Here is a 115,343-nt window from a genome sequence, read left to right on the forward strand (position 1 = left end):
GCTGATAAGTAAGACACACCATTAAAAATCAGTATCAAAAGAGTCGAACTTAGCGCTCCAAGGAAGGTTATGAAAATTATATTAGTACGTCATGGTCAAGCAGAAGACGAAACACGTCCAGATAGCGCGCGTCAGCTGACGGACTTTGGTCAGCAGCAAGCAGTGCAAACGGCAGAGTATGTGACCACTCACTATAGTCCAGATCGTTTTGTGGTTAGCCCTTATATTAGAGCGCAGCAAACTTTATCTGCGTTCCAGTCGCGAGCGCCGCAAGTAGCCTCATCTGTGCAGGACAATATCACGCCCTCGGATGACGCGCGCCAAGCTCTGATAGATATTGCCAATATTGAAGCTGAGTGTTTGGTCGTTGTTTGTCATATGTCTATCGTTGCCTATATCGCGGGATTGCTGACAGGCGATTATCCAGAATCGTTCTCTTTAGCAGAAGCCAGAGTGTTTGATATGGAATTTGTGATGACTGGCATGGCAACGGAAGTTGATCGCTTTGTTCCTGACCAGCCTTACTAGACTAGACTTCTAATATTTTGCTTATATGTAACTTGCTAGAGCAGAATTGATTAGATATGACGGATTTAAAATGGTATTTGCGAGAAGCATACCAGTTATTAATCGTATAAAATCATCCAGCTCTTTCAAAAACCGCATTAATCATTAACGATATTTTGATAACCGCAGCAATAATTGAGGACACGTTTAGTGTTACATGTTTGGTTACGAGCGCAGCATAGCCCGCTAGCTGTCTGGCACGAAGATGTACAGCAATGGCAAATGGTTGATGGTTGGCAACAGCTGCAAACAATCTATGGTAACTATAAGTCCAATAGCCAAAAGGCGCTTTGTCTATATTTTCCCTCAAGTCATGCATTGCAAGTGGATACGGCACTCAATGCTGCTCAGCTTAAACAGCTTGGTAATAGCGGCAAGCAGTACTTATTTGAAGAAACTTCATTAACGCCTATTGAGCAATTAAACATCCGCCAATTGAGCCATGCTGATACGACGCAACTGTATGCACTGGCACAAAACGATATTGAGTCCTGGCAACAAAGCGCGCAGCTAGCCGGTATGAATATAGTGGCGTTACTGCCAGATTTTTTATTGTTGCCACCGCCAGAAGAGGGCGCAGGTCAACAAGTGACCCTTTATCAAGATTCGCAGACTATGCTGCTGCGCCAATCATTGCGTCAGGGTATGGCCGTCAGCTACTTACCGCTAATGTTTGAGCGTTTCCCGCATTTAAGTGAGGTAATGGTACTGCCGTCTATTGAGGCAGCTATTGAAGCATCGCTTGACTCACTAGATTCCTCATCGACCATGGATTTAGTAGCGGAAACTAAAGCGCTGATCGCTGATCATCAGCTGCTACTGACGATCCTGCCTACAGTACCTAAGCCAATTGACAGTCCCGAACGTCACGCGCTTAATTTCTTTATGAAATCTACTGACTCACAACTATCACCATACCTACGGATGGCAATGATGGTTGCGCTATCAGCGTTAGTGCTGCAAATGGCAACCGATGGTGTACAGTGGTATAAGTATAATCAAGCAACCGCAGCAACCAAGACTGCAATTGCGGCACAATATCAGTCTTGGTTTGCCGATGAGCCACTGAGTACGCGCACCAAATTGCAAGTACAGCTGCAACCAAAACTGCGTAGCGATAGCCAAGCGCCTGCATCGCATATGGCCGCACTGTCACGCATATCACCATTGATTAAACAGTCCTCATTGCATGCACAGTCACTGGTAATGCAACCATCAGCGCTCAGTTTTACCTTGATTGCTCCAGATCGCGGTAGTCTTGATAAATTTACGAGTACACTGGTAGCACAAGGCTTAAATGCTAAACTTGCGCAAGTGAATAGTAATGAGCAAGGTCAGTTTAGTGGTCAAGTCACTGTCAATGTGGTAGAAAACAATATTGCAGAAAACAGCGACATGGCAAGCAATGCGGCAGCGTCGTAACTCATCAAGGTATTGGTAATAAAGGTCAAAACATGAAACGATTACAACGCCGTACCAAACGTCATGCAGCGGTCTCTGCAACCAGTACTAAGGCTCATGTATTCTTAGAGCTTATGAACAATTATCAAAATGTACTCACGACGCGCTGGCAAGCATTACCCCCCCGTGATCAGCTAGCGCTAGCTATATTGTCTATATTTCTACTGTTGTTTATTGGCGGCTATGGTGGCTATAGCGTTCATCAAGCAGCAAGCGATAGTAAAAACGACTATCAGGAGCAAGTGGCAGATTATTTTTGGTTGCGTGCTCAAGCAGGTAATATTGATAGTAGTGCATTGAATACTGGGAATAACGCTACTGGAGAGGCTGATATGCCACCCGCTAGTCGTATCAATGCGCTGCTCAATAACTCAGGTATAGCAGGTGCTCAGGTAGTTGCGACTGGCGATGCAGTGCAACTGAGCTTTACGCATCCTAGTCAAGCGGTCGTCAGCACTGCATTGGGTAAGCTTGAACAGCAAGGTTGGCAATTTACACAGCTGTCCATGCAGCAAGACCTGACCAATAAATCTATTCAGGTACAAGCAACGGTCACTTCTTAAAACGCATCATTTTGTGATAAATATTTTAGATACTTATATCACTGTGTGCTTTTTACTCGACGCTCGATATTAGACAGCAAAATAATGCTTTATCGTTGGTATCATTGAAAAGCCATTTATCTGGCTCCATTAAATAGTTAACCATATGACTATTGAACAAAAATATTACCAGTAAGGAAAACCTCACATAATGCGGGATAGTATGAGCAACGATAAGCGCCGTTCTTTAATTACTTATAACCATATCACTTATTTCTTATATGTGATCAGCTACTTTACTGCAGGTCTGTTGTGGATTGTGCCGATTGTCATGAACTATGCCAAGCGCCATGATGCTAATGGGTCATGGTTGGCCACGCATTTCGATTGGCAAATCAAGACTTTTTGGTACAGTATTGTTTGGTTCGTCATTGGCATTATTTTGATTACCTTTGCGCTAGGTGGCTTTGGCGTTAGCGTACTGGCGGATAGTGGTAATATCGCTATTGGTTCAATATTATTGGCCGGGCTTGGTTTACTGATTATGACCTTTACCTTTATCTGGCATTTATATCGCATTATACGTGGTTGGATTGCGTTGACTGATGGGCGTCCAGTACCGTAGATGTTTAAGAGTACCTTTGTACTATGTCTTTAGCTTAGAAAGTGGCAATTTATCGTTATGTAGTAGAGAGTCATCAGTATTGGTTACCGCTTAAATGTAGAAATTTAGCGACTGAAACTTTGCTCTTATTTCTGTTAAGCTGATATAATCGCTGCGCCCGATTTCATTCGCATTTTTTATTCACTATTTCTTCCAAGCAGGGTCTGCCATCACTATGTCTTATGCCTTACTTCGTCCTTTTTTGTTTAATATGGATCCCGAACACGCCCATGAGATGACGCTCTCTTTATTGGATAAAGCGCATAAAGCGCGTGTTTTAGGCTTGGCGTATGGTCAGTCAATGCAACCAACAGACTGTATGGGTTTGCAATTCTCTAACCCAGTTGGTCTGGCAGCAGGCTTGGATAAAAACGGTGATTATATTGATGCGCTGGCTGAGTTGGGATTTGGTTTTATAGAAGTAGGAACCGTCACGCCAAGACCGCAAGTAGGCAACGACAAGCCAAGGCTGTTTAGAATCAAGCAAGCAGACGCGATTATCAATCGTATGGGCTTTAATAATGAAGGCGTTGATTATCTAATCGAGAATGTTAAACGCTGTAAATATAAAGGCAATATCGGTATCAATATTGGCAAAAATGCCGCTACGCCGGTAGAGCAAGCCGCCGATGATTACGTGTATTGCTTAGAGCGTGTGTATCCGCATGCCTCATATATTACGGTCAACATCTCATCGCCAAACACCAAAAACTTACGTGATTTGCAAAGTGGTGAAGCACTGACTCAGTTAATGGATACAATTAAAAACCGTCACAGTCAGTTAGCTACTGAATATGGTTTCTATGTCCCATTAGTGCTTAAGGTTGCTCCAGATTTAGAGCCATTACAAGTTGATTATATCTCGCAGCAATTAATAGACTTTGAGATTGATGGTTTGATTGCTACTAATACAACACTAAGCCGCGTCGGTGTCGAAGACTTGCGTGATGGCGACCAAATGGGTGGCCTATCAGGTCGTCCTGTGAGTCATATTAGTACCCAGATTTTGCAACAGTTCTCTGATCAGTTAGATGGTAAAGTCGCTTTGATAGGCGTAGGCGGTATTGATAGTGGTGCCAAAGCCGTCAAAAAAATTGAAGCAGGCGCAGACATGGTACAGCTCTATACGGGGCTTATCTATCGTGGCCCTGGGCTGGTGCAGTCTTGCATTCAGGCAATCGGTGGCTATTACGATGCCATGGAAAGCTAATCCAATAAATAAGGTAATAAGGCGTAAAGCATGAGTGGTTTAGATATTGTGATTGCTATCGTTGTCTTGATTGGCTTATGGCGCGGCTTTCAAGTAGGACTGATTAAAACAGCAATAGGCTTGGTAGGTTGGTTTATCGCTCTTATCGCTGCTACTAGACTGGCAGGAGTGGTGTCGCCCCAATTAACGGGTATCGTACAAAACCCTGTGTTACAGATGGCTATGGCCTTTTTATTGGTAGTGATTGCCATATTAGCAATCATGCATCTGATGGCGTTTGTATTCTCAGGCGTGCTCAAAACATTACGTTTGGGCGTCTTGGACAAAATGGCGGGCGGCGTACTGGGTGCTGCCAAAAATGTATTGATGGTCTTGGTTGTACTGAGCGTCAGTGCGCCATTGCTAGTACAGATGCCGCAGTGGCAAACCTCCGTACTAGCGCCTGAGCTGATGCCATATGCACCGATGGGCAAGGCTCTAGTATCGGACGTATTAGGCATGGCTTGGGACCAAGTCAATCAGTCATAATTTTTTAATTGCTTATTATTTTATCTAACTGTCTATTATTTTACTTCTTTCTATACTTCTAAATGTTTGCACGTGTCACTGATAATCAAAAATAGATTATCGAAAAATCTCGTTAAGTTTCTTACAATATCATCAGGTTAGCGGCGTGCGACAGTGAATGATTTTAGCAATATACTGTCGTTAAGTTTGCCGTTATTGTCGTACTAATGTATGAGTCAAAATAGGATATAGCTATTATGTGTGGAGTCATTGGAGTTGCAGCTCACGAACCAGTCAATCAGATTCTTTATGACGGTTTGACGATGCTACAGCATCGCGGGCAAGATGCAGCAGGTATTGTCACTTTGCAAGATGGGCGACTCTATCTACGTAAAGAAAATGGCATGGTACGTGACGTATTTATGAATCGTCATATGATGAAACTGGTTGGTAAGTTCGGTATCGGTCACGTTCGTTACCCGACAGCTGGTACTTCTAGCAGCGCCGAAGCGCAGCCATTTTATGTCAACTCACCATATGGTATTACCCTTGCGCACAATGGTAACTTGACCAATGCTGAGAGTTTGGCCAAATCTTTGTACATTGAAGATCGCCGCCACCTTAATACTGACTCAGATTCTGAAGTACTGTTAAACGTACTGGCACATGAGATGCAGAATCTAGGCAAGACCCATCCAACTGCTGATGATATTTTCGAAGCAGTAAAAGCTGTCTATAAACGTTGTGAAGGTGCTTACGGCGTTGTCGCTTTGATCACGGGTCATGGCTTGCTTGCATTCCGTGATCCAAACGGTATCCGTCCACTTATCTTTGGTAAGCGTATGGCACCGAATGGCGGCACTGAGTATATGGTTGCCTCTGAATCAGTTGCATTGACAGGTTCTGGCTTTACTATCGTTCGTGATGTAAAACCAGGCGAAGCGATCTTTATTGATTTGAACCATAAGCTACATACGCATCAGTGCGTCGAGCAAAAAGAATACACGCCTTGTATCTTTGAATATGTTTACTTTGCTCGTCCAGATTCAATTATGGACAATATCTCAGTTTATAAATCTCGCCTACGCATGGGTGAAAAACTGGCAGATAAAATCCTTGCTGAATGGGGTGATGATCATGATATCGACGTGGTCATTCCAATTCCAGACACGTCGCGTACTTCAGCGATGGAGCTGGCGCTAAAAATGAACGTCAAGTACCGTGAAGGGTTTATGAAAAACCGCTACATCGGTCGTACGTTTATTATGCCAGGTCAGCAGCAGCGTAAAAAATCAGTTCGCCAAAAGCTGAGCGCTGTGCCGTTAGAGTTCAAAGGCAAAAACGTACTGTTGGTTGATGACTCTATCGTTCGTGGTACGACTTGTCATGAAATCATTCAAATGGCACGAGATGCTGGTGCTAACAAGGTATTTTTTGCCAGTGCTGCGCCACCAGTGAAATTTCCAAACGTATATGGCATTGATATGCCCGTACGTAGCGAGCTTATTGCCTCAGGCAATAGTGTCGAAGAAGTACGTGATATCATCGGCGCAGATCGTTTGATCTTCCAAGATTTGGATGATTTGATCGACGCAGTAAAAGATACCAAACACAGCCGAGTGGAAGGTTTTGATTGTGCGGTATTTAACGGCTGTTACATCACTGGTCAGATCAATGAAGCGTATCTTGATCACCTGCAAGAGCAGCGTAATGATACTGCCAAAACTGGTAAAAAAGGCGTACAGATAGTTGCTGATACCCCAGTTGATATGATGGGTGTTGAAGAGCTTTAAGCTAAACTAAAGCCATTGTTTTCAGATAACAAAAAGCTAGATTCTGAATGGAATCTAGCTTTTTTATCTTTAAAATTAGCCAATGGTACTGATGTTTATATAAATGGTCGAAACAGTCTTAGCCCAAGAAACTGTTAAATAACCAAAACAGACCATTGATTGCTGCAATACCGACAACCATACTGACCAAAAGCTGACGGCTGATATGATAAATAAACAATACCAAAATAAGTGCACCGACTTGTGCCATTAATAGATGTAATTCGGTATTGCTTAAAGTAACAGTCGTCGATAAGTCCTGATAGGAGAGGCTAGTTAAAATTAGCAGCACCATCACTGATAATGGCAAACTCTCATTTAATCGATGTAGCCAAGGTGTATCGAGCAGCTTTCTAGGTATCAGTGCTGGCAATGCACGAGTGATAAAGGTCACTGCTGCCATAGCAAGCGTGGCAAAAATAAGATAACTACTGGTCATGAGGTTCTCCCGTCTTTTGACGCTCTATCCAAAACCCACGTACCAAAATCATAAACATACAGATAGTGATGGCTACTAGTAGTAACCAGTCACTGGTAAATAGCGAGGCAATGATTAAGCCAAGCACGGCAATACCAATCGGGAAGTAGCGTTTGATACTTTGAAATTGCTCATAAGCGAGAATCGCAAACAGACAAACCAACGCAAAATCTAAATTTGGCACTAAGTCACTGAGCGTACTACCAATCATTACGCCAACCGTACTCGCCAGTACCCACCAGCTTTGGTTAAAAAGGCTGATAGGAAATATCAGGGCTCGTCGCGACTCATTTGGCAAACTTGTCATGATCGAAAAAGTCTCGTCGGTCAACGCAAACAGACAATACGTTTTAGCCAGCTTGTTTTTTGGTAGATATTGTAATAATGGCATACCATAGAATACATGACGTAGATTAATCGCGGCAATATTGGTGGCGATATTGCCAATCGGCAGGCCTGCGCTCAGCATTGGCAGACAAGCATACTGAGCTGCACCAGCATAGAGAACGATACTGAGCATAATCGTTGCCCATATCGGGATACCTGCTACCTGTGCGAGTACACCAAAGGCAATACCGGCAGGCAGATAGCCCATAGCAACTGGCAAGCTTTTTTTGAAGCCCTCAGCCCAGTGGTAGCGGTTTTCATGTTGATGGCTTAATTCATTTGAATGAGTATTCACATGATATCCTAAATTTTTCTTATGATATTTTTATAAATCTATCGATATAAAAATTATTGATTCAAACGGTATTACTGCAAAATTAAAAAGTAAAAATTGATAGAAAAAATATAATATAAAATTAACTAAGCTTCAGGTTGTAGTTTTTCATAACTGCCAGTCTGATTGGCACGGTACAAAAACCCACCTAGGATGACTAGTCTTAATAGTAATAGACACCACACGCTAAGCCAAATACCAGTCATATCCCATTGCTGATAGAGCACCCAGCTCAATGGGAAGAAAATAGCAGCCAGTATCAGCGCTGCATTGCGGATCACACTACCAGCCGTCAAACCGAAAAATATCCCATCTAGCCAATAGGCACCAACGCCTACAAGAGGCAATAATACAGCGTATAAATGGTAATCATAGGCGAGGGCAAACACCGACTCAATATTGGTCATAAATCCTAAATACGTAGGCATTGCAAGCCACCAGATGGCGCTCAACATGATAGCAAGACCATAACTAACTATGCCTGTACGCTTCACAATAATACGAAAACGTGGCCAGTCACGTCGCCCTGCGGCTTGCCCACTCAGCGTTTCAGCAGAGACAGCGACGCCATCTAAAGCGAAGGCAGATATGCTTAATACTTGCAATAAAATAGCGTTGGCGGCCAGTATGACGTCACCGCTTTGGGCAGACAGTCGAGTAATCCAAGCAAAGCTTAGCGTTAAGATAAGCGTACGTACAAAGATGTCTTTGTTTAAAGAAAATAGCCTAAGCATTTTTTCTTTCGTAAAATACTGTCGATCCGCTTTGAATAATACAGTCCATGATATTTTTAAATGTTGGCGGCTCAACCATAATGCCATCAGTATTCCAAACCAAAATGCAATAGTCGTTCCCAGTGCGACGCCAGCCAATCCCATCTGCATTGCAAATACAAAAAACAGAGTCAGTACAATATTAAGTACAGCAATAAAGCCCTGTTGATAAAGCATATAACGGGTCTTACCTTGTCCTGCAAACCAACCAATAAATGCAAAGTTCATCAGCTCTGCGATCACGCCCCAAAAGCGTACGTCTAAGTAGGTTTTCGCCGCGCGTCCACTTTCAGGATTGGCTGACAGTGCTTGTAAGCCAAAATCAATCAGCCATGGTTTTGCCAGTAGTAATATCGCTCCAATAACAAATGCCAATAACAAAGCGCGCTGTAAGATAGACAACAAAGGCGTAGGTGCTGATACGGTTGATGTATGGCTATTATTATTAGCCAATTGTCCCAATGCCTGCGCAGCAAGTCCAGATGATGCATACTGCAAAAAGTTAAAGCTAACAAGCAATAGCGACAGCAACTGTATGGCCAAACCCATACCAGCAAGTTTCGCCGTGTCATTCATATTACCTACAATGGCCGTATCAATGACGCTCTGCAATGGCATGGCCAAATTGGCTAGCAGTACAGGTAGTGCAATCGCGACAATACGCTTATAGCTTGTGTCAATAGGTGGCATCGCGTGAGAAGGTGCGGATTTGGCTGACATGGGTAACTCGTTTATACGTGAACGATAAAGAGATATGTTCGTAAAATGATAATAAATTCGTAAGGCAGTACATTTAATATAAGAGACAAAATAGCTATAAAGACAAAAGCACCTAGACTCATTGTTCATGAGTCAGGTGCTCTTATTTAAACGTTGTAGCTGTGCACTTAGTAATTATATAGAGTGTGATGACACGCTATTTCAGCGTATCAATCCATCTAATATACCTTACTAAACGTTGTCTTGCTCAAACATTTTTGGATCATTGAAAGTAACGATTTCTTCTTCAAATTCTGGTTTTACTTTTACGATAAAGTCATCACGCGATAGACCCATGCGCAGCGGAATCGAGCTGGCGATATAAGTCGATGAGTAAGTACCCGCAAGCAAACCGATGAACAGAGCTACTGAGAACCAGTATAACCCATCACCGCCCAAGAAGAGCATTGCCAATACAACTAATAGAACAGTTGAGATGGTCATAATCGTACGACGTAGCGTCTCGGTCAATGACAAATCAATCGTCTGTTCTGGCGTAATTCCGCGGACACGGCGGAAGTTTTCACGGATACGGTCATACACAACGATGGTATCGTTCAATGAATAACCAATCAATGCCAATACCGCAGCCAATACCGTCAGGTCAAACGGAAAGCCGAATAGTGCAAATACACCGATGGTTACGACGGCATCATGGAACAGTGACAGTACGGCACCTAGAGACAGTTTGAACTGAAAGCGTAGGGCAACATAGCCAAGCATACATACCAGTGCCAATACCAATGCCATGACTGAGTTTAGATAAACTTCATTACCAACTTGGCTACCGATGATATTAACGTTGCTAATCGTAGCGGTATTGCTAGGTAATGCCAATGCTTGCGTTAGATTTGCGCTTAGCCCATCGACGTTATCAGACTGAGGGGGTAGACGTACCAATAGCTCTTCACGAGTACCTAGATACTGTACAACCGCATCATCGAAGCCATTATCTGCCAGTGCTTGTACGACAGCAACTTGCTCAACAGGCTGCTCATAACGAACATCAGCGGATACACCACCAGTAAAGTCTAGTCCTAAGTTCAGACCATTTACCGCGATAGCAATGATACTACCGATCACCATAAATAAAGATAGTAGTGCCATCGGCTTTTCTATCTTCATAAATGGAATGATACGCTGGTTACCAACCGCTTTGATGCCACCTTCAGCGACAGCTGCGGCATCGTCAGCGGCGTCACCTGATATTACGTCAGAATCAACAGCGGTAGACAGTGCTTGATTGTCTTTGGCATTTTGACCTTTACCACCGCGACGACTAGGGCTTTTTCCTGACTTTGCGGTAGTAGGGTTGTTGGTTTTAGTATTGCTACCTTTACCATCACGACGCGGTTTGTTACGGCGACGCGTACTTGCATTAGTCGTCTCACCGTTTGAGCCATTTCGATCAGGATTATTCTGCTGTTCTAAAGGGTTGTTATTATCGATCGCCATAATATTCTCCTAACCGATGCTCAGACTTTTGATGGATTTACGCTTACCATAAGCAATTTGTACCAGTGCACGTGTCACCAAAATAGCGGTGAATAGCGAGCTGACAATACCAATAGCTAGCGTAATCGCAAAGCCTTTAATCGGACCAGTACCAATCGCAAATAGGATAAACGCGACCAATAAGGTTGTAATGTTGGCATCAAAAATACTGCTAAATGCGCGATCGAAACCTGCCACGATGGCTGATTTTGGCCGGACACCATTGGCAATCTCTTCTCGTATTCGCTCAAAAATCAGTACGTTGGCATCAACCGCCATACCAATGGTCAAAACGATACCTGCGATACCAGGTAGGGTAAGTGATGAACCCAAAATTGACATAATCGCAATGATAATAATAACGTTAACGGCTAGCGCAACGTTGGCAATCACCCCAAACAGACGATAGAAGATAATCATAAACGCGAAGACTAATAGATAGCCGACCTGCGTAGAGAACAATCCTTTATCAATGTTTTCTTGACCGAGTGATGGACCAATAGTGCGCTCTTCTACGAAGTACATCGGTGCAGCAAGTGCGCCTGAACGTAACAATAGCGCAAGCTCGGCTGCTTCAGCACTACTATCTAAACCAGTAATACGGAATGATGAACCCAGTACCGCCTGAATGTTGGCGCGGTTGATGACTTTGGTTTCAGCGTAAGGTGTGCGTACTTCAGTCGTCTCACCAGTGGCTGGATCTTCTTCGTAAGTGATTCTTTGTTTGTTTTCAATGAACAATACAGCCATCTGTTGACCAACAGCTGTACGTGTGGCGTTCTGCATGAGCTTACCGCCAGCACTATCCAAGGTAATACTGACTTCAGGTAGACCACTTTCATCCAAGCCAGTTTGTGCGTTGGTTACTTTGTCCCCGGTGACGATCGCTTGACGATCTAACAATACAGGCGGGCCATCCAGTGTCTCGAATGGGAATGCCTCTGTGCCCGCTGGAGGTATGCCGCCAGTATAAGTGTCGGCGTCTTCTGCCACCATACGGAACTCAAGGTTTGCAGTACGACCAAGAACACGTTTTGCTTCAGCAGTATCTTGTACACCAGGTAGCTCAACGACGATACGGCTAGCGCCTTGCGACTGTACCAAAGCTTCGGTAACACCCAGCTCAGCAATACGATTACGTAGAGTTGTTAAGTTCTGGTTGACCGCGTAGCTATTGATTTCGTCAAGTGTCGCATCGTTATACGATAAGACCAATGCAGGACCTTGATCATCAATAGAAGACTGCAAGTTAAACGTATTGCTCATCGAGCCTTGTAATACGTTCTGTGCACGGTTACGAGTGTCAGTATCAGCAAAATGCAATACCACGCCGCGATCTTCGGTTTTGATACCTTTGATTGCTACTCGCTCAGCACGTAGCTCACGTCGCATATCACGACTGGCACTGGTCAAACGCTGTTCAAGCGCCTTGTCCATATCGACTTCGAGTACAAAGCGTACACCACCACGTAAATCGAGACCGAGCTTCATCGGTCTTGCACCGATATCACGTAGCCACTGCGGGGTAGTCTGTGCTAGGTTAAGGGCAACGACATAGTCTTCGCCCAAGTTTTGACGTAGCACTTCTTGCGCTTTTAGCTGATCGACTGGGTTGTTGAGGCGTACCAGCGCGCTGTTGCCCTCAAACGTACCATCGTGGTTATCTAGACCTGCCTCTTCGAGTAAGCTTTGAGACTCGGTTAAGATGCCTTCAGATAGCTGAGTTCCTGCGGCTGCGCTCGTAATCTGCACAGCAGGTTCGTCAGGATAAAGGTTGGGGGCAGCATATAGACCGGCAACGAGTAGCACGACGGCAATTAGTAAGTATTTCCAAGCGGGATATTGCATAATCACTTCTTTAAGTTGATAAACGACTGGCGACGTAGGCCACAAGTTAGCAGATGGGAAGTTAGCGATAGCAACGGTCGAGTGCTATGTTCAGCAGCCGTCATCATGCACCATTGCGATCATCCGCGATGATAGTAACGCATAAAACAGTAAAGCAAATAATACAGATGTCTGTTTATCCGGTCATCAAAAATCATATGGCTAACTTGGATAAAAATAGGACATCTAAACAGTAAGCCTAATTTATATAGCAATTTACCTTACTGTGTTAATAGCGAAAAATGACCGTAAATCATATACGGTCATTTTTTAGTCATTACATTCGTTAATGTGACGACTATCGAATGTTCACTAATAAATTTTCACTAATAAAAGCTAGTGAACATTCTAATTAGACGCTTTCGATCGTGCCAGCAGGCAATACTGAAATAACAGAAGCACGTTGTACTTTCACGTCAGTATTGTTGTTTAGGCTCACAATAGCATAATCGCCTTCGATTGCTTTGATACGGCCCATTAAACCACCAGCGAAAATAATTTCACTACCAACGGTCAATGCGTTAACCATGGCACGATGTTCTTTGGTACGCTTAGACTGCGGGCGAATGACCAAGAAGTAAAAAATCGCAAAAAACGCAACAGGCAGTAGAATCTGACCGAATAGACCTGCAGCACCTGCAGTCTCTGGCGCAGCATGGGCAGCTTGAATAAATAAGCTCATAATATCTCTCAGTAAGTCATAGACAATAATAAAATTAGACGCATAGTAACAAAAAATCCCAGACTTGGTAACTGTTAATCATAGGCTGAGCGTGTTTTTCTTAGCGTAAGGCATACTATCAGCCAACGGGTAGGACAACAATGTTCTTACTATATTCAAATAATCTATATAAAGCCTCAGGCTAAATAACTGCCATAAACTGGCTAGCAAAGATGTCGTCATACAACCGTTAATAGTAGGGTAATAAAAGTCATCAAAAAACAAAAACTTAAAAATGGCGACTTATTGTGAAATGGTATCATCAATGCTACTATCAAATGGCAATGATTGCCTGTATTTAGTATGCTATATATATCAACCATATTACGGCTTTTTAAGGCATAGTATGGCTTGAAATAGTGATTAAGTCAGCTTTGAGTAACTATTTATACGATAGACAGACGTCTTTTATTACTTTGTTAAGGATAATCTGAAAATCGATATGAATTGCTCATGACATTGTCTTCCTTTTACTCTTTTTAGGTTACCTAACTTGTTCACCACTTTTATGTTTGTACCTCGTTTATGTCGTCCGCGCGCTCATCGTAAAGACGCATCTGCAGAACCTCCCCCGAGAATGACTACTAGTTCTCGATTTGGTTATACTTCTTTTTCAGCACTATCTGCATTAGCAATTCTTATGCTACCGCAGGCAGTGTGGGCAGCTGGTGCTGTATCAACATCCAGCGAGGCGGCAGCACCAACTGCGCTTAGCGTTTCTTTATTGATATTTTTTGTCTTACTCGCCATTGGTGTCTCTTTCGTCTGTTCATTAGCAGAGTCTGTTTTGCTGAGCATGACGCCATCGTTTATTGCAGATGTGCAAGAAACCAGTCCTAAAAAAGCAGAAATGCTTAAAAGCCTTAAAGTGGACAATATTGATCAGTCGCTAGCCGCTATTTTAACGTTAAATACCGTTGCCCATACACTTGGCTCTATCGGTGCAGGTGCACAGGCCACGATCGTCTTTGGTAGTGCGTGGTTTGGTCTATTTTCCGCCCTTATGACGCTTGCTATCTTATTCTTGTCTGAGATTATCCCAAAAACTTTGGGTACAGTTTACTGGCGTCAACTAAGTGGTCTGGTTGCTTACTTCGTTCGCGGCATCATCATGCTCTTGTATCCATTAATCTGGTTCTCAGAGCGTCTGACGAAACTATTAGTACGCGGTAAAGAGCCGCAAACCTTTAGCCGCCGTGAGTTTGCTGCTCTTGCTAGTATCGGCGAAGAGTCAGGTCAAATTGACCCACTAGAGTCGCGTATCATTCGTAACTTGCTTGCATTTGGCGCGATTAAAGTCGAAGACATCATGACCCCGCGCTCGGTGATGCTTGCATTTGAAGAGAATAAAACTGTCGCTGAGCTATTGGTTGATCGTCCAAAGCTGACGTTTTCTCGCTTGCCAATCTATGATGGTGACCTAGATAACATTACAGGGTTTGTCCTAAAAACGGACATGCTGTTGGCTAAAGTTAACCATGCTATGCATAAGCCGTTGACGCAGTTTCAACGAGACATCACTTTTGTTTTCTCTAAAATGAAGCTGTTTGACTTGTTAGAGTTGATGCTAAAAAACCGTATCCATATTGCGATTACAGTCGGCGAATATGGTGAAGTTAAAGGACTTGTCACTTTAGAAGATGTGTTTGAGACATTGTTAGGTCTTGAGATTGTTGATGAGATAGACCGCGTCGAAGACATGCAGGCCTTGGCTCGTCAGATGATGGATAGACGGGTAGAGCGTTTGGGTATGAAGCTCAGCGATGATGAGCAATATGAAGATAGTAATAGCGAACCTAAGTACTAACGAAACCAAGTCTTCATGAAGCCTTAACTATGCCTTCATTAAGCCAAACTCTAACGTTGATAACTTAACCATAGTATTGATGGTTCTAAAGATTGATGGTTTAAAAATGGTCTGCTCATTATGGGCTGACTATACAAATAGAGCTACAAAGAATCTAACCGTTTGAGCTAGGATTTACAGCATAAAATGTTAAGAACATTGGATTTGATATCTTGGGTTTTTATTCGCAATAATTACACAGGGTGTCACATGGCTGTGAGAATTCGATGATAGGCTCGGCATATGATATGAGTATACTTATATAGATATATCTATAAAGATACACTGCCAAAATAAATGATAAAAGAGCGTTAATCGTCAATATATGACACTAACGAAAAAAATATCGCTAAGGATTATCATGAAAAAATTATTGGGAAATAGGCTATTAGCTCTATTGGTGAAAAGCGCCAGCATCACTGCAATCGTAGCAGTAGCCAGCACCATCAGTATCAATGCACAAGCGGCAACTATGACCGAAGATTTGGTACAGAATTATGCCGCCGCAATGAAAGCATCAGCGAATAGCCAAAGTATCAATCAGGTATCGCGCCTTGTGTCAGATGACGCACTTATTTCTTTATCTAGAAAAGGTAAATCTACCAGTTTAGATAAAGATGCGTACTTAAAGCTGCTTCAAAACAGCTGGAATGATACGTCTAATTATCGCTATGATATTTCGGTAGATAATGTGGTGATTACTGGTTCACAAGCCAAAGCCAATGTGACGACCAATGAGAGCTGGGTAAAAAACGGTCAGCAAGTATCATTTGTCACTACATCTCGTGTGACCTTGACCTTATCTACTGGTAATGCAGTGCTCTTGCGCGCAGTATCACAGGTAGCTATTAATTAAGTCAACATTGACCAAGCGAGACTCAAAATACAATAGGTCATATAAGTAATAGCTAACCTAACTGGCTGAGATTCTAATTTATAAAGAGTCTTAGTTGGCTAACGGTCATTACTTAGTTTTATAGGCTACTTGAGCGTCTATGATTATCTTTTACATTAGGCTAGTCTTTGCTTTACATTGCATACTATACTATCCCTCAACTTTATCTTATTAATTTCTGTCGTTAGGAAACCTTCAATATCATGTCTACTGTGCTATCACACTCTCGCTCATTTATTGCGTTGCCATTGACGCTTGCGGTATCCACTTTACTGATTAGTGCGTGTAGCAATACATCAGCGGTAAAAAACAAAGGTGCGACCAATAGCTCATCTGTCATCACTAAAAGTCCTACCAATCAAGGGGCTAATACAAGTAGTGCAGACTACTCAACTGCGTTTTTGGATGCAGAGAGTTTGGATGAGTTGGCTGACTTGTTAGAAGCCACTGACATGACCATGGTAGAAGGTAACCAGCTTGCTATTCAGCAATATGGTGATTTGTGGAATCGTCTACGCGCAGGTTACCGCATGAATGGTGGTAAACCAATCTATAATCAGCGTATTGAAGGTCAAAAAAGCTGGTTTACAAGTAGACAGGATTATTTAAATCGCCTAACTGCACGTGCCAGTCGCTATATCTATCATACGGTACGAGAGGCGGAGCGTCGCAATATTCCAACAGAGCTTGCCTTGCTACCGGTTATCGAGAGCTCTTACGATCCAAGTGGTACGAGTAGTGCAGCAGCCGCGGGCTTATGGCAGTTTATTCCAAGTACAGGCCGTATCTACGGCTTGAACCAAAGCAGCACTTATGATGGTCGCCGTGATGTTATCGAATCGACACGTGCTGCCTATGACTTTTTGACAGCATTGCACAACCAGTTTGGTAGTTGGGAGCTAGCATTGGCTGCTTATAACGCTGGCCCTGGCCGTGTACAAAAAGCAATCGATGCCAACGCAGCGCGCGGACTGCCAACAGATTATTGGTCACTTCAACTGCCGACTGAAACGATGAACTATGTGCCGCGTTTCTTAGCTGTAGCCGAAATCGTTGCCAAGCCTGAGCAGTATGGTGTGTATTTACCAGCTATCGCTAACCGTCAGCATTTCCGCAGTGTACCTGTTAACTATGGTGTGAGCTTGGCAGAAGTATCGCAGTTAACTGGCGTTAGCTACGATGAGCTAGAGCGTCTAAATACTGCACTGACATCAGGCCGTGTTGATTCTTCAGGTCCACAGCGTGTCATCATTCCAAACGACGTCAGTCTCAATGCCGATGCCAAATTAAGTGGGCTCAGAGGTAATGGTACAGGTAACGTGCTTGCATCAAATAACGCAAGTAGCACGACAGCGACTACGCCAAGCTATAATAACAAGCCATATACTGCCTCATCACTGCCTTCTACTGGTAGCGCATTGGCTGATTATGCCGCTAGCGCAAGTGTACCTCAACAGACAACAAGTTATATCTCACCATCTGCGACGCCAACTAGCAGCTCGGTATACAGTGGTAATTCCTCGGCTCGTACTGAGCCACCACTGACCACCGCAGAGACTAACAAAATCAATGCTGAGCTTAAGAGCAGTAACAGTCTACCGACTACCTCAGCACAGATTACTCAGAACAATACGATTGTCCAAGAGCCGCCGCTTAGCAAAGAAGAGCGTGATTTTATTGCCAATCAGATCCGTAGAAATACATCTGAGACCAATGTTATCAATGCTGATGGCAACATCAATCTATCAGCCGTACAGACACAGCAGTCTATCTTAGAAGCGAGTGGTGCAGAGAAAAAACTTAGCTTTGCTAAAACCTCGGTAAGTAAGCCAAAACCACAAGGCGCACGTACCACTTATACGGTAAAACGTGGCGATACGCTTTCGAACATTGCAAGTCGAGCAGGGGTTAGCTGGCGTGATATTGCAGAATGGAACCAGATAGATGCCAGTGCCAATCTACTCTCTGGCAGTACGTTATATCTATATGATGCTAAGACTATCGAGCCACTGAGTACTGCTAACAACGCAGCCGCTAGTCAGCCTGACAGTTACGTCGTACAAGGCGGTGATACGCTTATCGGTACGGCCAATCGTTTTGGCTTATCGGTCACTCAGCTAGCCAGCTATAACAACTTGAGCAGCCGTGCTGATCTGCTCAGAGGTCAAAAACTATGGCTTATACCGGGTAAAGTGACTGCACCTGCGACAACACCTGCCGCGCCTTCTACCAAGCCAAGTAAATCAAGCGCTGTAACCAAAAACTATAAAGTAAAAGCAGGGGACGGATTAATTGCATTGGCACGTCAATTCAATGTGTCGACAGATACTTTAGCCAGTCTCAACGGTATCAACAGCACAAGTTCGCTTTATGTTGGTCAGACGCTTAAAGTTCCAGCCAGTGTTGATTTCGATGCTGCAAGCACGACAAGCGCTAGCAGTAGTAACAGCTCAAGCTCGGTCGCGACCACTAATTACAAAGTAAAATCAGGTGATACGCTGATTGGTATTGCGAACAGTATCGGAGTGAGTGCAACAGAACTGGCTGCGGTAAATAGCAATTTTGATGCAAAGGCTCGTTTGCAACGTGGTCAAACGATTAAAGTACCTGCTACTAAAGAATTGGTCGACCGTCAATTAAATGACAAAGCGGTCAGCTACAAAGTAAAATCAGGTGATACGCTAACGGGTGTCGCCAAACGTTACAACATTGGCTTAAGTGATTTGGCATCAGCGAATAACTTGAATACCAACTCGAATCTGATACTGGGTCGTACTATCACTATCCCTGCTAGCGGCAGTGTGGCAAGTGCATCTAGTAGCAGCCAAAGCAGCAGCTCTGCTAGTAGCAGCAGTAGTAGCTCAGCAAGCAGCGGTACGAAATTAGGTAATACTGAAAACTACAAAGTAAAATCTGGCGATGGTCTAATTGCTTTAGCACGTCAGTTTGGCATATCGGTAGAGGACTTGGCGGCGACCAATGATCTAGCGACCAATGCACAGCTACAACGCGGCCAAACGCTTAAAGTACCAAAAGCGACAGTAAGCTACACGGTTGGCTCGGGTGATAGCTTGATTGGTCTAGCACGTAAATATGGTGTCTCAACACAAGAGCTGGCCGATATGAACAATATCGCCGCTGATACGATGTTGCAGCGTGGTCAGCGTCTAACGGTACCTAATCGCTAATGAATAAAATATTAATGAGTGCCGTTTAAATAAGACGTCATTAATATTAACTATGAATCGTATCGCACAAAAAAGCTGCTCTTTATAAGAGCAGCTTTTTTTATTTAATAAGAATAAATAACTGTGAAAGTTTAGCTTGCGAACCGTCTAGTAATAGCTACAAATTAGACCGTCTGAGTTTTGATCGTTTCAAGATAGCTTCTGATATTACTGACATAGTGCATGGCTTGACCATAGCGGCTATTCGACGCTCTATTATCTGCTAAATAAGCATAGACGTTCGCCCAACTTTTATCATCGATACCTTGAGCTCGTAGTTCGCGCTGGATTCTTTTTACCGCATTGGGACCCATGTTATAACCTGCGAGGGCAAACCAGATACGGTCAGTTTTTGGCACATCAGAGAAGTCAGCTTTTACTTGCTCTAGATAGCGTGCACCGCCACCAATGCTTTGGTACGGATCGACACGGTCTGAGACGCCCATCGCTTTTGCAGTGTTATTGGTCAGCATCATTAATCCGCGTACACCAGTCGGCGACACAGCGTTGGCATCAAGATGCGACTCTTGATAACCCATCGCGACCAGCAATTCCCAATCGTGATTATAATTGCGTGCTTGCTCTTCAAACGAAGACTGATAGTCCGGTAACTTTTCCGTCAACGTTCTCTGGAAATGATCCTGACTATAGGCGTCTTTAAGCAAGTTTTGATTGTAGAACGCGGCAAGTTTTTGTGTGTTTTTTAGCTTGATGCTATCGCACAAAAAGTAACTGGCCTTTCTTGATAGTGGGTCATTGGATGAGCTAAACGTCCAACTTACCTTAGGATGTAGTCCGTTCTTAGTCAGACTAGAGTCATAACCACAGCTGACATTGATAGACGATAGGTTCAGCTGGCTTTTTAGCTTGGTGCTAGCCGTAGTCAACGCCATGTCAGCGTTGCCGGTTCTTAGTGCTTTTAGTGCCGCTTCTTCACTGGCATAGGCTTTCAGATTGATATCGACACCGAGCTCATCGGCATAAGTGCGCACCAGATCAAACCCAAAACCATGTTGGAAGCCATCGGTAGCAAAGTAAGTGCTATCGCCTGGTACCGCAGCAATGGTCAAGGTGTTTTCCAGCATGACATTGTCATAGGCTGGTACCGATGTGTTCATGGTCGTCAAACTCTCAGCGGGCAACGAGAGTAGAGCGATGCTAGAGATTTGTGCCAGCTTCTTGGTTCTGGCAAAACGATTAGACGCAATAGGGGTAACGGATGAAACGATGTTACTTTTGGTGTTTAGTAGGCGTTTAGATGGACGCAGTAAATAAGAAATACGGCGTTTGGCCCCTTGCGCAGATACTTTTACACGATAAGTAATACGCTGCATGGATGTCTCCTGATTTTAGCCATCCTTCTTACCGCAAAAACACGAATAAATATATGTGCATAATATTGACATATATCGATATCGTATCTTAAATAGAGTGGCATTTTTAATAGGATAAATGCCGCTCTATCTTGTTTGACTATAGCGCCACTAGCGTACTCTCTCTAAGAGTTAGTGGGATAGTTTGTCGTCAGCCAGCTATCGATATGTCATAAAAACGTTCTAAACAGTGTTTATAAGTACTGGTTTAAAATACTGAACGCACAACGATGCGAAGGATATAAATCAGATGATTCCTTCATCGATAACTAAATATGGCTAGTGGCCAAACAACTATATATCAAACATAGGTAAGGTCATGATTAAGTTATTGAGACAAAGACATAGCTTGAAACATTGATGTAAGGTTTTGCCAATGAAGCAAATACTTTCATCTGTTTTAACTATGCTAACTTTGATGGCTGGCTATACTTTGAATCACTAATATTAAGTTACTAGTAATAGGATAGCTGGCTACCAAAGTTGTTTGTCCAGCAATGAGGGTAAGCAAAATAACCAGAATTGATAGTTTATAGCTGTCTATCAAACTGACTATGTCATACCGTCATCGCGACACCAAAAATAAAAAAATACCATGCTGCTAACATACATAGTGCAAACATAGTATTTCAATGGGTAGCGGTTTAAAATCTTATCGCTGATATAGCATGATAAAGTCTTAAACAACTACCAGCATTATTTTAGTGCCATAACCGGAAGCTGTAATAATGGCAAGTTTCATGACAAAACGTTCTTTCTTACGGGTAGTAATATGCGGTTACTAATTGCATTATTCAAGTGGAGTTAAGAAAAAAGCGATAAAACTTAACAATTGAGATATAAACGGTTAATTTTCCAGATATTTGGTACATAATAATCAAAAATAGAATAACAAAGTTCAAATAGTAGTCAAACTAGACTTTGTGCTTATGGTTTAACTATAGCTATTAGCAAGTCTAGTTTGGCTTTTGAACTATCATTTTCTCTACAAGCTTTTCTCTACAAATTTTTCTCTATAAATGACAACCGTTTAAACTAATAATTTAAGTGGCTACCTTATGCTGGATTTTCGATATCGATAAAAGTAACTGGTAGACCGAATTTTTGAGCGACTATCTCTCCTAACGCCTGAATACCGCCACGCTCCGTTGCATGATGACCACAAGCAAAATAGTCAATCCCAAGCTCGCGCGCGCTATGCGTGGTACGCTCAGATATCTCACCAGAGATAAACGCATCACAGCCCATAGTAGCCGCTTGTTCAATCATATCCTGCGCACCGCCCGTACATATACCCACACGTTCGATCAGCCTGCCATTTGTCTGAGCAGCTGAGTCTGCATGATACTCAGCTGAAATATGTAATGGCGCGCGACCTAAAGCTTGAGTAATGGTGGCAATAAGATCGTCAGCAGTTTGCGGTGTGCAAGTAGCGATATTGCCTACAGGATGTGACTCGGTAGGATAGAGCGCACCGTTGATCGTCATGCCGAGCATGTCAGCAAGTTTTGCGTTATTGCCAGAGATTGGGTGTGCATCAAGCGGTAGATGATAGCCAAGCATAGAGATACCGTGTTGCATCAGCTTGCGCACGCGTCGACCTTTCATCCCAGTAAGCGTAGCAGGTTCACCTTTCCAGAAGTATCCATGATGCACCATAATCGCATCGGCATTGTCAGCGATGGCAGCATCTATCAAGGCTTCACAAGCCGTGACACCAGTAACGATACGTTGAATCTGGCGTCCACCATCGACTTGTAGACCATTAGGTGCATAGTCTTTAAACGCGCTGGTAGATAAGTAGTCGTCACAGAACTGTGTCAACGCCTGAGCGCTGATGCTTTGAGTATTGGATTCAGCTGTCGTATGATTTGTAGTCATTATGTTTTCCTGTCATCAATAAAGTGTATATCGTAAGGTGCTGTAGATTAATTAGGCAAAGATTATGTATTATCTGTCATGTTTGAGAGTGTTTGGTTTTGCTCTTTTGACTTTATATTCAACTCTCAAGATGCTTAAATGTCGAGTATCGTAAAAGCTATTTTAACATGCCGTTGTAAGCAAGCAGACAAGCTGGATAACTGAAATGGTACACGATACGTTACTATTTACTGGTATTGCGGTTATAATTTATACACGTGAGTCTGCCTAGCTGTATAGCATTTGACCATTCTATGAATGGGTCAAGCTTAACTAAGCGGTCGCTATTATCTCACATCGTTTTTCACCGTCTGTTTGCAATAAATTTATAGAGGTTTTATATGTCGTCATCCCGGAACACCAATAACAAGGCGTCTTTATTAAAATGGTTACCTTGGGTCTTATTGCTGCTAGTGTTGGCAGCGTTTATCTGGTTGTTCACGAGTATGAAGTCGACGTCGGAGGCCACATGGGAGCCGCCGAGAACCCCGCCTGCGGAGCAGCAAGCAGCAGAGCCAGTGTCGGACACGCCAGCGCCTATCTCTTCTTATCATAATGCAGTGGCGCGTGCGTCGCAGTCTGTAGTCAATATCTATACGACGCAAACGATGACCGAGCATCCTTATATGGATGATCCCGTACTACGCCGGTTTTTTGAATATCATGGTGGCCCATCACAAGAGCAGGGCAATACTAACTTAGGCTCTGGTGTGATCGTATCAGAAGATGGCTATATCGTGACCAATGCCCATGTGATCGAAAAAGCAGATGAGATCACAGTTGCATTCAATGATGGTCGTAAGAGCCGTGCCAGAATCATCGGTACAGATCCTGATAGTGACCTAGCTGTGATCAAGGTCGATATGACAGGGCTGACGCCACTTGGTTTCCGCGAAGATCCAATTCGTGTGGGGGATTTGGCGCTAGCGATTGGTAATCCATTTGGCGTGGGTCAGACAGTGACGCAGGGGATTATCTCAGCGACTGGTCGTACTGGACTGGGTGTCAATAAGTTTGAAGACTTTATCCAGACTGATGCGGCGATTAATCCGGGTAACTCAGGCGGCGCACTGGTCGATGCTCATGGCGAGCTAGTCGGTATCAACACCGTCATATTCTCGCGCTCTGGTGGCTCGATGGGTATTGGCTTTGCGATTCCGACGGCATTGGTTGAGCAAGTGATGAATGCCTTGATTAAAGACGGCCGTGTCAGTCGTGGTTGGTTAGGTATCGAGATTCAGTCACAGCTACGTGACCCAACACAGTTAGAGACATCAACAGGCGTAGAAGTGCTAAACGTTATTGATAACAGCCCAGCGGCAAAAAGTGGTCTACGTGTCGGTGATATCGTACTGACCATCGATGATGTCGAGATGACAGATGCCAATACCTTGATTCAGTATGTTGCCCGTAAACCACCAAATACTGAACTGGATGCGCAGATATTACGTCAAGGTAAAAACGCCCAAGTAAAAATCACGCTAGAAGAGCGTCCAGCACAAGAGCCACTTGAGCGTCCTGTCGTACTACAAAATGAGAGCATGGGCGGAATGGAGCAACCTAATATCCAAGGTGATGAAGAAACGCCGATGATGTCAAAGGCAGAGCGTGATCGTATGCGCGAAGAGCTGATGAAACTGTTTGAACAAGATGCTGCGTCGCAGTAAGTCGTAGTTATTCTTGCCATTATGTGCTGACTCATAATATATGTATGAGACAGCATTTTTATTTAGCTGATAACATAAAAAAGCGCGCTCTTTATCTAAAGGAGCGCGCTTTTTGTTGGAGCTAGTGTTTTTGAAACTAAAACGCTAGCTTTATCTATACATAACCCTGCTATAACTTCTCAATAGGGTCATGATTGATGTAGATAACACCTTGCACACGGCAACAGCAAGGCAGGATTTCATCTTCTTCAATCATCGCCAGTGGGTCAAATGGATAATCGACCGTATGCGAGCTAGCAATACGTTTGACTCGGCAACTACCACAGTAGCCTTCGCGGCATTGATAGTTTACATCGTGTCCGGTGCGTAGCAGTCCATCTAGCAGACTCTCGTCATCATGTAGATAGAACTGCTTTTTACTGGTCATTACCCAAGTCATCGTTAATCCTATTGGGATATGTCTGTGCTACTGCTATCCCTACTATTAACCCATAAGACGATTACAGCGATAGAAATTTTATAACTTCAAATTTCTACCGCTTAAGCCCTTATCATTCAAAGTCTTTCTGGCTCAAAGCTCTTACAACTCAGCTCTTATAATTCAGATTTTTATAGCTCAAAGCTCTTACAATTCAAAGTCATCAAAATCACTGTCTGAAAGATCAGAGTCAATCTGACCAACCAAGTACGAGCTAATCTCGGTCTCTTGCGGTGCTACTTGCACATTGTCAGACGACAACCACGTATTGATCCACGGGATTGGGTTAGATTTTGAGTTCGGGAACGCCGCTGGCAAGCCGACGGTTTCCATACGTAAGTTGGTGATGTATTCGATATATTGGCAAAGGATATCTTTGTTTAAACCAATCATCGAGCCATCTTTGAACAGGTAGCCTGCCCATTCTTTTTCTTGCTCGGCAGCCTTACGGAAGATTTCGATGCTTTCTTCATAACACTCTGCGGCAATCTCGACCATTTCAGGGTCGTCACGACCGTTACGCATAAGGTTTAGCATATGCTGCGTACCCGTCAGATGCAGCGCTTCATCACGAGCGATTAGCTTAATGATTTTGGCATTACCTTCCATCAACTTGCGCTCAGCAAAGGCAAACGAGCAAGCAAACGATACATAGAAACGAATGGCTTCTAGGACGTTGACCGCCATGATACACAGGTACATCTGTTTTTTCAGTGATCGTAAATCAACCGTTACTTGCTCGCCATTGATGTTGTGCGTACCTGGCCCATACAAGCTATATAGCTGTGAGTTGCGATACAGCTCATCATAGTACTGAGCGATATCAGAAGCACGGCCTAAGATGTGCTCGTTTTGCATAATGTCGTCAAAGATAATATTTGGGTCATTGACGATATTACGAATGATATGCGTATAGCTGCGTGAGTGAATGGTCTCAGAGAATGACCATGTCTCAATCCACGTCTCAAGCTCAGGGATAGACACCAGCGGCAGTAGCACCACGTTTGGACTACGACCTTGGATAGAGTCGAGTAGGGTCTGGTACTTTAGGTTACTCAAAAATATGTGCTGCTCATGCGACGACAGATTGCTAAAGTCGATACGATCGCGTGATACATCGACTTCTTCTGGACGCCAAAAGAACGATAGCTGCTTTTCAATCAATTGCTCAAAGATAGGGTGCTTTTGTTGGTCATAGCGCGCCACGTTGACGGGCTGACCAAAGAACATCGGCTCTTTTAGCGCATTGTTTGGCGTTTGAGAAAAAATCGAGTAAGTCATGGGACTGCCTTTATAATTGATACGGTTATTAATTTATAGGGGTGTGACTGGTTTTGATTTGAGGTTATGACACGTTTTTGGATTATAGCGTTTTAGCTTAGAGGTTCTCTAGTGATATCTGTGACGACTCTTGCCCATCGTTCATATAGGCTTTGAATATCTCGCTCAGCTCACTATCATCAAGCGCTTCTAGTTCATCAAGTGCGCTTTTGCGTAGAGTACTCACATCAGACTCTTCCGCTGCTGTTTTTAAGTCTTTTTTAGCCGCTCTCGATACTGGCTTTTTGGCTGCTTTTGCCACGCTTTTTTTGGTGATAGTTGTCTTTGGTGCTTCATTCATGCCTAACTGCTGACGCACCTCTGCAATATCAACCTCGACTTGTACGATATGCGAGCCACCATCGTTTAGATCTGAAAATACGTTTGGGATAAACAAACCACCGTCTTTGATGATTGCGGTATATTGCACATGACCTCCGTCGTTTTTATTGTCTGTGTGGTTTAATTATAACAGTAGCCAATCCCGCCTACCGCTTGTATCTGCATCGCCATCGTCGTCAGCAGGATATCGCTATAGTCGGGGCTAAACGACCGTGTTAGGACGTCTTTCTTTCTTCTTAACGACTCTTCTATTTGGGCGCACCCTACAACTTTCTATGCTTTAGAGTAGGTTGGTGTCGAGGCACGAGACCCAACAAAGACTCAAACCGTTGGGTTTCCTTCGTCAACCCAACCTACACTCGCTAATCTATTATTAGTCTATTCATTTTTTAATTTGGTTGGAAATTTCTCAACAGCCTTGTCTACTGTTCTTTCAATTAAACTTATTAATGGCATACTGTCACCATGTTTTTTATCAAGAGTAAGTGAAGCGTTATTTGATATAGTATCTATTGCAGATTTTAGTAATTTCTCCATCAAGGGTTCTTTTGCTTCATCTCCAAGCTCTTCTATTTGAATTTTGAAACTTTGATATGACTTAGCTAAAGCCTCTTTATGTGCGTACTCTTGCTTAAGCCTCTCTGCTTCGCTTCTTCGTTTAGAGGCAAAAACTGCTATCCAAATTACTGGAATAATAATGGGTAGTCGATATGCTAAAAAAGTTCCAATATCTTTGAAACTATTAAACTCTATAGTACTAGACGATAAAAATATGAAAGATAAGACTGATAGCATTATTATTGAACCAAAGAAGATCCATGTATTGTATTTAATAGGCTTATCATATGAATTGCTAAGAGTATGGTAAGCACTGGATAATCCAGCTGAAGTTGCACCAGGTAGCAGACTTTCTATTTGTTGATTTAGAGCATCGTATTTATCTTTCTGTAAGGCTTCAAAGTTTGTTAATTCTTTTCTCCTAGACTCGATATCTGACTTTAAACCAATAGTCTTTCCATCATCGCTACCGTAGATGTCCTGATGAAACACTTTAATATCATTTATGCTGTCTTGTAACTTATCATATGCAATAGAAGAGTCGTTCCGAAGTTTTTGTATTATATCTCCAGCAGACATTATCTCTTGCCGTATAGACTTTTTATCAGTTATTAATGTACGATAAAAAATATCAATTTCGTTTGATTTTTTAGTTATTTGCTCATTTAACAAAGCCCACTTATCTCTTAATGGTGGTTCATCAGTTCCTAAAAAATACTGTTCGTTAAGTTTTTTGAAGCTCTCGTCAATTTTAGAGATAGAATTAAGTCTACTGGATGCTTCATTTAATATTCTTTCTTCTTTATCAAGAATGCTTGAACTTCTTGTTTTGAACTCTTCAAATTCTTTATTAAATTGATGCTGTTTTAAAGTCAGGCTCCTTTCCACAGAAGCTAGTTGATTACTTCCAAAATCACAATATGGTGCTAACGTTTTAATTAATTCATCTAAGTAAAAATTCAGTTGATTGATAATATCAAAGTCTATGTAACTCTTTGAATGGGCTAAGATGTTAGATATATTTTGCATCAAATCTTTAGTCTCTCTCCAGCTACCTAAAGGAATGATGTTAAAATCTATATTTATTAGACTGGATTTTAATTTGGAATAGGCATCCATAAATCTATCTAATCCATCTAGGTAATCATTTTGATTGATATCTGTGGAAATTTCGGAGTCAATATCTAATTGTTTTAATATTCGACGTGAATGACTTTTTAATCTTCTAATACCTATATCAATTTTTTCAAACTCTTCTTTTGTTTCGTTATATGCTTCATGCCAACGGTTCATGTTATTAAATCCTTTAATAATATTTATCGCTCTAAATAACATTAATGTACTTACACGTTGAAGTAAGTATTATCAAACAGCTAGCTCAACCTCAAAAGTTAAGCCCGCCATTTGTCAGGAATTTTATTTAAAGAGATTCTCTTACAGTCCTAAATCTTACAAGCACCGCCAGCACAATCATCTTCCATATCCGCTTGGGCATCGTTCGCACCATCACGCGTGTTATGGTAATACAACGTCTTCACACCCATTTTATAAGCGTTTAGCAAGTCTTTTAGCAATATCTTCATCGGTACACGGCCACCAGCATAACGAACTGGGTCGTAGTTGGTATTGGCAGAGATGCTTTGATCGACGAATTTTTGCATGATAGCGACCAGCTTTAGGTAACCGTCATTGTTTGGCATTTGCCATAGTAGCTCGTACTGATCTTTTAGCTTATCAATCTCAGGCACGACTTGCTTTAGGATGCCGTCTTTTGACGCTTTGATAGAGACTAGACCACGTGGTGGCTCGATACCGTTGGTCGCGTTGGCGATCTGACTAGAGGTCTCAGACGGCATCAAGGCGGTTAGAGTAGAGTTGCGTAGACCGTGCTCAGTGATCTCGCCGCGTAGCGTTTCCCAATCGAGATGTAGCGGCTCTTGGCAGATTTTATCCAAGTCGGCTTTGTACGTATCAATTGGCAAGATACCTTGCGAGTATGTAGTCTCATTGAACGCAGGGCACGCGCCTTGCTCTTTGGCTAATTTGTTTGACGCTTTCAAGAGATAGAACTGCAACGCTTCAAACGTCTGATGGGTCAGACCAAGCGCGCTGTCATCAGAATAGCGTGCGCCATTCTTAGCTAAGTAGTACGCATAATTGATTACGCCCACACCAAGCGTACGGCGACGCATACTGCCGTTTTGAGCGGCTTTTACTGGATAGTCTTGATAGTCGAGCAGGGCATCAAGCGCACGAACGATTAGCTCAGCTGGCTCTTCGATGTCGCTGACGTTTTCGACTTTACCCAAGTTGACCGCTGATAGTGTACAAAGGGCGATTTCGCCTTCTTCGTCATTGATGTTATCAAGTGGCTTGGTTGGTAGTGCAATTTCCATACATAGGTTTGACTGGCGAATCGGGGCAACCGTCGCGTCAAATGGGCTATGGGTGTTGCAATGATCGACGTTTTGGATATAGATACGACCCGTACTGGCGCGCTCTTGCATCATCAGGCTGAACAAGTCAGCAGCTGGGATTTGACGGCTACGTACGTTAGGATCGTTTTCGTACTTGGTATATAGCTCTTCGAATTTGTCTTGATCTTCAAAGAACGCATCATACAAGCCTGGCGTGTCGCCTGGTGAGAATAGCGAGATGTCTTGACCTTTGATTAGGCGCGTGTACATCGTTTTGTTTAACTGGACGCCGTAGTCCATATGACGGACACGGTTGTCTTCGACGCCGCGGTTGTTTTTGAGTACCAGTAATGACTCAACTTCTAAATGCCATAGTGGGTAGAACAGGGTCGCAGCACCACCACGTACGCCACCTTGTGAGCAGCATTTAACAGCTGTCTGGAACAGTTTGTAGAATGGGATACAGCCAGTGTGCTGTGCTTCACCGCCACGGATAGGGCTACCAAGGGCACGGATGCGACCTGCGTTGATGCCGATACCAGCACGCTGTGATACATAGCGTACGATGGCGCTAGTGGTCGCGTTGATAGAGTCTAGGCTATCACCACATTCGATCAATACGCACGAGCTAAACTGACGCGATGGCGTACGCACACCTGACATGATAGGCGTCGGTAGTGAGATTTTGAATTCTGAGGTCGCATCATAGAAGCGTTTGACGAAATCAAGACGATCTGACTTGTCGTATTGGCTAAACAGACACATACCGACGAGCATGTATAAGAACTGCGGGCTCTCATAAACGGTCTTGCTCACGCGGTCTTGCACGAGATATTTGCCTGCCATTTGCTCAACAGCGGCATAAGCAAGGTTCATATCGCGCCAGTGATCGAGATACTCTTCTAACTCGTCAAATTCAGCACGGCTATAGTCCGCTAAGATGTGCTGATCGTATTTGCCAGCGTCTGTTAATGTTTTGACATGGTCATATAGATGCGGCGGGGTGAATTTGTTATAAGCAATCTTACGTAGATGGAAGATGGCCAAACGCGCAGCCAAATACTGATAGTCAGGCGTGGTTTCAGAGATTAGGTCGGCGGCAGATTTGATGATGGTTTCGTGAATGTCACGAGTCTTGATACCTTCATAAAACTGGATGTGCGACTTTAGCTCAACTTGAGACACAGACACGTTGTCCAAGCCGTGCGCTGCCCACGCTATTACCTTGTGAATTTTGTCTAAATCAATAGGCTCTAAACGTCCATCACGTTTGGTTACTTGGATTTTGTCAATATGTGTCATGCTGGCCTCTATTTTGATTGCTTATTGTGATGTCGCGCGCCGAGTGGGCGGCAGACATTCTTTATAACGCTATTATGCTGGGTTGTGCTAGCTGGTTTTTTTGGGCAAAAAGCTACCACTACTCATAGTGACGATTAAAATCACTGAGTACTACATATAGCGTGTTTGTTAATTGGTAGGCACAATATAGCGGGAAAATTTTGAAAATACTATATTGATTTTAGAATAAAACTATGTTGCTACAAGGTTGTAGGCAGTCCAAATTTTGGCAAAGGACGATGGGATAAGGGTTAGACGCAAATGCGGTCAATAATAAAATTTTTGTAAAAATATCGTGAGATTTACTTTTCATTCTCTCGGTTATTGTCGACTGATAATGCGAGTCATGGCGGCAATAATGCGGGCGCAGATTGTACATCAAACCACAAAAAATCGCCACCCATAACTTATTACTAGCGAGTGACGATTTGGACTAAAAAGGCGTTAAAGTTTTTTATGCGACTTATAAAACAATACGAACCGTTTTTGCATTATCGAGTGATGCATAAAGCGCATTCACTTGCTCAGCAGCCGTTAGGTACAAATTGACCCGTGCCGAGTGAAAACGACCTGTTTTAGACGGCTTAACTTCGATAGACGCCAAATCAAAATCAGGGAATTGGCTACCCAAAATTAGCTTCACTTCATTAAGCAAACTCTCACGCTCGCCTTCATGACCGATAATGCTTAGTGGGTAGTTCATTGGGAACTCCCAAAGCTCTGGGTTTTGAATATCGGTCTTTTTGCCTACCAATGCGCCTTTATTTGGCGTCAGGTCAGTGACTTTAACTGACGGCTGATTGCTGATTGGGTTATCTGTGCTGTTGTCGTTGTTGTCTTTTGAATCATCACTCATGATATGAGCCTCGCTGGTATAGGTAAATAGGAAAAAGTTAATCAGTCATTAGCGGTAAATAAGTAAGTAACATTAAGTCATTCGAAAATCGCTGCTATAGACATTAAGTTAGTTAGACATCTGCTCAAATCATGCCAAAAGCATAACGCCAGAAACTGAGACAGGCTCAGTATGGTCGTAAGTGGCATTTAAATCAGTCAAGCTATAGCCTATTCAATTTAAAAGTAGTATAAGGCAACCGAGTGTAGATGTAACTGTGATACTTCAAGCGAGGTTAACGCTGTCATACTTTTATAGTGGAATGGCTATATTAGGCAGAGAATATATGCACTGTTTATAGTGGTCTATGAGCGATTATTCAAGTAAAGTCTGTATTTAGTCAGGTTTATCAAGAAATAGTAAGCCAAATGGCTTTTATTAATAGCTGTTAATAAAAGCTACTGCAAATAACCCTTGATAGGAGTGATATCAGGCGGAATATCCGTCTCTCCTAATGCTTCTCGCAGATTAATCTCGATAGTGCGTGACAGGGCAGTCAAAGGTAATTGGTTAGCGGCCAAGCCAAAAGGCTCTTCTAGCTCTTCGCTAAGCGCATCCAAACCAAAAAAGGTATAAGCAATTACCGCACAAATCAACGGGGTCGCCCAACCGAGTGATGCCACCAAGCCAAAGGGCAACATAATGCAATACAGGTAGGTGGTGCGATGTACCAGCAGCATGTAAGCAAAGGGTAGCGGGGTGTTATGAATACGCTCGCAAGCTGCCAGTACAATTGTCATAGAGGTCAGGCGCTCGTCCATGTTTTGTATGACTTGCTCCGATACCAGTCCTCGACGCCGAATATCGCCAAGCTGCTTACCCATCAGGCGCATTATATAGTCAGGTACATTTTTCGCTTGGCGCATACGGTCATAATGTATTGCTGCGACAAGAGGCTCGATATCCGTCCAAGGTGGCGTACCACGCAATCGGTGGCGCACCGCATGGGCAAAAGCAATGGTCAGATATACCATTGTTCGCTGAGTATCTCCTCCAGTTGCATTGTTATCCTCGTCATCTTCTATACCAGTCGCATCGTCCTCATCTATAAAGGATAGCACTTGGCGCGTTAAGCTACGAGAGTCATATACCAGCTGACCCCATAGTCCGCGTGCTTCCCACCAACGCTGATAACTGGCGTTGTTTCGAAACCCAAGAAACAATGATAACGCAATTCCAAGCAAGGTAAACGTTGCCATACCATAATAAGGAAACGAGTCAGGAAGCCAGTGCTGGATAATCGTGATAAGCGTACTAAGAATAGTAATCAGCAAAATTTGCGGATAGATTTTTGGAATGATTGATCCACGCAAAGTGAAAAATATCTTAAGGGCATTGGGCGTTTGCCGGACAATCATGTCAGTTTCCTAGCGATGGGATATATGGAGACACTATTCAATGTCTCGTGTGATTCTAATATAGAAACGAGTTCTGTAAAGCCCAAAAGGCTATAAATTTATTCAAACTAAGAAGTAGGGTGGTCACTTAAGCTCGGTAATTCAGATAATCAAAAAGTCAAATCTTCACCAAAAGGGCGATGTTTTTATTAATCCACTTTATGTATGTTAAAATGACGCCAAATATCACTTCTTAACTCTATAAAAGCTGTCACCACAAAGATGAATACGCCACCCTAGCTGTACCCCTCCTCAGTAATGATTGCTTCCTATAGCAATTACTCTCATAAAGCGTCTGACGCTTTTTCTTGTGCGCACGCACTGCTTTAACGTTTGTATCACTATTCGATATATCTAGTGGATCATAAAGATTACCCCACTGAAAGTACATTATGACGATAACTCGCTAACTATGATCGTTCACATTTTTATATTTATTACCTTACATGTAATGGGCAATGTACCTAGATAGAGATGCGTCAGACTTTTCATGTGAGCTGATTTTTAACTACTTTTTAGATACTTTCCAAATAGATGTTTTCTAAATAATGATTAGATATCTCGTTTATTGACAGACTAAAGCAGTTCCCCAAAACTGAGTTAAATATGTTAAATACAATTAAAGAGCATTGGCTATCCAATGCGCGCGGCGATGTCTTGGCTGGTATGGTTGTCGCTTTAGCGCTTATCCCTGAAGCGATTGCGTTTTCTATCATTGCCGGTGTCGACCCTCAAGTAGGGCTTTATGCCTCGTTTTGTATCGCGGTAGTGATTTCATTTGTTGGCGGTCGTCCAGCGATGATTTCGGCGGCGACTGGTGCGATGGCGCTACTAATGGTGACACTGGTCAAAGACTATGGCTTGCAGTATTTATTAGCAGCCAGTGTGCTGACAGGTGTTATACAGATTATCTTTGGCTTCTTAAAGCTGGGGAATCTGATGAAATATGTATCGCAATCCGTAGTGCTCGGCTTTATCAATGCCTTGGCTATTTTGATTTTTATGTCGCAGGTTCCTGAGCTGATGCCGCAGGCAGGTTCAAACCTAGTACACGTATACGGTCTTGTAGCGCTAGGTCTCGTCGTTATCTATGGTTATCCATATATTCCAAAGATTGGTAAAGTGATTCCATCGCCATTGGTCAGTATTGTACTGGTGACGGCTATAGCCATCTTATTGGGTGCAGAGGCTCGAACCATCAATGATATGGGTCAGTTACCTGACACTCTACCGATGTTTTTGATACCTGATATCCCATTGAACTTAGATACATTGATTATTATTTTTCCGTATTCTATCAGTCTGGCGATAGTTGGCTTACTTGAGTCTATGATGACCATGACTATCGTAGATGATTTGACTGATACCAAAGGCGACCGTACGCAAGAGTGCAAAGGCCAAGGTATTGCCAATGTGGTTAGTAGCTTTTTTGGCGGGATGGCAGGCTGTGCGATGATTGGGCAGTCGATTATCAACGTCAAATCAGGCGGTTATACACGTCTTTCTACTCTAGTGGCAGGCGTGTTTTTATTATTGATGGTAGTGTTCTTAAGCGATTGGCTGAAGATTATTCCAATGGCCGCATTGGTCGCTGTGATGATTATGGTGTCTATCGGTACTTTTAACTGGGGTTCGTTTAAGGAGCTAAAAACCAAGCCGCTGCAAAGTAATGTTGTCATGATTACGACCGTCGCTGTGGTGGTTGCAACGCATAACTTGGCCTATGGCGTATTGATTGGTGTATTGCTGTCAGCATTGTTCTTTGCCAATAAAATTGAGCGCTATATGAGTGTGCATAGTCATATGGATGAAGCAGCGCAAACGCGTTATTATCGAGTTGAAGGACAAGTATTTTTCTCATCAGCAGAGCGTATGATTGATTCCTTCGATATTAAAGAATCTGTCTCTAACGTGGTCATTGACGTGTCGCGCGCGCATTTTTGGGACGTGACAGCAGTCGCCGCCATAGATAAAGTGATTATTAAATTTCGCCGTGAAGGCACTGAAGTAGAGCTCATCGGTTTGAACGAGGCGAGCCAGGCGATGATAGATAATTTCGGTGTGCATGATAAGCCAGATACTGAGCAAAGCTTAGGTGCGCATTAATTTAGCTACGTATTAGTAGTGTCATATTGATAAATATTATAAAGCTGAGTGTATCTCGGCTTTTTTTATGCAAATTAAAACCTGATTAGAAGACTATATTCTATTATGGATAAATATTTTAGGAGGCAATAGATAATCAGAAGGGACAAGATAGCTAGAAGAGAAGATGATGATAATTTAGAAAATGGTGTGATATTGAGATAGTTAATCGTTATATTGAAATATTTAGATGTTGTGTAGTGAAACAAAATAGCTCTAAAGATTATGAAAAATTTTTAAAGCTTTAACAGCTCTTTTTCAACTTCATTGAGAAATGCTTCGATGTTAGCTTCATGACGCTGATAAAACGTCCATTGTCCATGGCGTTCGGACGTAACCAATCCTGCTTTTTTTAACACACCCATATAATTTGAAATGGTTGATTGCGACAATCCAGCTTTTTCTTGAATGTAGCTGACGCATACACCATCCAGATTAGCATGCTCTGGTAATGACGCTGGGAAGTTTGATCTGTCCTTCAACCACTTTATGATTTGACGACGCATGGGGTTGTTAAGTGCAGATATTATGTTTTCTGTATTCATAAAATATGTGATATCGATACCTAGTTAATAATCAACAACTGTCAGAGTGGAACATTAGATTTTTAGCTTACTCATTATGGGTCTAAACACTAAAGCGGAGTAGAATCTATCTACCACCAATGTGTCAAACATATACAAATAAATGGCTACTAGTAGGATACTGTTTATAACTAGCGTTTGTATTCTGACTATACGTTGCTATAACAGTAGAGTATACAGCCAAAACTAGATTAATTATGACAGTTGTACTGTCTAGTCATCGGAATATTGTCGAATAGTAACAATATATGACGGGTAAAAAAAGTCTGTATCAAATCAAATTTAACACTAAACATTGTTACGACTGACTTATTAAATACACGTTAGTTCTTTGCAAAACCAGCAGTAAAATAGTATTAGAAAGCTTCTGATATGACAAGGGCGTGTTGAGTATTCAACACGCCCTTGATGCTTCATGTTCTTAAATTTTATTAAGCTTTTCTATTAATCTGGTTAGCGTCGCGGCAGAGTGCCAAAAAATCTAATAAACATAGTCGTGATATCTTAGCTTTTTAGAAATGCCTCAATTTTTGGTTTAATAGTCATAGAAACGATGACCATTAACGTCAATCCTACTGGTAACGCAACTAGAAACCCTTCTAACCAACCATTCAAAAATGCTGTTTGATTGGCAAAACCAATCGTCTTTGAGGCAGTACTAAAGGCTAACATAGACTCCATTATACAAGCCATTAATATACCTGTGATGAGATTGCGCTTGTACGCTTTGGTATTAGGTAGCTTATGATTAATAAATTTTGTGACCAGACCCATCAGTAAGAAGCCAATCGGCATAATCGCATACGCTGCCAGTAGCGCTCTAGACCAGTCTATAAAAAATGTATCGGAATATCCGACATTCATATAAGTCATCACACCTGTTAAGAGACCACCTATGACAGTCATTAAGGCAAGTATTAACAACACTTTGTAGAGCAACGGTGTTTTTTTAGTGCCATCATTCTTAGCGCCACCACTTTTAGAGCCATCAATGAGCAGGGTCTTGGTATTTGCCGGCATAGTATTTGGAGCCATAGTTATTTTCCTATCATCATAAAGAGCGTTTAATTAGTCGGTGTTTTTTTCTGCCTGCCGATCGCTTACAGACTGGTCTTCTGCAACACCTGCTTTCCAGTAAGAAAAGGCATATAGTTCATCTTTAGACCACTGTTGCTCGACCTTTAGGTAATGACGAAGGGCTTTGACAGATGAGAATTCGCTAGCGATATAAGCAAAACGGCTCTGCTCTGCAGTTGGCAAATCGAGAGATTTTACTGTGTCGATTAATTGACTGCCTTGCGTTGGATCTGGGTTATGTAACCATGTCATGGTGATATTGGCCGCTGTCGGCAATTCTTGCTCATCTTCTGTACCGTGCACTTCGATGATGCATTGACCAGTCGCGCTGGCAGGCAAGCTTTCTAATATTGAGCCGAGCACTGGTATCGCTGTGGCATCGCCAATCAGTAGAAAATTATCTGCATCGGGACAAAGCGCTTTGGTTTTAGGTTTCATTAAGATACCAATCTCGTCGCCAACCTCAGCATGAGTAGCCCAACCTGAAGCGGGTGCCTCATCACCATGAGCAACAAAATCAATCCAGATCTGTTGTTTTGCTACATCGGCGCCGCGATGAGTATAAGTGCGGACAACGAATGTAGTATTGTCATTTAGATCAATTGGTTGAGCTTTATCGACGGGAATAAGTACTTTGTTATTTGCGCCAACTGTCATGGTCGCGATATTGGCAATAGTATCTGCTTGGCCTGTGAGGTATATACGGATGTAGTGCGGGGTAATCATTTGCTTGTGAGCAACGGTCATGATTTCGCGTACTGGTTTTTGATTTATGGTGTTATTCATATGGATTTGTCCTTACTTATTTATCGGTAGTCTTGCTGCTGCTAACGTTGTCTATCATGGTGCGACTGACACGGAAAAATAACGCAAGCTCTACGAGACTTAAATCTTTCGTTAATTGCTGTCTTGTCCATTCCTCTGCTGCATCAAGCTTTGTCATAACCTCTTCGCCTTTAGGAGTCAGTTGTAGTAATTGGCTGCGACCATCAAGCGGGTTATCTGTCTTTAATATTAGCTCAGCTGCCAATAGGTCATTTAAGGCACGAGTGATTTGGGCTTTGTCTCGCTGCATGTGTTTAGAGATCGATAGCGCAGTGCTATTCGGGTTATAACAGACGCCTTTTAAGGTTCTGATATTGGTCACTGACAACTCGACACCTTGCTGGCGAATGCCTTCTAGCAATAGATTGGTATAGGTATGCATCAATTGATGTAGTGTTTCGCTCAATGAATTGTTAGACATAAAAACTCTTTGATATAGTTGATAGAAGCAACTATATAGAATAAGGTTGATAGTGTCAACTATAAAGTGGTTTCTGAAAGAGCGTCTGTACCTACAGTTAGGTAATTTTGAATAAGAGAAGACAGTAGAAGGTCAAGAAAATAGGGGTGTATATTGAACGAGGAGCTCTTAGATTGAAGGATTTTATGACTAGGAGGTTTTGTAATTAAGAAGATTTATAATTAAACAGCTTTGCAATTAAAAAAATTGTAATTAATAAACACAGTGATTAATAAATTCTAGAACTAAAAAGCAGGCACAAAAAAAGCTGAGATATACTCAGCTTTTTTATTTTTAACAGCTATCTGAAACCTATTAGCTAGGCTCAGTATTTCTCTGAAAATTTAGTCATTTTCAAGGAAAGAGCGCAAGTGCTCAGAACGTGATGGATGACGCAATTTACGCAATGCTTTTGCCTCAATCTGACGAATACGCTCACGCGTTACATCGAACTGTTTACCGACTTCTTCCAAAGTATGATCCGTTGGCATATCGATACCGAAACGCATTTTTAGGACACGCGCTTCACGCTCAGTCAGGTTACCCAATACATCACGCGTCGCTTCTTGCAGACCAGCAGCTGTTGCATCATCGACAGGGCTTGAGATCGTACCATCTTCGATGAAATCACCTAGGTGCGAATCTTCATCATCACCGATAGGGGTTTCCATAGAGATAGGTTCTTTAGCAATCTTCAGCACTTTACGGACTTTAACTTCGTCCATCTCTAAGCGTTCGCCTAATTCCTCAGGCGTTGGCTCGCGCCCCATTTCCTGTAGCAACTGACGTGAGACACGGTTGATCTTGTTAATGGTCTCAATCATATGCACAGGGATACGAATGGTACGCGCCTGGTCAGCGATAGAGCGAGTAATCGCCTGACGAATCCACCAAGTGGCATAGGTCGAGAATTTATAACCACGGCGATATTCAAATTTATCAACGGCTTTCATCAGACCGATGTTACCTTCTTGGATAAGATCCAAGAACTGTAGGCCACGGTTAGTATATTTTTTGGCGATAGAGATAACCAGACGTAGGTTAGCTTCAACCATTTCTTTTTTCGCGCGGCGAGCTTTCGCTTCACCAACCGCCATACGACGTGCCACATCTTTCATATCGTGGATTTTCATGTCGAGCTGCTGCTCGTAATCACGGATGCGACGTTGTAACAAAATTACGTCATCAGTGACTTTTTCTAGCGTACCAGCAAATGCAGGCTTACCTTTGATACGTTCAATCAACCAATCAACGTTGGTTTCATTGCTAGGGAAGGTCTTACGGAACTCTTCACGCGGCATACGACCACGGCGAATCACCAAACGCATGATTTGACGCTCTTGCTTACGCACGTCGTCGTAGACGTCATGCATGATAGCCATAACTTGGTCTGACAAGCGATTGTTTAGCTTTAGCATCATAAAGCGTTCAGCAAGTAGGGCATACGCGGTATCAGCCTGTACGCTACCACGACCATAATCAATCAATGCTTGCTTGGCTTTGATAAATAGATGCTCGATCTCTTCTAGACGTAAACGAACTTCTTCTGGGTCAAGACCGCTGGTTTCTTCTTCGGCCTCTTCTTCAACGTCGTCTTCGTCTTCCTCATCATCATCAAGTGCAGCTGCTTTCGCATTGACCTTGGCTTTGATAACCGGTGGGTTTTCCTTTTCTTCTTTGATGCGTTCGCGCTCTTCTTTCGCCGCTTCTTTTGCTTCTTGGGCTGCGATTTTGTCTTCTTCGGTCTCAGGGTCTAGGAAACCAGTGATGACGTCAGAGAGTTTCTTTTCACCATCTTGTACTTTTTCATATTCGTCAAGGACAAACTGTACGGTACCAGGCCAATAAGCCATAGCATGCTGTACATCACGAATACCTTCTTCGATACGCTTAGCAATAGCAATTTCGCCTTCGCGAGTCAGTAGGTCAACCGTACCCATCTCACGCATATACATACGTACAGGGTCAGTGGTACGACCAGGCTCGGTTTCAACAGAGGCGAGTACTGCCGCTGCCTCATCTGCTGCCATATCATCATCACTTGAATCATCGTTCATCAAGATGTCATCGGCATCAGGAGCTGATTCAAAGATTTTGATACCGACATCGGTCAGCATTTGCACAATGTCTTCGATCTGATCGCTTTCGGTAATAGAGTCGGGCAGCTGGTCATTCACCTCAGCGTAGGTAAGATACCCTTGCTCTTTGCCCATTTGGATTAAGGTGGCCAGTTGAGATGTGGACTTAGAAACTGACTTATCGTTCATAAATACTCGCTTACTTGCATCGGACATTTTTATATTGTGACTCGCTATCGCTCGCTCTTTGCGTTGATCTTATCAATCGATTGATCAAAATATGGCGTAGAGGTTGTCAATAATATCAAAAATGAGTTGATATGAATAAAGGCTCAAAACACTACAATAACAATGCTGATAAACAGCCAAAAATTAGAAAAGCTAAAAAGACTTCAATATAGTACTTAAAAAACACAGTACTGAAAAAATAGTATCTAAAAGCGGATACGTAAAAATAATACCTAAAATTTGTGCTTAACGATGCATGCTCACAATCATTCACCAAGCAGTGCTGTCAATATACAGCGACACAGTTTAACACAGACCACAGTCGTCAAGCACGAGCTAGTGATAGCTACCGACCATTTTTTACTGATTATTTGCCATCAGCTAAATGATTTTGGAGCGACTCATGCTACTGGGCATAATCATTAGTAGTGGGGGCAGCTGCTAGACTTTTAAAGGGTCAACATTTGAAATTAAACATTAAGACTGTACAGTGACCATCTGGGCAGATTGCTCTGCCTGCTGTGCGCGTAGCCAATCATTCAATAATTGGGTTTGTTTACGGACGATCGCAAGCTTAATATGATCAGGGTTCTGTATCAGCTCTTGTATTTTTTTCTTCATGTTGCGCTCAAGCAGTTGACTGACTAGCTCTTCGATTAGGCCATCAAGCCCCAAAATATTGCGCGCAGTTAGCGCTTTATAGAAGCCGCCCCAATTACGGCTGAGCATGTCTTGGGTCGCAGGTTTTACGTTCGATAAGATAAAATGCGCCGCTGCATTGACATCTTTTGGTAAGTAATTAAGACAGCGCTTAATGGTACTTACGATGTCTAACAAGGCAGCATCTTGCAAGTCTTCCCACGCAAGAGGACGCAGCGTATCAGGCGATGCTTTTTGTTTGATATGGGCAGGTAGGTGTAAGCCATTAATCCCTGACTGTTGCCAAATCGACTCAATAGGGTCGTCGATTAACGCGCGCGGCTGAAACAAAAAGCAAAGCTGCAATTGCTGACTGATGGTCATATCACCATCGAAATCTAGCAGCGCATCTTTGGCCTCGACATTCTGACTGCGTTTACCGCCAAGCTTTTGATAAACGTCATTGTTAAGCAAATAGCGAAAGCTACTGCCTTTGGGTAAAGCGGTCGTCAACGAGCGAACTTGGGACATGAGCTTGGCTTTGCCTTCAGCCAGACTCATGTCATAACGCTCACTCAAATACGCAAAAATATACTGCGATAGCGGCATGGCATTAGCGATTTGCTCACGCATGGCATCGCTGCCCTGACTCTTAATAAAAGTATCAGGATCATGATTATTAGGCAGGGTTAAAAACCGCAGCTCTTTATCATCGGCCAGTACAGGCAGGGCAACTTCAAGTGTACGCCAAGCGGCTTTTTGGCCTGCGCTATCTCCATCAAAGCTCAAGGTAAGCGTTGGATTTAGTGTCAGTAGACGCGATATTTGGCTTTCATTAATCGCTGTACCCATCGAGGCGATTGCCCCATAGATACCTGCTTGATAAAGAGCGATCACATCCATATAGCCTTCGACCACCAGCCAGCTGTCTGCGCGCTGCTGACGTGATTCGTAATAGCCATACAGTACGTGTTGCTTATGAAAGACGGGCGAGTCTGAGGAGTTGATATATTTAGGCTTTACTTCGTCATCGAGCGCCCGACCGCCAAAACCAATAGTACGACCTTGGTTATCACGAATTGGGAAGATGACTCGGTCGCGCAATAGATCGTAGTCGCGGCCAGACTCTGACTGACGTACCAATCCTAAAGCTTTTAGACCCTCAATATCCTGCGGAAACTGATGCTCAAGATGCTGCCAACCAAATGGCGCATAGCCCAGACCAAAGGTCTCAAAGATGTCTTCGGTGATACCGCGTGATAAAAAGTAGTGCTTGGCATGGGGATGCGTGGTCAAATTGTGCTGATAGAACTGCTGGATTTGCTCTAGCAGCTCATATAGATTGCCATCTTTATCATCGTTTTGGTCAATACCATGAGCGTCCTGCATACCAGCGCTAGTATCGGTATCTGTTAGCCATGCTGGCGGATAGCCACTGTCATTTGCATGGTTTGGTGAATACGGCTCTGAGGAATATGAGTCCATCGAATAGGACGCTGAATCATACGCCTCTAACGGTGGAAAATCCTCGTAGCCTTGATTGTCATCATAAATGGGCTGGTCGATGTAGTTTTGGTCACTTTGGGCGACATTGTTTTGATGACTGTCTTGACGATTATTTTGATGGTTGTCTTGATTTGCACCGTCTTGGCTTACTTTGTTATGTTCTACAGTTGGGCTAGGCACATTGTGCACAGGCGGCGCAATAGGTTTGGGTGCGTGACGTTGATAACTAACGTTTTGCTGCTCTTCTTTCGGTACTTCGATGCCTGTTTGCTTTGATAGTTCATTGACCGCTTCAATAAACGTCAAATTTTCATAATCACGCAAAAAACTGATGGCATTGCCACCGACGCTACAGCCAAAGCAGTGATAGATGTTTTTTTGTGGATTGACATAAAAAGAAGGCGATTTTTCACCATGAAAAGGGCAGCAGCCTTTATATTCACTACCAGCGCGTTTAAGCGTGGTGTGTTTGCCAATGATGCTGATCAGGTCAGCTTGGCTATTTAATTGTTCAAGAATATGGTTAGGAATGCTCATACAAAAAACAGTTTACCATAGGTCGATTATGTTGGGGCAGAGGTAATAAGGTACTGCTAGAAAAATAAGGCCAACATAATGTTGGCCTTATTATCAATGAATACAGACTGTGTTAGTTAGGCTAAGCTAAGAAGAGACTTCACGTAATCAATTATTATCCATATCACTCACACTGTCGTCATTTAGCGTAGTGCGGCGTGTTGGATTGGTATTTAGTGGATCGACGTTGGCTTCTCTTGCAGTTGAGCCAGTACTTGATTGACTGGTCACGCGCTCAGCTGATGCTTCAGGCAGACCTAAGCCCACACTAATACCATTACGTGCAGCAGTATTATTGGTGACTGGAGTATTGGCAGGCGTCGTGTTAGTCCCTGCTAGTCTCAACTGGGCCGCATTACGAATCATTTGTGTCTTGGTTGCGCCGTTATACTCGCCAGACGCGACTGATTTGTCAGTTGTGTTCGAACGACCAAGCTTGCCAAAGGTAATCTTATTGAGCCAAGTACGGTCACGTTTGGTGCTTAATTTCACACTACCGTTGCTGGTTAGCATCTCTGGGTAGTTGATCTGCAATAGCGTTTTGTACTCATTGGCCAAATCGGTTAGACCCAGTTTTTCATGGCTATAGGCTAATACCGCAAGAGCATCTGGCGTTGACTCACTAAGTGGGTAATACTGGAATACCCATTTGGCACGGTTGACCGCTGCTACATAAGCTTCACGCTCGATATACCAATTGGCGGCGCTCATTTCGCTCTCAGCAAACTGATTGTAGATGAACGTCATACGCTGAGCGGCATCTGGTGCATACGGACTGTTTGGATATTTATTGATAAGCTCTTGAAAGTTAGCAAAGGCAATACGCAAATACGCAGTATCACGCTCAGCTTGGTTCAGTTTAAAGAGCTTTAGGCTTTCAGATGAACCTTCCATATTAGCAACGCCGCGCACATAGTAGGCGTAGCTGACTTGTGGGTTAGACGGATACAGACGAATAAACTGCTCAGCACTCGCCGCCGCCATCTCATATTTGTCACCTTCGTATTGTGCATACATCATGTCAAGCAAGGCTTGCTCAGCATACTGTCCGGTTGGGTAGAATGTACGCAGATTGGTCAGCTCTTCGATACCTTGGATATAGTGACCTTTGTCAATCTGATTGACGGCCTCGTTATAATACCCTTGCTCTGATTTTTCAGCTGTTTCTACTGCCTCACCATCTTTGGCACCAGTTAGATTTTTGAAAGTCTGGCAACCCACTAGATTGACGCTAAGCGCCAGTAGGGTTATTGAGGACAGTTTGATAAACGTATTGCCAACAGCTTGCATACTTCTTCTCCGACACAAGACGCATAATAGCAGCGGCGCTATCATGCTATATAAAAGGTTAGTGATAAAAAACGACGCTAAATAGTCAGCGATCCACAAGCAAAAATTTTTTATCGAATGCAGTTTTTGTTATGACGTATTGTACTGATAGATTGGGTCTGATACATAGCGCTTTTATAGTAAGCCAGTCATAGACCACATGCATTTAACCATAATTAAACGATCTAAATGGCAAACACGGTCAACAAAACCCCATGCTATTTTCATACTGTATCTAAATACGGCATTCGCATACAGTGCCATAGCATACAGCAAAACATGGCTATACTTTATAGAATAACATTTGCTACGTCTATTTTTTCGCCATCTATATTGTATAGGCAGTTTAACATGAGCGGCTGTCACGAGCGATATCGAATGTCGCTAGCATGAGTAAATATACAGTAAATTACAGCAATGTCATGTTCTAGAGAGTTAAGCGATGCATCTTACAGCCTAAAGGTATGCTCAAAAATTAACAGATAGCATGCAGCTTCTATAGGGCTTATGCGTGCGACATGATACACTAGAGCGGTATTGTCTTCGCTTTTTTGTACCTTGAAGGTGGTTATCTGCCATTTATAGGCAAAGACTATAATAAAAAAACGACAATTTTTTATACTGATATTTATAATACTATCTTCGAAGTCACCTCACACAACACTGTCAGGGACTTTGCCATGTATCAATCCGCTATGAATAATGATGCCATGACTACCAATTTATCACCGAATCAATCGCTAGATACTGATTCATCAGCACAAGAGTCACCAATGCCAAATGATGTTTTGAACAATAATGAGCTACCTGATAATCAAACAATTACAAATGAGCAAGTGCATGATGATGCGCTTGATAATGAAGAGATGCTCATCGATGATGGTAATGATCTGAACGATAGCGACATTGATGATAGTGATATTGATGACAGCGATATGGACGGCGACGATGATGAAGCCCCAGTAGCGGGTCAAGCTGTACCAGTGATTGTAGATATGACGCATGTGGTCACAGAAGATCAGGCTGGTCTGCGTATTGATAAGGTCGCCTCACAAGCGTTTTCAGACTTTTCGCGGGTACAACTCCAGAACTGGATTACTGACGGCAGTCTGCTCTATAACGGCAGTGTTCAAAAACCGAAAGTCCGTGTCAAAGCAGATGATGTATTGCATCTATCAACGACGTTACAGCAGCATGGTGAAGACCAACCAGAAAACATAGATATCGATGTTGTCTATGAAGATGATGACGTATTGGTAATCAATAAACCTGTCGGTATGGTGGTTCATCCAGGCGCTGGTAACCAAAACGGCACTTTGGTCAATGCATTGCTATATCATTATCCTCAGCAGCATCATTTACCGCGTGCAGGTCTCGTGCACCGTATTGATAAAGACACCTCTGGATTATTACTAATTGGCAAAACCAAACCTGCTCAGATGGCACTGATGGAACAGTTAAAAGACAAGTCTGTTTATCGTCACTATAAGTGTGTGGTGGCAGGGGACCAAGCAAGCTTATCTCGTCATCGTCGTATCGATGCGCCGATTGGCCGACATCGCAACCAGCGTACTAAAATGACGGTGATGACCGCTGGTCGCGAAGCGGTAACGCATCTATTAAATGTCACGCCATTGAACGAAAATTACTGTCTACTAGATGTTGGACTTGAGACGGGACGTACGCATCAAATTCGTGTGCATCTAAGTCACATTACTTATCCATTAGTCGGTGACCGTGTCTATGGTGGCCGTCGTCAGTTACGCTCTGGGTTGACAGAAGCCCAGCGTCAAGCTATTAATAATTTTCCGCGCCAAGCATTGCATGCCTATACGCTAGGGTTTGTGCATCCGACGACGGGTGAAGACATTGAGGTGACGACGCCACTACCTGAAGATATGCAAAAACTTATGGCAGTACTAAGCGACGGTTATTATGAAGAGTAAACGCTAACGTTTACTAGATGAGAAATGAGATCGAGCAGCCATGACGAACACGTTCCCGATGACAATGATTGCGCAAATTGATGATGTGGCTGTTTTTCAGACGGCTGCCTTTGCATTTGATAATACTGATGATTCTGCTGCTAAAAACCAACGTACAGGGTTTGAGGGTCAGTCAAATTATGGCGAGCTAAATCTAGGTCTGCATGTCAATGATAATGCACTGCAAGTATTAGATAACCGCATGAATCTATTGGCTGCTATCAATGAGCAGCTGATCGATAAGTCTGCGCAGAACGTGCAGCATGCGGCCATTAATCGCTTGCATTGGGTTAGTCAGGTTCATGGTAAGCAGATTCATGATGTCGATGCTACTACGTTGAATATGGCGCCACTGTCTGCTGATGCGATGGTCAGTCAACAAAGTGGTCGCGGTCTGGCAATCATGACGGCGGACTGTGTGCCTATCGTATTATATCAGCCCACCAGTGGCAAAATCGCAGCGATTCATGCAGGCTGGCAAGGACTGGCCTGCGGTGTGATACAAGAAACTGTTGATCGCTTTACTGATTCAGGCCCTATACAAGCTTGGATAGGAGTGTGTATCAGTCAGGGAAGTTATGAAGTAAATACAGACGTTCGCGATAAGCTATTGGCTGGGTGTATAGCCAATCAGACGTTGCCAGAGACGCATATCGATGACTTTGTGTCGCTATTTTCTATATCGTCTTATGATGACAAGATAAAGTTGAATTTACCGAAGCTTGCTGCCATGCAGTTAGAAGCTGCTGGTGCTACAGTTGTGAATGACTTGCCTGTTGACTGTAGTTACGCAGATACTCACTATTACTCGTATCGCCGCCAGACTCATATGCAGCAACCTGCAACGGGTCGGATGGCACTGGTCATCGTTCGTCTTTAGCAGCTTTATAGTCAGCGAACTACTAAACCGCTACGGTGTTACCCTCCCTATATGTACTATATGTACTATATGTACAATCTACGGTCGGCTGCCTTGTAGCTATTTTAGATTCCTTTGACTATATAATAAGTAGTGGAAATGAAGTGATAGACAATAAAAAACAGCAGATTATTCTGCTGCTTTTTTATTTGAGTGCTACATTTGTATTAACACAAGGCCTGTATTAACACAAAATCTGTATTAGCAAACGGAGTCGCTAGATTTTGGTACTGATAGGCCAAATAGAGGACGTAAATACAGTGCCAAGAACGTACCTGCCATTGCCAGTATGCCCCAGATATAACCATGTAGGCTAAAAGAAGCAATACCACCGAAGTAAGCGCCGATATTACAGCCAAATGCTAGACGGGCGCCATACCCCATCATCAGTCCACCGATAACAGATGCTGCAAAGTTACCTGCAGTAATCTTAGTAAACTTAAACAAACCACCAGCAGCAGAGGCGATAAACGCGCCAATGATAATGCCGATATTTAATACAGTGGTTGAATCTGCAAATATAGAGGCCTCAAGCGCCGCTGCATTAGCCCCTTGCCAATAGCCCCAACTAGCCACATCCATGCCAAAGCCGCTTGCAATTTTAGAGCCCCACAATGTGAATGCTGACGTAATGCCCCACGGTTGACCACGTGTAAGTAATGTCAGGCCGTTAAGTAAAGCTAAGACGATTGCGGCAGCAAATAGCGGCCAAGAACCACGAAATATACGTTTCCAACCAGACTCAGAAGGTACGGGCGCCATCTTTGGTGCGTTTCTTTTTTTCTCAACGACTAATGTTACCCATGCGATAATGCCGAATATAGCAAGCGACACCAGCCACGCCCCTGTATAGCCAAGACCTGTAGAGGTTGCCAAAGAAAAAGGCGCATAAGCGGGCATTTCTTCTGTCCAGAATGGCAGGTGATAAGCACCAATCGTGGCGCCCACTATGAAGAAAATAAAGGTGATGAACATAACAGAGCGTCCACCGCCTACTGCATAGAGCGTACCAGAGGCACAGCCGCCGCCCAGTTGCATGCCGATACCAAATACAAACGCGCCTACGACTAGACTGACCCCTAATGGCGCGACATAACCTGCAACAGGACCGCCAAATAACGTCGTGCCATAAGCAAGGATTGGTGCAAATAGCGTAACAGCAACTGCCAACATCAGCATGTGAGAGCGCATCGCTTGACCGTTGCCCACTGCCATCATACGTCTAAAAGCAGAGGTAAAGCCAAAGCGGGCATGAAAAAGGGTATAGCCTAACAAAAGACCTATGCCAAGTAGCAATGATTGAGAGATATGTTGAGTGGCTAATAGATACGCAAACACCATTAATCCTACGATGCCACCACCTATAATTAAGGCTTTTTGCGGTGCATTTAGGGCCAGATCATCTCTGACGATAGGATCTTTTGTGTCGTTTACAGGTTGAACGAGAGTAGTCAAGGTAATAGCTTCCTTATCCGATAATGTTATCAGATATCATTTTTATAAGAATTTATATGAGTATAGTTACGCAGGTTTGCAGAATTGGAAACTGTATTTCTGTTAATTCGATTGATTTGGTTAAGCAGTAAGAAGCGTTACATCATAATCCTATTGTCATTAATGTAAATACGAAGTGGTTAGAAAAAGTAGAATTAGTATATGATGATATGGAATAAATAAACTGCTGTGTATGTAACCTGATATCAATAGTTTTCTATATTACTGATAATTATAGGTTTATCAGGTATCAGGAATTTGTTTGTATCATATTATCAGTTAATGCGACTGACCCATTTATATAAAATATATTAAAAGTATATATGGTCTGATTAGTCAGGCTTTAATAAATAACTTAAAAACGAAAATACGTCTGATACAATGGGCTTGAATTCAATGAAGTTCATCGCATATATACTGGTATGTATATGCTGACGTATAGAGACTATGTAATTAAAGACTGTGCAGTTAAAGACAGTGCAATCAAGGACTATGCGATTGCTCCACCACCATTGATATTTCTGCCAGTTAAATTGACTCAAAGAAGCATTGCTTGATTCTGTTATATCGCCTGATAGTTCGAGAGTTTGATCTATCGATAAGTACTTATCAGTGAAAGTGAAGTCACTAGCTATCGACTGTGGCTAAGTATCCAATATTTTATAAGTTTTATATTCAACCAATTATTTATTATTAGAGTACGTATGAATACACCTGCTAAATCGTCTGAAACCTCTACACCTACTGATAACACGCCTAATGTCTCAATCGCTGTTATCTTCCATAGTAATTATGGTCATACTAAGCGTGTCGCTGAGGCGATAGTACAAGGTGCGCATCAGCAATTGCCAGCCGCGCAAGCCAAGGCTGTCGATGTTTATGATGTTGATTGGGACTACTTAGATCAGGCAGATTTGCTGGTTTTCGGCAGCGCAGTGTATATGGGTAGCGTGACGGCTGAGTTTAAGACCTTTATGGATGAGACGTCTAAGCGTTGGTATCATCGTAAATGGGAGGGTAAATGGGCAGCAGCGTTTGCCAATTCGGGCGGCCTGAGCGGTGATAAACTTGCTGTATTGCAGCAGATTTCTCTATATGCGATGCAACATGGTATGAATTGGATTGGTCTGCCATTGATGCCGACAGGTCATGAGAGTCATGATTTGAACCGTCTGTCTAGCTTTTTGGGATTGATGACTCAGTCGCTTGATGGACCACCTGAAGAGACACCAGGTTCAGGAGATATTAATACTGCTATTTGGTTTGGTGATCATCTAGCCAAAACGATTATTAAGCATCAACCAGCTGACACTAAACCTTAAAAACAGCTAGAACCGACAGAGCAATCAAATAAAAAAGCAGACATTATCGATGTCTGCTTTTTTTTGTGCCCAATTTTTATTGAGCGACAAGTGCGATTAAGCACTAGGCTTTCTATGGAGCAACAAGCTTAGTAGGGGTAGGCTTCACAGGGATAGGATTGTCAACGAATTGAAACGATTGACAACCTCCTAATAGCATCGTTGCTACTAGCAAATAGGTAAAGGCGAATGACTTCATAGTAATATCTCAAAAACGATTCTAGCCCAACGATATGTCACGATTGCTTATCATTAGAAGTCACAACAGTGAAGAGTCAGGCTTATTTGCAGACATTATATATAAAAATCAGCTGTTCATAGCAGTTTAAAGGCGATATATGTATTCGGTACTGTTCTTACGCAAGCTATCTCGCTGTTTTTACGCAAGCTATCTCGCTGTTTATAGTATGGCTTATCTAACGCTTCGTTTGGTTTATCATATATAAGATTAAAGCTATTTATAAAAATAACGTCTGGTATTGAGTCGCTTTGATATGAATAAAGTTTACAAAACGTGTAGCTATTTCCTTAGATTGAAGTTATTCGCCAAATATTTATCAACTATTCGATAGTATCTATAGGCATTTTAACGGGTTGTGTTATAAATAAGAATAGTGATAATATGTTGAAAGCTGACCAAATAGTCAAGTATCCTATAGTACGAGTTTTCTAACAAATTTGTTCGATGATTGCTGATATTTGCAACCAGCTTATCCGATATAAAAAGCGCGATGTGCTGATTTTTTTATCTCTTAAGAATGTATTAGCAAATAAAACAGAATAACCGTACTTGAGCGGTTGCAACATGATGTAAACCAAGTGCTTACGTTCAGCATTTAAGCCATCAATTTCCTTAAGCCTTATGCTTATCTTCATTATTTTATTTTAGCCGAGTCTTGCTATGATTAGTTTTTACTTAAATGGGAAACGCCACGAGCTAACCCAGCTTAACCCTAATACGACGGTGCTTGAGTATCTACGATTGCATGAAGGCCAGACGGATACGAAGGAAGGCTGTGGTAGTGGTGATTGCGGTGCCTGTACTGTGATGGTTCAGCGCTTGCCTAACGCTAGCCAGCCAGCGCTTAATGATGAAAATGGCGACGAAAAAAATGCTACGCCACCGTTCTATACAGTCAACTCCTGCATTACGCTAGTGTCGCTTATGGATGGTCATCATCTGATGACGGCTTCTTATTTGGCAGATAATCCAGAACATCATCCAGAACGTGCTCTGCTGCATCCAGCGCAGCAAGCGATGGTTGAGTGTCACGGATCACAGTGCGGTTTTTGTACGCCTGGGTTTGTAATGTCGCTTGCTTGCGTTTACGAAAACAATCGTATGCAGACAAGTCAAGAGGCTTCAAGTCAAAGCGATGCCAAGCAGCTGAGCTATGATGAAGTGGTTGCATCAATATCTGGCAACCTATGCCGCTGTACAGGTTATCGTCCGATTATCGAGGCTGGCCTATTGATGAGCGATATCGGTCAGCAGAGAGAAGCAGAGCATTCAGCGGTGAAAGACTTGACTATCAGTCTAGCCACAGACGCGATGCGTAGTACAAAAGAATCAGCAGTATCTGAAAACGTGCTAGATAACGTCGAATTAAAGAATGAAGAGTCGAAAGCGATTGCCCCTGCAATCAGTGATGCTGGGCGACAGTTATATATGCCCAAGTCACTAGATGAGCTTAATCAAGTATTAGCGGCCTATCCGCAGGCTACGATTTGGGCAGGTGGTACGGATTTAGGATTGAGCGTAACGCAGCACTTAGTCGATCATGAGGTGATTATCCAGCTTTCAGCTGTCGAGGCACTAAAGTCATGGTCATTACTTGACGCAAAGTCTGACTCAAGCAATGAAGGGTCAGATAACGAGCAAGCTTCTAACCAATCACTAGTACTGGGCGCTGGCATGAGCTATCAGCAGATGTTACCTGTGCTTGAGCAGTATTTTCCAAGCTTTGCGCAAGTATTTGAGCGCATTGCCTCTCCGCAAATCCGTAATATGGGCACCATCGGCGGCAATATAGCCAACGCTTCTCCAATTGGTGATTTACCACCGATTTTATTGGCGTTAGATGCGTCAATTCATCTGCGTCATTGCGCGCCCAATCGTAAAGAATCAGGTGAAAATTTAGATAATAGCGATTCGGTTTATACAGATGAGATCATACCGTTATCAGAATTTTTCTTAGATTATAAAAAGACCAAGTTGCAAGCAGGCAGTTATGTAGTCGGCATCCATATTCCTCTGATGCATGACAATCAACACTTATTCATCCATAAGATTAGCAAACGCTACGAGGATGATATTTCTGCGTGTTTACTAGCGGCGCGAATTGATGTGTCGGCAGATGGCATGACGATAGAGGGTGCAAAGCTTGGACTTGGTGGCATGGCTGCCATACCATTGTTAGCCACAACCTGTCAGCAAGCGCTCGTTGGGCAAGCGGCTGAAGTTGCGAGTTTTGAGCAAGCAGCACAAGTCTTGTCTGCAGACGTTACGCCTATGACTGATGTTAGAGCCAGCCGTGAATATCGCTCACATGTGGTACAGCGTCTACTGGTAAAGTGTGGCAAGCAGTTGGTAGCAGGTAGACAGACCGAGACCGCTTAACTAGCAGAGTTGTTTGCTAATACCGCCTTATCGTTATATTTGCCAAGAACAAAAGAGCATTAATTAAAGCGTCCTAATAAAAGAGATCCGCCATGAGCCATCATTCGTCCTTATTTGACAGTTATAGTATCCGCCGCGTGCGTCCGCCAAAAAATAAAATTGGTACCTCGGCTAAGCATGATAGTGCGATTAGTCATGTCATGGGGACGGCGACTTATGTGGATGATATTGCAAAACCGCAGGGCACGCTACATCTGGCAGTAGGTAAAAGCAGCCACGCTCATGCGCGTGTATTGAGTATGGATCTAAGCGCTGTCAGAGATGCGGATGGGGTGGTAGATGTCTTAAGTTTTAAAGATTTGCCTGCGCAGACGGATATCGGTGCGGTGTTCGACGGTGAGCCACTGATGGTGGATGACATCACAGAGTATGTGGGTCAGACGTTATTTGTAGTAGTAGCGAGTAGTCATCGCGCTGCCAAAAAAGCGGCGACCAAGGCAGTGGTGGAGTATGAGCCATTGCCAGCAGTACTTAGTATCGATAAAGCGTTAGAGCAAGAGTTATTTGTACGTCCGAGTCATTTTATGAAGCGTGGTGACGCGGCGACTGCGCTTGAGAACGCACCGATTCGCATTGAAGGTCATATTCATATGCGCGGGCAAGAGCACTTTTATCTCGAAGGCCAAGTGTCTTATGTCGTGCCTTGTGACGATGGTGGTCTAGAGGTGTACACGTCGTCACAGCATCCAAGCGAAGTACAGCAGCTCGTCGCTGAAGTAACGGATTTACCATTTCATGCGGTAAACACAGTCGTGCGCCGTATGGGTGGCGGTTTTGGCGGTAAAGAAACGCAAGCTGCCGCATGGGCGTGTCTGTGCGGTATCGTTGCCAAACGCCACAATGTCCCTGTCAGTATGCGTCTAGATCGTCAAGATGATATGGTGGTGACAGGTAAGCGTCATGAGTTTGCTAATCGTTACGAAGTTGGTTTAGACGAGTCTGGCCGTATATTAGGCGTCGATATGCAACTGGCTGGCTTGTGTGGTTATGCGCCAGATTTGTCTGATGCTATCGTCGATAGAGCGATGTTCCATTGTGATAATGCCTACTATTATCCAGCTGCTCATGTGGCGGGTCATCGCTGTAAGACACATACGGTATCTAATACTGCCTATCGAGGATTTGGTGGTCCGCAAGGTCTGATGACTGCTGAATATATGATGGATCATATTGCCTATACGCTGGGGCAAGATCCGTTACAAGTGCGTTTGGCAAACTTGTATCAAGATGGTCAAAGTACGCATTACGGTCAAACCATTGAGCATTTCGATTTGGCGACTATCATGACCAAGTTGGCAAACGATTGCGATTATGACAATCGCCGTCAACAAATTCTAGAAGCCAATCAAAAAGCTGCCGCTGAAGGCAGTGATAAACGTTTGGGTCTTGCTCTAACGCCAGTAAAATTCGGTATTTCATTCACGGTGCAGACGCTTAATCAGGCAGGTGCATTGGTACATATTTATACTGATGGCAGTATCCACCTCAATCACGGTGGTACGGAGATGGGGCAAGGGCTGTATATTAAAATCGCCCAAATTGTTGCCAATGAATTTGATGTTGATCTGGACACGGTTAAGGTGTCAGCGACACGTACGGATAAAGTGCCTAATACATCACCAACAGCTGCGTCATCAGGTACCGATATTAATGGTAAAGCAGCGCAAAATGCTTGTCTAAATATCAAAGCTCGCATACTTGAATTTGCCGCTGAGCATTTCGACGTAGCGCAAGAAGACATACGTTTTGAAAAGAACCATGTCTATATTGGCGATAAAGAAACACTGACTTTTGCTGAAATGATTCAACTGTCGTACCAGAACCGTATCAGCTTGTCGTCTACTGGCTACTATAAAACGCCTAAGATATTTTATGATCGCTCTAAAGCATGGGGACGTCCGTTCTTCTACTTTGCCTTAGGCGCTGCCTGCGCTGAGGTTGAGATTGATACGTTGACAGGTGAGTACAAAGTACTACGCTGTGATGTGCTGCATGATGCAGGACAATCGATCAACCCTGCCATTGACATTGGTCAGATTGAAGGGGGTTTTGTGCAAGGTATGGGTTGGCTCACGGCAGAAGAGCTGATCTGGAATGATAAAGGTAAGCTCGCATCTGATAGTCCTGCTAATTATAAAATCCCAACCGCGCATGACTTGCCTAAGCAGTGGAATGTCAAATTGTACGATCGCAAAAACGAAGAACAAACGATTTATAACTCTAAAGCCGTTGGCGAGCCGCCGTTTATGTTGGCAGCCAGTGTTTGGTGTGCCCTTAATAATGCAGTGGCTAGCCTTAGTGATTATAAAAAGAATCCAGAGCTGACCATGCCTGCGACGCCAGAAGCGGTCTTAAAAGCAGTGATGCGCATGCAAGGCACGTCGTGGGATTTAACAACTCAAGCAGATACAGATACGGTTGATAGTTTAGTAAAAGGCGCAGAAGAGAACAGTGACCTTTACAACGAAAAAGCAATGCCACAAGACGTACGTCATGCCAAAGATATCGATCCAAAGGAAGTCGAAGGTAAACAAGCCGATGACCAGCCTAACGCGATAGAGCATCCAAATGTAGCAGGGGCAAGAGGTCCTGCGCACAGTGAATGAGTCGTTAGCACCGCCAGTCGTTTGGTATGAAGGTCTAGCGCGATATCAGCAGCGAGGTATCGCTCACGTGTTGGCGACGGTCGTGGCTGTGAATGGATCTGCTCCTCGAGCGCTCCAGGCAAAGATGATCGTCACGCAAGACAATATCGTGGATACGCTGGGCGGCGGCGGTCTAGAGCATGACGTTGTCAATACAGCACGGCAGCTATTGAGTGGTGAAATGGCGGCAACGGTAACAAAAGAAGTAAAACCAAAAGTCGCTGAAACTGACGGTGAAAGCACGTTAATACCTTCTAAAGCAGTGCGCCGTGATGCTGTCTACACCAAGCACTACCCGCTAGGTGCAAAGTTAGCACAGTGTTGCGGCGGTAGCGTCACCGTTATGTTCGAATGCTTCAATGTAACGTCGCCGATGTCAGTACTAGTGTTTGGTGCAGGGCATGTAGCATCAGCGCTAATGACCATTTTAGCTGAGCTACCTTGTCAGGTAGATTGGGTGGACAGTCGCCCAGAGATGTTTAAGCGGTACTTAGTTGATGAATCTACTACTAATCCATCCACACTTTATAACTTACCAGCGCATATCCGTCCGCATATCGATGATGAGCCTGTAGATTTTGTACGCCCATTTATCGAACAGGGTGGTCAGCGTTTTATTCTGGTTATGACTCATGACCATAGTGTTGACTTTGAGCTAGTGCGGGCAGCATTAGATACTATTTCTGACATGAGCGCGCCTCATGATAAATGCTCAAATATTTCAGTACCTTATGTAGGTTGCATTGCCTCGGCAACCAAAGCCAAGCGTTTTAAAGATCGCTTGATGCAGCGTGGCTACAGTGAGCAACTGGTCAATCAGTTGGTCATGCCAATTGGATTGCAAATTGGCGGAAAAGAGCCGATGGCGGTGGCGGTTTCTATCGTGGCACAGCTCCTGCAGCAGTATCATCAAGCTATTTCTTGAACGGTTCACTCCATATAACTTTTATACTTTTTATCAATTTATTAAAACGCTCAGTACTATTTATCAAAACGCTCAGCATTACCCAGCCATTGTGAGATCTACGAATGACCCTACATATTTATCAAGCTCGACTGCTGCACTATTTGACCGAAAGCGATCGTACTGAGCGTACAACCTCTGATCATTCACAGACATTAGCTGTGGAACGAGACATTACGTTGCTACCAGTGATTGAAGGTGTACAAGTTTATCCTGAATATATCGCTGATGGTGCGCTTGTCGTAGATGATGTGACAGGGTGCATTGTAGAGTATGGTCATAATGAGACAATATTAGCGAAATATATTAATACCTCTGAGCAAGCAGGACAGTTAGTAATCAAGGTGCATGACTATCGCGATAAATTGATCATGCCAGGCTTTATCGATACTCATGTACATTATCCGCAAATAGATATGATTGCTGCTTACGGTGAGCAATTACTTGACTGGCTTAACAATTATACTTTCGTCACTGAGGCCAATTTTGGCGATCCAAAAGTGGCGCATGATACGGCGCAGTTCTTCTTAAACCAGCTGCTAGCCAATGGTACAACGAGCGCCATGGTATTTTCTACCAGTCACCCTGAATCAGTGAACGCATTTTTTACGGAAAGTCACAGGCTCAACACCCGCATGATCACAGGCAATGTCTTGATGGATCAAAATGCGCCTGATAATTTGTGTGTACCTGCTGAGCAAGGTATTCGAGATACCCAAAACATCATTGATAATTGGCATGAGCGCGGCCGCCAACATGTGGCGATTACCCCGCGCTTTGCTATTACTTCGACACCTAAGCAACTACAAATGGCAGGTGAGCTGTATTCCAGTTATGAGAATGTTTATCTGCAGACGCATCTGGCAGAAAATCATGATGAGATAGCCTTTGTGAAACAACTGTATCCCAATCATAAAGGCTATCTCGATGTCTATGATACGATGGGATTACTGGGTCGACGTACGACTTTGGCACATGGTATTCACCTTGAAATATCTGAGTATGAGCGTCTGCGTGCGACTGGTACACAAATATCACACTGTCCGACGTCCAATCTGTTTTTGGGTAGTGGACTATTTAATTTACCCAAAACGTTAAGTTATACCGGTGTCAGTATCGCCACTGACGTTGGGGCAGGGACGAGTCTGTCGATGCTGACGACTCTGTCAGAAGCGTATAAAATTCAACAACTACAAAGCAATGAGTTATCCGCTCATCAAGGGCTGTACCAAATTACGCTGGGTAATGCCCAGTCGCTATTATTGAACAATAAAATCGGTAACTTTATGCCAAATAAAGAAGCGGATTTTGTGATCATCGATATGGGTGCAACGGAACTGCTTGAGCGACGTATGGCGCAGACCAAGACACTGGAAGAGCAGTTGTTTGTACTAATGATGCTAGGCGATGATAGAGTAATTGATCAGACAGTCATCGCCGGCGTGAGTCGCTATCGTAAATCAACTTTATAGGTGTAAATAAACGCTGTACCTAAATCAGGAACAAGTGAGACTTTTTTCAGATATAAAAAACAAACCCTTGTTTCTATATTGTAGGAACAAGGGTTTATTACTGCCAAGAGAGTTTCTATTGAGTATTAAAAATGGAATTTTACCAACGCACTAGGAGAGTTTTGATTTACGCCATCAACACCGTATTTATTTTTCCAATAGCTATACTCCATACCGACTTCTAAACGGTTATCAATACCGAGCACTTCTTGTAAGTTGTATTTAATTTGCGGATTAATATGAATATTATCTTCAATGTCATCATTATTAAATGAATAATCGATAAAGCCATCTACAACAAAATTATTGCGTTCCCAACCATAGGTTAAGGTAATTTGTTGATCATCGTCAGTATTATCATTAAACGCATGATATAGCGTCGCGGAAGCAAACGTCGTACCTGGAATAGGCACATTGAGATCTGCACCAATACCAACCAGATAATTATCTTGGTCAAAGCCAGTACTGTTCGAACCAAATTCATACGTAGCGGCTAAATTAACCTGCTTGATAAAACTGTCGTTGAAAGTGGCTATTTTGAATGTAGGAGACAGCTCACCATAAGTTTCTCTAAATCTATTGTTTTCAATGTCATCGGCACCTTGGTTTCGATCGACAAAGAAGAACACGCCGCCCCAGTCGTGCGCAGAAGCATGCTCTAATGTAATGGTCGTCAGCTCTCCGTCTTCTACAAGTTCATAGTCATCACCGTAAAGTACGGAGACACTCGTATCAGTAAAAAAGGTCTTAGCATGGATGCTAGACATACTACCTAAAGCAGCGATAGCAACAGCTGCCATCGACAAAGGTTTGAGTAAAGCTAGCTTTTGGCTAGATGATTTGGTATGACAGGATAAGCTCGTTAATAAATCAAAACGCAAAATATGACCCCTTTATGTACAATTGATTGTTGATTGCCCCAAAACTGCATCGTTACTATTTGCTAGTAAACAAACTATTAATCCAATCCTCGTTAGACAACGGTCGGTTGATAGCGCTTAAATGCTTACTACTAAAGAGCATTCAATAACCGTGCCACAAATGCCCTAGAAGGCTGTCATCTACAGAGTCTTCTGGTTTTTAGTCTTATTAGCCATTAATAAGGGTAGAAATAAGCAAAATAGTCCTTAACTATTCTCAAATGAGAGAGCCAATTTCCGTGCATTTAGATATATGTGACAAACAATGTTTTTCGAAGGATCAGATGCACCATAAAAGCACCAAAATGGATATCCATGTGCCCTAAGTTGGGTCGTCTGACGGGTCTTAATCAATTGATAGGCATATGATTTAACAACTAAATGAACATAAAAAAGCCAGCTAATAGACATTAGCTGGCGTTAAGTTTGTACATGTCGGATGCGACTACTTTTTATTCAGTTAACTGCATTCATCTTCTAACTCAATAAGCACATGCCAGTCAGTAATATCTATCTCATGACAGTTGTTACCGTCACCATTGATACGATCAATAACTAAGAAATCGCTGTCACGCCCAAGCGCGAGTAGAGGGTGATGCCAGACATTAGCATCGTACTGTACACCTTGGTGAGATTTCGCATAAAACACTGTTAGGTCATCAGGCGACTGCGGCGGCACACCAGCTTTAGCGACCACGACGATATAGTCTTGGCCTTCCATAGATACAAATGCTTGTGTCCCAAGCGGATGGTATTCCATGACTGAGAGCGCAATCGGATTCTCACGTTTCTTGGCCCGAAAGATACTCATACCAACTGAGCCACCGACGAGCTTACTTTCGGCAAGTGCATGATGACGAACCGCATAGCCATTATTGATCTCATAAGTGTTGTCAGCTGTTTGCTCATTATCACTATAGCGCTCGATGACCGAGCCATAGGGGGCAAAGTTTGTCTTGGTCAGAGGCTTAGCCGATAGTGTGACACTCATTATTTTGCCTCTTTGCTATCAGTACCAGTCTTAGCCTCAGCAATTTTGCCATACACGCGTACACGGCTAATACCACCATCTGGGAAGATATTGACCCGAATATGCGTGATAGGTTTATCAAGTTGAAGCTTGTCTTTACCAAAGTGATGAACGTCGTCAGCATTGGTTTTTTGCGGCTCAAGCAGGGTTTCCCAAAACATACTCTGAGTCACTAAAGTTTGCTCTGGTGTATTTGGTGAGTAGACGGCTTGGATCGAGACTTTATCAGGATAATTACCCTTAAAGTGGGCAGTATCTATCTCGATGGAATCAACGATACCTGCTTGACCTAGCGCAATGATGCACCAATCATTGCCTGGCTCACGGCGACGACGAGTCTCCCAACCATCACCCATGTTAGGCGCTTTAGTTGGTAGTAGTAAATTACTAGCCGCACCAAAATGCGCATCGTTACTAGCAATCGCACGACCACCATTTAATGCGCCTGCCAAGTCAAGTGTCTCGCCTTGTATGTTTAGGCTGGCATCAAGTTGGATATCACCATAGACACGTAGTCGGGCAACGCCGCCATCTGGATAGATGTTTAAACGAATATGGGTTACCGTTTGCTCATGATCAATCTCGATAAGCTCATGGTTGTGACCTTGAAGCGGGGTCATACCCACTAGTGCCTGCCAGTTTTTATTGTCCCAGTTTTCTTTGCTTAGACTGGTAAGTTCAGTTTCATCTTGCTGTAGTAGCTCTGGCGCGTATAAGGCATCGACGCTAGCGGAAGAGGGGAAGTTACCCGTGAAGTGACTGGTATCAATATCTAGACCAGCTATTTTGGTTGGGCGGGCGAGCTGGATAACTAAATAATCGTAACCCAAGTGGCGTTTACGACGAGTCTCCCAGCCGTCCATCCACTTACCGTTGTCATCGAATTTACCCACGATAAAGATAGGTGCATCAGGATTTAGAATACGGCTTTTATCCGCAAAGAAGTCATCAGTGGCAAATAGTGATTTTGCCCCCAAGCGACTGTCAGCGACGTTTGATTTTTTGGTAAATGCTGGCAGGGTATCCGGTAGGTTGTTTGCTGAGATAATTTGTCCAACTTCTGAAGTGTTTTGACTCACAATGATTCCTTTTTTAATAATGGTGTTAGTTGATAGTGTGGTGGCTATCTTATTTATTCATCTATGCGCATTCGATCAGCTAAGTAGAATGAGTACTAGGACGATAGCCTAAGCTTACATCCAGTTAGCAGTGTTGTCTGACGTAGCAGGATGGTTTTCGTACCAGTGCTTGGCGATATCATCACGGCGGCATATCCATACGTCAGGCTTACTGGTGATATATTGCAAAAACTGCTTTAGCGCTTTGATGCGTCCTGCGCGTCCGATAATGCGGCAATGCAAGCCAATAGTCAGCATTTTAGGGGTGTGTGTGCCTTCTTCGTATAAGGTGTCAAAGCTGTCTTTGAGATACTGATAAAATGGTTCAGCGTGGGTGAATCCTGGGCTAGAAGAAAAACGCATGTCATTGGTCTCTAGGCTATAAGGTATGACCAAATGCGGCTTACGCGTGATGACATTGCCGTCTTGGACTTTTACATTGAGCCAATATGGTAACTCATCACCGTACGAGTCAGAGTCATAGGTATAGCCACCTTGCTCGGCGACCAGTTCACGAGTATTTGGACTATCGCGTCCTGTATACCAGCCGAGAGGTTGTCCGCCTAGCATACGTTTAAATATCTGGGTGGCACAGCGAATGTGTTCACGCTCCGTCTCACGGTACATATCCTGATAAGTAATCCAGCGTAGACCATGACTGGCAATCTCATGACCGTCTTCTAATATACGCCCAATAATATGCGGGGTCTTTTCAGCAGCGGCGGCACAGGTAAACGTGGTGATAGGAATACCATAATCTTTAAAGACATCTAATACACGCCACACACCGACACGGCTACCATACTCAAAAGCAGACTCAATAGACTGGTGACGGTTGTTAAATTCTGGTGTGCCCAAAATATCAGACAAAAAACGCTCTGATTGACCATCGCCATGGATGACGCTATTTTCTGCACCTTCTTCGATGTTTAATACAAACTGTACGGCGATTTTTGCGCCACCTGGCCAGTTCGCTTTTGGTGGATTGCCAGCATAGCCTTTTAAGTCGCGAGGATATGTGCTCAGATCAAAGTCACTGGTAATTTTTTTGCTCATTATCTATATTCCTATATCGCTTAGAGCTTTAAATATTTATTAAAATATTGCTCGTAAAGGACAGTTATTTTTTATCACAAATTAAAGTGATGATGCATAGGCCACGAGCTGCTGACGCTCTGTATCAGTTAGCTGAGTGATATTACCAAGCGGCATATAGCCAGTCTGTACCGCAGTGACGATTTTCGCTTTATGAATTTTTAAGTCTTCTGGTGTCTGCAAAATGATTCCTGCTGGGGGAGCGGCGAAGCCTTGCTGTGTTGGCTGCACCGCATGACAGGTGCTACAGCGCGTATGCACGACATCCATCATGGCGTCATCTGCTGATGCGCTCACGGCTTCAGCAGTAGCTGCATCATTACTAATACTGTTATTAGCATTGCTATTAGAATTAGAATTAGTATTAGCGTTAGCAACAGCATCAGTGCTTGAGTCGCTTGTAGCTGGCGGCGTGCCATCAGTCGTTGTAGGTGCTACGGAGGCAGTAGCAGGCATTGCAGGCAATGGCTCAATCGGCTCAGGTCGCATCCAGATAATTAATAATACAGTTAATACAGCTGGAATGACCAAATAGCGTGGTTTTTTATGACCCAAATGCTTTTGGTTAAAGTAATGACGGGCAGTCGCGGTGATGATACCGACGAAGACCAATACCAACCAACCTTTCTCATGAGCATACATCATTGGGTAATGGTTGCTGATCATGGTAAAAATCAGCGGTAGGGTAAAGTAGTTATTCATCAGTGAGCGATTTTTGGCTTGTAATGCCAATTCAGCCACTTCTTTACCTGGTTTTTCGCCGCGACGCACACAGTCAACGAGCGCACGCTGAGCCGGCATGATACCGAAGAATACGTTACCTACCATCACCGTGCCCAAGATGGCACCGATATGTATAAATGAGGCGCGATCACTAAACAGCTGATAAGAGCCCCAGCTCGCGATGACCAGCAAGATAAAAATCAAGGTACTAAAGATAAACGCGTTTTTACCCAAATGACTGCGTACGATCACTTCATAAATGAAATAACTGCCAAATAAGAAAAGCAAGCTGGTGGCAATGGCACCGATACTGGTAAAAGGCACTTTGCTTGGGTCAATTAGGTAGGCAGTTGCATTGGCATAATAGACGATAGACATCATCGCCGCACCCGTCAGCCAAGTGGTATAAGCTTCCCACTTAAACCAATGTAGCGTCTTTGGCATCTCTTCGGGTTCGAGTTTGTATTTGGCAATTTCATAAAACCCGCCGCCATGGACGGCCCAAAGATCACCCGAAATGCCTTTGTCTGTTTTCCACTGTGGCGGTTTGCGTAGACTTAGATCTAGCCACACAAAATAAAACGATGCACCAATCCATGCTACCCCAGCGATAACATGAAACCATCGGAAAAATAAACTCAACCATTCGAGAAGATAGGCGCCCATGTAATAAATGTCCTTTAATATGACAGTGTCTTAATAAAATGTCTTGGTAATTTCTTTTGATAGTATTTCTTGAACACTAATAACAAAGCAGAGAGCTAAACAGCGCCAAAGCTACGATCCGCGATAGGTACTATAACCGTGCGCACTAAGCAGAAGTGGCACGTGATAATGACTGGCATCGTTTACCACAAAGTCGATAACCACTTGCGGGTAAAATGCTGTTAGCTGCTGAGCATCAAAATAAGACTGAGTATCGAACGTTACGGTATAGCGTCCAGTATTTAGCTGATGCTCTGTGCTATCGATGGCTGTATCAAACTGCCAAGCGTCTGGTGTGACACGGCCATCACTATTGGTTGTGCCATGTGCCAATAATGTGGCGGCACCGTTGTCTCGTATGCGGTGTAAGGTAACGGCGACATCAGCCGCAGGTTTGCCAAGATGAGTGTCTAAGATATGTGATGACAGGGTGGCAGACATAATGCTTCCTTTAAATTTGTGAGAAATATAAATAGGATAAAAATGCTAGTCTAACTCTGCGACTACTATTTGCCTGTCTAAGCATTGTCTAGTAGTTTGTTTAAACGTAGACGCGTAATTTTATTTTGCTCAGCGGCTGCATTGGCAAGCTCTGTGGCACGATCATTAGGCAAGCGCGCTAATAGTAGATCCAGCATTTGCTGCGCGCTTTTACCCGTCGCAAAGACAATAAAAATAAAACCAAATTTATCAAGATAGTCGCGATTTCCTTTGGCAAGTGCTTCGAGGACTTCATCTGCTGCATCGTTAGCGCCTGATTGTTCGTGTGCAGCGCTACTTTGTGTGTTGCGGTATTTTTCTTTTAGAGATGCCACATTGCCGATTTGTGGATGCCCATCAAACGCTTCTAATAAGTTAGCCTCATTATTTTGTACTTTGTTCCAGATAGCGTCGCTACTTGCTAGCAGTGCGTCAACGTCTGCAAAAGGACGGGCGTCTGCAAGTTTATAGGCCCAGCTTTTACTGGTGCAGCAAGTCAATAGCTGAGCGATGGCGACTTCTTGTGATAAATCGTTGAATTGCGCTAAGGTTAAGCTCACGATGACATCCTTTTCTAATAGAATAGCCCGTTATCTGTATTGGGCGATAAATGTTTGATAGAGGTTTATACCTTATGGTTATTTGCATAAACTTATAGGTATAAGCAGTAAACTTGATAAGCAGCGGTTGCTTCAGCTTTATGGATGATTTGATTAAGCTAGCAGCTATTAATTTGCTCAAAATCAAAAGCCGATAATCTATATGTTCGTAGTCAGCCCTTTGGCGCTTATATACGCCTTGCATAATTTCAAGTTATAGTGAACTGACAATATGAAACAGATTTGCTAAGGAAACACTGATATTTTAGCCGTCCAAAACGTCTGGCAAGAGGCAATTAATGACGGCGTAATTGATTTACAGTTCCCATTTTGCTAAAACCTGACTAATTGGTCAACTGTTTTATGCGAAATATTTTTATTTAACAGGTTATGCTGCTCAAATCTATGTATTTATATAAGAATACACAGCGAAATATAGCGACTATCTTGTCGAACCTGTCTCTTAAAGTGAGATACCACTGCTATGACTCAAAACAATCAAAAGGAAGAAACCTCAGTGACTGATACGCCCTCGCACCGTAGCCAACAAGCCATTCGCGCACAGAATCAAGCGCTTATCTTAGCGGCAGCTGAAGAAGAGTTTGTGCTTCAGAGCTATCGCGGCGCTACGATGCAGGGCATTGCCGATAGAGCAGGCTTACCTAAAGCCAATGTGCACTACTACTTTAAAAATAAAAAAAACCTCTACATGGCAGTGCTGCGCTCGATCATTCAAGAATGGAATGAAGGCTTAGTAACCATGACGGTAAATAGCGACCCAAAAACAGTCATCGAAAAATTCGTCCGTACCAAGCTACATCAAGCCTTTATCAATCCAAGTCGTCATAAATTGTTTGCGATCGAAGTCATCGGCGGTGCACCGCATTTGCATGAATTTATGTCCACTACGATGAAGGAGTGGGTACACGATAAAGCACAGGTAATGAAAGAGTGGCACAAGCAAGGCAAAATTGGGATTACTGATCCCCTACAACTACTGATTTTGATTTGGGCGACTACCCAACGTTATGCTGAATTCGAGATTGAGATTGTTGGATTAATGGATAAGACCGCTTATGACGCAGCAGATGAAGCACGTGCGGCAGACTTTCTAGTACCTTTTATTCTAAAAGGCTGTGGCCTTGAATGATGACATAGTACCTATTTGACAAGGTATCTATTCAATAAGTCAGGTGTTTAATCAGTGAAGTGCACAGATTGTTTCTATTTTTCTGTGCACCTCGTTTATGGCGAAACACTTCGATATATTTAACCCTAGCTTACGTTTAGTCTTAAGCGACTTCTTGCGTTGGTTCTAAACCGTCTTCAGCATGCTGTGCTTTGGTATCAAACTCGATGCCATAGTTTTTGGGTAAAATCATATCAAGGGTGATTGCCACAATCCCTGCCATTGTTACCGCTGAGCCAAAGATATTCTGAAAGAACTGCGGCGTTTGTGACAGTACGTCAGGGACAAAGGCGATACCCGTTGCCAGACCCAGTGAGGTGGCAATGATTAAGACATTACGATGCGTAAATTGCACGGTAGATAAGATGCGAATGCCAGCAGTCGCTACCGTCGCAAACATCAATAGCGTGACGCCGCCAACGACAGGCTTCGGTAACTGCGTAAAAATAGCACCAAGGACAGGGAATAGCCCCATCAGGCATAGGATGCCGCCCACATAGAAACCCACATAGCGACTGGCAATACCCGTCATCTGGATCACACCGTTGTTTTGGCTAAAGGTCGTCACAGGGAAGGTGTTGAATACCGCCGCAATCAGAGAGTTAACACCATCTCCTAGTACGCCACCTTTGATGCGTTTCTCATAGATAGGGCCTTTGATCGGTTCACCTGATATCATCGAGGTAGCCGTCAGATCGCCTGAGGTCTCGATACTGGTAATGATGTACATAAAGGCAATAGGAATAAAAGCTTGCCAATCAAAACCAAAGCCATATTTAAAAGGGATCGGCACCGTAAAAAAAGCCGCTTCAGAAACCAGTGAGAAATCGATACGTCCCATAAATACGGCCGCGATAAGGCCGAGCATCAAACCGATAAAGATGGCGCTTGAGCGAATGACTTTATTGTTGATGATGCTAATCAGTACGACACTTGCCAGCACACCACCGCCCAAAAGTAGGTTTGGAATACTGCCAAAATCTTCAGCACCAAACCCGCCTGCTAAGTCAGTCAGACCTACCTTAGTTAATGACAAACCAATCGTGACAATCACGCAGCCTGTAACAATAGGGCTCATAAAAGATTTGAGTTTGGTAATAAACTGACTCAAAAATATCTCAACAAATGCACCGAGAAATGAAACGCCAAAAATAACGGATAATATCTCTTCTGGACCACCGCCGCGGTTTTTTACCACAAATCCTGCCGTCAATACAGCTGCTAAAAATCCAAAGCTGGTGCCTTGCAACGCCATGAGGCCAGAGCCAACCGGGCCTACTTTACGAGTCTGAATAAAGGTTGCAACGCCAGATACTATCAATGACATACTGAGAAGGTAGGGGATATGCTCTCCTAAACCTAATGTGCCACCTATGATAAGAGAGGGTGTAATGATACCTACAAACGCTGCAAGTACGTGCTGTATAGCACCTAGAAAAGCTTTGATGGGGGTAGGACGGTCATGCAGTCTATACAGTAAATCGGTATTCGCTGGAACGTTTTCACTCATGGTGGTTTCCTCCTAAAATAACTGCTTAGTACCCGCTTGACTGTAGATATCAGACAATGTGGTAAATCACGAGATCAAAGTTTTAACCCAATCTTTGATTTGTTTTTTTATCGATGTAAACAATAGGGGTACGCATCCGTCTGTAAGATAAGTAGTAAAAATAACTAACATATATCGGCTAATATTTGAACAACCTGACTAATTAGTCAGGTCTATTTAGGGTATAGGTAAAATACAAGCCATGGCAATGTTTTTTTTGGTACTAGTGCGTTTACAGGTTTGTTACGAAGGAGGGAGGGTTAGGTAACATTGGAAGGTAGATCAAAGACGAGGGGTGCTGACCATTTAAAGTAAATAAGTACTAAGATCTATCGCCAGCTCTATTGCTGTTTTTTAATCAAAAAAAGCCCCAACCATATTCGTTATGGTTGGGGCTTTTACAAGTTTGCTTAACAGTTGATCTCTATTCTACTATAACTAAAATTGCTACTTTGGTGGACGACCAGTTATTTTGGGCTTGATGACCATACAGGTGAGCGGATAACACCTTGTCCTGACTTACCAAACGCTTCGCCACCGTTGAGAGATTTGATGGTCAGTACGCCTTTGCCGCCTTGGGTCGATGCGTAGACCACGCGTTTACCGTTTGGCGAGAAGCTTGGTGCTTCGTCGATACCTGTATTGCCAAGATTGGTAGTGATAGCACCATTACTATTCATAATAGCCGCTGAGCGTCCACTTAAAAAGGCAATTTGTGTACCGTCACTGCTAAACTGCGGGCTGGTTGCATAACCACCGTTTGACACTTTAGTCGTTTGTCCTGTGGCAAACTCGTAGCGATAGACTTGCGGCTTGTTAAAGCCAGTTTTATCACTGACAAACACAAAAGATTTGCCGTCTGGTGCATAGCTTGGTTGTACTTCACTGCTTGGTAAATTAGTGAGCCTTCTAGGTGTACCGCCGTTGGCGCTCATCTCATAGATATCAGCGCTACCTTCAAAACTACTAGAGAATAATATCTTGCTGCCATCAGGAGAGAAAGACGGGCTTAGGTTACTACCTGAAAAAGGCGTCAGGGCAGTTGCGCCGCCGCCACTGACGTTTTGCACGTAGATGATGGGATATGATTTTTCACGTTGTACTGAGTAGGCGATACGGTTGCCATCAGGTGACCATGCTGGTGAGAAGATAGAGCCTGTCACTTCAGTAATGGTTCTAGCATTTTCGCCATCAGCATCCATCACTTTGAGACGCGAGATCTTTTGCTTGCCAGTTCCTGTTTCTTCAATATAAGCAATGCGTCCTGAGAAATCCCCTGGAATACCAGTAATCAGCTCGTACACTTTATCTGCGATGACATGACCGGCATAACGCATGCTTTCTCTATTGTTGTCAGCGCTTAGGCTTTGCTTGCCTTCTATCACACGACCAGATTTGACATCGATGACTTCATAATCGGTGATTATTTTGCCACGATTGGTACGCGTACTGCCGACAACCAGATACGGTATGCCCATGCTTTGCCAAACAGGTAATGTACCTGTCAGCTCTTTACTACTGTGCGGCTGCTGCGGTAGATCTTGATTGGTTACTTTTAACTCGGTTTTACTCAAGTCATTTAATATAATCGGTGACAAAACCGAGTCACCCGCAAACGATACAAACGCAACTTGGTTTTGCTGAACAGGAATTTCATAGTCCAATTCTAGTACAACAGGTGCAGCGAGCACGCTTTGCGATATCAGCAATGCTGAGGTACTGGCGAGTAATGAGACTAGTAATTTTTTGTGGGTACGCATGAGTAAATGGAGCTCCTAAAATTAGTATGATATTCATTTTTTATTTAATGAGACAAGCATCTAGATGAGGCAGCAACCTATGCGAGACAAGCCGCTTAACGTCACGTTACCAATATTATAAGAACCTAGCAACTGATTAATTGCTGCCTTTAAACTGTATGGTAAAAGTCGGGTATTTAGGGTCATCAGCATCAATCGGGAGACTGCCAGTATTGAGTACCGCTTGTCTTGCCGCTTCGTTGACCGTGCTATCAGGTCCAGAGGCGGTCACATTGATCACATCGCCATTTGCATTGACAGTGATGGTTAGGGTGGCACGTTGAGTAGAGCCTCGCGCAGCAGTAGGCGGCGTATAGTTACGCTTGATTAAATTGATAATTTCACTGTTGCTAGCACCACGACTGCCACTGGACGCAGAGCGGCTACTGCCCTTGGACGTACTAGAGGTTGACGTATCACCAGACACAGTAGACTGTCCATCTGATAGGCTAAAGTTTTTTCCTGCATTGCCAGAGCCGGCAGTATCAATCTCAATATTACGATCGCTAGCAGTGGGACGTTTTATCTTTGGTGGATTGTTTTGCTTTTGACGAAACTCTCCCAGCCTTTTTTGCTCTTCTATGAGCTGATCGCGTTTGCTTTGATCGACTTGGTCAAGCTCTTCCATGGCGGATTCGTCTAGTTGTGCTGCCCACTCAGCCATTTTGCGCTCATACTCTTGATTTTGCTCAAGCAGACGTTGTTGATGGTCTTCGCTCATCAGTATAGGTTGACCAGCTGGCTCCTCAGATCGTGTAAATACAGGGACACGTTGAGCGCTTGACTGACTTGGATTTTGCGCACTGACGCTACTACCAGACACTTCTGGCTGAGCACCACTGGACGAGTCGCTAGTGCTACTATCCATCTGCATTGCGCTAGCTGCTGCACGGTTGGCCAGTATTTGTCCTTGCATTTCAGCAAGTTGCTCAGGAGATACCATGACCGTCTCGATACTACCAGCAGTCTCAACCTCAGTGGTTTGATAGTTATAAACCAGTATGCCGATGATAAGACCATGCGCCAGTAAGCTTAGCAACGTCGGCAGGGTTAGGCCGTTGCTTTCTGGTTCGGTAGGTACATAGACGGCAGGAGCATTATGCATGGTAGGGACACTCATGAACGTGATTTGTCAGATTGATTACTAGGATTGGCTATTGTGATATAAGACATTTACTAAAGGACGCTTATCACTATAAAGAAGGCGTGGGTAGTGGTGCACCGGTCAGTAACCCAACTTTTTCGATACCTGCTTGTTGCAAAGTCGCCATGAGCGTCATAATGGCACCATACTGATTGTTTTGATCGGCATTGATCATTACCTGTACTGGCTCAGCATTACTATTATCGCTCTGAGACTGTAGGTTAGATAATGTATTAATCAGCTCAGGCTCACTTACAGGCACGTCGACATTGCTTTCATAACTGATATAAATATCACCTTTATCAGTCAAAGAAACAATCACAGGTAATTGGCTTTGACTCATGGTATTGGTTTGCTCTTTTGGCAGATCGACATCGACACCTGTAATTAGCATTGGCGCTGTCACCATAAATATCACCAGTAGCACCAGCATGACGTCAATGTAAGGCACGACGTTCATTTCTGCATTAAGGGCTTTTTTTTCACGGCCGTAGGGGTTTGGTTTCATAGCCCTGTCACCTGACCTGCATTAACTTGGGTTTCTTTGCTAATAGGCGCTTGTACACTGGTCTCACGCTGTAGCATGCCTGTCATCTCATCACAAAATAAGGCGCGCGAGTCATATAATCGGCTCGATTTTGCTGTGAAATGATTGTATGCCAATACCGCAGGGATAGCGGCAAACAAACCCATGGCTGTGGCAATCAGTGCTTCGGCGATGCCGGGAGCGACAGAGGCGAGGGTAGCTTGCTCAGTTTGAGAGAGTCCCAAGAATGCATTCATGATACCCCACACTGTACCGAACAATCCGATGTACGGAGCAACAGAGCCAATGCTGGCTAGCGTCGTCAGTCCTGACTCTAGCAATTGCTGCTGACGACCTAGGCCGACACGTAGCTTGCGTTCAACACCATCGATAATATCGTCTTTAGGTTGACGCTTTTTATGCATTCTTAGGTATTCTGAAAAGCCCACATAAAAAATCTGCTCAAGTCCTTGACGATCAGGAGATCCCTGAATGCCTTGATATAGCTTGGCCAAATCTTCGCCTGACCAAAACCAAGTCTCAAACTGTTGATCAAAGTTTTTGGCTGTACCAAGTCGCGCACTCATGCGAAAGATAATAACCCAACTGAGCAAAGAGGCTAATAACAATAGTGCCATCACAATCTGCACCAATAGACTGGCTTGGGTAATAAGATCGACAATATTTAATGATTCAGGCATGTAGTGGACTCACGAATAATTGATAACAGCTGGCTGGAATAGTGATATCCGAACCAGACAACCCCTAAACAAACACTATTTACTTTTTATTATTTAACACGCAGCACGTTTCTTTACTAAAAATTTGTAACTGTGCTTAGAAAAATGCTGCAACAGTAAGTATCGCGATTTAGGTATCGGTATAATAACCCCCTAGTTTACTTCTAAATGAGAGAAAGGTCATTATTAATGTGTTAAACGACTATTCAGTTGGGCTGCTATTGATTCATTCAATAGTTAGTTGGATAACATGAATAATGATCGAGCAAATACTTACTACCTAAAACTCATGACTCAAACCGAATATTACCTCAATAGCGGATAGAAAGTAGTTTTTCAAATAGCGTAGGGCAACATGGCTGTATGTAGCTTTTCATATGGCTTTTCTGACCAATAGTCTTGAAGTCTCTCAAAATCGCATTTTGTACGAGATAGACATTATCAACGATTGAGTTTGTAAGATAACTGGTCTAATATGTTACGCTTTGTTACTACATTATTCTTATTGTGGCATCGTTATTTTTTCGCTGAGGTCATGTTTAATTTTAGGTAATGATGACTTTTTATTAGCCAGTCGGGGGCGACACTTATGAATGCAATTGAACGCTATTTTGGGATTAATGGTGAAAATACCACGATCAAAACAGAAATCATCGCTGGTATAACCACGTTCTTGACGATGGCTTATATTATCTTTGTCAACCCTAATGTCTTAGCCGATGCAGGTATGGATAAAGGGGCCGTATTTGTAGCGACCTGTATAGCAGCAGCAGTAGGTTGTTTCATCATGGGTATCTACGCCCGACTACCAGTTGCGCTCGCACCAGGTATGGGGCTTAATGCCTTCTTTACCTATGGTGTGGTGCTTGGTATGGGCTACGCATGGCAGACAGCGTTAGGTGCGGTGTTCTTGTCTGGTTGTATCTTCGTACTATTGAGTCTATTTAAGATTCGTGAAGCAATCATTAATGCCATTCCAACGTCTCTCAAAAACGGCGTAGTCGCTGGTATTGGTGCGTTCTTGGCGTTTATTGCATTGCAAAGCGCAGGCATCATCGTCAATCATGATGCAACCTTAGTTGGCCTTGGTGACATGACATCATTTGGTCCTGTCATGGCTTCATTAGGTTTTGTTGTTATCATTGGCCTGTCTTATAAGAGAGTCCCAGGTGCGGTAACCATTGGTATTTTATTGGTTGCACTGATTAGCTTATTAATGGGCTATACACAGTTCACAGGTATCATCTCTTCACCGCCTTCTATTGCACCGACGCTTATGCAATTAGACATTGCTGGTGCATTTGATGTGGGCATGATCAGTGTTATCTTTGCTTTCTTATTTGTCGATTTGTTTGATACTGCTGGTACTTTGATTGCTACCACTAGCCAAGCAAAGCTAACGGACAAAGATGGCAATATCCCGAACATGGGCAAAGCACTACTCGCTGATTCAACAGCGACAGTAGCGGGTTCTTTACTGGGTACTTCATCGACGACCAGCTATATTGAGAGTATCTCTGGTATTGCCTCAGGTGGCCGTACAGGCTTAATGGCTGTTACGGTAGGTGTGCTATTCCTGTTCAGTATCTTCTTCTCGCCATTAGCAGGTATGATTCCAGCTTATGCAACGGCTGGCGCTATCTTTTATGTAGCCGTGCTTATGATGGGTACCTTAAAGGATATTAACTGGAGCGACTTAACAGAAGCAGCACCAGTGGTTGTGGTATTGCTATTCACACCGCTTACATACTCTATCGCTGACGGTATCGCACTTGGTTTTATTACCTTTACAGCTGTAAAAGCAATTGCAGGCAAGTTTGCAGATATCAGTATCGCTGTCTGGATTTTGACTGCTATATTGTTGTTCAAGATTATCTTCCTATAATGCAAAGTGTAGTAAGACATTAATAGTGTCTTAAACAAGAAACCCTCCTTATCAGCTGATGATAAGGAGGGTTTTTTTGTTAGCATTATAAGACTATCGTCTTAATTTGAACTCGGTATTTTGGGAGTTAATGTTTAGTATTTCTGATACCAGTATTAAGTAGGGTGATGCCAAACTATGGGCAATAGTAAACAAAAAAACGTAACCAAAGCGTCATGACCAATAAAGTGCTTGTAAGTTATTGTTATTTAGATATATATTAATTTATGAAAATAATAAATTTCGTTAGTTTGAAAAAAACTTTCGTGATATTATAGCCGAGTTAAGCGCATCACCTCAATCAACGCCGTAGAGGTTTTTCTTACAGTGAATTAGCATCACCAAAGATGACAGATTTGTGATTATTAGAGCGATTTTTGGTTCAATAAGGCGATATTTGGTCATCAACACTCCTTTCACTACTAACAAGAAGAAGGCACTAATGCCGCTTAGCTTTTCGTTGTTGCCTTTGTATTGTTAACGTAGCCCGTTTAACAGTCGAACGACCTACTTAACCGTCTCCAGCCTATGCTGGATTTTTAGTTTTGTGATGGCGCCGTTTGGTCTTTTGATTATTGCTGTGAATATCCGTCAATAACCACTATTTTCTGATAGCGGTTATGAGCAGTTATACAGGACGATCAGACTTCCTAAAGCACCATTTATTATGGTTTTTAAACGATAGTTATGGAGTTATTATGAACCCAGTAGACCAGTTTACCCCGCAAGAGCCGATCTTGTTTAATCCTGTTGATATGCTGTCGCCTGAGTATCTCGCCCAGTCAGCAGATGCGCTAAATAAGCGTATTTCGCCGCTATATAGCGCCGATGAAGAACGTTGGTTGTCTGAGTTGTTGCCACTTGCCAAACCTAGTATAGAAGAACGCGATGCTGCTGCTGAGCAAACGCGCAAACTGGTCGAGCACGTGCGTAATGATGGTAAAGCCGTCAAGATGGTTGACTCATTATTACTTGAGTATAGCCTTGATACCCAAGAAGGTATCTTGCTAATGAGCTTGGCAGAAGCCTTGATTCGTGTGCCAGACAACTATACGGCTGATGCATTGATTCATGACAAAATGAGTGTGGCTGACTGGAAAAAGCACATTAAAAATGACAATGGCTTTATGGTCAATGCCTCTACTTGGGGTATGATGATGACTGGTCGCGTTGTCAGTATTGACAGCAGCACCACTGCATCAGGTTTCTTGGATCGTATGACTAAAAAGATGGGTGAGCCTGTCATTCGTAGTGCGATGCAAAAAGCCATGCGTATCATGGGCCATCAGTTTGTATTGGGCGAGACCATCGAAGACGCCAATAAAAACAGCCAGCCATATCGTAATAGAGGCTATACCTATTCATTTGATATGTTAGGTGAAGCAGCGATCACGCATAAAGATGCGGAAAAATACTTCAATGACTATCTACATGCGATCAGAGCCACGGCGAACGTAAAAGTCAAAGAAGGCATGCCGAAGCCGTCAGTGTCTATCAAATTATCAGCACTGCATCCTCGCTATGAAGCAACGCAAGAAGCGCAAGTAATGGGCCTATTACGTCAGCGCTGCCTGCTATTGATTGAAGCGGCACGTGAAGTCAATGTCGATATCAGTATTGATGCTGAAGAAGCAGATCGCCTTGAGATTTCTCTAAAACTGTTTGAGTCTTTGTACCGCGATAATTTAACGGCAGACTGGGATGGTTTAGGTATCGTTGTACAAGGGTACTCTAAACGCGCTATCGCTGTATTAGCATGGCTTGCTCGTTTGTCTACTGAAGTCGGTGATCGTATTCCAGTACGTCTAGTAAAAGGCGCTTACTGGGATACTGAGATCAAACTTGCTCAGCAAAAAGGTCTATCAGGCTATCCAGTTTGGACACGTAAAGAAGGTACGGATACTGCATACCTTGCTTGTGCGCGCTTCTTATTGTCAGACCATCTGCGCGGCCTAATCTGGCCACAGTTTGCGACGCATAATGCGCATACATTGTCATCAATCATGACCATGAGTGCACATAGAGACTTTGAATTCCAACGTCTGCACGGCATGGGCGATGCGCTTTATGATCATATTTTGCAAGCTTATGAGATTCCTGTACGTATCTATGCGCCAGTGGGCGCGCATAAAGACTTGCTACCGTACTTGGTACGCCGCTTATTAGAGAACGGTGCCAACAGCTCGTTTGTTCATCAGTTGCTAGACAAGTCTTACCCAATTGAAAAGCTAACAGTGCATCCATATGACAAGCTGCTTGGTAATGCAACATTGCACAATCCAGACATCCCGTTACCGTTAGAGATTTACGGTGAACGCCGTGCAAGTTTTGGCCCTAATATCTTTGTAGAGTCACAATGGTTGCCGTTCAAATCAGCTATTGATAGCCATCTACACAAAACATGGTCAGCAACCTCTATCATTAATGGTAAAGCTGTTGATACTTACGAAGTAGATGGTCAAACGAATCAGCTTGATACGCAAACTGTACTTGCGCCTTGGAACCACGAAGTTAGTGCTGGTAAAGTAACTTATGCCAACGCTGAAGTGGCTCGCCAAGCGATTGACGTTGCTGTTGTTGGTCAAGATGTATGGCAAAATGTACCAGCTGCTAAGCGTGCTGAGATATTACGTAAGATTGCTGAGCTATACGAAGAAAACTACGCTGAGCTAATGGCACTATGCCAAGTTGAAGCGGGCAAAACCATGCAAGATGGCATCGATGAAATCAAAGAAGCCGTTGATTTCTGTCGTTTCTATGCTGACGAAGCAGAGCGTCTAGATGACGTCGTACATGAGTTCACAGACTTGGCTGGTAAGCAGTCTCGTCAAGTGTATAAAGCACGTGGCACTTTCGTTTGTATCAGTCCATGGAACTTCCCATTGGCTATCTATACGGGACAGATTGTAGCTGCACTTGCTGCAGGTAACACCGTAGTAGCGAAACCTGCTGAACAAACCAGTTTGGTAGCTCACTTTGGTGCCCAGTTGATGTATCAAGCGGGCATACCAGCCGAAGCATTGCAATTAGTCATTGGCGCAGGCGACGTAGGTGGTGCTTTGACGGCTGCTGACAATATCGCAGGGGTAATATTTACAGGCTCTACTCAAACAGCCCAACGTATCAACCAAAGCCTAAATGATCATGCACAAACCAGTGGCGAGTTGCCTGTCTTTATCGCTGAGACTGGCGGTCAAAATGCGATGATCGTTGACTCAACAGCATTGCCAGAGCAAGTCGTTAGAGATGCGGTACTATCAGCATTTGGTTCAGCAGGTCAGCGTTGCTCAGCTTGTCGCATATTGTGCGTACAAGAAGAGATGGCAGATGATTTAATCGAGCTATTGCAAGGTAATATGGCTGAGCTGTCTGTAGGTAATCCTCTATATGCTGCGACAGATGTAGGTCCAGTAATTGATGCAGATGCTAAGCATGGTTTAGAGGCGCACATCGAACGTATGAGTGCTGAGCCGACTGCTACTATCTTGGCACAGACGCCGATGAGCTCAAGCTCAGTCGTCAGTCAAGAGAAGTCTACCTTTGTATTGCCAACCGCGATCGAAGTAAAGAGCATTGATGTGATCGGTGGTGAGCACTTTGGCCCAATTCTACACGTACTTCGTTATCAAGCACGTGATTTGAATAAGCTGATTGATGCTATTAACAACACAGGCTTCGGTTTGACGTTAGGTATCCATAGCCGTATCGAAAATACCGTTGAGCACATTGAGCGCCGTGCATTTGTCGGTAACACTTACATCAACCGTAACCAAATCGGCGCGGTCGTAAACGTACAGCCATTCGGTGGTTGTGGTCTATCTGGTACTGGTCCTAAAGCTGGTGGCCCTCACTATGTCGCGCGTCTCATGCAACTTAGCTCAGAAACAGTCAATGCTGAACAGTCAGCTGCTCATATGACAGCGACCGAAACCCAAACTACCACTCAAACAGAACTCGCATAAGGAGTAGCAACATGGCGACTGAATTCAAAAAAAATCATGCCCAGGTTTGTGAATCTTGGCGATTACTCGGCGCAGTCAACCGCGCAACGTATCTACAAGCAGCCATTCCAAAACTGGCATTGCTCACTGGTGATGCTAATAAAGCAAAGCGCTTATTCAACCATTTGTTGAGCGCTGCGCCTAGCTTGGATGAGATGCATCGTATGACAGGCGCAACAGGCGAGTCCAATGACTTGTATGTGACTGGCCGTGGTAAAACCATGGTCATCGGTGGCGAAACTGCTAGAGTTATGGCAGTATTAGGTCAGCTTATCGCAGCTTTGTTGACAGGTAATGAAGTTATATTGCATTGCCCAAGCCAGGATGAGATGTGTAATGAAGCTGCTAAAATACTGCACGACACAGGTATCAGCGAAGATGTATTAAGTGTGGCTAACGATTCGCAAACTGTGACGCTTTTATACATCGATCGTCTAGCACAAGTGGCTGTCTCTGGTAGCCGCAGCGAGGTGCAAGCCATCAGTCAAGAGCTTGCCAATACTGACGGTATTTTGACACAGGTTATCAGTGTCACTGATATGGAAGGCTTGTCAGAAATGCTAACGCCTGACTATCTGCATCGTTTTGTCACTGAGCGAGTCAAGACTATCAATACCACAGCAATCGGTGGTAACGCGAGCTTGCTTGAGCTTGGTACAGAGTAGCATCACTGCATTAATTACGAATCCGCTTCGCTTTTATATCAACTTTTATAAAGGCTAAGCGGTGTTTGGTAGCGCTATAACTACCAAACTAGTGATTGCATAAGATATATAAGAAAAAACCGCTATCTGAGTAATTATCAGATAGCGGTTTTTTTGTTTATGCTGTTTAACTTAAGCCTGATGACAGGATGTTATTCAGCAATATCAACCCATATCCAACCGTTTTCTAGCCATTCGCTCAAATCATCTGCATCGACATCTGCGACGTCGCTATGTTGTAATGCTTCACCATTGGCCAAGCGTACTAGTACTGCTATCGCCGATTCATCAAGCCCATCGATACGTTGACCATTGGCATACAGCACGGTGCCATCAGTGGTCTGGCTATAGAGTAGGCGGTTGCTATAGTCCGCCTGCAATGTGGCCCCTTCTGATAGGGCTTGCATTAGCTCATCGGTATCTAACGTCTCTTCTGGCATCAGCGCATCATATTGGCGTTTACTAACGACTTCAGAGACTGCTTGGCGAATCATATCATCACCGCGATCAGATTGTAGCATTTCTAGCAATTGCGCCTTGATAGCCGCAATACTATCTGCTTGCAATTCACCTGACGCTTGTAGCGCTTGCGGTAGTAGCATCGGGATAAATAACTTGCTGTCATTGGTTGCGATATCGGCCACACTATCGATGATTTGCATCAGGTTTGGACGACGACATCCAAACGAGAAAGTCAGACAGTCATCTTGTGCCACACCGAAATGTGATAATTTCGGCGGTACATAAAGGACATCACCCGCTTCTAGTATCTCATCAAAAATAAGCTCGCCCATGTCGTCAAATAAACGCAGCGGCTCATCAGCAACAAATTCTGTCTGGTCATCACAGAATTTGCCCAATTGCCAACGTCTAGAGCCGTAGCCTTGTGCCAAAAACACATCGTAGTCGTCATAATGTTTACCAACCGAACCACCTGCTGGCGCGTAAGAAACCATGATGTCATCGCGCTGCCATTGCGGAATAAAGTCAAATGCTTGCCATAACTGACCAAGCTCTGGCGACCATTGTTCAAGATTCTGCACCAATACGGTCCATTGCTCTGGTAGGTTTTCAAAATCAGTCTCATTCAGTGGGCTTTTTTTGAGTTGCCACTGTGCCTGACCTTCTTTTTTACTGGCTGCCTGAGTCAGCAGTCTTGCGCTAGCATCTTCTTCAAGCGCAAGACCAATCATGTCATCTGGTTCAAACATATCAATCAGCTGTGGCAACCCTTGCTTAATAAGTAGTGGCTTCTTTTGCCAGTATTCAGTCAGGAATTGCTCAGGCGTGATAGAGTCGGGTAAACAAAGAGGAATAGAAGTCATTGGTAAATCCATATTTTGGCGGTGTACAAGATTAATAATAAGGGATGCTTTATAGGAGGGTTTTAATAGTTTAAGATTGTCATCTATTTGATGTCTATTATTTTGGTAACGTTTATATAGTACATATAAGCAATAACGATTATCAAAATAATAGCTGTCAGCCGAGCATCCACTCAATCGTAGGAACGTTATGAAAAAGCTGCATTTTGTTGTCATCATCGCTAGCGTGTTTTTGCTACAAGCCTGTGTCCATAAGATTGTCACAGTACCCGCAAAAATCGCTTATAAAACTACCAAAGGCGTGGTCAAAGGAACCGTTGCTGTGGGTAAAGCCATCATACCGGGCGACAGTGATGACGATGATGATAAAAAATAAAACCTTACTTATCGACTATGGGTTTTGAATCAAAAGCAATCGAATCAACACCAATCATAGCGTTCAAAGTAAGGTTACTAGTTATTCAGATAATAGTTGTTCAGATAATAGCTATTAAGATAATAACTGAATAAGATAAAAGTGCTAGAAAGATAGGAGCGAGTAAATAATATTAGGCGCTCCTACCTTTCTAGTCCGATCTTATCAGTATGCTCTTATTAGCTATTAAAGCTTGGCAATCCATTCTTTAATAGCGCGTGCTTGCTCAGCGGCATTACCGATATAAGTAGCAGGCGTCAATGCACGTAGGCGTTCTTTGTCCGCATCACTAACTGCCGATAGCTCATCGCTTTCGACAAAGGTTAGCATGGCTTCACGAGTCATGGCATTACCGCGAGTCAAAGCTTTTAGTTTTTCATATGGGTTTTCAACGCGGTAGCGACGCATGACCGTTTGAATCGGCTCTGCCAATACTTCTTGCGCTTGATTCAAATCATCATTTAAACGCTGCGCATTTAGCTCAAGTTTACCCACACCTTTTAAACAAGCATCAAACGCAATCATGCTCTGTGCTAGGCCAACACCGATATTACGCAACACCGTTGAGTCCGACAGGTCACGTTGCATACGTGAAATGGGTAACTTCTCACCCAAATGTGCCAGCATAGCGTTGGCAACGCCTAAGTTACCTTCAGAGTTTTCAAAGTCAATTGGATTAACTTTATGCGGCATGGTAGAAGAGCCAACTTCACCATCTTTTAGACGTTGTTTGAAATAGCCTAAGCTAATGTATTGCCAGATATCGCGGTTAAAGTCGATCAAGATGGTATTGAAGCGCTTAACAGCATCAAACAACTCAGCGATATAGTCATGTGGCTCAATTTGAGTGGTATAAGGGTTGAATGTCAGCTCAAGACGCTGATTGATGAAGGCTTCAGCATGGGTCTGCCAGTCGACATCAGGATACGCTGAAAAATGGGCATTGTAGTTACCAACGGCGCCATTAATTTTACCTAACAGCTCTACTTGACCGATTTGCTTGATTTGGCGGGCTAGGCGATAGGCTACGTTTGCCATCTCTTTACCCAGTGTCGTTGGACTGGCTGTCTGACCATGTGTACGTGATAACATTGGCTGATCAGCGTGAGCAATAGATAAGTCAACGATACTATCAGTCACTTGCTGCATTTTCGCAACGACTAACTCGCGGCTGTCTTTGAGCATCAATGCATACGATAAGTTATTGATATCTTCACTGGTACAAGCAAAGTGAATGAACTCAAGCGAATCAATTAAGGCATCCTGACCACGGAACTTGTCTTTGATAAAGTACTCGACCGCTTTTACATCATGATTGGTCGTCGCTTCGATGTCTTTGATAGCTTGAGCATCTGCTTCGCTAAAGTCATCAACGATTGCATTCAAAAAAGCGTTGGTCTGGTCATCAAATGCTGCTAATTCACCAATTGCGCTGTTGTCAGCTAAAGACTGCAACCAGCGAATCTCTACCGTAACGCGAGCTTTGATTAGACCAAATTCAGATAAATAAGGACGTAAGCTGTCAGCCTTTGATGCGTAACGACCATCAATTGGAGAGAGAGCGGTAAGTGGGGTCATGGTTATGCCTCAGTAGTTATGAAATAAAAAACTGCAAGAGTCTGGATAAAAAATTACCATATAATAAACGACGTCAAAATCGTTGCGCGTAATATAGCAGAAATATGATATTAAAAAAGCGGTCTATGCAAATAAAGCGATGTTGACGCCCGTTAAAATCAATCTATTCACTGCATCAACATCTGTGCTTTAAGTTGGGTCTTAGGAAGCAATTAGAATCCGCAAGGTGCATCGATAGATTCAATCACGCCGCCGCCCAGACATACTTCATCGATATAAAATACCGCTGACTGACCAGGAGTGACGGCGCGCTGTGGCTCATCAAATACGACGCGCACTTCGCTGCCATCAGTATTGGTCGCAAACACGCGACAGGCTTGATCTGGCTGGCGATAGCGAGACTTTTCCATACAGGCTAGACCTTCGTCGCTAAACACATCCGCAGGTGGTAAACCATCAATCCAATCGAGCTTATAGGCTTTTAGCTCGTTGCTCATTAGCATGGGATGTTCATGCCCTTGACCGACGATTAAACGATTTTTCTCTAAGTCTTTTGCCAATACAAACCATGGTGCCTCTACACGGTCTTTAACCCCGCCAATGCCGATGCCGCCGCGTTGACCCAATGTGTAATACATGAGGCCATCATGAGTGCCGATGACTTTATTATCATCAGTAAGTATCTCGCCTTTTTGGGCAGGCAAATATTGCTGTAAGAAGTCTTTAAAGCGGCGCTCACCAATAAAGCAAATGCCTGTAGAGTCTTTCTTCTTAGCCGTCGCTAGGTCATGCTCTTCAGCAATCTGACGTACCACTGGCTTTTCAAGCTCGCCAACTGGGAACAGTGTTTTAGCGATTTTGTCACCGCCAACCGCATGTAAGAAATAGCTTTGGTCTTTATTGTTATCAAGACCGCGTAAGAGCTGCGCAACCTCATCACCGTCATCATTAGTATAATTCACACTGCGGCGCGTATAGTGACCTGTCGCGATATAATCTGCCCCAAGGGTCAACGCATAGTCCAAAAATGCTTTAAACTTAATTTCTTTATTGCACAAGATATCAGGGTTTGGGGTGCGTCCTGCTTTATATTCCGCCAAAAAGTGCTCGAATACGCGATCCCAGTATTCCATAGCAAAGTTGGCTGTGTGCAGCTTCATACCGATTTTGTCACATACGGCTTGCGCGTCTGCTAGATCATCCATCGCCGTACAGTATTCGGTGCCGTCATCTTCTTCCCAGTTCTTCATAAACAAGCCTTCGACCTTGAAGCCTGCCTGTTGAAGTAATACGGCTGATACAGAAGAATCGACCCCGCCTGACATACCGACAATCACATGCTTGGTGCTAGGATTTTCGACATCAGCAAGTGTTAAAGGGTGATGAGCATTAAAAGACTCAGAAACGGTTGTGCTTGAGGTATTTTGTATGGCTGACATAAAACGGCTCAACTATTTATACGTTATCCAAAGTACATGCCGACGCCAAGTATTATGCAATCACTACAATACGTAGTCTCAGCACAACAACGTCAGCTTGTCTTTTGGATCTAGTATTATGATAAAATAAACGTCATATTATACCAGTTAATTGAAACTGGTGGCGACCGATGGTGTCTGGCTACTAGTAAAACCACTTTGAAAATTCAGATAGTGGTTTTGAATTATTTTAATCACCTTTAACTCATCTTGGAATAATAATGATAAAAATTGGTCAAGGTATCGACGTTCATGCTTTTCATAATAATGGTCAGCAGCAACAATATGTCATTCTAGCGGGCGTGCCTATTGAGCATACTCACAGTTTGCTCGCACACTCTGATGGGGATGTGGTCTTGCACGCACTTGCTGATGCGCTTCTTGGTGCTTTAGCACTTGGCGATATCGGGCAGCATTTTCCCGATACCGATGCGGCACATGCTGGATTGGATTCACGAGTATTGCTGCGTTATGTTTATAGTAAAGTGAAAGAGGCTGGTTATAGCCTAGGCAATGCTGATATTACCGTAATGTGTGAGCGTCCAAAGTTAGCGCCGCATAATCCAGCAATGCGCGCTAATATTGCCAGTGACCTGCAAACAGATATTAGCAATATCAGTGTAAAAGCCACCACGACTGAAAAATTGGGATTTACGGGTCGTCAAGAGGGCATCATGGCCAATGCCGTGGTATTATTAGTCCCTAATGCTATCGAACCTATATAGATAGAAATTCGTGCTTGTAATACAGCGGCAGTCGCCCCATGTATCAGCCACGTCTTTACACAATTATTTTATATAAATAATCATTTTAATGAACCGCTTTATCAATAGGAGCTTTTATGAGTGAGCAAACCCCAAACACTGCTGCAAACGACGTTGAACAATTGATCCGTGATCAAATCCGTGACAATAAAGTTATTATCTACATGAAAGGCACACCGCAATTTCCACAGTGTGGCTTTTCAGCGCGCTCTATCGAAGTGTTGACTCAGATTGGTCGTCCATTTGCGTTTGTAAACATTTTAGAAAACCCAGAAATCCGTGCAACGTTGCCAAAAATCGCTAATTGGCCAACGTTCCCGCAGTTATGGATTGATGGTGAGTTGATGGGTGGATCAGACATCATCTTGCAAATGTATCAATCAGGCGAGCTAAAGCCATTGGTTGAAGCAAACAGCCCTGCTGCTTAATACTTGAAAGTGTGAATTGGATGTCTTTAATGTCCAATTAGCCTTTGCAAGATACAAGCATAGCAAACCCAGATAGTCATTTAATGGCTGTTTGGGTTTTTTTTATTGTCGCTATTAGTGTTATTAGTAGCGTATCTATTTCTGTTCCTACTAATATTTCCACGCGCCTATGTCATTAGGCTTCGTTGTTTTTATAGGATTTACCCCCATATATTGTCCAAGATGTCAGCGATATAAATAATAATTATCAGATGAGTAAGAGAGCTTTATGAATAACCAAACCAGCGAACAGTTAAATGAGCAAAGAGAAGCGGCTGAGCAGGCGGCGATTGAAAAGCGCCGTGAACGTTTAAAAAATGAATCGACACGCATTATTGAGATTGCTAACAATGAGTCATACTCAGCACTTAAATGTATTCATCAGCTTAGTGTGGCAGGCGGTGCAACTGAAGCGACATATGTTGCGATTGAGCAGCGCATTGTTGTAGACCAAGATCCTGCAGGTGCTTATCATTTGGCACTGTTGGCACAGAACACACCAGATTTGCCAATTGATGCTCGTCAGCTTATCGAGTTGGTAGTCAACAAGGGTGATAACCATCAACGCTTGGCATTGCTCAAAAACTTACCATTACCGCCGGTTGAGCTCATCAAAGAGCAGATTTTGGCCAGTGATGATGGTGAAGCGATAGGTCAAATGAACGCCTATCTACAGATCAATCCAGAAGGGTATGGTAGCCATCATATGCTGTCTAGTGGTCAATCAGATCAGATCGTACCGCTTAGCCGTGGAAACAGTAATAACTAAGACATCATCACGAACTCAAAAGCTAGCAACCAAAGTGATGATGGCATAAATATCTTTGCGCTTAATTATAATAGTTTTTGTCCTAGCGTTTTTTAAGCGTGAAAAAATTGTTATAATAATAGGTTATTCAACCAATTATGAACGACTTATCTGAGTCGTTATCTTTTTTATAAATACGACTGACGTTTATTTGCTGATTGTTTTCTTATTTGAACATAGGATATGGCAATCAGCAGCGTTATGAGTCAAGTGAGGCACACATGCAATACCCAAAACATTACGACGTGATAGTGATCGGCGGTGGTCATGCTGGTACAGAAGCTGCTCTGGCGGCTGCACGTATGGGCGCACAGACCTTATTGTTGACGCATAATATTGAGACGCTCGGGCAGATGAGTTGTAATCCTGCGATTGGTGGTATCGGTAAATCGCATTTAGTGCGTGAGATCGATGCATTGGGCGGTGCAATGGCGTTGGCAACGGACAAGGCTGGTATCCAGTTTCGCGTACTAAACAGCCGTAAAGGGGCTGCCGTTCGTGCCACGCGTGCGCAAGCAGACCGTATCTTGTATAAAGCAGCTATCCGTCATACGCTAGAAAACCAGCCAAACCTAGATATATTCCAGCAAGCTGCTGATGATATCTTGGTTGAAAACGGTCGTGCGACGGCAGTCGTGACTTCTACAGGTATTATCTTTAAGACCGAAACAGTGGTACTGACCTCAGGGACTTTCTTGGGCGGCGTTATCCATATTGGTATGGAAAACTCAAATGGTGGCCGTGCAGGGGATCAGCCTTCTATCAAGTTGGCAGATCGTTTACGTGAACTTAAGCTGCCAGTTGGTCGTCTAAAGACAGGTACGCCAGCACGTATCGATGCACGTAGTGTTGACTTTAGCGTGATGACTGTACAGCCGGGTGATACGCCGTTGCCAGTGATGAGCTATATGGGTGACGTCTCTATGCATCCTGAGCAGGTCAATTGCTATATCACCCATACCAATGCACGTACTCATGACATCATCCGCGAAAACCTTGATCGTTCGCCGATGTTCTCCGGAAAAATCGAAGGCGTGGGCCCGCGTTATTGTCCATCTATCGAAGACAAAATCCATCGCTTTGCGGATAAAGACAGCCATCAGATTTTCATCGAGCCAGAAGGTCTGACCACGCATGAGCTATATCCCAATGGTATCTCAACCAGTTTGCCATTTGATGTGCAGTTAGACTTTATTCATAGTATGAAAGGCTTAGAAAACGCGCATATTACTCGTCCAGGTTATGCGATTGAGTATGATTACTTTGATCCACAAAACCTCAAGCCAACGCTTGAAACCAAGTCGATTGATCGTCTGTACTTTGCGGGTCAGATCAACGGTACGACAGGCTATGAAGAAGCGGGCGTACAAGGTTTGCTTGCAGGTACCAATGCGGCATTGGTCACTACTAATAATAGCGAGTTTGACACATGGACACCGCGCCGCGATGAAGCGTATCTTGGTGTGCTTGTCGATGACTTGATTACCCACGGTACTACCGAGCCGTATCGTATGTTTACGAGCCGTGCAGAATATCGTTTATTGCTACGTGAAGACAATGCCGATCAGCGTTTGACTGAAACTGGTCGTAAGCTGGGTCTGGTAGACGATGTACGCTGGCAAGCCTATCAAGAAAAAATGGAAGCCATTGCGACAGAAACCTCACGCCTAAAAGATATGTGGGCAACGCCTGCTAATGCATTAGGTAAGCAAGTGACTGAGCAAACAGGTGAAGTGTTGTCTAAAGAGTCGACTGCCTTTGATTTGCTAAAGCGTCCGCAAATACATTTTGCTGATATCGCAGCTATCACGGACTCAACCGTTGATGCACAGGTGGGCGAGCAGATAGAGATTTCTGTTAAATATGCTGGCTATATCGACCGTCAACAAGAAGATATCGATCAAATGAAGCGATTAGAAAATACGGCGCTGCCATTAGACTTTGATTATAGTATCGTGTCAGGACTGTCCAATGAGATAGTACAAAAACTTACGCAAGTTCGTCCTGCAACGCTAGCTCAAGCGGGACGTGTGAGTGGTGTAACCCCTGCTGCCATTCAGTTGTTGGCAATGACGGTTAAAAAGCATAAAAAAGCAAAAGCTGCATTGGACTCATAATAGGCATGCAATAAAGCCTTTTATAATAAAGCACTTATAATATAAAAGCCCGTAATGATATTTCGTTACGGGCTTTTGTTTGTCAAAAAAACAGTCGATTTTGAAAGAAAGTCACATGTAACCTTGTCCTACTTGCTACTTTGTCTCTATACTAGGTCAGTAAATTTTCTTACTACTTGTTAATTTGTCTCGCTGATGTCCATATATTGATGGGCTTGTCACCGAACTGAGTCTACTTATGATTGATGCTATTGTTTTTGCTATTACCATTGTTTTACCCAACCTTGCCTTAATGTGGTTGGGTTTTTTTATGCAACGACGTGGTGAAGCAAGCCAAACTTTTATCGATCAGGCGTCAAGTTTTGTCTTTAATTATTGCTTGCCGTGTTTATTGTTTTTTAGCGTGGTTGATAGCGACGTCGATTATGGTAAGCAAATTACGCTTATCCTTGTTGGTATCTTGGTGACGTTTATATTATTTATTGGCGCAGAGTTTTATGCCAAACGCTTCGTCAAGCGTCCTGAAGACCAAGGTGTGTTTGTACAAGGCGTATTCCGTAGCAACATGGCCATCATTGGCCTTGCAACCGTAGCCAACGCTTACGGCGCACAAGGATTAAGTATCGGTGCTGTCTATATGGGCGTAGTGACGATACTGTTTAATATCTTGGCGGTCATTACCTTGAGCCGCGTATCCAAAAGCGTGGATGACACATGGGTTAGTCGCGGCACGATGATTGTGAAAAAGTTACTGACCAATCCTTTGATTTTGGCATTGGTTGGGGCATTCGTCTATAAAGCACTACCATTACCGCCACTCACTGGTGTGATTCATACCACTGGTGATTTACTGGCAGCGGTGGCTCTGCCGTTAGCACTGATCTGTGCAGGTGCTAGTATTAACCTAAAGTCTATGTTGCATCCTTCGGGCTTATCTATGCAGGCGAGTATTGGGCGAATTGTCATTGCACCATTAATTGCTATCGCTGTTGGACTTGGCTTTGGATTATCAGGCGTGCATATGGGGGTGTTGTTTTTGATGGTCGCATCACCAACAGCTGCAGCCAGCTATGTCATGGCAAAAGCAATGGGTGGCAATGATGTACTCGCTGCCAATATACTTGCCTTTACTACCGTTGTCGGCATGTTTGGTATGGCGATTGGGGCAGCGTCGTTACGTGCCCTTGGATTGATGTAATGCAGATTTTATACTATTCTTAAATAAGTAAGTATTTTCGCTTTATCTAATTTTGACAGCCTTAAAAAAGCCCTCTTTTCAAATAAGAAAAGAGGGCTTTTGGTATTAATCTAGCGTTCACTATTACGCTTGTCTTCACGGCGCTGCTTGCGCTTTGGGCTAGTACGATAGGTCAGATAACCACCGATAGCCATAACGGCAAGAAAGGCGACGATATACATAAATATTGACGAGCCAATCATGAGCGATGCACCGATAATGGGAGTTGCTTCCATGTCAAAAATCCAGTTAAGGTTCATCAATAATTATGCAAGTGTCTCATTTCATTGTAAAGTAAATAAGTTTAGCTCCGATGTAAGTTCAAGTGAACGGATACGGGCGGCTTGGTCATAAATATTGGCCGTCACAATTAGCTCATCTGGCTGATAGGTTGCCAAAAATGCAGCGAGTCTCGGTTTGACCGTGTCGACAGAGCCAATGAATGATACTGACAATGCATTGTCTACCATCATTTTTTCTGCTTGGCTCCAGATACTGTCCATATCGTGAGTAGGCTTAGGCATTTGACCTGTTTCGCCACGGCGCAGACGTACAAAGCTTTGCTGTGCTGAGGTAAAGTGATATTGAGCGGTCGCATCATCATCAGCCAGCAATAAGTTTGCAGCCAACATCACATAAGGCTTATCTAGATAGACAGACGGTTTGAACTGTTCACGGTAAGCCTCAATTGCTTGCCCAAGCATTTGCGGGGCAAAGTGAGAAGCAAACACGTAGGGTAGTCCTAAGTGTGCAGCCAAAGTCGCTCCAAATAGAGAAGAGCCTAATATCCAAATCGGTATGCCTGATTTTGCGCCAGGAAATGCCTGTACAGGGCTGCCATCTGTATCATTACCTAGGAAATACATTAGCTCTTGCACATCTTGTGGAAAGCGTTCTGCATCTTTCATTTGTCGACGAAGTGCCTGAAACGTCGCACCATCAGTACCAGGTGCACGGCCTAGGCCTAGGTCCACACGGTCACCATATAATGCCTGCAAAGTACCAAACTGCTCAGCAATCACGAGAGGGGCATGGTTCGGTAGCATAACGCCGCCAGCACCAATACGGATACGGTCGGTTTGACTACCGATATGCGATAGTAGTACTGAAGTAGCCGCACTGGCGATACCCGGCATATTATGATGCTCTGCCATCCAGTAGCGATTTAAGCCTGATTTTTCAGCTTGCTGCGCGGTTTCTACCGTTTGGGCGATGCCTTGAGCGATGGTTTTGCCTTGAGGCACAGGCGCGAGATCTAAAAAAGATAAAGGGATTTTATTACTCATGAATGTTCCAGTAGTGTGTAAATTATTTTCTACTGATATGCTTATAGGTAGTGATAGTTTCAAGTGCCGCTAATTACTGTTAATGAATTACAACAAAGTCCGCTAACTCTGTTTTTAAGCTTGCTTAACAATTACTACGCTGTATTTATAAAGGTTGTCGTTTGTCAAAATAAGCGATAAACAAACCATAAGTGAGGTCATAAAAGGATTTAGCAGCATTACACTATGGCATTAAAAAAAGATGGCATTAAAAAAAGCAGGCAACCTAGGTTACCTGCTTCTCTAATTGGTCGATTATAAGATAATGATAAATTAAATAATCACTATCTTAAGAACCAAATGCAACACTATTTAGCTTGGTCACCAAGCTTGTAAGCTAAGACATAATCACCGATGGTGGTGCCAACTGAACCATGACCACCTGCGACCAATACGACCATTTGCTCACCTTTAGAGTTCAAGTAAGTCATTGGCGTGGCTTGACCACCCGCTGGAATACGGACATTCCATAGTACGTCACCATTTTTCAAGTCATAAGCTCGGAAGTTGTTTTCTGTCGCCGCTGACAAGAACGCGACGCCACCTTTAGTGATGATAGGTCCGCCGATACCGGGTACGCCCAATTCCAGTTTGATAGGAATAGGAGACAAGTCTTGTACCGTACCATTTTTGCGTTGATAAGCGATATCACCTGTGGCCAGGTCAGCACCAGCGATCGTGCCCCATGGTGGCTGCTGACAAGGTACGCCTAATGGTGACAAGAAGGGGCCCAATTCTACTGCATAATCTGCACCTTCATTGGCATTGACGCCTTGCTCACCTTTATTGGTCTCTGCATCGCCCAACGTGTCTCTAGGAATGAGTTTTGAGGTAAATGCCAAGTAAGTCGGCATACCGAACATCACGCCATTCTCAGGATCGACCGCGATACCGCCCCAGTTAAAGGTTCCAAAGTTACCAGGATAGACCAAGCTACCATTGGTTGATGGTGGGGTATAGCGACCATCGTAGTTGAGCTGATTAAACTCAATACGGCACATCATTTGATCAACGAGACTGGCACCCCACATGTCTTTTTCAGTCAGTGGTTCAGGCTCAAAGCTCAAGCCAGAATAAGGCTGAGTTGGCGCTGCGTGCTCTCCCGCTATGAGATAGCCTTGCGGTGCAGGACGCTCTTTAATCGGTACAATAGGCTCACCTGTTGCGCGGTTCAAAACGTATACATCGCCTTGTTTGGTTGGTACAACCAGCGCAGGCTGTACACCATCGGCCGTATCTAGATCAAGTAAGGTTGGCTGAGCAGGCGTGTCCATATCCCAAAGGTCATGATGGACAAACTGCTGAACCCAGCGTGCTTCACCAGTTTCGATATCTAGAGCGACAACAGACGTTGCATATTTTTCTTCAGCGGCATTTCGATAACTACCTAGCTGATCAGGTGTACGGTTACCCATAGGGAAGTACGCCAATCCAAGCTCTTCATCGGCAGTAGCGACTGACCATGAGTTTGGTGAGCTGGTCTTGTAAGTTTGGGTTGGATCATTGACATCGAAAGGCGCTGTATTATCAGGATCGCCTGAGTCCCAGTTCCAAAGAAGCTCACCAGTATTAACATCATACGCACGGATTACACCAGAAGGCGAGTTAACATCATAATTATCATTGACAGCACCAGCTACGATGATGGTATCACCCGCGATAACTGGTGGTGACGTAGAATAATAGTAACCTGCTTGATTGAACGGCATGTTGTGCATCAAGTCTAATGCACCATCATCCCCAAAGTCTTGGCAGCGTTGCCCAGTATTTGGATCAAGTGCATATAGTTTCGCATCAGAAGTTGGGATAAATATCTTGGCATCGCATTGCTTAGATGCGTTTTCAAAAGTATTGCCGGCAATTTTTTGTACTTGCACAGGACTGGCCGCTTGACCCGCATAATAAGATACGCCGCGACAGGTTTGATGCTGTCGTTGTAAGTTTTCCTCTACTTGAGGATCAAACTTCCACCGCGTCTCACCAGAGTCGGCATCTAGCGCCATGACCCAGTTATGCGGGGTACATAAGTATAAACCGTTACCGATTTTTAATGGCGTTGCCTGATAAGTGGTCTCACCGACATCGTTAGGCCCTTTGACATCACCTGTTTGGATTTGCCATGCCAGTTCTAAATCTTTGACGTTATCGGTATTTATTTTATCTAGAGGTGAGTAGCGCTGACCATAATCAGTACGACCATACGCGCTCCATTCGCCATCTGGCGTTTGCTGACCGTTTGATAATGGGTCACCAAGGTTGGCTGAGGTCTCATCTGAGCTGACGTTTTGCTCGTCATCATTTGCAGCAGTTAAATCAAGCTCACCGAGTTTGTCAGTGGCATTGTTGGCTAGACTACCAAAAGAGAGTAGTGCACCTACGATTACGCTTACGAGCAGACCCCAATAATACAGAGGGCTTTTCTTAACAGTATTTGTGGTCGGTGCGCTATTTGAAGCTACTTGAGTTTTAGGACCACGCATTTTGTTGGATACCCATGGCAGTAGCATGAGCAAACCGAAGATGAGAGGGAAGCCAACACGAGGTGCTAACGCCCACCAATAGAACCCAGATTCCCAAAGTGCCCAAGTCATGGTTGCTACGATGAATAGCGTATATAACCCGTAAGCACTCCAGTGTTTTTTGAACAATAAAAAAGCTGTCGTTAGTATAATAACGCCAGCAATGAGGTAGTAAGGACTACCGCCTAAGGACAATAAATAAGCGCCGCCAATGAGTAGAGGGGCGGCAAAAATTGCCATAATGATCGCTACGAATTTTTCCATGAGCGGTATCACCTGTTTACAGAAGAGCAAGTTAATATGTATTGATATTTAGTCGCTAATCAATTTTATTCGACCAAATATCAATACAAGTGTGAATAATATATAAAAGAAACATTGAATAACGTTCTAGAATCTATTTTATCATCCACAGCTCAGTCTAGTAAGGGTGAGCAAGTCTGAGATACTTTATTTAACAAATGCTTATTAATTTGCAAATTGCTTTTGACATAGCTCCATGAACGCGCGTCCATATTGACGGATTTCTGCATCATCGCGTACCGCCATCCAACTGGTAAAGCGACCAAAATGATCGACGGGTATGGCAGTCAGGTTTTGATAATGGCTTGGCTCAAATGCCATTTCTGCGATGATACCAATACCTAGGCCCAGACCGACATAGGTGCTGATCACATCGGCATCGAGCGCCGCTAGTACGATATCTGGCTCCAATCCTGCTTCGTCGAACGTTTTGTCAATCGCGCCGCGTCCTGTAAAACCACCGTGATAAGTCACAATCGGATAGCTAGCAAGCGTGGGCAGGTCGATAGACTCTTGGCTAGCCAGTTCGTGATCACTCGGTACGATAACGCGATGCGTCCAGTCATAGTAACGGTAGCATCTAAGATAGTTATTATGTAATAAGGATTCAGTGGCGATACCGATATCGGCTTGGCCACGGATGACCATCTGAGCGATGGTCTCAGGATCTGCCTGTTGCAAAATCAAATTTACTTTAGGAAAACGATCTTTAAACTCTTTAACCACTTGCGGCAGTACATAACGCGCTTGTGTGTGAGTGGTGGCAATCGTCAACGTACCGATGTTAGGATTATTAAAATCTAAACTTAGGTTTTCAATGGTACGAATTTCAGCAAAGATAGACTCGATATGAGGCATAAGCGCTGTGCCCATAGTGGTCAGTCCTGTCAGGCGTTTGCCTTGACGCACAAATACTTCCGTCTTTAACTGATTTTCTAACGCAGCAATATGCTTCGATAGGCTTGATTGACTGGTATGTAGCACGGTCGCCGCTTGGCTTAAGTTATAACCGTTAATCACCGTATGCCATACTGTTTCTAGCTGTTTGAGCTGAATCTGCAAATGCCGTTGGTTGACCACTACGTCGATTGCCATAACTTAATCCTATTGTATAAATATACAAACCTCGTCTGTATATGAAAGTAAAAATGTCTGAACATACAGTAATAAAGTAGTGTAAAACAAAGCTATTATTCTTGTATATAATAAATAGCTATCAATTTATGATAATTATGAATATAGAATTTGCATTTTGCAATGCTAAAAAATATTCGTTCAGTAAATGCTGCTTAGTAAGTGAAACCATTTAACTTAACAACTTATAAAGAACGGTCATTATTGAGCATAAAAAAACAGCTACCTTCTAAAAGATAGCTGTTTGTTAGTTATAAAGTTATTTATTACTATTAATATTTACTACTGTTAATCAGTTGATACTGACCAACTTCAAACTCAGTTTATTTTGCAATATCAAAGCGATCTGCATTCATAACCTTGTTCCAAGCACGGACGAAGTCACGAACGAATTTCTCTAAGTTGTCATCTTGCGCGTATAGCTCAGCATAAGCACGTAATATAGAATTAGAGCCAAATACCAAGTCTACACGGCTTGCTTGCCATTTGACGTTTCCTGTACCACGCTCACGTACTTCGTAGCTATTAGCAGTATTGTCGGCTACTTTTACAGGGTGCCATGTGTAATTCATGTCTGTTAAATTGACAAAGAAGTCGTTGGTAAGCACGCCAGCACGTTCAGTAAAGACGCCATGTTGGCTCTGACCGTGGTTGGTATCAAGGACTCGCATACCACCAAGCAATACGACCATCTCAGGCGCTGTCAATCCCATTAATTGTGTGCGATCAAGTAGCATCTCTTCTGGTGATACCGCGTAGTCGCCCTGAATCCAGTTACGATAGCCATCATGTAGCGGCTCTAAATCAGCAAAAGATTCGGCGTCAGTCATTTCAGCGTCAGCATCGCCGCGACCTGGATTGAACGGTACAGTAATATCTACACCTGCATCGTTTGCTGCTTGTTCAATCGCAGCGTTACCAGCCAATACAATAAGGTCTGCTAAGCTAACGTCTTTATCAAAGCCAGACTGAATGCTGATCAATGTCTCAAGCACACGCTGTAATTGTTCTGGCTCGTTGCCTGCCCAGTCTTTTTGTGGAGCTAAACGGATGCGCGCACCATTTGCACCGCCGCGATAGTCCGAAGCGCGGAATGTACGAGCGCTGTCCCATGCTGTAATGATCAACTCACGACGACTAAGATTACTGTCTAATATTTGCGATTTTAGCGTTGCAATATCATCAGCAGTTAAGTCCGCATTACCTGTAGGAATAGGGTCTTGCCATACAAAGTCTTCGCTCGGTACGTCGGCACCTAAGTAACGAGATTTCGGCCCCAAATCGCGGTGAGTCAGTTTGAACCACGCTCTAGCGAACACTTCATCAAAGTACTCTGGGTTGTTATGGAACTTCTCTGAAATCTCACGATAGATAGGATCTTTGCTTAATGCCATATCTGCATCAGTCATGATTGGGTTACGACGAACACTTGGATCATGAGCATCTAACGGACGATCTTCTTCTTTGATATCAGTTGGTTCCCACTGCCATGCGCCCGCTGGACTTTTGGTTAGTGCCCATTCGTGGTTCAATAGTAGCTCGAAATAACCGTGGTCCCACTGGGTAGGGTTGGTAGTCCATGCGCCTTCGATACCACTTGAAACGGTATCACCTGCATTACCATGACCTTTAGGATTGCGCCAGCCTAGACCTTGCTCTTTGATATCAGCGGCTTCTGGCTCGTCTTCTAGTATCGTAGCATCACCATTACCATGACATTTACCAACGGTATGTCCACCAGCGGTTAGAGCGACAGTCTCTTCATCGTTCATTGACATACGAGCAAAGGTAGTACGCATATCTTGAGCGGTTTTTAATGGATCAGGGTTACCATCCACACCTTCAGGGTTGACATAAATCAAGCCCATTTGTACTGCTGCTAGTGGGTTTTCTAGTGACGCGCGGTCTTCGTCGCTGTCATAACGGTTTTTGGTAGCGGCTAACCATTCGCGCTCAGAACCCCAGTAGATGTCTTTTTCTGGATGCCAGATATCAGCTCGGCCACCAGCAAATCCTAGGGTTTTGAAGCCCATAGATTCATAAGCCATGTTACCTGCCAAAATCATCAAATCGGCCCATGACAATTTATTGCCGTATTTTTTCTTGATTGGCCATAATAGACGACGGGCTTTGTCAAGGTTGACGTTGTCAGGCCAGCTGTTCAATGGTGCAAAACGTTGGTTACCAGTATTAGAGCCGCCGCGACCATCAGCACCGCGGTACGTACCAGCTGAATGCCATGCCATACGAATCATCAAACCGCCATAATGACCCCAATCCGCTGGCCACCATTCTTGTGACTCAGTCATTAGGTTTTTTAAGTCAGTCTTGACCGCTTCTAGATCTAGCTGTTTAAAAGCTTCAGCATAGTCAAAGTCCTCACCCATTGGGTCAGTCTTTTTGTCTTGCTGGTGCAATATGTCTAAGTTCAGGGCGTTTGGCCACCAATCTGTCGCAGCAGATGCAGTGGTAGTATGTGCCTGATGCATGACAGGGCAGCCACCCATGCTCGGACGCTCAGGCTCATGCGAGTTATCAACGTTTTCGCTATGGATCGTTGGGCCTTGACCATCACCCTGATCATAGGTTGTGTTAGTAGGCGCATTATTATTGTTGCTTTCGTGATCTACAGGACAGCGCGCAGCATCTGGGGCAGTGTTTTTGTCAGTGGTGTTATTGGTTGAGTCGGACATGGTATAACTCCTGGGTTGTGATAATCGAAAAGAACAAACCGTGAATCTCGGTAGTCGTTGTTTATGTACAAAGCATAACTAAGCTGAGTAGATTTATAAAACTAATATATAAGAATTATAAGTTTTAAATTACCAATCATAAAAAGCTTGATGTTTTGTTTATCTCAATCATTATTAATGCCCGCGCTTATTATCGCCAATTAAGAGTAAACCAATAGAGTGCACCCAACCAATCAAGCCTGCGTCAGTTTTACTACTACCTTTATATTACCTATAAATAATGTCATTGTCAGACATCTTTCGAAATAGAAATTAGTAATAAAAAAGAGAGCTAAGATAACCTTGGTAAAACACTGCGGTTTTTTGCGTTACGATTAAGAAATATAAGCGATTGCACATGGTCTGCAATCGCTAAGTTAATGCAAAAACATCTAGTCAAGATAAAGGTTCTCAAGTACCATAACTGGATTTTGTTGTAATGATAATATTGGTGCAACGTAGAGCAATTTTTATCGATCCTTTTGTCGATAACTGATTCTAAAGATTGATAAAAATTGTGCGCGGTTGTGTTCTTTGTCTGAATTGTTGGTGAGTTATTATGTCTGCTGTCAAATCTGTACTGCCCAATCAACCAATTGCCAAAAAGTCATGGGGCGAGGCTACAAAAGCTTATCTCGATCCTCGTGTCATTATTATGCTGTTTTTGGGGTTCTCAGCGGGTATACCTATTCTGCTGATTTTCTCAAGTCTGTCGCTATGGCTGAGAGAAGCAGGCATTGATCGTAGTGTCGTCACTATGTTCAGCTGGGCAGCATTGGGTTATTCGTTCAAATTTATTTGGGCGCCATTGATTGATGCGCTCCCTGTGCCGTTTTTGACCAAGTGGCTAGGGCGTCGTCGTAGTTGGATGGTGGTATCACAGTTGCTTATCGTGCTGGCTATTTTTTTGATGGCAAGGGTAAACCCTGTCAGTGAAGATGTCTTGGTTTATATGGCAGGCGCGGCCGTGTTGCTCGGGTTCTCTTCTGCGACGCAAGATATCGTGATTGATGCGTATCGTATTGAGCTTGCGCCGCCGTCTATGCAGTCTATTCTGTCCTCTATCTATGTGTCAGGCTACCGTATTGGTATGATCGTCGCAGGGGCAGGCGCGTTATATTTGGCTGATTATTTCGGCTCAAATGAGACGTTTTATAGTTATGAAGCGTGGCGCAATACCTATTACATCATGGCAGGGGTCATGACGTTAGGGGTATTAACGACGTTTGCCAGTTATGAGCCAACCGCTGAGACCCTGCAAAGTAAAAAGCAGAAGGGTAACTTAAAAGTATTCCTGATTTATTCAGCGTTACTGCTTATCCCAGGCCTACTGTTTGGTGTTATTTACCTGATTAATATTTTGATCAATACAGTATTTGATAGCACAGTGGCCTTGATACCACTAATGGTAATGCCAGCGATTAAATTTTACTTTTTAGCTTTGGTCGCGTGTGCGCCATTGTTATTGCTGTACTTTATTATTAACCAACCAAAAATCATTAACAAAGCCCCGTTGGTCGCTGAAACTCGTGAAGATTACGTCAGACTGGTAGCGTTGTTTGTATTTTCAGTGATTGCCTTTATCGCTGCTTACATATTGATGGGACAAGTCTTACCCGAGTTCAAAGGCGCATTTTCTAGCTTCTTTGTAGAAACCTTGCACTTATTAGTAAGCCTAGGCGCGGCGATGGCAGCAGGTTATGCCCTGGTACAAGTAGGACTGGTGAAAAAAGAAGTGGCCATGGCAACATGGATCGAGCCTGTCTTAGATTTTTTCCGACGTTATGGCAAAAAAGCCCTGCTGCTATTAGCCTTGATTGGACTATACCGTATCTCAGATATCGTCGCAGGCGTGATCTCCAACGTCTTTTATCAAGATATGGGCTTTAGCAAAACAGATATCGCCAATGCCGTAAAACTGGTCGGTGTAATTATGGCAATTGCAGGTGGCTTCTTGGGCGGGATTTTGGCTCAGCGCTTCCGTATTATGCACGCCATGATGATTGGTGCGATTTTAGCGTGTGCGACTAACCTGTTGTTTGTGGTATTAACATACAACCCAGGTAGCCTGCCCATCATGTATATGGCAGTGATATTTGATAACTTGGCTGCGGGCCTTGCGAGCGCTGTATTTATTGCTTTCTTATCAGCACTGACCTCGATTCGTTTTACCGCGGTACAGTATGCGATTTTTTCCTCATTGATGACGCTGATACCCAAAGTGATGGGTGGTTATTCTGGTGCTATCGTCGATAATATGGGTTATCCATTTTTCTTTATCTTTACCTTTGCTATTGGTATTCCAATTCTGGCACTGATCTACTTTGTCGATAGACATATTGTCATTGGTGATAACGATGATATTTATGGCGATGACAATAATGATGGCAGCGGTGGCAATGGGGTAGGTGACAAACTAAGCAAAACCAATCCTAACCTGACCGATACCAAAGAACCGCCACGCGCATCAGAGTAGGCTAAGCAGCATTTTACTTCTATCCATTCATTGTTTTTTAAGAGCTATCTATGACCGTATCAACCATTCGTCACATCAAGCAGCAGATTCAACAGCTAACGAATGGTGATACTGATAATCAGCTGCCGTCGTTTTGGCTAACGGATTGGTTGTTGTATGTCATTGATAAGCCTGCGATAGCGTTGATGACTGATGAAGATTATCAGCTAACTGATAGTGAGGTCGCACGGTTCAATGACGGCGTGAATAAGATGCAGCAAGGCATACCACTTGCGTACCTAACCGGACAGCAGGAGTTTTGGTCACTTAGCTTTAAGGTAAACGAGCATACCTTAGTTCCTAGACCCGATACCGAAGTACTGGTCGAGCAGGTATTGAACTGGATAAACGCTAAGACAGCACAACTTAGTAATAAGCGATTGCTAGACTTAGGGACAGGGTCAGGTTGTATCGCTATCAGTCTTGCCCATGAACTTAAGAAAGCTAATTGGCAAGTCGTGGCGGTTGATTTATCACTAGAGGCGCTTAAAGTTGCTCAGCATAACGCCGTGAGCAATAATGTTGCCAATGTTGAGTTTGTCCAAAGCAGTTGGTATCAAGCGCTACCTATTTACGATGAGCCGCAGTTTGATATCATCGTGTCAAACCCTCCTTATATTGACGAAACAGACGAGCATTTGGCAGGTCTGACAGCTGAACCGATTAGTGCGCTCAGTGCACCCAATCAGGGTTTGGCTGATATCGAGCATATCGTCCAGCAAGCAACGACCTATCTATGTATAGGTGGGTTATTGGCCATTGAACATGGTTATGATCAAGGTGATGCGGTTCGGCAGCTGTTTCTAGACAATGGGTTTGAATCAGTACATACCGTAAAAGACTACGGTGGTAATGATCGTGTCACGCTAGGACAAGTTTAATAGGTAGTTTTTTGGTAGTAGATTTCTTTGGTTATAGGTTGTAGATGAATATGGTAGAAGAGATGGTACAGCTATCGGATGATGAGCTGCTCCGTTATGCTCGACAAGTATTATTAGACAGTTGGGATATGGATGCTCAGCTGCGACTAAAGACAGCACGTGTGGTCATAATAGGGGCAGGTGGCCTTGGCTGTCCTGCGTCTGAGACATTGGTACGGGCTGGAGTGGGTCATGTCCATCTGATTGATGATGACGAGATTGAGGCGAGCAATCTACAACGGCAAACGCTGTTTTTGCCAGAAGATATTGGTCAGTCTAAAGCACTGACCGCAGCGCATATGTTAGCGCGCATCAATCCTTTGATAAAGACTCGCGGCACAGTCGCACGATTAGATGAAGACAACGCTTATGAATTGCTCGATATAGCAGCCTGCAAGCCTGACTTACTCTTAGACTGTACGGATAATTTTGCCACGCGCGACATCATCAATCGTATTAGTGTACGCTACCAGATCCCTCTATTATCTGCCTCAGCAATTGCGATGCAAGGGCAATTAGCACTGTTCGAACCTCAGCTCGATACTGGTTGCTATCATTGCGTGTTTGGCTCAGTGGTGCTTGACGAAGCCGCTGACGAACGTACGTGTGCCAACTCTGGTGTGCTAGCCAGTACCACTGCCGTCATGGGCAATTTGCAAGCCAATACTGCACTGCAATATTTAGGATTAACCAAAAATCTACTGACAAACAAGCTGCTCATATGGGATGGTAGTCAGATGCAGCAGCGGCTGATGGGTTATCGAAAAGACCCACAGTGTCCTGTCTGTAGTAGTCCTATAGTCAACTCTCTATAAATTGGATACGGTGTCAGGCTTGCTTAGTCTACGAGTTGTAGTACTTTCACTCGCCTTCCTTATATCCAAATTATATTGAACCGACTATAACTGAGTAATCTGATTTTAACGCATTTTTATATTGTATTGCCTATCTTCAAACCTCCTTCTTATTACCATAGTTGTTTTTTATGAAAATTCATCGTCCGCATTTATTAAAGCATACTTTTAATGTCATGAACCGTGTTCGCCAAACAGCGAGCGTGGCAGGTCTGTCTGCGCTAAGAGTGGCAAAAGGTGAAAAGCCTGACGCGATGCTACTCAAAGAAACCTTTGAGCAGTTAGGTACGACTTATATCAAAATCGGTCAGTTCATCGCCAGTACACCGTCGCTGTTTCCACGTGATTATGTTAAGGCTTTTCAGAGCTGCTTGGATCAAACTACGCCATTGTCTTATGCTTATATTGAGCAAGTGCTAAAAGAAGAACTAGCGACTGATGGCATGACCCTTGATGATACGTTTGCGCATATTGACTCAGAGCCATTAGCCTCAGCTTCTATCGCTCAAGTGCATGCAGCACGATTGCACAATGGTGATGAAGTGGTGCTAAAGGTACAAAAGCCTGGCGTCGAGACCATCATGCAGACTGATTTGGGTGTATTACATGGTGTAACTAAGCTACTTGAGATCCTGATGCCATCGATGAAGTTTGCGAGTATTGCGCCGATTATTGATGAGATTCGCCTGCGTATGCTTGCCGAGACGGACTTTATCGCCGAAGCACAGAACATTCGCGATTTTCAGCAGTTCTTGGCGGTATCAGGCAATACTCGTGTCGTTGCACCAACTGTCTATGAAGAGCTGACTACCAAGCGTGTCCTAACGATGAGCCGTCTATATGGCGTCTCTATGGTCGATGAGTCGCTCATGCGTCAATACTGTACAGATCCTGCTCAAGTCATGGCAGACACTTTAAACACATGGTTTGCCAGTCTCATGTTATGCAATAGTTTCCATGCGGATTTACATGCGGGCAATTTGATGCTATTGACTGATGGCCGTATTGGATTTTTGGATTTTGGTATTGTCGGTAAGCTCAAAGCTGAGAGCTGGCGTGCGTGCATGGGCATGATGCAAGCCATGCAAGACAGTGACTATCAAGCAATGGCTCGCCATATGATTGATATGGAAATGACGCATGGTAGCAATAAAGTAGATGTGGCTGCACTGGGGCATGACTTGCAACGCATGATGACAACCATCATGGCAGAAGATAAAACCTTTACCAGCGGTGTACCTTTCAATAGTAAAGAGCAAGCCGATGAGCTTAATAAGATGATGCTTGAAATCGTTGAAGTTGGCAAACGTCATGGTATTCACTTTCCACGCGATTTTGCTCTATTGACCAAACAGATGTTGTATTTTGATCGGTTTATGCGTACGCTAGCTCCAGATATGGATATGTTTAGCGACCAGCGGGTACAGATGCTAGGGCAGGATACGGTAGAGACGACAACGTTAGATGTGTCATAGTTTTTGCTGATATTTTATCTAGACCCAACATATCTAGTAACTGTTTATTCCTGATTTTTTATTACTGCTTTTGACTGTCTAACACAAAGGATTGTGTGCTAATTGCCACAAAAATGGCGCTGTCATGATGACTGCTTTTAAAAGCCGTATGATCCCGACGATTACCAACGAAGCTGCCATTGCCTGTATCGGTATGTACTGCATGGCAGTCGTTATGGGTTATGGACGCTTTCTGTTTACCGCCACCTTACCTGATATTATGGTGCAATTGTCGCTACCAACGACGATTGCAGGCTGGCTAGCATCAATCAATTATATCGGTTACTTTATTGGCGCTCTTATTGCCATGTTTGTACCTCAGCGCTCGACATGGCAGGCGATGACACTTTGGGCGATTATAAGTGTTGTCACAACGATGCTACTCGTCATACCAAATATGTCGCTCACACTATGGTATATCATCCGCTTAATTGCAGGTATTGCAAGTGGCGTGGCAATGATTCTAAGCTCATCTTTTGTGATTCAAACCCTTAGCCCTGAGCGCCGTTCTGTATTATCAGCAGTCCACTATGCAGGTATTGGCGTTGGCATTAGCGCCTCTGCCATCGTAACGTGGTGGCTATTAAAATTAGGCTATCACTTCGATGTAATTTGGCTGGTCGCAGGCGTCACCAGTTTGCCGCTCATATGGCTACTGTATGCGATAAAGCCAAGACAAGTACAGGCTGTTGATTCACAGCAGATTGATGCCAAACAACACGTATCAATGCATCAGACCTATTTAAACTTTAAGCGCTCCTTATACGAAGCCATCTCTGGACACCATAAAGCGCTTACTTTACTTTTCGTCAGCTACGTACTGGCAGGGTTTGGTTATATTAGCTCAGCGACTTTTTTGCCCGTTATGGCAGCACAACGTCTAACAACACAGACGTATGCTGGGTTGATGATTTGGTTGGTTGTTGGTATTTTTGCAATGTTGTCAAACCCTCTATGGGGCGCGCTTGCCAAACGTATCGGTGAAATAAAAACCTTAATGGGGCTAACAGTATTGCAAGCATTTGGCATGTGCTTGCCTATATGGTTTGATGGTGCACTTGGATTGTATGGTAATGCTGCGATTTTAGGGTTGACCTTCGTCGGTATGGTATCGATGACACTGACTTTATTTAAAAACATCAATCCTGCCTATTCTAATTTACTGATTGCTTTGGCAACGTTGGCTTATGCATTGGGGCAGTTTTTAGGACCCTTGGTGACAGTGGCACTGGCAGGGAAGGATGGTAATTTCAACGCAGGGTTGCTTGTCGCTGCTATCGGATTGATGATCGGATTTGTACTATTGGTATGGTTCCGTCGACAGTCGCCAAAGACCGCATAGATCGTCTAAACCACGCTACGGCTAAATACTTCTCGTAATTCAAAACTAGTATGAACTTGAGCTACGCCTTCGATACGATTGAGGCGATGTAATAAAAACTCTTCGTAATGTGTCATATCACGTACTCTGACCTTAATCAGATAGTCTTCCGTGCGACCTGTGACAATACTACAGCTGATGACTTCTTCAAAGCTCTGAACTTTGCGTTCAAACTGCTCAAAACGTTCTGCCGTATGACGATCCATACTAATAGCGATAAACACGGCTAGCGGATAGCCAAGTTTTTGCGAATCGGTTTTGGTATGGTAGCCAGTGATAATGTTCGCATCTTCTAAGCGTTTGATACGGCGTGCGCAGGGAGTGGCAGACAGGTTGACGCGTTCAGCGAGTTCAGTAATGCTCATACGCGCCTGTGTTTGTAATAAGCGTAGCAACTGTCTATCTATCTCGTCTATATCTGCTGTCCCTGTACTATCAATATGATTATCTGGCATTTCTCAAGCCTTAATAGTGAATTTATTCGATTATAATGTCTAAATTGTGTTTTTCCACTAAAATAACAGAAAATAAAGTAAAAGAAAGCAGGTTTCTCTCTGTTAAACTTTGATATTATTATGGTATGAACACTAGTTATCTCATATGATAAATACTGATCTAATCAACAGCTAATCGCCTAGCTAAATATATAAATAACCATATCATCTAAGGATTGATTATGTCTGACCAAGCCACGCACACTGCAGCCACAGGGACTGCAAAGATCACACCAAAAAGTGCCGCTTTTGACTTCCGTAAATACCGTCCATTCGCATTTGCACCATCGCTGCCAGATCGTACTTGGCCAAGCAAAACGATTGAGAAGTCACCGATATGGGCAAGTGTGGATCTGCGTGATGGTAACCAAGCACTGATTGATCCGATGACCATTGAACAAAAAATGCGCTTCTTTAAGACCTTAGTAGATGTTGGTTTTAAAGAGATTGAGATTGGTTTTCCGTCAGCGGCGCAGGTAGAGTTTGACTTTGCGCGTAAGCTTATCGAAGAAAACCACGTACCTGAAGATGTAACGCTACAAGTATTGGTACAAGCGCGCGAGCATTTGATTGCCCGTACTTTTGAATCATTAAAAGGTGCGAAACGTGCGGTTGTCCATGTCTATAACTCAACCAGCCGTGTACAACGCGAAAAAGTCTATGGCAAAGATAAAGCTGAAATCAAAGAGATTGCGATTGCAGGCGCCAAGCTATTGCAAGAATATGCAGCAAAGTACCCTGAAACAGATTGGGTATTTCAGTACTCGCCAGAGAGCTTTAGCCAGACAGAGACTGAATACGCAGTAGAGGTTTGTGATGCAGTGTGTGACGTGTGGCAACCACAGCAGGGTCAGGAAGTTATTTTTAACTTGCCAGCGACGGTTGAGGCTTCTATGCCCAATGTCTTTGCTGATCAAGTAGAGTACTTCTGCCGCAATCTAGCGCAGCGTGAGCATGTGATTGTGAGCTTGCATACTCATAATGACCGTGGTTGTGCCGTAGCAGCGGCTGAGTTGGGTGTGCTTGCGGGTGCGGATCGTATTGAAGGTACATTGCTTGGTAATGGTGAGCGTACAGGTAACATGGATATCATGGTCATGGCCATGAACTTGTTTAGCCAAGGTATCGATCCTGAGCTTGATTTTAGCAACATGAGTGAAATCGTACAGGTGGTGAGCGAATGCAATAATTTACCATTGCACCCTCGTCATCCTTATGTAGGCGAGTTGGTCTTCACGGCATTTAGTGGCTCACATCAAGATGCTATCAAAAAATCTCTCGACTACAATGAAAGTAATCAGAGCGAAACAGACAATGTCTGGGACGTGGCTTATCTACCCATTGATCCCGCGCATATTGGCCGTAGCTACCAAGATGTAGTACGTATCAATAGCCAGTCGGGCAAAGGCGGCGTCGCATATATCTTGCAGCGTAACTACGGTTTTAACCTACCACGTTGGATGCAGATTGACTTTAGCCGTGTGGTACAAAAGCAAGCTGAAGCAGCCGCTCGCGAGTTGCAGAACGATGAAATCTTGCAGACCTTTGAAGATACTTATTTGCAGCAGGGCAAGTTTGAACTACTAGATTATAGTGTTAACAATAAAGGCGGCGCGGTTTACTTTAGTGGTCAAGTACAAATGAATAGCGACACCATCGATATTGATGGTACTGGTAACGGCCCATTATCATCGTTTATTGACGGACTTGCACAGCATACGGGCAAATCACTACATATTATTAACTATGCAGAGCATGCGATTAACCCGCATCATAACAGCGGTAATGGTATCGATGATGATACCAATAGTGATAACAAAACCAATGCCAATGCTGCCGCTTATATACAGCTTAATGTAGATGGCGAGGTATACTCAGGCATCGGTACTTGTAGCAGTACAGTATCAGCCATGCTAAAAGGGGCGTTATCAGCTTTTGCTCAAGCGCTAAATACAGAAGCTGCTTAGTGGTTGGCTAAGTAGCAAATAATATTACGCAAAATTCTGTATGCTAATAACGCCATTGCTCCTTGTCTCTAGCAAGTAAAGCGATGGCGTTGTTTTTTGCTATAAATACCTGCGCCATTCCAACTACAGGTTTATGAGCAATAGCATAATGTTACTTGTGTTTTTGGTGTCTAAGACTTACGCTAATGTATATATTAAAATATTATAATTAAAAGGTTAATTATGGAACCTATCTCATTTGCTTCATTCACGCTAGCATCTATTTTGGCTTCGTTGCCTGCGAACGGTGAGGCTATTACCAAGCCAACCATCACCACTCATATTAGTCCAGCCATTGCCGGACAGTGGGAAATAGACTTGGACAGTAGCGCTCATTCTACTCACGCCATGATGACCAAGGAAGCGGAAGATAACCAGTCGGCAAATACTGCGCCACAGCCTAGCAGTGTAGAGCCCAAGGTGATGACGGGCATGGATGGCGGCGTACTGACTCAAAGTGAAGAGCGGGTTCTAAACATTCAACCAACTACTAGCAAAAACTTACTTGCATCAGTTGGTAAGTCTAACCAGTGCCGCGAGCTATATAACTTTAGTGCGGATAATGAGATGTGGTCTGTCAGTGGCAAAGAGTGGACATACGGCCGATATCTGGTTACCCATCGTGAAGAAGGGCTGCCAGTTATTGCGATCAAGACCGTTTATGATAATAATGAAGTAGACTGCTCAGGCAATCAGATCGACCAGACTGATGAAGCGTTGATTGCATTTATCAATCATAATGGTAATCAGATGCAATGGTGCGCTGATCCTGATGGTAACGAATGCTTTATGAACTTCAATAGAGTGTTGCCATAATTAGATGTGCTCGTTGTACTTTACGTATGATTGACAGTTTATTGATGACATAAAAAAACCGCTATATTAATAGCGGCTTTTTTATGTGCTGTTTTAATTAAAGTCGTGACTAAATTTAATAAACTTAGCGAAATTTATAAGTATTTCAGCCTATGAGTCTTTTTTAGCTTTATTCGCAGTCAGCAGCTCTCTTTCGAGATAGTGAATATTTTGCGCTTCACGAGTAAAGTTATCATCCGCCAAAATTACATCACGATGCAAAGGTATATTGGTTTTGATACCTTCGATAATCAGCTCATCAAGGGCATGTACTGTCTTAGCAATGGCTTGCTGACGAGTTTGACCGTGACAGATAAGCTTACCAATCAATGAATCGTAATAGGTCGGTATCTCATAGCCAGGGTATAGATGAGAGTCAAAGCGAATGCCAGAACCACTTGGCGTGAACAATTGACTGATAGTGCCTGGGCAAGGTACAAAAGTTGCTGAATCTTCGGCATTAATACGACATTCGATCGCATGACCTTGGATCTCAATCTCGCTTTGGCGATAAGACAGACCGTAACCAGCTGCGATTTTGAGCTGCTCGACCACAACATCAATACCAGTAATCATCTCAGTCACTGGATGCTCAACCTGTACACGAGTGTTCATTTCAATAAAGAAAAACTCGTTATTTTCAAACAAAAATTCAAACGTACCAGCACCGCGATACTTAACAAGCTCGCACGCTTTTACACACGCCTTTAAGATTGGCTCACGTACATCATCTGGGATGTCTGGGGCAGGTGCTTCTTCTAGAACTTTTTGATGGCGACGCTGCAATGAGCAATCACGATCATATAGATGGATAGCATTACCATTACCATCGCCTAGTACCTGTACTTCTACGTGGCGCGGGTTTTGCAGATAGCGCTCCATATAGACAGTGTCGTCACCGAACCAAAGCTCAGCTTCTTGTTTGGCCGCTTGTACCTGACCAATTAATTCGTCAAAGCGTTCAACCACACGCATACCGCGTCCACCGCCGCCAGAAGCCGCTTTAATCAATAGTGGGAAACCGATATTGCGGGCTTGCTCTTCAGCATTATGCAGGGTCACAGCGCCAACTGAACCAGGTACAGTTGGTACGCCAGCTTTTTTCATAGCGTTGATGGCAGAAACTTTGTTGCCCATAAGGCGAATATGATCAGCATTAGGACCAACGAAGGTCAATCCTGCTTCTTCTACTTGTTCAGCAAATTCAGCATTCTCAGACAAAAAGCCATAACCGGGATGGATAGCATCTGCACCAGTGATTTCAGCAGCGGTTAAGATGGTATTGATATCAAGGTAGCTTTGGTTAGCATTAGGCTTGCCAATACAAATTGCCTCATCAACAAAGCGCAAGTGCATCAAGTTGGCATCAGCAGTAGAGTAGACACCTACCGTTTCGATACCTAGCGCTTTACAGGCGCGGACGATGCGCAGGGCAATTTCACCTCTGTTGGCAATGAGCAATTTTTTTATCATGGGTTCATCCTTGTCGAAGCGTCAGTCATTGACTGAGTTTCGATACATAGCATCATGTTGTTTAGCATTGACGCGGTATATATACCAAAAGCCAGCCATAATGAAATAAAGTATGGCAAATATCGTTACGCTTTATAGCGTATGACAGGTTGACCGAACTGTACGACTTCAGAGTTATCTACCAAGATCTCGTCAACAATACCACTTTGAGTCGCTTCAAGCGGGTTCATGATTTTCATCGCTTCGATAATACCTAAAGTATCACCTGCCTGAACTTTTTGACCGACTTTTACAAATGGTGGGTCATTAGGACTTGGTGCTGAATAGAAAACACCAACCATTGGTGAAGACTCAACGCTACCCGCTTTTTCTGCAGGTTTGCCTTCGACAGCGGCAGCAGGAGCAGCGCTCGCAGCTGGGGCGGCCATCATAGTTGGCGCAGGCGCGTCATAGTGACGAGTTAAGCTAATATGCTCGTCGTCAGAACTGATTTCTAAATTAACCAGTTCACTTTCTTCCATAAGGGCGATGAGGGTGCGTATTTTTTCAATATCCATAGTTTTTATCTGGCCTTGTACTAAATTCGAGAAATAGTGTAACTAAATATTGTCTAATTAATTGCTAATGATACCTAGATTCAGGGCAATGAGCAATCAATGTACAGTTGTTAACTGAGAATTTTTACATATTTTGACGTAAGCCATCTTTATAGCAAGAAAATATCTACGATTTTTCATAGTCTGTATGATCAAATGACGATAAAAATGGCCATAAAATACAATCCATGAGCAATTGGCTTAACCCCATAACATAGTTAAGCGTTTTTGCTGATAGCGTAGACGCAAAGTAAGTAAAATAGATGATAAGAATAAACCTGTAATCAACGCCATCCAAAACCCTTGTGCGCCAACGTCAGTGAAACGTACTAGATAGACGCCAAGTGGTAGGGCAACTAACCAATAGCAGAAGAGTGTTACCCACATCGGTATGGTGGTATCTTGCATACCGCGTAATATACCAGCGACGTTAACCTGCCAGCCATCAAATAACTGATAGGCGAGTGCAAAGATAAGCAAATGCATAGACTGGGCTCTGACCTCTGGGTTATCCGTGAATGCTGCTGCGAGTTCTGGTCTGAATAGCCATATTCCGAGCATACAAGTCAAAGCGATCAATACTGTCCATACCAGTCCAGTAGCTTGCACTTGGCGCAATGCTAATAGGTTTTTTTGACCAAATCGATTGGAGACCATGATAGTGAGCGCCATGGCGACCGATATCGGTATCATAAATAGCTGTGAGGTCACTGACAACGCCACTTGATGTGATGCTGTTGCCAGTTCACCCAAGGGACTGATGACGAGTGCGCCTAAGCTAAATAAACTGGCTTCAAAGAAGATAGAGATGCCAATAGGAATACCAAGTTTCAACAGCTTTTTGATCTGTGTACGATTAGGACTAGAGAAGCCATAAAAAAAGCGCGTGCTTACAAATTCGCGGCGCTTTGTAAAGCTAGTATAGGCTGCAAGCAATAGGACATTTATCCATAATACCAATGCTGTCGCCACCCCGCAGCCTGCACCGCCCATTTCTGGCATGCCAAATAACCCGTGAATAAAAATATAGTTCAAAGGAATATCTGCGAGCAGGCCAATGATACTGATGACAGTCACAGGCTCAGGACGACCCAATGCCTCACAATAACTGCGTAGAACAGCATATACAGCGAGCGCTGGGAAACCAAATGAGACACCATGTAAATACTGCGTCGCTATCGGCTGAATGTTTTCTGGTACACCCATAATGCCAAGAACATTAGGAGCTAAATTAACAATGATAAAACCGATAATGCCAATGACACCTGCGGTCCATAAGGACTGCTGCGTGATATGCGGCACTTGGCCGTGCTGGTCTTGACCAATCGCTTCACCAATTAGAGGCGTGGTTGCGATAAGCACACCTGTGGCCAATAAAAACAATGGTAGCCAAATACCAGAGCCAACGGCTACCGCAGCCAAATCAAGCGCCGATACTTGACCTGCCATGATGGCATCGACCACGCCAAGTGCTGCTTGGCAAAACTGAGTGATTAAGATAGGGAGGGCGAGTACGCCTAGACGAAAGCTGTAGCTTTTAAAATCTTTGAAAGACAATGGAAAAACCATGGTAAGCAACTTTTTATTCTTTGCGGTAATTGTTATTAAGGTTATTATGAATAAACAAACACTGCTATCAATCGACTAAGATTGACACAGCAAGGAGAGTGTAGTGCCGACGATAATACTCCGATAAATAATATGAGCAAGCTTATAATGTTGCATAAGTAGATAGTCAGAGTATGAAAATAAAAGTAAAGACACTAAAATAAAAATAACCCGTCGATCCAAGTAGTGGATTGACAGGTCATATACATAGTAAGATGGTAAAGAAGCCACACTATGATGTCAACGCTTTAGCACCGCTATGCAGGTATTAATCTTAGGTTTTTTGTACTCTATTTCATAGCCAATTTAAAAAGTTTACTCCGGTAACAACTCAAGTGTTTCTGCCATATCCATAATCGCTCGCCAATGTTTAGGCTCTAATGGAATCACTGTTAATTGCTGACAGCCTTTTCTAAGTAATAAAGAATCTTCCAAAGCTGGCAAGAATTTTAGCTCTGATAGTGGCAATACCTCTGTAAAAGCTTGCTCAAAAGTAAGATCGACCATATACCAGCGAGGTTCCTCTTCGGTCGAAATAGGATCATAATGACGATGCTCAGGGTGAAATTGAGTTGGATCAGGATACCCTGCTGTAGTCACTGTCATGATACCAGCGACTCCAGACGGCTTGGCGCTAGAGTGATAAAAGAATACCTTGTCACCAACTTTCATATCATCACGCATAAAGTTACGCGCACGATAGTTGCGAACGCCATCCCAACCGTCGGTACCCAAGCGCTGCAAATCTTCAATACCAAAAAATTTAGGGTTGGATTTCATTAACCAATACGCCATATATTTGTCCTTTGATTTTTTATTTATTTTTTAATTCGTTCTTAAAATTATCACAGTTAGTTTCTATTGACTCACTTTCAAACTTGTCTTGAATAGTTTATCTTAAAAAAGCAAAGAGGACTCCACCTGACATTAGGGTGGAGGTGAATTTCGCATCACTGGCTAACCTCGCTGGTTCTGAATGTATTGCTTAATAATATCTAGTGGCGCACCGCCACAAGAGCTTGCAAAGTAGGAGCGTGACCAAAGCACAGGCTTGGAATAAGCTGCTCTTAAATCAATAAAATCACCCCTCATTCGTCTACTTGTGACTGACTTTAAGTTATTAACCAATTTGCTTAATTGCACCGTGGGCGGGTACTGGATAAGCATGTGGATATGATCTGCTCCACCGTTACATTCTTTTAATTCAGCATCAAAGCTCTTGCATACCTCAGTGACACACTCACTGAAATACTTATGATGCAGCTCACCTAAAACTTTTTTTCGGTACTTAGTAATAAAAACCAAATGAACGTGGAGATTAAAGGCAGCATGGCGGTTTTTATATATCTCACTCATTGTAATAAAAACTCTTAAATGCTAGTATTATAAGCATAATATCAAACACACACTCATTAATAAAGAACGCATTTATGAAAATCAACAAAGCGTATAAATTTAGGCTTGAGCCTAATGCAGAGCAGGAGATTGTTCTAAATAATCTTGTCGGCTCTGCACGTTTTGTTTGGAATCAAATGCTAGTGATCTCATTTGAGATGTTTGCTAAAGATGAGTTTATCAATGCCACGAACCTCGTTAATAAAATCATGGATCTAAAGAGCAATCCTGATTTCGAGTTCTTAAAAAGCAGCTCAAACGCTGTCTCTTCACAACAAAAAGTACGTGATCTGGCATCGGCTTGGTCACGTTTCTTTAATCCTAAAGTACATGCCAGATTGAAAGAAAATAAAAAGAAACCTCGTAAACCCAAGTTTTTTAAACTGGCTGATGGCACAGAAATTCAACGACGACCATTGATGCCACAATTTAAGCGCAAATCCGATGGGCGTGACTCAATTCGGTTGGTTCAGTTTGATAAATACTACCGTGTTAAGGGCAATCGAGTAAAACTGCCGAATGGCGTGGGCTTGGTGAAGTTTAGAAAATCGCAAGACATTATTGGCACGATTAAAAATGTCACCATTAGCAAGAAATCAGGTCGCTGGTATGTGTCGTTTGGCACAGAGCGCGAGCTGACAGAGAACCCTCGTCACCCATCTAAAAGCGCTATTGGCTTGGACGTGGGCATCAGCAAACTACTCACCACCTCAAACGGTGAATATATTAAACCCAAAAACAGCTTTAAAGCCAATCAACTCAAACTTGCCAAGCTGCAACGTGGTTTGGCGAAGAAAGTGAAATTCAGTGAAAACTGGAAAAAGCAAAACCGCAAGATTCAAAAACTTCACAGCCACATCGCCAACATCAGACATGACCACTTACATAAAATCACCACCAGCATCAGCAAAAACCACGCCATGATTGCTTGTGAGGATTTAAATGTCACCAATATGTCGAAATCAGCCAGTGGTACGGTGGAGAACAAAGGTCGTCATGTCAAAGCCAAGTCAGGATTAAATAAATCCATCCTAGATCAAGGCTGGGGCATGATGGTCAATATGCTTGAGTACAAGCAGCAATGGCGCGGTGGGTTACTGATTAAGGTAAACCCACGATACACTAGCCAAACCTGCTCTGAATGCCAGCATATTGCTGTCGATAACAGACAAACTCAGTCAAAATTTGAGTGCGTCAAATGTAGGTATGTTGCGAACGCTGATTTTAATGCGGCTCGTAACATATTAGCGGCAGGACATGCCGTTTTGTCTGCGGAGGGAGGATGCAGTAAAGGTCGCCCGTTGAAACAGAAAGCAAGCGACCTTCGTGAGAAAGTCGCCTAAGAGCATCTGCTTTTAGAATTCCCCACTTGAGCTTCACGAAAGTGGTGGGAGTGTGTCAACCTAGCGTTACTTTTGATATCGATCATTATTGCTCACTACAAAATAAGTTTATTTATGCCCAAAGTGAATACAGACAGCATGCCAAACGATCTAAATACGTTAAGTCTTACTGAACCAACGACGGATACTATCGCGGTAGACGTGATCGACATTCCATTGTCTCTTTACATTCACATTCCGTGGTGTGTGAAGAAGTGTCCTTATTGCGATTTTAATTCGCATGAGCTACCGATGGACAGTGAGCTATCCATGTATGAAGAATATGTTGATACGTTACTGTTAGATGCCGCGATGCAGCAACCTTTAACTCAGGGCCGAGAGATTGGTTCGATATTTATTGGTGGTGGTACGCCGTCTTTGCTACCCATTGCTCAGTATCAGCGACTGTTTATTGGTTTACGTACGTGTTTTGAATTTGCAGAAGACATTGAAATCACGATGGAGGCCAATCCTGGCACGCTTGAGCATGCACCATTTGCGCAGTATTTAGAGGTTGGTATCAATCGTCTGTCTATCGGTGTACAGAGCTTTGCCGCTGATAAGCTAAAGGTACTGGGGCGTATCCATGATCCTGTGCAAGCGTTATCAGCAATTCGCGCTGCCAAAGCGGCTGGATTTGTACGGGTCAACGTCGACCTGATGCACGGTCTACCGCAGCAAACCATGAATGAAGCGCTAGAAGATATCCAAATGGCGCATAATGCTGGTGCAACGCATATCTCTTGGTATCAACTGACTATTGAGCCAAATACCGTATTTTACCGTAGCCAGCCTATTTTACCTGATGAAGACAATTTGGCAGATATTGAACAAGCAGGGCAAGCGCTATTGCAGCAATTAGGTTATAACAATTATGAGGTGTCGGCATGGGCAGGTGCGTCAGACAAACCATGTCGTCATAATATCAACTATTGGCAGTTTGGCGACTATTTAGCCATTGGCGCTGGAGCTCATGGTAAGGTGACGATTGGTCGTGATGATAGCAATTCATCAGAAGTAAAAGATAAAATGGAAGATGACTTATTAGTAGCGTCAGGTATCTATCGTTTTAGCAAATCACGTTTGCCAAAAGATTATGTAGTAATAAATCCAGATGCCACGGAGATGTCTGATACACGCCAAATCACACCAAAGATGGTTGGCTGGCAAGCGATTGATCAAGAGGAGTTAGTGAGCGAGTTTATGCTAAACGCACTGCGCTTACATGGCGGTGTCGCTTGGTCACTGTTTGAAAAGAGAACTGGATTAACCTTTGATAGTATTACTGAACAAGTAAACAGTCTGGTCAAACAAGGATTGTTGGTAGATAGTGATACGCAGTTGCAACCGACTGTATTAGGCCAGCGTTATCTCAATCAGATATTACGCGCGTTTTTATAAAAGTTTGCTTGAGTGATTGTTTAACAGCAGCGAAGTAAGAACACAAAAAAGGCTTATCAAATGAATGATAAGCCCTTTTGAAAATCTAAAAAAAGCAGACCTTAGATTTTGTTTTGTACTTCTTGTGCGCTGCCAGTTACAGCATCACCAGCGCTTGATACGTCTTGGCCAAAGCCTTTGAACGTGTTGCAACCAGTTAGAAC

General features: G+C 43.5%; 89 protein-coding genes (2 of these 89 only partly in view). 39 read left to right on the forward strand and 50 right to left on the reverse strand.

All coding sequences use genetic code 11. From position 1 onward, the window contains the following. From ACQKCP_RS01855 to purF, 8 genes are all read left to right on the forward strand, one after another. Positions 1-12 carry the final stretch of an NAD(P)H-dependent glycerol-3-phosphate dehydrogenase gene (locus tag ACQKCP_RS01855; protein WP_427611061.1) on the forward strand. It extends 1,281 nt beyond the left edge of the window, so the window shows 12 of its 1,293 coding nt (coding positions 1,282-1,293); its start codon lies beyond the left edge, outside the window; its stop codon occupies positions 10-12. 57 nt (positions 13-69) lie between these two features. After that, positions 70-528, forward strand: a complete 459-nt coding sequence (locus ACQKCP_RS01860) for a SixA phosphatase family protein (RefSeq protein WP_427611062.1) — start codon at positions 70-72, stop codon at positions 526-528. A 189-nt stretch (positions 529-717) separates the two neighbouring features. After that, positions 718-1,989 (forward strand): type II secretion system protein GspL, encoded by a 1,272-nt coding sequence (gene gspL, locus ACQKCP_RS01865; RefSeq protein ID WP_427611063.1) that lies wholly within the window; start codon positions 718-720, stop codon positions 1,987-1,989. A 32-nt stretch (positions 1,990-2,021) separates the two neighbouring features. After that, positions 2,022-2,591 carry a type II secretion system protein GspM gene (gspM, locus tag ACQKCP_RS01870; protein WP_427611064.1) on the forward strand — a complete coding sequence of 190 codons (570 nt, stop codon included), beginning with the start codon at positions 2,022-2,024 and terminating at the stop codon, positions 2,589-2,591. 202 nt (positions 2,592-2,793) lie between these two features. After that, a complete protein-coding gene (locus ACQKCP_RS01875) occupies positions 2,794-3,195 on the forward strand; it encodes a DUF4870 family protein (RefSeq protein WP_227526596.1) in 402 nt (133 codons plus the stop codon). A gap of 214 nt (positions 3,196-3,409) precedes the next feature. Continuing rightward, positions 3,410-4,444 carry a quinone-dependent dihydroorotate dehydrogenase gene (locus ACQKCP_RS01880; protein WP_201606744.1) on the forward strand — a complete coding sequence of 345 codons (1,035 nt, stop codon included), beginning with the start codon at positions 3,410-3,412 and terminating at the stop codon, positions 4,442-4,444. Positions 4,445-4,474: 30 nt separating this feature from the next. Further along, the gene (locus tag ACQKCP_RS01885; RefSeq protein ID WP_057759516.1) at positions 4,475-4,972 is read left to right on the forward strand and encodes a CvpA family protein; all 498 of its coding nucleotides are present in this window, start codon (positions 4,475-4,477) and stop codon (positions 4,970-4,972) included. A 236-nt stretch (positions 4,973-5,208) separates the two neighbouring features. Next, positions 5,209-6,744 (forward strand): amidophosphoribosyltransferase, encoded by a 1,536-nt coding sequence (gene purF, locus ACQKCP_RS01890; protein WP_102094783.1) that lies wholly within the window; start codon positions 5,209-5,211, stop codon positions 6,742-6,744. Positions 6,745-6,862: 118 nt separating this feature from the next. Here purF and ACQKCP_RS01895 read toward each other — a convergent pair whose 3' ends face one another. The 6 genes from ACQKCP_RS01895 to yajC form a co-directional block, all read right to left on the reverse strand. Continuing rightward, positions 6,863-7,222 carry an AzlD domain-containing protein gene (locus ACQKCP_RS01895; protein WP_341609034.1) on the reverse strand — a complete coding sequence of 120 codons (360 nt, stop codon included), beginning with the start codon at positions 7,220-7,222 and terminating at the stop codon, positions 6,863-6,865. Continuing rightward, positions 7,212-7,943 carry an AzlC family ABC transporter permease gene (locus ACQKCP_RS01900; RefSeq protein WP_427611065.1) on the reverse strand — a complete coding sequence of 244 codons (732 nt, stop codon included), beginning with the start codon at positions 7,941-7,943 and terminating at the stop codon, positions 7,212-7,214. The genes ACQKCP_RS01895 and ACQKCP_RS01900 overlap by 11 nt, the downstream gene beginning before the upstream one ends. A gap of 125 nt (positions 7,944-8,068) precedes the next feature. Beyond that, positions 8,069-9,475: an MATE family efflux transporter gene (locus ACQKCP_RS01905; RefSeq protein WP_427611066.1), complete on the reverse strand. Its 1,407-nt coding sequence runs from the start codon at positions 9,473-9,475 to the stop codon at positions 8,069-8,071. 231 nt (positions 9,476-9,706) lie between these two features. Beyond that, entirely contained in the window at positions 9,707-10,969 is a 1,263-nt protein-coding gene (gene secF / locus ACQKCP_RS01910) for a protein translocase subunit SecF (RefSeq protein ID WP_427611067.1), read from the reverse strand. Between the two features lie 9 nt (positions 10,970-10,978). Then, positions 10,979-12,856, reverse strand: coding sequence for a protein translocase subunit SecD (gene secD, locus ACQKCP_RS01915; RefSeq protein WP_101205370.1), 1,878 nt, complete (start codon positions 12,854-12,856; stop codon positions 10,979-10,981). A 391-nt stretch (positions 12,857-13,247) separates the two neighbouring features. Beyond that, positions 13,248-13,577: a preprotein translocase subunit YajC gene (gene yajC / locus ACQKCP_RS01920; RefSeq protein ID WP_427611068.1), complete on the reverse strand. Its 330-nt coding sequence runs from the start codon at positions 13,575-13,577 to the stop codon at positions 13,248-13,250. A 547-nt stretch (positions 13,578-14,124) separates the two neighbouring features. On the opposite strand from yajC, the gene ACQKCP_RS01925 reads away from it, so the two are divergent. The 3 genes from ACQKCP_RS01925 (at position 14,125) to ACQKCP_RS01935 (ending at position 19,545) form a co-directional block, all read left to right on the forward strand. Next, positions 14,125-15,423: a CNNM domain-containing protein gene (locus tag ACQKCP_RS01925; protein WP_427611652.1), complete on the forward strand. Its 1,299-nt coding sequence runs from the start codon at positions 14,125-14,127 to the stop codon at positions 15,421-15,423. A 400-nt stretch (positions 15,424-15,823) separates the two neighbouring features. Continuing rightward, positions 15,824-16,318 (forward strand): hypothetical protein, encoded by a 495-nt coding sequence (locus ACQKCP_RS01930; RefSeq protein ID WP_101205368.1) that lies wholly within the window; start codon positions 15,824-15,826, stop codon positions 16,316-16,318. Positions 16,319-16,560: 242 nt separating this feature from the next. After that, positions 16,561-19,545, forward strand: coding sequence for a LysM peptidoglycan-binding domain-containing protein (locus tag ACQKCP_RS01935; protein WP_427611069.1), 2,985 nt, complete (start codon positions 16,561-16,563; stop codon positions 19,543-19,545). 164 nt (positions 19,546-19,709) lie between these two features. On the opposite strand, the gene ACQKCP_RS01940 is transcribed toward ACQKCP_RS01935, so the two are convergent. After that, the gene (locus tag ACQKCP_RS01940; protein WP_102094788.1) at positions 19,710-20,918 is read right to left on the reverse strand and encodes a transglycosylase SLT domain-containing protein; all 1,209 of its coding nucleotides are present in this window, start codon (positions 20,916-20,918) and stop codon (positions 19,710-19,712) included. 1,095 nt (positions 20,919-22,013) lie between these two features. Then, positions 22,014-22,838 (reverse strand): Nif3-like dinuclear metal center hexameric protein, encoded by an 825-nt coding sequence (locus ACQKCP_RS01945; protein WP_427611070.1) that lies wholly within the window; start codon positions 22,836-22,838, stop codon positions 22,014-22,016. A gap of 380 nt (positions 22,839-23,218) precedes the next feature. On the opposite strand from ACQKCP_RS01945, the gene ACQKCP_RS01950 reads away from it, so the two are divergent. Beyond that, complete coding sequence (locus ACQKCP_RS01950) at positions 23,219-24,544, forward strand: S1C family serine protease (RefSeq protein WP_201566687.1); 1,326 nt, start codon at positions 23,219-23,221, stop codon at positions 24,542-24,544. A gap of 169 nt (positions 24,545-24,713) precedes the next feature. Here the strand turns inward: ACQKCP_RS01950 and yfaE are convergent, their stop codons facing one another. The 7 genes from yfaE to ACQKCP_RS01985 all read right to left on the reverse strand — a co-directional run bounded on the left by yfaE (position 24,714) and on the right by ACQKCP_RS01985 (position 33,253). Beyond that, complete coding sequence (yfaE, locus tag ACQKCP_RS01955) at positions 24,714-24,983, reverse strand: class I ribonucleotide reductase maintenance protein YfaE (RefSeq protein WP_057759542.1); 270 nt, start codon at positions 24,981-24,983, stop codon at positions 24,714-24,716. 186 nt (positions 24,984-25,169) lie between these two features. After that, entirely contained in the window at positions 25,170-26,303 is a 1,134-nt protein-coding gene (gene nrdB / locus ACQKCP_RS01960; RefSeq protein WP_057759544.1) for a class Ia ribonucleoside-diphosphate reductase subunit beta, read from the reverse strand. 97 nt (positions 26,304-26,400) lie between these two features. Next, on the reverse strand, positions 26,401-26,772 hold the full coding sequence (locus ACQKCP_RS01965) for a hypothetical protein (RefSeq protein ID WP_427611071.1): 372 nt from the start codon (positions 26,770-26,772) through the stop codon (positions 26,401-26,403). 290 nt (positions 26,773-27,062) lie between these two features. Next, positions 27,063-28,535 carry a hypothetical protein gene (locus tag ACQKCP_RS01970; protein WP_427611072.1) on the reverse strand — a complete coding sequence of 491 codons (1,473 nt, stop codon included), beginning with the start codon at positions 28,533-28,535 and terminating at the stop codon, positions 27,063-27,065. A gap of 149 nt (positions 28,536-28,684) precedes the next feature. Beyond that, a complete protein-coding gene (gene nrdA / locus ACQKCP_RS01975) occupies positions 28,685-30,961 on the reverse strand; it encodes a class 1a ribonucleoside-diphosphate reductase subunit alpha (protein ID WP_102090443.1) in 2,277 nt (758 codons plus the stop codon). A gap of 502 nt (positions 30,962-31,463) precedes the next feature. Beyond that, positions 31,464-31,754 carry a YbeD family protein gene (locus ACQKCP_RS01980; RefSeq protein WP_057762424.1) on the reverse strand — a complete coding sequence of 97 codons (291 nt, stop codon included), beginning with the start codon at positions 31,752-31,754 and terminating at the stop codon, positions 31,464-31,466. A gap of 539 nt (positions 31,755-32,293) precedes the next feature. Continuing rightward, complete coding sequence (locus tag ACQKCP_RS01985) at positions 32,294-33,253, reverse strand: bestrophin family protein (protein ID WP_427611073.1); 960 nt, start codon at positions 33,251-33,253, stop codon at positions 32,294-32,296. Positions 33,254-33,898: 645 nt separating this feature from the next. On the opposite strand from ACQKCP_RS01985, the gene ACQKCP_RS01990 reads away from it, so the two are divergent. Further along, positions 33,899-35,398 (forward strand): SulP family inorganic anion transporter, encoded by a 1,500-nt coding sequence (locus ACQKCP_RS01990; RefSeq protein ID WP_427611074.1) that lies wholly within the window; start codon positions 33,899-33,901, stop codon positions 35,396-35,398. A 275-nt stretch (positions 35,399-35,673) separates the two neighbouring features. On the opposite strand, the gene ACQKCP_RS01995 is transcribed toward ACQKCP_RS01990, so the two are convergent. From ACQKCP_RS01995 to ACQKCP_RS02025, 7 genes are all read right to left on the reverse strand, one after another. Then, positions 35,674-35,982: an ArsR/SmtB family transcription factor gene (locus tag ACQKCP_RS01995; protein ID WP_101204781.1), complete on the reverse strand. Its 309-nt coding sequence runs from the start codon at positions 35,980-35,982 to the stop codon at positions 35,674-35,676. A 543-nt stretch (positions 35,983-36,525) separates the two neighbouring features. Further along, a complete protein-coding gene (locus ACQKCP_RS02000) occupies positions 36,526-37,056 on the reverse strand; it encodes a DUF2798 domain-containing protein (protein WP_427611075.1) in 531 nt (176 codons plus the stop codon). A gap of 33 nt (positions 37,057-37,089) precedes the next feature. Beyond that, positions 37,090-37,884 (reverse strand): siderophore-interacting protein, encoded by a 795-nt coding sequence (locus ACQKCP_RS02005; protein WP_427611076.1) that lies wholly within the window; start codon positions 37,882-37,884, stop codon positions 37,090-37,092. Positions 37,885-37,900: 16 nt separating this feature from the next. Next, positions 37,901-38,344: a MarR family winged helix-turn-helix transcriptional regulator gene (locus ACQKCP_RS02010; protein ID WP_201547344.1), complete on the reverse strand. Its 444-nt coding sequence runs from the start codon at positions 38,342-38,344 to the stop codon at positions 37,901-37,903. Between the two features lie 383 nt (positions 38,345-38,727). Beyond that, positions 38,728-40,650, reverse strand: a complete 1,923-nt coding sequence (gene rpoD / locus ACQKCP_RS02015) for an RNA polymerase sigma factor RpoD (RefSeq protein WP_347162130.1) — start codon at positions 40,648-40,650, stop codon at positions 38,728-38,730. Positions 40,651-41,166: 516 nt separating this feature from the next. Then, the gene (locus ACQKCP_RS02020; RefSeq protein ID WP_427611077.1) at positions 41,167-43,371 is read right to left on the reverse strand and encodes a DNA primase; all 2,205 of its coding nucleotides are present in this window, start codon (positions 43,369-43,371) and stop codon (positions 41,167-41,169) included. Positions 43,372-43,518: 147 nt separating this feature from the next. Then, positions 43,519-44,700: an outer membrane protein assembly factor BamD gene (locus ACQKCP_RS02025; protein WP_427611078.1), complete on the reverse strand. Its 1,182-nt coding sequence runs from the start codon at positions 44,698-44,700 to the stop codon at positions 43,519-43,521. Positions 44,701-45,449: 749 nt separating this feature from the next. On the opposite strand from ACQKCP_RS02025, the gene ACQKCP_RS02030 reads away from it, so the two are divergent. Both ACQKCP_RS02030 and ACQKCP_RS02035 read left to right on the forward strand, forming a co-directional pair. Then, on the forward strand, positions 45,450-46,685 hold the full coding sequence (locus ACQKCP_RS02030) for an RluA family pseudouridine synthase (protein WP_427611653.1): 1,236 nt from the start codon (positions 45,450-45,452) through the stop codon (positions 46,683-46,685). A gap of 40 nt (positions 46,686-46,725) precedes the next feature. Then, the gene (locus tag ACQKCP_RS02035; protein WP_427611079.1) at positions 46,726-47,604 is read left to right on the forward strand and encodes a polyphenol oxidase family protein; all 879 of its coding nucleotides are present in this window, start codon (positions 46,726-46,728) and stop codon (positions 47,602-47,604) included. A 240-nt stretch (positions 47,605-47,844) separates the two neighbouring features. Here the strand turns inward: ACQKCP_RS02035 and ACQKCP_RS02040 are convergent, their stop codons facing one another. Further along, positions 47,845-49,098 (reverse strand): YeeE/YedE family protein, encoded by a 1,254-nt coding sequence (locus ACQKCP_RS02040; protein WP_427611080.1) that lies wholly within the window; start codon positions 49,096-49,098, stop codon positions 47,845-47,847. Between the two features lie 743 nt (positions 49,099-49,841). Here ACQKCP_RS02040 and ACQKCP_RS02045 point away from each other — a divergent pair. From ACQKCP_RS02045 to guaD, 5 genes are all read left to right on the forward strand, one after another. Continuing rightward, on the forward strand, positions 49,842-50,459 hold the full coding sequence (locus ACQKCP_RS02045; RefSeq protein ID WP_057759582.1) for a flavodoxin family protein: 618 nt from the start codon (positions 49,842-49,844) through the stop codon (positions 50,457-50,459). A 940-nt stretch (positions 50,460-51,399) separates the two neighbouring features. After that, positions 51,400-53,118, forward strand: coding sequence for a xanthine dehydrogenase small subunit (locus ACQKCP_RS02050; RefSeq protein WP_427611081.1), 1,719 nt, complete (start codon positions 51,400-51,402; stop codon positions 53,116-53,118). Between the two features lie 92 nt (positions 53,119-53,210). Then, a complete protein-coding gene (gene xdhB, locus ACQKCP_RS02055; RefSeq protein WP_427611082.1) occupies positions 53,211-55,784 on the forward strand; it encodes a xanthine dehydrogenase molybdopterin binding subunit in 2,574 nt (857 codons plus the stop codon). Beyond that, complete coding sequence (locus ACQKCP_RS02060) at positions 55,777-56,748, forward strand: XdhC family protein (protein WP_427611083.1); 972 nt, start codon at positions 55,777-55,779, stop codon at positions 56,746-56,748. Before xdhB ends, ACQKCP_RS02060 begins: the two co-directional genes overlap by 8 nt. Before the next feature lie 104 nt (positions 56,749-56,852). Continuing rightward, positions 56,853-58,259 (forward strand): guanine deaminase, encoded by a 1,407-nt coding sequence (gene guaD / locus ACQKCP_RS02065; RefSeq protein ID WP_427611084.1) that lies wholly within the window; start codon positions 56,853-56,855, stop codon positions 58,257-58,259. 125 nt (positions 58,260-58,384) lie between these two features. Here the strand turns inward: guaD and ACQKCP_RS02070 are convergent, their stop codons facing one another. The 7 genes from ACQKCP_RS02070 to uraD form a co-directional block, all read right to left on the reverse strand. Continuing rightward, positions 58,385-59,179, reverse strand: coding sequence for a DUF5020 family protein (locus tag ACQKCP_RS02070; protein ID WP_427611085.1), 795 nt, complete (start codon positions 59,177-59,179; stop codon positions 58,385-58,387). A gap of 499 nt (positions 59,180-59,678) precedes the next feature. Beyond that, positions 59,679-60,209: an ureidoglycolate lyase gene (locus ACQKCP_RS02075; RefSeq protein ID WP_427611086.1), complete on the reverse strand. Its 531-nt coding sequence runs from the start codon at positions 60,207-60,209 to the stop codon at positions 59,679-59,681. Next, entirely contained in the window at positions 60,209-61,297 is a 1,089-nt protein-coding gene (gene alc / locus ACQKCP_RS02080; protein ID WP_427611654.1) for an allantoicase, read from the reverse strand. The genes ACQKCP_RS02075 and alc overlap by 1 nt, the downstream gene beginning before the upstream one ends. Positions 61,298-61,441: 144 nt before the next feature. Beyond that, entirely contained in the window at positions 61,442-62,422 is a 981-nt protein-coding gene (gene puuE, locus ACQKCP_RS02085; RefSeq protein ID WP_427611087.1) for an allantoinase PuuE, read from the reverse strand. An 81-nt stretch (positions 62,423-62,503) separates the two neighbouring features. Then, positions 62,504-63,850: a urate hydroxylase PuuD gene (locus ACQKCP_RS02090; protein ID WP_427611088.1), complete on the reverse strand. Its 1,347-nt coding sequence runs from the start codon at positions 63,848-63,850 to the stop codon at positions 62,504-62,506. Positions 63,851-63,961: 111 nt separating this feature from the next. Next, complete coding sequence (uraH, locus tag ACQKCP_RS02095) at positions 63,962-64,330, reverse strand: hydroxyisourate hydrolase (protein WP_427611089.1); 369 nt, start codon at positions 64,328-64,330, stop codon at positions 63,962-63,964. Positions 64,331-64,407: 77 nt separating this feature from the next. Then, positions 64,408-64,929 (reverse strand): 2-oxo-4-hydroxy-4-carboxy-5-ureidoimidazoline decarboxylase, encoded by a 522-nt coding sequence (gene uraD / locus ACQKCP_RS02100; RefSeq protein WP_427611090.1) that lies wholly within the window; start codon positions 64,927-64,929, stop codon positions 64,408-64,410. A gap of 523 nt (positions 64,930-65,452) precedes the next feature. Here uraD and ACQKCP_RS02105 point away from each other — a divergent pair. Then, positions 65,453-66,118, forward strand: coding sequence for a TetR family transcriptional regulator C-terminal domain-containing protein (locus tag ACQKCP_RS02105; RefSeq protein ID WP_427611091.1), 666 nt, complete (start codon positions 65,453-65,455; stop codon positions 66,116-66,118). Positions 66,119-66,260: 142 nt separating this feature from the next. On the opposite strand, the gene ACQKCP_RS02110 is transcribed toward ACQKCP_RS02105, so the two are convergent. The 5 genes from ACQKCP_RS02110 to tolQ all read right to left on the reverse strand — a co-directional run bounded on the left by ACQKCP_RS02110 (position 66,261) and on the right by tolQ (position 71,876). Continuing rightward, a complete protein-coding gene (locus tag ACQKCP_RS02110) occupies positions 66,261-67,667 on the reverse strand; it encodes a nucleobase:cation symporter-2 family protein (protein ID WP_427611092.1) in 1,407 nt (468 codons plus the stop codon). A gap of 506 nt (positions 67,668-68,173) precedes the next feature. Next, complete coding sequence (locus ACQKCP_RS02115; protein ID WP_427611093.1) at positions 68,174-69,466, reverse strand: translocation protein TolB; 1,293 nt, start codon at positions 69,464-69,466, stop codon at positions 68,174-68,176. A 136-nt stretch (positions 69,467-69,602) separates the two neighbouring features. Then, on the reverse strand, positions 69,603-70,625 hold the full coding sequence (locus ACQKCP_RS02120; protein WP_427611094.1) for a cell envelope integrity protein TolA: 1,023 nt from the start codon (positions 70,623-70,625) through the stop codon (positions 69,603-69,605). A gap of 73 nt (positions 70,626-70,698) precedes the next feature. Further along, on the reverse strand, positions 70,699-71,157 hold the full coding sequence (gene tolR / locus ACQKCP_RS02125; RefSeq protein WP_427611095.1) for a protein TolR: 459 nt from the start codon (positions 71,155-71,157) through the stop codon (positions 70,699-70,701). Further along, positions 71,154-71,876 (reverse strand): protein TolQ, encoded by a 723-nt coding sequence (gene tolQ / locus ACQKCP_RS02130; RefSeq protein ID WP_057759620.1) that lies wholly within the window; start codon positions 71,874-71,876, stop codon positions 71,154-71,156. The genes tolR and tolQ overlap by 4 nt, the downstream gene beginning before the upstream one ends. A gap of 628 nt (positions 71,877-72,504) precedes the next feature. Here tolQ and ACQKCP_RS02135 point away from each other — a divergent pair. From ACQKCP_RS02135 to ACQKCP_RS02145, 3 genes are all read left to right on the forward strand, one after another. Next, a complete protein-coding gene (locus ACQKCP_RS02135; protein ID WP_101204806.1) occupies positions 72,505-73,800 on the forward strand; it encodes an NCS2 family permease in 1,296 nt (431 codons plus the stop codon). Positions 73,801-74,537: 737 nt separating this feature from the next. Next, positions 74,538-77,801: a bifunctional proline dehydrogenase/L-glutamate gamma-semialdehyde dehydrogenase PutA gene (gene putA / locus ACQKCP_RS02140; RefSeq protein WP_427611096.1), complete on the forward strand. Its 3,264-nt coding sequence runs from the start codon at positions 74,538-74,540 to the stop codon at positions 77,799-77,801. Between the two features lie 11 nt (positions 77,802-77,812). After that, complete coding sequence (locus tag ACQKCP_RS02145) at positions 77,813-78,505, forward strand: 1-pyrroline-5-carboxylate dehydrogenase (protein ID WP_427611097.1); 693 nt, start codon at positions 77,813-77,815, stop codon at positions 78,503-78,505. A gap of 191 nt (positions 78,506-78,696) precedes the next feature. Here ACQKCP_RS02145 and ACQKCP_RS02150 read toward each other — a convergent pair whose 3' ends face one another. Further along, positions 78,697-79,869, reverse strand: coding sequence for a JmjC domain-containing protein (locus ACQKCP_RS02150; protein ID WP_427611098.1), 1,173 nt, complete (start codon positions 79,867-79,869; stop codon positions 78,697-78,699). Positions 79,870-80,059: 190 nt separating this feature from the next. On the opposite strand from ACQKCP_RS02150, the gene ACQKCP_RS02155 reads away from it, so the two are divergent. Continuing rightward, the gene (locus ACQKCP_RS02155; protein ID WP_057759633.1) at positions 80,060-80,245 is read left to right on the forward strand and encodes an NF038104 family lipoprotein; all 186 of its coding nucleotides are present in this window, start codon (positions 80,060-80,062) and stop codon (positions 80,243-80,245) included. A 225-nt stretch (positions 80,246-80,470) separates the two neighbouring features. Here ACQKCP_RS02155 and purB read toward each other — a convergent pair whose 3' ends face one another. Beyond that, entirely contained in the window at positions 80,471-81,862 is a 1,392-nt protein-coding gene (purB, locus tag ACQKCP_RS02160) for an adenylosuccinate lyase (protein WP_102092828.1), read from the reverse strand. A gap of 212 nt (positions 81,863-82,074) precedes the next feature. Beyond that, positions 82,075-83,301, reverse strand: a complete 1,227-nt coding sequence (mnmA, locus tag ACQKCP_RS02165) for a tRNA 2-thiouridine(34) synthase MnmA (protein WP_427611099.1) — start codon at positions 83,299-83,301, stop codon at positions 82,075-82,077. A gap of 260 nt (positions 83,302-83,561) precedes the next feature. Here mnmA and ispF point away from each other — a divergent pair, with 260 nt between their 5' ends. The 5 genes from ispF to ACQKCP_RS02190 all read left to right on the forward strand — a co-directional run bounded on the left by ispF (position 83,562) and on the right by ACQKCP_RS02190 (position 88,694). Beyond that, entirely contained in the window at positions 83,562-84,065 is a 504-nt protein-coding gene (ispF, locus tag ACQKCP_RS02170) for a 2-C-methyl-D-erythritol 2,4-cyclodiphosphate synthase (protein WP_427611100.1), read from the forward strand. Positions 84,066-84,181: 116 nt separating this feature from the next. Next, positions 84,182-84,532 carry a Grx4 family monothiol glutaredoxin gene (gene grxD, locus ACQKCP_RS02175; protein WP_057759647.1) on the forward strand — a complete coding sequence of 117 codons (351 nt, stop codon included), beginning with the start codon at positions 84,182-84,184 and terminating at the stop codon, positions 84,530-84,532. A gap of 268 nt (positions 84,533-84,800) precedes the next feature. Continuing rightward, positions 84,801-85,340 carry a hypothetical protein gene (locus ACQKCP_RS02180; protein WP_394124110.1) on the forward strand — a complete coding sequence of 180 codons (540 nt, stop codon included), beginning with the start codon at positions 84,801-84,803 and terminating at the stop codon, positions 85,338-85,340. 260 nt (positions 85,341-85,600) lie between these two features. Next, positions 85,601-87,496, forward strand: a complete 1,896-nt coding sequence (gene mnmG / locus ACQKCP_RS02185; protein WP_341609070.1) for a tRNA uridine-5-carboxymethylaminomethyl(34) synthesis enzyme MnmG — start codon at positions 85,601-85,603, stop codon at positions 87,494-87,496. Positions 87,497-87,734: 238 nt separating this feature from the next. Further along, complete coding sequence (locus ACQKCP_RS02190) at positions 87,735-88,694, forward strand: AEC family transporter (protein WP_290175859.1); 960 nt, start codon at positions 87,735-87,737, stop codon at positions 88,692-88,694. A gap of 110 nt (positions 88,695-88,804) precedes the next feature. Here ACQKCP_RS02190 and ACQKCP_RS02195 read toward each other — a convergent pair whose 3' ends face one another. The 5 genes from ACQKCP_RS02195 to katG form a co-directional block, all read right to left on the reverse strand. Continuing rightward, on the reverse strand, positions 88,805-88,969 hold the full coding sequence (locus tag ACQKCP_RS02195) for a hypothetical protein (RefSeq protein WP_156410686.1): 165 nt from the start codon (positions 88,967-88,969) through the stop codon (positions 88,805-88,807). A 48-nt stretch (positions 88,970-89,017) separates the two neighbouring features. Next, complete coding sequence (locus tag ACQKCP_RS02200) at positions 89,018-90,019, reverse strand: LLM class flavin-dependent oxidoreductase (protein ID WP_427611101.1); 1,002 nt, start codon at positions 90,017-90,019, stop codon at positions 89,018-89,020. 347 nt (positions 90,020-90,366) lie between these two features. Continuing rightward, positions 90,367-92,841, reverse strand: coding sequence for a membrane-bound PQQ-dependent dehydrogenase, glucose/quinate/shikimate family (locus ACQKCP_RS02205; RefSeq protein ID WP_427611102.1), 2,475 nt, complete (start codon positions 92,839-92,841; stop codon positions 90,367-90,369). Positions 92,842-93,045: 204 nt separating this feature from the next. Next, on the reverse strand, positions 93,046-93,975 hold the full coding sequence (locus ACQKCP_RS02210) for a LysR substrate-binding domain-containing protein (RefSeq protein ID WP_057759664.1): 930 nt from the start codon (positions 93,973-93,975) through the stop codon (positions 93,046-93,048). 362 nt (positions 93,976-94,337) lie between these two features. Continuing rightward, positions 94,338-96,521, reverse strand: coding sequence for a catalase/peroxidase HPI (gene katG, locus ACQKCP_RS02215; RefSeq protein WP_427611655.1), 2,184 nt, complete (start codon positions 96,519-96,521; stop codon positions 94,338-94,340). A 784-nt stretch (positions 96,522-97,305) separates the two neighbouring features. On the opposite strand from katG, the gene ACQKCP_RS02220 reads away from it, so the two are divergent. The 5 genes from ACQKCP_RS02220 to ACQKCP_RS02240 all read left to right on the forward strand — a co-directional run bounded on the left by ACQKCP_RS02220 (position 97,306) and on the right by ACQKCP_RS02240 (position 103,891). Beyond that, a complete protein-coding gene (locus ACQKCP_RS02220; RefSeq protein ID WP_427611103.1) occupies positions 97,306-99,222 on the forward strand; it encodes an AmpG family muropeptide MFS transporter in 1,917 nt (638 codons plus the stop codon). Positions 99,223-99,272: 50 nt separating this feature from the next. Then, positions 99,273-100,142, forward strand: coding sequence for a peptide chain release factor N(5)-glutamine methyltransferase (prmC, locus tag ACQKCP_RS02225; protein WP_427611104.1), 870 nt, complete (start codon positions 99,273-99,275; stop codon positions 100,140-100,142). Positions 100,143-100,192: 50 nt separating this feature from the next. Continuing rightward, a complete protein-coding gene (locus ACQKCP_RS02230) occupies positions 100,193-100,996 on the forward strand; it encodes a HesA/MoeB/ThiF family protein (protein WP_427611656.1) in 804 nt (267 codons plus the stop codon). Between the two features lie 170 nt (positions 100,997-101,166). Then, positions 101,167-102,510 (forward strand): ABC1 kinase family protein, encoded by a 1,344-nt coding sequence (locus ACQKCP_RS02235; protein WP_427611105.1) that lies wholly within the window; start codon positions 101,167-101,169, stop codon positions 102,508-102,510. 124 nt (positions 102,511-102,634) lie between these two features. After that, complete coding sequence (locus ACQKCP_RS02240) at positions 102,635-103,891, forward strand: YbfB/YjiJ family MFS transporter (protein ID WP_427611106.1); 1,257 nt, start codon at positions 102,635-102,637, stop codon at positions 103,889-103,891. A 5-nt stretch (positions 103,892-103,896) separates the two neighbouring features. On the opposite strand, the gene ACQKCP_RS02245 is transcribed toward ACQKCP_RS02240, so the two are convergent. Continuing rightward, the gene (locus tag ACQKCP_RS02245) at positions 103,897-104,385 is read right to left on the reverse strand and encodes an Lrp/AsnC family transcriptional regulator (protein WP_427611107.1); all 489 of its coding nucleotides are present in this window, start codon (positions 104,383-104,385) and stop codon (positions 103,897-103,899) included. Positions 104,386-104,606: 221 nt separating this feature from the next. On the opposite strand from ACQKCP_RS02245, the gene leuA reads away from it, so the two are divergent. Next, positions 104,607-106,391, forward strand: coding sequence for a 2-isopropylmalate synthase (leuA, locus tag ACQKCP_RS02250; protein ID WP_160021915.1), 1,785 nt, complete (start codon positions 104,607-104,609; stop codon positions 106,389-106,391). Positions 106,392-106,613: 222 nt separating this feature from the next. After that, positions 106,614-107,246, forward strand: coding sequence for a hypothetical protein (locus tag ACQKCP_RS02255; RefSeq protein ID WP_427611108.1), 633 nt, complete (start codon positions 106,614-106,616; stop codon positions 107,244-107,246). A 150-nt stretch (positions 107,247-107,396) separates the two neighbouring features. Here ACQKCP_RS02255 and accC read toward each other — a convergent pair whose 3' ends face one another. From accC to tnpA, 5 genes are all read right to left on the reverse strand, one after another. Further along, a complete protein-coding gene (gene accC, locus ACQKCP_RS02260) occupies positions 107,397-108,758 on the reverse strand; it encodes an acetyl-CoA carboxylase biotin carboxylase subunit (RefSeq protein WP_427611109.1) in 1,362 nt (453 codons plus the stop codon). Between the two features lie 125 nt (positions 108,759-108,883). After that, entirely contained in the window at positions 108,884-109,315 is a 432-nt protein-coding gene (gene accB / locus ACQKCP_RS02265) for an acetyl-CoA carboxylase biotin carboxyl carrier protein (protein WP_102092842.1), read from the reverse strand. A 240-nt stretch (positions 109,316-109,555) separates the two neighbouring features. Next, a complete protein-coding gene (locus tag ACQKCP_RS02270; RefSeq protein ID WP_427611110.1) occupies positions 109,556-110,923 on the reverse strand; it encodes an MATE family efflux transporter in 1,368 nt (455 codons plus the stop codon). Between the two features lie 354 nt (positions 110,924-111,277). Then, positions 111,278-111,757: an EVE domain-containing protein gene (locus ACQKCP_RS02275; protein WP_427611111.1), complete on the reverse strand. Its 480-nt coding sequence runs from the start codon at positions 111,755-111,757 to the stop codon at positions 111,278-111,280. A 162-nt stretch (positions 111,758-111,919) separates the two neighbouring features. Then, positions 111,920-112,318, reverse strand: coding sequence for an IS200/IS605 family transposase (tnpA, locus tag ACQKCP_RS02280; RefSeq protein WP_102092183.1), 399 nt, complete (start codon positions 112,316-112,318; stop codon positions 111,920-111,922). A 74-nt stretch (positions 112,319-112,392) separates the two neighbouring features. Between tnpA and ACQKCP_RS02285 the strand changes: the two genes are divergently transcribed. Next, positions 112,393-113,700, forward strand: a complete 1,308-nt coding sequence (locus ACQKCP_RS02285; RefSeq protein WP_427611112.1) for an RNA-guided endonuclease InsQ/TnpB family protein — start codon at positions 112,393-112,395, stop codon at positions 113,698-113,700. 138 nt (positions 113,701-113,838) lie between these two features. Next, complete coding sequence (gene hemW, locus ACQKCP_RS02290; protein WP_427611657.1) at positions 113,839-115,140, forward strand: radical SAM family heme chaperone HemW; 1,302 nt, start codon at positions 113,839-113,841, stop codon at positions 115,138-115,140. A 101-nt stretch (positions 115,141-115,241) separates the two neighbouring features. Here the strand turns inward: hemW and ACQKCP_RS02295 are convergent, their stop codons facing one another. Next, positions 115,242-115,343: the 3' portion of an entericidin A/B family lipoprotein gene (locus tag ACQKCP_RS02295; protein ID WP_427611113.1), read on the reverse strand. Its footprint extends 39 nt past the window's final position; 102 of the gene's 141 nt are visible here — the last part of the coding sequence; its start codon lies off the right edge, out of view; its stop codon occupies positions 115,242-115,244.

The sequence above is a fragment of the Psychrobacter sp. NPDC078631 genome (assembly GCF_050268165.1).
Classification (GTDB): domain Bacteria; phylum Pseudomonadota; class Gammaproteobacteria; order Pseudomonadales; family Moraxellaceae; genus Psychrobacter.

Bases quoted from the DNA above. Each gene is read 5' to 3' on its own strand.
- ACQKCP_RS01935 (WP_427611069.1), top strand. From the start codon at position 16,561: ATGTCTACTGTGCTATCACACTCTCGCTCATTTATTGCGTTGCCATTG.
- ACQKCP_RS01985 (WP_427611073.1), bottom strand. From the start codon at position 33,253: ATGATTGTCCGGCAAACGCCCAATGCCCTTAAGATATTTTTCACTTTG.
- ACQKCP_RS01940 (WP_102094788.1), bottom strand. From the start codon at position 20,918: ATGCAGCGTATTACTTATCGTGTAAAAGTATCTGCGCAAGGGGCCAAA.
- ACQKCP_RS02105 (WP_427611091.1), top strand. From the start codon at position 65,453: ATGACTCAAAACAATCAAAAGGAAGAAACCTCAGTGACTGATACGCCC.
- ACQKCP_RS02145 (WP_427611097.1), top strand. From the start codon at position 77,813: ATGGCGACTGAATTCAAAAAAAATCATGCCCAGGTTTGTGAATCTTGG.
- ACQKCP_RS01860 (WP_427611062.1), top strand. From the start codon at position 70: ATGAAAATTATATTAGTACGTCATGGTCAAGCAGAAGACGAAACACGT.
- katG (WP_427611655.1), bottom strand. From the start codon at position 96,521: ATGGGTGGCTGCCCTGTCATGCATCAGGCACATACTACCACTGCATCT.
- tolQ (WP_057759620.1), bottom strand. From the start codon at position 71,876: ATGCCTGAATCATTAAATATTGTCGATCTTATTACCCAAGCCAGTCTA.
- ACQKCP_RS02030 (WP_427611653.1), top strand. From the start codon at position 45,450: ATGACTACCAATTTATCACCGAATCAATCGCTAGATACTGATTCATCA.
- ACQKCP_RS01905 (WP_427611066.1), bottom strand. From the start codon at position 9,475: ATGTCAGCCAAATCCGCACCTTCTCACGCGATGCCACCTATTGACACA.
- ACQKCP_RS02005 (WP_427611076.1), bottom strand. From the start codon at position 37,884: ATGAATAACACCATAAATCAAAAACCAGTACGCGAAATCATGACCGTT.
- ACQKCP_RS02120 (WP_427611094.1), bottom strand. From the start codon at position 70,625: ATGAGTGTCCCTACCATGCATAATGCTCCTGCCGTCTATGTACCTACC.
- ACQKCP_RS02245 (WP_427611107.1), bottom strand. From the start codon at position 104,385: ATGCCAGATAATCATATTGATAGTACAGGGACAGCAGATATAGACGAG.
- ACQKCP_RS02220 (WP_427611103.1), top strand. From the start codon at position 97,306: ATGTCTGCTGTCAAATCTGTACTGCCCAATCAACCAATTGCCAAAAAG.
- ACQKCP_RS02010 (WP_201547344.1), bottom strand. From the start codon at position 38,344: ATGTCTAACAATTCATTGAGCGAAACACTACATCAATTGATGCATACC.
- putA (WP_427611096.1), top strand. From the start codon at position 74,538: ATGAACCCAGTAGACCAGTTTACCCCGCAAGAGCCGATCTTGTTTAAT.
- ACQKCP_RS02240 (WP_427611106.1), top strand. From the start codon at position 102,635: ATGATGACTGCTTTTAAAAGCCGTATGATCCCGACGATTACCAACGAA.
- ACQKCP_RS01945 (WP_427611070.1), bottom strand. From the start codon at position 22,838: ATGACTACAAATCATACGACAGCTGAATCCAATACTCAAAGCATCAGC.
- ACQKCP_RS01925 (WP_427611652.1), top strand. From the start codon at position 14,125: ATGTTTGTACCTCGTTTATGTCGTCCGCGCGCTCATCGTAAAGACGCA.
- purB (WP_102092828.1), bottom strand. From the start codon at position 81,862: ATGACCCCACTTACCGCTCTCTCTCCAATTGATGGTCGTTACGCATCA.
- nrdB (WP_057759544.1), bottom strand. From the start codon at position 26,303: ATGACTTACTCGATTTTTTCTCAAACGCCAAACAATGCGCTAAAAGAG.
- ACQKCP_RS02200 (WP_427611101.1), bottom strand. From the start codon at position 90,019: ATGAGTAATAAAATCCCTTTATCTTTTTTAGATCTCGCGCCTGTGCCT.
- ACQKCP_RS02110 (WP_427611092.1), bottom strand. From the start codon at position 67,667: ATGAGTGAAAACGTTCCAGCGAATACCGATTTACTGTATAGACTGCAT.
- ACQKCP_RS02050 (WP_427611081.1), top strand. From the start codon at position 51,400: ATGATTAGTTTTTACTTAAATGGGAAACGCCACGAGCTAACCCAGCTT.
- yfaE (WP_057759542.1), bottom strand. From the start codon at position 24,983: ATGACTTGGGTAATGACCAGTAAAAAGCAGTTCTATCTACATGATGAC.
- ACQKCP_RS02045 (WP_057759582.1), top strand. From the start codon at position 49,842: ATGAATACACCTGCTAAATCGTCTGAAACCTCTACACCTACTGATAAC.
- ACQKCP_RS01990 (WP_427611074.1), top strand. From the start codon at position 33,899: ATGTTAAATACAATTAAAGAGCATTGGCTATCCAATGCGCGCGGCGAT.
- ACQKCP_RS02190 (WP_290175859.1), top strand. From the start codon at position 87,735: ATGATTGATGCTATTGTTTTTGCTATTACCATTGTTTTACCCAACCTT.
- ACQKCP_RS02155 (WP_057759633.1), top strand. From the start codon at position 80,060: ATGAAAAAGCTGCATTTTGTTGTCATCATCGCTAGCGTGTTTTTGCTA.
- ACQKCP_RS01930 (WP_101205368.1), top strand. From the start codon at position 15,824: ATGAAAAAATTATTGGGAAATAGGCTATTAGCTCTATTGGTGAAAAGC.
- mnmG (WP_341609070.1), top strand. From the start codon at position 85,601: ATGCAATACCCAAAACATTACGACGTGATAGTGATCGGCGGTGGTCAT.
- ACQKCP_RS01875 (WP_227526596.1), top strand. From the start codon at position 2,794: ATGAGCAACGATAAGCGCCGTTCTTTAATTACTTATAACCATATCACT.
- gspM (WP_427611064.1), top strand. From the start codon at position 2,022: ATGAAACGATTACAACGCCGTACCAAACGTCATGCAGCGGTCTCTGCA.
- purF (WP_102094783.1), top strand. From the start codon at position 5,209: ATGTGTGGAGTCATTGGAGTTGCAGCTCACGAACCAGTCAATCAGATT.
- ACQKCP_RS01895 (WP_341609034.1), bottom strand. From the start codon at position 7,222: ATGACCAGTAGTTATCTTATTTTTGCCACGCTTGCTATGGCAGCAGTG.
- ACQKCP_RS01970 (WP_427611072.1), bottom strand. From the start codon at position 28,535: ATGAACCGTTGGCATGAAGCATATAACGAAACAAAAGAAGAGTTTGAA.
- leuA (WP_160021915.1), top strand. From the start codon at position 104,607: ATGTCTGACCAAGCCACGCACACTGCAGCCACAGGGACTGCAAAGATC.
- ACQKCP_RS02115 (WP_427611093.1), bottom strand. From the start codon at position 69,466: ATGCGTACCCACAAAAAATTACTAGTCTCATTACTCGCCAGTACCTCA.
- secF (WP_427611067.1), bottom strand. From the start codon at position 10,969: ATGGCGATCGATAATAACAACCCTTTAGAACAGCAGAATAATCCTGAT.
- tnpA (WP_102092183.1), bottom strand. From the start codon at position 112,318: ATGAGTGAGATATATAAAAACCGCCATGCTGCCTTTAATCTCCACGTT.
- guaD (WP_427611084.1), top strand. From the start codon at position 56,853: ATGACCCTACATATTTATCAAGCTCGACTGCTGCACTATTTGACCGAA.
- ACQKCP_RS02180 (WP_394124110.1), top strand. From the start codon at position 84,801: ATGAATAACCAAACCAGCGAACAGTTAAATGAGCAAAGAGAAGCGGCT.
- accB (WP_102092842.1), bottom strand. From the start codon at position 109,315: ATGGATATTGAAAAAATACGCACCCTCATCGCCCTTATGGAAGAAAGT.
- puuE (WP_427611087.1), bottom strand. From the start codon at position 62,422: ATGAGCAAAAAAATTACCAGTGACTTTGATCTGAGCACATATCCTCGC.
- nrdA (WP_102090443.1), bottom strand. From the start codon at position 30,961: ATGACACATATTGACAAAATCCAAGTAACCAAACGTGATGGACGTTTA.
- ACQKCP_RS02025 (WP_427611078.1), bottom strand. From the start codon at position 44,700: ATGCAAGCTGTTGGCAATACGTTTATCAAACTGTCCTCAATAACCCTA.
- ACQKCP_RS01880 (WP_201606744.1), top strand. From the start codon at position 3,410: ATGTCTTATGCCTTACTTCGTCCTTTTTTGTTTAATATGGATCCCGAA.
- ACQKCP_RS02150 (WP_427611098.1), bottom strand. From the start codon at position 79,869: ATGACTTCTATTCCTCTTTGTTTACCCGACTCTATCACGCCTGAGCAA.
- ACQKCP_RS02270 (WP_427611110.1), bottom strand. From the start codon at position 110,923: ATGGTTTTTCCATTGTCTTTCAAAGATTTTAAAAGCTACAGCTTTCGT.
- ACQKCP_RS02075 (WP_427611086.1), bottom strand. From the start codon at position 60,209: ATGAGTGTCACACTATCGGCTAAGCCTCTGACCAAGACAAACTTTGCC.
- ACQKCP_RS02210 (WP_057759664.1), bottom strand. From the start codon at position 93,975: ATGGCAATCGACGTAGTGGTCAACCAACGGCATTTGCAGATTCAGCTC.
- ACQKCP_RS02135 (WP_101204806.1), top strand. From the start codon at position 72,505: ATGAATGCAATTGAACGCTATTTTGGGATTAATGGTGAAAATACCACG.
- ispF (WP_427611100.1), top strand. From the start codon at position 83,562: ATGATAAAAATTGGTCAAGGTATCGACGTTCATGCTTTTCATAATAAT.
- ACQKCP_RS02275 (WP_427611111.1), bottom strand. From the start codon at position 111,757: ATGGCGTATTGGTTAATGAAATCCAACCCTAAATTTTTTGGTATTGAA.
- ACQKCP_RS02035 (WP_427611079.1), top strand. From the start codon at position 46,726: ATGACGAACACGTTCCCGATGACAATGATTGCGCAAATTGATGATGTG.
- accC (WP_427611109.1), bottom strand. From the start codon at position 108,758: ATGATAAAAAAATTGCTCATTGCCAACAGAGGTGAAATTGCCCTGCGC.
- tolR (WP_427611095.1), bottom strand. From the start codon at position 71,157: ATGAAACCAAACCCCTACGGCCGTGAAAAAAAAGCCCTTAATGCAGAA.
- ACQKCP_RS02090 (WP_427611088.1), bottom strand. From the start codon at position 63,850: ATGGGCGCCTATCTTCTCGAATGGTTGAGTTTATTTTTCCGATGGTTT.
- grxD (WP_057759647.1), top strand. From the start codon at position 84,182: ATGAGTGAGCAAACCCCAAACACTGCTGCAAACGACGTTGAACAATTG.
- ACQKCP_RS02255 (WP_427611108.1), top strand. From the start codon at position 106,614: ATGGAACCTATCTCATTTGCTTCATTCACGCTAGCATCTATTTTGGCT.
- ACQKCP_RS02235 (WP_427611105.1), top strand. From the start codon at position 101,167: ATGAAAATTCATCGTCCGCATTTATTAAAGCATACTTTTAATGTCATG.
- ACQKCP_RS02195 (WP_156410686.1), bottom strand. From the start codon at position 88,969: ATGGAAGCAACTCCCATTATCGGTGCATCGCTCATGATTGGCTCGTCA.
- yajC (WP_427611068.1), bottom strand. From the start codon at position 13,577: ATGAGCTTATTTATTCAAGCTGCCCATGCTGCGCCAGAGACTGCAGGT.
- hemW (WP_427611657.1), top strand. From the start codon at position 113,839: ATGCCAAACGATCTAAATACGTTAAGTCTTACTGAACCAACGACGGAT.
- ACQKCP_RS01950 (WP_201566687.1), top strand. From the start codon at position 23,219: ATGTCGTCATCCCGGAACACCAATAACAAGGCGTCTTTATTAAAATGG.
- ACQKCP_RS01995 (WP_101204781.1), bottom strand. From the start codon at position 35,982: ATGAATACAGAAAACATAATATCTGCACTTAACAACCCCATGCGTCGT.
- ACQKCP_RS02020 (WP_427611077.1), bottom strand. From the start codon at position 43,371: ATGAGCATTCCTAACCATATTCTTGAACAATTAAATAGCCAAGCTGAC.
- uraH (WP_427611089.1), bottom strand. From the start codon at position 64,330: ATGTCTGCCACCCTGTCATCACATATCTTAGACACTCATCTTGGCAAA.
- ACQKCP_RS02205 (WP_427611102.1), bottom strand. From the start codon at position 92,841: ATGGAAAAATTCGTAGCGATCATTATGGCAATTTTTGCCGCCCCTCTA.
- ACQKCP_RS02000 (WP_427611075.1), bottom strand. From the start codon at position 37,056: ATGGCTCCAAATACTATGCCGGCAAATACCAAGACCCTGCTCATTGAT.
- ACQKCP_RS02285 (WP_427611112.1), top strand. From the start codon at position 112,393: ATGAAAATCAACAAAGCGTATAAATTTAGGCTTGAGCCTAATGCAGAG.
- mnmA (WP_427611099.1), bottom strand. From the start codon at position 83,301: ATGTCAGCCATACAAAATACCTCAAGCACAACCGTTTCTGAGTCTTTT.
- ACQKCP_RS01885 (WP_057759516.1), top strand. From the start codon at position 4,475: ATGAGTGGTTTAGATATTGTGATTGCTATCGTTGTCTTGATTGGCTTA.
- rpoD (WP_347162130.1), bottom strand. From the start codon at position 40,650: ATGAACGATAAGTCAGTTTCTAAGTCCACATCTCAACTGGCCACCTTA.
- ACQKCP_RS02230 (WP_427611656.1), top strand. From the start codon at position 100,193: ATGGTAGAAGAGATGGTACAGCTATCGGATGATGAGCTGCTCCGTTAT.
- prmC (WP_427611104.1), top strand. From the start codon at position 99,273: ATGACCGTATCAACCATTCGTCACATCAAGCAGCAGATTCAACAGCTA.
- xdhB (WP_427611082.1), top strand. From the start codon at position 53,211: ATGAGCCATCATTCGTCCTTATTTGACAGTTATAGTATCCGCCGCGTG.
- secD (WP_101205370.1), bottom strand. From the start codon at position 12,856: ATGCAATATCCCGCTTGGAAATACTTACTAATTGCCGTCGTGCTACTC.